This window comes from Microbacterium sp. NPDC077644 (assembly GCF_040702785.1).
GTDB lineage: Bacteria > Actinomycetota > Actinomycetes > Actinomycetales > Microbacteriaceae > Microbacterium.
This window is the reverse complement of the sequence record NZ_JBFBME010000003.1, coordinates 111581-224194: the sequence shown is the minus strand read 5'-3', so window position 1 is coordinate 224194 and position 112614 is coordinate 111581. Positions and strand designations below refer to the sequence as shown.

At 68.1% G+C, this 112614-nt stretch carries 114 protein-coding genes, 3 tRNA genes and 1 pseudogene (1 of these 118 running past the window's edge); 70 read left to right on the top strand and 48 right to left on the bottom strand.

All coding sequences use genetic code 11. The annotated features are described in order from the left end of the window. Positions 1–84: 84 nt before the first annotated feature. The 5 genes from AB0269_RS13140 to AB0269_RS13120 all read right to left on the bottom strand — a co-directional run bounded on the left by AB0269_RS13140 (position 85) and on the right by AB0269_RS13120 (position 3938). A complete protein-coding gene (locus tag AB0269_RS13140; protein ID WP_042538246.1) occupies positions 85–450 on the bottom strand; it encodes a rhodanese-like domain-containing protein in 366 nt (121 codons plus the stop codon). A 32-nt stretch (positions 451–482) separates the two neighbouring features. Further along, on the bottom strand, positions 483–1793 hold the full coding sequence (locus tag AB0269_RS13135; protein WP_366211709.1) for a TSUP family transporter: 1311 nt from the start codon (positions 1791–1793) through the stop codon (positions 483–485). Between the two features lie 17 nt (positions 1794–1810). Further along, positions 1811–3220 (bottom strand): MBL fold metallo-hydrolase, encoded by a 1410-nt coding sequence (locus AB0269_RS13130; protein WP_042538252.1) that lies wholly within the window; start codon positions 3218–3220, stop codon positions 1811–1813. 160 nt (positions 3221–3380) lie between these two features. Further along, positions 3381–3746: a thioredoxin family protein gene (locus AB0269_RS13125; protein WP_042538256.1), complete on the bottom strand. Its 366-nt coding sequence runs from the start codon at positions 3744–3746 to the stop codon at positions 3381–3383. Positions 3747–3752: 6 nt separating this feature from the next. Further along, the gene (locus tag AB0269_RS13120; RefSeq protein WP_074731942.1) at positions 3753–3938 is read right to left on the bottom strand and encodes a hypothetical protein; all 186 of its coding nucleotides are present in this window, start codon (positions 3936–3938) and stop codon (positions 3753–3755) included. Positions 3939–4040: 102 nt separating this feature from the next. Here AB0269_RS13120 and AB0269_RS13115 point away from each other — a divergent pair, with 102 nt between their 5' ends. The 4 genes from AB0269_RS13115 (at position 4041) to AB0269_RS13100 (ending at position 7316) form a co-directional block, all read left to right on the top strand. Further along, positions 4041–4334, top strand: coding sequence for a metal-sensitive transcriptional regulator (locus AB0269_RS13115; RefSeq protein ID WP_042538258.1), 294 nt, complete (start codon positions 4041–4043; stop codon positions 4332–4334). A gap of 161 nt (positions 4335–4495) precedes the next feature. Then, a complete protein-coding gene (gene lgt, locus AB0269_RS13110; protein WP_366211708.1) occupies positions 4496–5392 on the top strand; it encodes a prolipoprotein diacylglyceryl transferase in 897 nt (298 codons plus the stop codon). 269 nt (positions 5393–5661) lie between these two features. Beyond that, positions 5662–6342, top strand: coding sequence for a response regulator transcription factor (locus AB0269_RS13105; protein ID WP_366211707.1), 681 nt, complete (start codon positions 5662–5664; stop codon positions 6340–6342). After that, positions 6339–7316, top strand: coding sequence for a HAMP domain-containing sensor histidine kinase (locus AB0269_RS13100; protein ID WP_366211706.1), 978 nt, complete (start codon positions 6339–6341; stop codon positions 7314–7316). Before AB0269_RS13105 ends, AB0269_RS13100 begins: the two co-directional genes overlap by 4 nt. On the opposite strand, the gene AB0269_RS13095 is transcribed toward AB0269_RS13100, so the two are convergent. From AB0269_RS13095 to AB0269_RS13080, 4 genes are all read right to left on the bottom strand, one after another. Continuing rightward, complete coding sequence (locus AB0269_RS13095; protein ID WP_366211705.1) at positions 7307–8146, bottom strand: FAD:protein FMN transferase; 840 nt, start codon at positions 8144–8146, stop codon at positions 7307–7309. The genes AB0269_RS13100 and AB0269_RS13095 overlap by 10 nt on opposite strands. Beyond that, positions 8146–8622, bottom strand: coding sequence for an FMN-binding protein (locus AB0269_RS13090; RefSeq protein WP_337459059.1), 477 nt, complete (start codon positions 8620–8622; stop codon positions 8146–8148). The genes AB0269_RS13095 and AB0269_RS13090 overlap by 1 nt, the downstream gene beginning before the upstream one ends. Positions 8623–8636: 14 nt before the next feature. Next, positions 8637–10058, bottom strand: coding sequence for a ferric reductase-like transmembrane domain-containing protein (locus AB0269_RS13085; RefSeq protein ID WP_337459058.1), 1422 nt, complete (start codon positions 10056–10058; stop codon positions 8637–8639). Positions 10059–10131: 73 nt separating this feature from the next. Beyond that, positions 10132–10848: a VIT family protein gene (locus AB0269_RS13080; RefSeq protein ID WP_157523996.1), complete on the bottom strand. Its 717-nt coding sequence runs from the start codon at positions 10846–10848 to the stop codon at positions 10132–10134. 365 nt (positions 10849–11213) lie between these two features. Between AB0269_RS13080 and AB0269_RS13075 the strand changes: the two genes are divergently transcribed. From AB0269_RS13075 to AB0269_RS13065, 3 genes are read left to right on the top strand one after another with little or no spacing between them, the layout of a single operon-like run. After that, complete coding sequence (locus tag AB0269_RS13075) at positions 11214–11585, top strand: metalloregulator ArsR/SmtB family transcription factor (RefSeq protein ID WP_366211704.1); 372 nt, start codon at positions 11214–11216, stop codon at positions 11583–11585. Further along, positions 11585–12838, top strand: a complete 1254-nt coding sequence (locus tag AB0269_RS13070) for an MFS transporter (RefSeq protein WP_366211703.1) — start codon at positions 11585–11587, stop codon at positions 12836–12838. The genes AB0269_RS13075 and AB0269_RS13070 overlap by 1 nt, the downstream gene beginning before the upstream one ends. Positions 12839–12846: 8 nt before the next feature. Next, positions 12847–13257 (top strand): (2Fe-2S) ferredoxin domain-containing protein, encoded by a 411-nt coding sequence (locus AB0269_RS13065; protein ID WP_366211702.1) that lies wholly within the window; start codon positions 12847–12849, stop codon positions 13255–13257. Positions 13258–13598: 341 nt separating this feature from the next. On the opposite strand, the gene AB0269_RS13060 is transcribed toward AB0269_RS13065, so the two are convergent. From AB0269_RS13060 to AB0269_RS13050, 3 genes are all read right to left on the bottom strand, one after another. Then, positions 13599–13919, bottom strand: a complete 321-nt coding sequence (locus tag AB0269_RS13060) for a metal-sensitive transcriptional regulator (RefSeq protein WP_366211701.1) — start codon at positions 13917–13919, stop codon at positions 13599–13601. Between the two features lie 18 nt (positions 13920–13937). Beyond that, the gene (locus AB0269_RS13055) at positions 13938–15989 is read right to left on the bottom strand and encodes a heavy metal translocating P-type ATPase (RefSeq protein ID WP_366211859.1); all 2052 of its coding nucleotides are present in this window, start codon (positions 15987–15989) and stop codon (positions 13938–13940) included. Positions 15990–16217: 228 nt separating this feature from the next. Beyond that, positions 16218–16472 (bottom strand): YHS domain-containing protein, encoded by a 255-nt coding sequence (locus tag AB0269_RS13050; RefSeq protein WP_366211700.1) that lies wholly within the window; start codon positions 16470–16472, stop codon positions 16218–16220. A 195-nt stretch (positions 16473–16667) separates the two neighbouring features. On the opposite strand from AB0269_RS13050, the gene AB0269_RS13045 reads away from it, so the two are divergent. The 7 genes from AB0269_RS13045 to AB0269_RS13015 all read left to right on the top strand — a co-directional run bounded on the left by AB0269_RS13045 (position 16668) and on the right by AB0269_RS13015 (position 21594). Beyond that, the gene (locus tag AB0269_RS13045) at positions 16668–17114 is read left to right on the top strand and encodes a DUF6153 family protein (RefSeq protein WP_366211699.1); all 447 of its coding nucleotides are present in this window, start codon (positions 16668–16670) and stop codon (positions 17112–17114) included. A gap of 90 nt (positions 17115–17204) precedes the next feature. Next, positions 17205–17813 carry a DUF305 domain-containing protein gene (locus AB0269_RS13040; protein ID WP_366211698.1) on the top strand — a complete coding sequence of 203 codons (609 nt, stop codon included), beginning with the start codon at positions 17205–17207 and terminating at the stop codon, positions 17811–17813. 157 nt (positions 17814–17970) lie between these two features. Continuing rightward, on the top strand, positions 17971–18792 hold the full coding sequence (locus AB0269_RS13035) for a F510_1955 family glycosylhydrolase (RefSeq protein ID WP_366211697.1): 822 nt from the start codon (positions 17971–17973) through the stop codon (positions 18790–18792). Further along, positions 18789–18911: a hypothetical protein gene (locus AB0269_RS13030; protein WP_366211696.1), complete on the top strand. Its 123-nt coding sequence runs from the start codon at positions 18789–18791 to the stop codon at positions 18909–18911. Before AB0269_RS13035 ends, AB0269_RS13030 begins: the two co-directional genes overlap by 4 nt. 110 nt (positions 18912–19021) lie before the next feature. Continuing rightward, positions 19022–19177, top strand: coding sequence for a hypothetical protein (locus AB0269_RS13025; protein ID WP_366211695.1), 156 nt, complete (start codon positions 19022–19024; stop codon positions 19175–19177). Between the two features lie 405 nt (positions 19178–19582). Continuing rightward, positions 19583–20089: a DUF305 domain-containing protein gene (locus AB0269_RS13020; RefSeq protein WP_366211694.1), complete on the top strand. Its 507-nt coding sequence runs from the start codon at positions 19583–19585 to the stop codon at positions 20087–20089. Positions 20090–20463: 374 nt separating this feature from the next. Next, on the top strand, positions 20464–21594 hold the full coding sequence (locus AB0269_RS13015; protein ID WP_366211693.1) for a tyrosine-type recombinase/integrase: 1131 nt from the start codon (positions 20464–20466) through the stop codon (positions 21592–21594). Between the two features lie 220 nt (positions 21595–21814). On the opposite strand, the gene AB0269_RS13010 is transcribed toward AB0269_RS13015, so the two are convergent. From AB0269_RS13010 to AB0269_RS13000, 3 genes are all read right to left on the bottom strand, one after another. After that, positions 21815–21886, bottom strand: a tRNA-Arg gene (locus AB0269_RS13010). Between the two features lie 59 nt (positions 21887–21945). Beyond that, positions 21946–22173, bottom strand: coding sequence for a hypothetical protein (locus AB0269_RS13005; protein ID WP_366211692.1), 228 nt, complete (start codon positions 22171–22173; stop codon positions 21946–21948). Between the two features lie 25 nt (positions 22174–22198). Beyond that, a complete protein-coding gene (locus AB0269_RS13000) occupies positions 22199–23374 on the bottom strand; it encodes a zinc-dependent alcohol dehydrogenase (RefSeq protein WP_366211691.1) in 1176 nt (391 codons plus the stop codon). Between the two features lie 118 nt (positions 23375–23492). On the opposite strand from AB0269_RS13000, the gene AB0269_RS12995 reads away from it, so the two are divergent. Next, positions 23493–24896 (top strand): APC family permease, encoded by a 1404-nt coding sequence (locus AB0269_RS12995; protein WP_366211690.1) that lies wholly within the window; start codon positions 23493–23495, stop codon positions 24894–24896. On the opposite strand, the gene AB0269_RS12990 is transcribed toward AB0269_RS12995, so the two are convergent. Both AB0269_RS12990 and AB0269_RS12985 read right to left on the bottom strand, forming a co-directional pair. Further along, complete coding sequence (locus AB0269_RS12990) at positions 24847–25824, bottom strand: cation transporter (RefSeq protein ID WP_366211689.1); 978 nt, start codon at positions 25822–25824, stop codon at positions 24847–24849. The two genes, AB0269_RS12995 and AB0269_RS12990, sit on opposite strands and share 50 nt — an antisense overlap. Further along, entirely contained in the window at positions 25821–26330 is a 510-nt protein-coding gene (locus AB0269_RS12985) for a hypothetical protein (RefSeq protein ID WP_366211688.1), read from the bottom strand. Before AB0269_RS12985 ends, AB0269_RS12990 begins: the two co-directional genes overlap by 4 nt. 132 nt (positions 26331–26462) lie before the next feature. On the opposite strand from AB0269_RS12985, the gene AB0269_RS12980 reads away from it, so the two are divergent. Both AB0269_RS12980 and AB0269_RS12975 read left to right on the top strand, forming a co-directional pair. Next, entirely contained in the window at positions 26463–27407 is a 945-nt protein-coding gene (locus AB0269_RS12980; protein ID WP_366211687.1) for an AraC family transcriptional regulator, read from the top strand. Between the two features lie 144 nt (positions 27408–27551). Continuing rightward, a complete protein-coding gene (locus tag AB0269_RS12975) occupies positions 27552–27869 on the top strand; it encodes a hypothetical protein (protein ID WP_366211686.1) in 318 nt (105 codons plus the stop codon). Here the strand turns inward: AB0269_RS12975 and AB0269_RS12970 are convergent. Next, on the bottom strand, positions 27859–28137 hold the full coding sequence (locus AB0269_RS12970) for a hypothetical protein (RefSeq protein WP_366211685.1): 279 nt from the start codon (positions 28135–28137) through the stop codon (positions 27859–27861). The two genes, AB0269_RS12975 and AB0269_RS12970, sit on opposite strands and share 11 nt — an antisense overlap. Next, positions 28134–28340, bottom strand: a complete 207-nt coding sequence (locus tag AB0269_RS12965) for a hypothetical protein (RefSeq protein WP_366211684.1) — start codon at positions 28338–28340, stop codon at positions 28134–28136. The genes AB0269_RS12970 and AB0269_RS12965 overlap by 4 nt, the downstream gene beginning before the upstream one ends. A 126-nt stretch (positions 28341–28466) precedes the next feature. Between AB0269_RS12965 and AB0269_RS12960 the strand changes: the two genes are divergently transcribed. Continuing rightward, positions 28467–28847, top strand: coding sequence for a hypothetical protein (locus AB0269_RS12960; protein WP_366211683.1), 381 nt, complete (start codon positions 28467–28469; stop codon positions 28845–28847). A gap of 40 nt (positions 28848–28887) precedes the next feature. Here AB0269_RS12960 and AB0269_RS12955 read toward each other — a convergent pair whose 3' ends face one another. The 3 genes from AB0269_RS12955 to AB0269_RS12945 form a co-directional block, all read right to left on the bottom strand. Further along, a complete protein-coding gene (locus tag AB0269_RS12955; RefSeq protein WP_366211682.1) occupies positions 28888–31062 on the bottom strand; it encodes an MMPL family transporter in 2175 nt (724 codons plus the stop codon). A gap of 122 nt (positions 31063–31184) precedes the next feature. Continuing rightward, positions 31185–31526: an Lsr2 family protein gene (locus AB0269_RS12950; protein WP_366211681.1), complete on the bottom strand. Its 342-nt coding sequence runs from the start codon at positions 31524–31526 to the stop codon at positions 31185–31187. 73 nt (positions 31527–31599) lie between these two features. Then, entirely contained in the window at positions 31600–32454 is an 855-nt protein-coding gene (locus AB0269_RS12945) for a LuxR C-terminal-related transcriptional regulator (protein WP_366211858.1), read from the bottom strand. Between the two features lie 122 nt (positions 32455–32576). Here AB0269_RS12945 and AB0269_RS12940 point away from each other — a divergent pair, with 122 nt between their 5' ends. Together AB0269_RS12940 and AB0269_RS12935 are read left to right on the top strand one after the other, a co-directional pair. Continuing rightward, the gene (locus AB0269_RS12940; RefSeq protein ID WP_366211680.1) at positions 32577–32924 is read left to right on the top strand and encodes a DUF485 domain-containing protein; all 348 of its coding nucleotides are present in this window, start codon (positions 32577–32579) and stop codon (positions 32922–32924) included. After that, positions 32921–34555 (top strand): cation acetate symporter, encoded by a 1635-nt coding sequence (locus AB0269_RS12935; RefSeq protein WP_366211679.1) that lies wholly within the window; start codon positions 32921–32923, stop codon positions 34553–34555. Before AB0269_RS12940 ends, AB0269_RS12935 begins: the two co-directional genes overlap by 4 nt. A gap of 80 nt (positions 34556–34635) precedes the next feature. Here AB0269_RS12935 and AB0269_RS12930 read toward each other — a convergent pair whose 3' ends face one another. Beyond that, a complete protein-coding gene (locus AB0269_RS12930) occupies positions 34636–35148 on the bottom strand; it encodes a methylated-DNA--[protein]-cysteine S-methyltransferase (protein WP_366211678.1) in 513 nt (170 codons plus the stop codon). A 211-nt stretch (positions 35149–35359) separates the two neighbouring features. Between AB0269_RS12930 and AB0269_RS12925 the strand changes: the two genes are divergently transcribed. Both AB0269_RS12925 and AB0269_RS12920 read left to right on the top strand, forming a co-directional pair. Continuing rightward, complete coding sequence (locus AB0269_RS12925; RefSeq protein WP_366211857.1) at positions 35360–39022, top strand: AAA family ATPase; 3663 nt, start codon at positions 35360–35362, stop codon at positions 39020–39022. Continuing rightward, entirely contained in the window at positions 39015–39224 is a 210-nt protein-coding gene (locus AB0269_RS12920; protein WP_366211677.1) for a hypothetical protein, read from the top strand. Before AB0269_RS12925 ends, AB0269_RS12920 begins: the two co-directional genes overlap by 8 nt. A 63-nt stretch (positions 39225–39287) precedes the next feature. On the opposite strand, the gene mscL is transcribed toward AB0269_RS12920, so the two are convergent. Genes mscL through AB0269_RS12905 form a run of 3 tightly spaced genes read right to left on the bottom strand, consistent with a single transcriptional unit; the run spans position 39288 to position 40639 of the window. Next, positions 39288–39728, bottom strand: a complete 441-nt coding sequence (mscL, locus tag AB0269_RS12915; protein WP_366211676.1) for a large conductance mechanosensitive channel protein MscL — start codon at positions 39726–39728, stop codon at positions 39288–39290. A gap of 24 nt (positions 39729–39752) precedes the next feature. Then, positions 39753–40025: an FmdB family zinc ribbon protein gene (locus tag AB0269_RS12910; RefSeq protein WP_366211675.1), complete on the bottom strand. Its 273-nt coding sequence runs from the start codon at positions 40023–40025 to the stop codon at positions 39753–39755. A gap of 17 nt (positions 40026–40042) precedes the next feature. Then, entirely contained in the window at positions 40043–40639 is a 597-nt protein-coding gene (locus AB0269_RS12905) for a 5-formyltetrahydrofolate cyclo-ligase (protein ID WP_366211674.1), read from the bottom strand. A gap of 51 nt (positions 40640–40690) precedes the next feature. On the opposite strand from AB0269_RS12905, the gene galU reads away from it, so the two are divergent. From galU to AB0269_RS12880, 5 genes are all read left to right on the top strand, one after another. Beyond that, positions 40691–41578, top strand: a complete 888-nt coding sequence (gene galU, locus AB0269_RS12900) for a UTP--glucose-1-phosphate uridylyltransferase GalU (RefSeq protein ID WP_366211673.1) — start codon at positions 40691–40693, stop codon at positions 41576–41578. Positions 41579–41600: 22 nt separating this feature from the next. Next, positions 41601–42230 carry a GNAT family protein gene (locus tag AB0269_RS12895; RefSeq protein WP_366211672.1) on the top strand — a complete coding sequence of 210 codons (630 nt, stop codon included), beginning with the start codon at positions 41601–41603 and terminating at the stop codon, positions 42228–42230. A gap of 73 nt (positions 42231–42303) precedes the next feature. Continuing rightward, on the top strand, positions 42304–43167 hold the full coding sequence (locus AB0269_RS12890; protein WP_366211671.1) for a hypothetical protein: 864 nt from the start codon (positions 42304–42306) through the stop codon (positions 43165–43167). Positions 43168–43221: 54 nt separating this feature from the next. Further along, a tRNA-Ala gene (locus tag AB0269_RS12885) sits at positions 43222–43297 on the top strand. Between the two features lie 133 nt (positions 43298–43430). Beyond that, positions 43431–44513, top strand: coding sequence for a PQQ-dependent sugar dehydrogenase (locus AB0269_RS12880; RefSeq protein WP_366211670.1), 1083 nt, complete (start codon positions 43431–43433; stop codon positions 44511–44513). 6 nt (positions 44514–44519) lie between these two features. Here AB0269_RS12880 and AB0269_RS12875 read toward each other — a convergent pair whose 3' ends face one another. Both AB0269_RS12875 and AB0269_RS12870 read right to left on the bottom strand, forming a co-directional pair. After that, entirely contained in the window at positions 44520–45425 is a 906-nt protein-coding gene (locus tag AB0269_RS12875) for a metallophosphoesterase (protein ID WP_366211669.1), read from the bottom strand. 42 nt (positions 45426–45467) lie between these two features. Next, complete coding sequence (locus AB0269_RS12870) at positions 45468–46388, bottom strand: AEC family transporter (protein WP_366211668.1); 921 nt, start codon at positions 46386–46388, stop codon at positions 45468–45470. A gap of 143 nt (positions 46389–46531) precedes the next feature. Between AB0269_RS12870 and AB0269_RS12865 the strand changes: the two genes are divergently transcribed. Continuing rightward, on the top strand, positions 46532–46666 hold the full coding sequence (locus AB0269_RS12865) for a hypothetical protein (protein WP_366211667.1): 135 nt from the start codon (positions 46532–46534) through the stop codon (positions 46664–46666). A 75-nt stretch (positions 46667–46741) separates the two neighbouring features. Here the strand turns inward: AB0269_RS12865 and AB0269_RS12860 are convergent, their stop codons facing one another. Continuing rightward, positions 46742–47512: an IclR family transcriptional regulator gene (locus AB0269_RS12860; protein ID WP_366211666.1), complete on the bottom strand. Its 771-nt coding sequence runs from the start codon at positions 47510–47512 to the stop codon at positions 46742–46744. Between the two features lie 58 nt (positions 47513–47570). On the opposite strand from AB0269_RS12860, the gene hutH reads away from it, so the two are divergent. From hutH to AB0269_RS12840, 4 genes are read left to right on the top strand one after another with little or no spacing between them, the layout of a single operon-like run. Next, on the top strand, positions 47571–49118 hold the full coding sequence (hutH, locus tag AB0269_RS12855; protein WP_366211665.1) for a histidine ammonia-lyase: 1548 nt from the start codon (positions 47571–47573) through the stop codon (positions 49116–49118). Beyond that, positions 49115–50758, top strand: coding sequence for a urocanate hydratase (gene hutU / locus AB0269_RS12850; RefSeq protein ID WP_366211664.1), 1644 nt, complete (start codon positions 49115–49117; stop codon positions 50756–50758). The genes hutH and hutU overlap by 4 nt, the downstream gene beginning before the upstream one ends. A gap of 10 nt (positions 50759–50768) precedes the next feature. Next, entirely contained in the window at positions 50769–51959 is a 1191-nt protein-coding gene (hutI, locus tag AB0269_RS12845) for an imidazolonepropionase (protein WP_366211663.1), read from the top strand. Beyond that, on the top strand, positions 51956–52861 hold the full coding sequence (locus tag AB0269_RS12840) for an arginase family protein (protein WP_366211662.1): 906 nt from the start codon (positions 51956–51958) through the stop codon (positions 52859–52861). Before hutI ends, AB0269_RS12840 begins: the two co-directional genes overlap by 4 nt. Positions 52862–52865: 4 nt before the next feature. Here AB0269_RS12840 and AB0269_RS12835 read toward each other — a convergent pair whose 3' ends face one another. Beyond that, positions 52866–54143: a DUF445 domain-containing protein gene (locus AB0269_RS12835; protein ID WP_366211661.1), complete on the bottom strand. Its 1278-nt coding sequence runs from the start codon at positions 54141–54143 to the stop codon at positions 52866–52868. Between the two features lie 56 nt (positions 54144–54199). Here AB0269_RS12835 and AB0269_RS12830 point away from each other — a divergent pair, with 56 nt between their 5' ends. Then, positions 54200–54472, top strand: a complete 273-nt coding sequence (locus AB0269_RS12830) for a metal-sensitive transcriptional regulator (protein ID WP_366211660.1) — start codon at positions 54200–54202, stop codon at positions 54470–54472. A 51-nt stretch (positions 54473–54523) separates the two neighbouring features. Here the strand turns inward: AB0269_RS12830 and AB0269_RS12825 are convergent, their stop codons facing one another. Genes AB0269_RS12825 through AB0269_RS12810 form a run of 4 tightly spaced genes read right to left on the bottom strand, consistent with a single transcriptional unit; the run spans position 54524 to position 58582 of the window. Beyond that, entirely contained in the window at positions 54524–55684 is a 1161-nt protein-coding gene (locus AB0269_RS12825; RefSeq protein WP_366211659.1) for an acyl-CoA dehydrogenase family protein, read from the bottom strand. Then, positions 55681–56436, bottom strand: coding sequence for an alpha/beta hydrolase (locus AB0269_RS12820; RefSeq protein ID WP_366211658.1), 756 nt, complete (start codon positions 56434–56436; stop codon positions 55681–55683). Before AB0269_RS12820 ends, AB0269_RS12825 begins: the two co-directional genes overlap by 4 nt. A gap of 23 nt (positions 56437–56459) precedes the next feature. Next, complete coding sequence (locus tag AB0269_RS12815; RefSeq protein ID WP_366211657.1) at positions 56460–57371, bottom strand: sugar kinase; 912 nt, start codon at positions 57369–57371, stop codon at positions 56460–56462. Next, positions 57368–58582 (bottom strand): MFS transporter, encoded by a 1215-nt coding sequence (locus AB0269_RS12810; protein ID WP_366211656.1) that lies wholly within the window; start codon positions 58580–58582, stop codon positions 57368–57370. The genes AB0269_RS12815 and AB0269_RS12810 overlap by 4 nt, the downstream gene beginning before the upstream one ends. 368 nt (positions 58583–58950) lie before the next feature. On the opposite strand from AB0269_RS12810, the gene nrdH reads away from it, so the two are divergent. From nrdH to AB0269_RS12775, 7 genes are read left to right on the top strand one after another with little or no spacing between them, the layout of a single operon-like run. After that, a complete protein-coding gene (gene nrdH / locus AB0269_RS12805) occupies positions 58951–59184 on the top strand; it encodes a glutaredoxin-like protein NrdH (RefSeq protein WP_120228032.1) in 234 nt (77 codons plus the stop codon). 11 nt (positions 59185–59195) lie between these two features. Continuing rightward, positions 59196–59645, top strand: coding sequence for a class Ib ribonucleoside-diphosphate reductase assembly flavoprotein NrdI (gene nrdI, locus AB0269_RS12800; RefSeq protein ID WP_366211655.1), 450 nt, complete (start codon positions 59196–59198; stop codon positions 59643–59645). Beyond that, the gene (nrdE, locus tag AB0269_RS12795; RefSeq protein ID WP_366211654.1) at positions 59642–61786 is read left to right on the top strand and encodes a class 1b ribonucleoside-diphosphate reductase subunit alpha; all 2145 of its coding nucleotides are present in this window, start codon (positions 59642–59644) and stop codon (positions 61784–61786) included. The genes nrdI and nrdE overlap by 4 nt, the downstream gene beginning before the upstream one ends. Before the next feature lie 43 nt (positions 61787–61829). After that, positions 61830–62807 (top strand): class 1b ribonucleoside-diphosphate reductase subunit beta, encoded by a 978-nt coding sequence (gene nrdF, locus AB0269_RS12790; protein ID WP_366211653.1) that lies wholly within the window; start codon positions 61830–61832, stop codon positions 62805–62807. A 17-nt stretch (positions 62808–62824) separates the two neighbouring features. Next, positions 62825–63121, top strand: coding sequence for a hypothetical protein (locus AB0269_RS12785; RefSeq protein WP_366211652.1), 297 nt, complete (start codon positions 62825–62827; stop codon positions 63119–63121). 57 nt (positions 63122–63178) lie between these two features. Continuing rightward, positions 63179–63391: a hypothetical protein gene (locus AB0269_RS12780; protein WP_175985483.1), complete on the top strand. Its 213-nt coding sequence runs from the start codon at positions 63179–63181 to the stop codon at positions 63389–63391. Continuing rightward, positions 63391–64320, top strand: coding sequence for an aldo/keto reductase (locus AB0269_RS12775; protein ID WP_366211651.1), 930 nt, complete (start codon positions 63391–63393; stop codon positions 64318–64320). The genes AB0269_RS12780 and AB0269_RS12775 overlap by 1 nt, the downstream gene beginning before the upstream one ends. A 24-nt stretch (positions 64321–64344) precedes the next feature. On the opposite strand, the gene AB0269_RS12770 is transcribed toward AB0269_RS12775, so the two are convergent. Further along, on the bottom strand, positions 64345–64953 hold the full coding sequence (locus tag AB0269_RS12770; protein WP_366211650.1) for a GNAT family protein: 609 nt from the start codon (positions 64951–64953) through the stop codon (positions 64345–64347). 36 nt (positions 64954–64989) lie between these two features. On the opposite strand from AB0269_RS12770, the gene AB0269_RS12765 reads away from it, so the two are divergent. Then, positions 64990–65358 (top strand): PLDc N-terminal domain-containing protein, encoded by a 369-nt coding sequence (locus AB0269_RS12765; protein WP_366211649.1) that lies wholly within the window; start codon positions 64990–64992, stop codon positions 65356–65358. Next, positions 65301–66350 carry a DUF1731 domain-containing protein gene (locus tag AB0269_RS12760; RefSeq protein ID WP_366211648.1) on the top strand — a complete coding sequence of 350 codons (1050 nt, stop codon included), beginning with the start codon at positions 65301–65303 and terminating at the stop codon, positions 66348–66350. Before AB0269_RS12765 ends, AB0269_RS12760 begins: the two co-directional genes overlap by 58 nt. Here the strand turns inward: AB0269_RS12760 and AB0269_RS12755 are convergent. From AB0269_RS12755 to hrpA, 4 genes are all read right to left on the bottom strand, one after another. Further along, a complete protein-coding gene (locus AB0269_RS12755) occupies positions 66331–67269 on the bottom strand; it encodes an NYN domain-containing protein (protein ID WP_366211647.1) in 939 nt (312 codons plus the stop codon). The genes AB0269_RS12760 and AB0269_RS12755 overlap by 20 nt on opposite strands. Further along, positions 67262–68257, bottom strand: coding sequence for a Gfo/Idh/MocA family oxidoreductase (locus AB0269_RS12750; RefSeq protein ID WP_366211646.1), 996 nt, complete (start codon positions 68255–68257; stop codon positions 67262–67264). The genes AB0269_RS12755 and AB0269_RS12750 overlap by 8 nt, the downstream gene beginning before the upstream one ends. A 39-nt stretch (positions 68258–68296) precedes the next feature. Next, positions 68297–69241, bottom strand: coding sequence for an NADP-dependent oxidoreductase (locus tag AB0269_RS12745; RefSeq protein WP_366211645.1), 945 nt, complete (start codon positions 69239–69241; stop codon positions 68297–68299). Between the two features lie 179 nt (positions 69242–69420). Then, positions 69421–73404: an ATP-dependent RNA helicase HrpA gene (hrpA, locus tag AB0269_RS12740; protein WP_366211644.1), complete on the bottom strand. Its 3984-nt coding sequence runs from the start codon at positions 73402–73404 to the stop codon at positions 69421–69423. Positions 73405–73426: 22 nt separating this feature from the next. Here hrpA and AB0269_RS12735 point away from each other — a divergent pair, with 22 nt between their 5' ends. From AB0269_RS12735 to AB0269_RS12725, 3 genes are all read left to right on the top strand, one after another. Further along, on the top strand, positions 73427–74263 hold the full coding sequence (locus AB0269_RS12735) for an aldo/keto reductase (protein WP_366211643.1): 837 nt from the start codon (positions 73427–73429) through the stop codon (positions 74261–74263). 76 nt (positions 74264–74339) lie between these two features. After that, positions 74340–74906, top strand: coding sequence for an FMN reductase (msuE, locus tag AB0269_RS12730; RefSeq protein WP_366211642.1), 567 nt, complete (start codon positions 74340–74342; stop codon positions 74904–74906). 85 nt (positions 74907–74991) lie between these two features. Further along, positions 74992–76791: a DUF255 domain-containing protein gene (locus AB0269_RS12725; RefSeq protein WP_366211641.1), complete on the top strand. Its 1800-nt coding sequence runs from the start codon at positions 74992–74994 to the stop codon at positions 76789–76791. 21 nt (positions 76792–76812) lie between these two features. Here AB0269_RS12725 and AB0269_RS12720 read toward each other — a convergent pair whose 3' ends face one another. Then, on the bottom strand, positions 76813–78351 hold the full coding sequence (locus tag AB0269_RS12720; protein ID WP_366211640.1) for a phospholipid carrier-dependent glycosyltransferase: 1539 nt from the start codon (positions 78349–78351) through the stop codon (positions 76813–76815). A 36-nt stretch (positions 78352–78387) separates the two neighbouring features. On the opposite strand from AB0269_RS12720, the gene rsmI reads away from it, so the two are divergent. The 4 genes and pseudogenes from rsmI to AB0269_RS12700 all read left to right on the top strand — a co-directional run bounded on the left by rsmI (position 78388) and on the right by AB0269_RS12700 (position 82296). Then, positions 78388–79209 (top strand): 16S rRNA (cytidine(1402)-2'-O)-methyltransferase, encoded by an 822-nt coding sequence (rsmI, locus tag AB0269_RS12715; protein ID WP_366211639.1) that lies wholly within the window; start codon positions 78388–78390, stop codon positions 79207–79209. Next, positions 79206–79601 (top strand): annotated as a pseudogene (locus AB0269_RS12710) (class I SAM-dependent methyltransferase); the annotation flags it as partial. The gene rsmI and the pseudogene AB0269_RS12710, both read left to right, overlap by 4 nt. A gap of 218 nt (positions 79602–79819) precedes the next feature. Then, on the top strand, positions 79820–81412 hold the full coding sequence (gene metG, locus AB0269_RS12705; RefSeq protein ID WP_366211638.1) for a methionine--tRNA ligase: 1593 nt from the start codon (positions 79820–79822) through the stop codon (positions 81410–81412). Beyond that, the gene (locus AB0269_RS12700) at positions 81409–82296 is read left to right on the top strand and encodes a TatD family hydrolase (protein WP_366211637.1); all 888 of its coding nucleotides are present in this window, start codon (positions 81409–81411) and stop codon (positions 82294–82296) included. Before metG ends, AB0269_RS12700 begins: the two co-directional genes overlap by 4 nt. On the opposite strand, the gene AB0269_RS12695 is transcribed toward AB0269_RS12700, so the two are convergent. Further along, positions 82275–83543, bottom strand: coding sequence for an MFS transporter (locus AB0269_RS12695; protein ID WP_366211636.1), 1269 nt, complete (start codon positions 83541–83543; stop codon positions 82275–82277). The genes AB0269_RS12700 and AB0269_RS12695 overlap by 22 nt on opposite strands. Before the next feature lie 36 nt (positions 83544–83579). Here AB0269_RS12695 and rsmA point away from each other — a divergent pair, with 36 nt between their 5' ends. The 11 genes from rsmA to AB0269_RS12640 all read left to right on the top strand — a co-directional run bounded on the left by rsmA (position 83580) and on the right by AB0269_RS12640 (position 96442). Next, entirely contained in the window at positions 83580–84428 is an 849-nt protein-coding gene (rsmA, locus tag AB0269_RS12690; protein WP_366211635.1) for a 16S rRNA (adenine(1518)-N(6)/adenine(1519)-N(6))-dimethyltransferase RsmA, read from the top strand. A 23-nt stretch (positions 84429–84451) separates the two neighbouring features. Continuing rightward, complete coding sequence (locus AB0269_RS12685) at positions 84452–85519, top strand: aldo/keto reductase (RefSeq protein ID WP_366211634.1); 1068 nt, start codon at positions 84452–84454, stop codon at positions 85517–85519. A 7-nt stretch (positions 85520–85526) separates the two neighbouring features. Then, positions 85527–86459: a 4-(cytidine 5'-diphospho)-2-C-methyl-D-erythritol kinase gene (locus AB0269_RS12680; RefSeq protein WP_366211633.1), complete on the top strand. Its 933-nt coding sequence runs from the start codon at positions 85527–85529 to the stop codon at positions 86457–86459. A 135-nt stretch (positions 86460–86594) separates the two neighbouring features. Then, entirely contained in the window at positions 86595–87608 is a 1014-nt protein-coding gene (locus tag AB0269_RS12675) for a LacI family DNA-binding transcriptional regulator (protein WP_366211632.1), read from the top strand. Positions 87609–87763: 155 nt separating this feature from the next. Then, a complete protein-coding gene (mmsA, locus tag AB0269_RS12670) occupies positions 87764–89284 on the top strand; it encodes a multiple monosaccharide ABC transporter ATP-binding protein (protein WP_366211856.1) in 1521 nt (506 codons plus the stop codon). Further along, positions 89281–90597: a multiple monosaccharide ABC transporter permease gene (mmsB, locus tag AB0269_RS12665; RefSeq protein ID WP_366211631.1), complete on the top strand. Its 1317-nt coding sequence runs from the start codon at positions 89281–89283 to the stop codon at positions 90595–90597. Before mmsA ends, mmsB begins: the two co-directional genes overlap by 4 nt. Before the next feature lie 29 nt (positions 90598–90626). After that, positions 90627–91751 carry a sugar-binding protein gene (locus AB0269_RS12660; RefSeq protein ID WP_366211630.1) on the top strand — a complete coding sequence of 375 codons (1125 nt, stop codon included), beginning with the start codon at positions 90627–90629 and terminating at the stop codon, positions 91749–91751. 81 nt (positions 91752–91832) lie between these two features. Further along, complete coding sequence (locus AB0269_RS12655) at positions 91833–93665, top strand: ABC-F family ATP-binding cassette domain-containing protein (protein WP_366211629.1); 1833 nt, start codon at positions 91833–91835, stop codon at positions 93663–93665. An 84-nt stretch (positions 93666–93749) separates the two neighbouring features. Next, on the top strand, positions 93750–94643 hold the full coding sequence (locus AB0269_RS12650) for a MetQ/NlpA family ABC transporter substrate-binding protein (protein WP_366211628.1): 894 nt from the start codon (positions 93750–93752) through the stop codon (positions 94641–94643). Between the two features lie 81 nt (positions 94644–94724). Next, a complete protein-coding gene (locus AB0269_RS12645; protein ID WP_366211627.1) occupies positions 94725–95783 on the top strand; it encodes a methionine ABC transporter ATP-binding protein in 1059 nt (352 codons plus the stop codon). After that, positions 95783–96442 (top strand): ABC transporter permease subunit, encoded by a 660-nt coding sequence (locus tag AB0269_RS12640; RefSeq protein ID WP_366211626.1) that lies wholly within the window; start codon positions 95783–95785, stop codon positions 96440–96442. Before AB0269_RS12645 ends, AB0269_RS12640 begins: the two co-directional genes overlap by 1 nt. A gap of 31 nt (positions 96443–96473) precedes the next feature. Here the strand turns inward: AB0269_RS12640 and AB0269_RS12635 are convergent, their stop codons facing one another. The 4 genes from AB0269_RS12635 to AB0269_RS12620 form a co-directional block, all read right to left on the bottom strand. Then, a complete protein-coding gene (locus AB0269_RS12635; RefSeq protein ID WP_366211625.1) occupies positions 96474–97385 on the bottom strand; it encodes a pseudouridine synthase in 912 nt (303 codons plus the stop codon). 19 nt (positions 97386–97404) lie between these two features. Continuing rightward, a complete protein-coding gene (locus AB0269_RS12630) occupies positions 97405–97899 on the bottom strand; it encodes a MarR family transcriptional regulator (protein WP_366211624.1) in 495 nt (164 codons plus the stop codon). A gap of 131 nt (positions 97900–98030) precedes the next feature. Further along, complete coding sequence (locus AB0269_RS12625; protein WP_366211623.1) at positions 98031–99278, bottom strand: DUF222 domain-containing protein; 1248 nt, start codon at positions 99276–99278, stop codon at positions 98031–98033. Positions 99279–99354: 76 nt separating this feature from the next. Continuing rightward, the gene (locus AB0269_RS12620) at positions 99355–100026 is read right to left on the bottom strand and encodes a class I SAM-dependent methyltransferase (RefSeq protein ID WP_366211622.1); all 672 of its coding nucleotides are present in this window, start codon (positions 100024–100026) and stop codon (positions 99355–99357) included. A gap of 96 nt (positions 100027–100122) precedes the next feature. Between AB0269_RS12620 and AB0269_RS12615 the strand changes: the two genes are divergently transcribed. The 7 genes from AB0269_RS12615 to AB0269_RS12585 all read left to right on the top strand — a co-directional run bounded on the left by AB0269_RS12615 (position 100123) and on the right by AB0269_RS12585 (position 106661). Further along, positions 100123–100194 (top strand) — tRNA-Gln (locus AB0269_RS12615). A 1-nt stretch (position 100195) separates the two neighbouring features. Then, a complete protein-coding gene (gene glmU / locus AB0269_RS12610) occupies positions 100196–101644 on the top strand; it encodes a bifunctional UDP-N-acetylglucosamine diphosphorylase/glucosamine-1-phosphate N-acetyltransferase GlmU (protein WP_366211621.1) in 1449 nt (482 codons plus the stop codon). A gap of 8 nt (positions 101645–101652) precedes the next feature. Next, positions 101653–102687, top strand: coding sequence for a ribose-phosphate diphosphokinase (locus tag AB0269_RS12605; RefSeq protein WP_366211620.1), 1035 nt, complete (start codon positions 101653–101655; stop codon positions 102685–102687). A 58-nt stretch (positions 102688–102745) separates the two neighbouring features. After that, the gene (locus AB0269_RS12600; RefSeq protein WP_366211619.1) at positions 102746–103204 is read left to right on the top strand and encodes a hypothetical protein; all 459 of its coding nucleotides are present in this window, start codon (positions 102746–102748) and stop codon (positions 103202–103204) included. Between the two features lie 2 nt (positions 103205–103206). Next, entirely contained in the window at positions 103207–104064 is an 858-nt protein-coding gene (locus tag AB0269_RS12595) for an FAD:protein FMN transferase (RefSeq protein WP_366211618.1), read from the top strand. Positions 104065–104124: 60 nt separating this feature from the next. Next, complete coding sequence (locus tag AB0269_RS12590) at positions 104125–105636, top strand: flavodoxin reductase (protein ID WP_366211855.1); 1512 nt, start codon at positions 104125–104127, stop codon at positions 105634–105636. A 200-nt stretch (positions 105637–105836) separates the two neighbouring features. Beyond that, positions 105837–106661 carry a type IV toxin-antitoxin system AbiEi family antitoxin domain-containing protein gene (locus tag AB0269_RS12585; protein WP_366211617.1) on the top strand — a complete coding sequence of 275 codons (825 nt, stop codon included), beginning with the start codon at positions 105837–105839 and terminating at the stop codon, positions 106659–106661. A gap of 106 nt (positions 106662–106767) precedes the next feature. Here the strand turns inward: AB0269_RS12585 and AB0269_RS12580 are convergent, their stop codons facing one another. Further along, on the bottom strand, positions 106768–108198 hold the full coding sequence (locus AB0269_RS12580) for an ATP-binding protein (RefSeq protein WP_366211616.1): 1431 nt from the start codon (positions 108196–108198) through the stop codon (positions 106768–106770). 44 nt (positions 108199–108242) lie between these two features. Further along, the gene (locus AB0269_RS12575) at positions 108243–108971 is read right to left on the bottom strand and encodes a response regulator transcription factor (protein WP_175985522.1); all 729 of its coding nucleotides are present in this window, start codon (positions 108969–108971) and stop codon (positions 108243–108245) included. 162 nt (positions 108972–109133) lie between these two features. Here AB0269_RS12575 and AB0269_RS12570 point away from each other — a divergent pair, with 162 nt between their 5' ends. Then, complete coding sequence (locus AB0269_RS12570) at positions 109134–110600, top strand: ABC transporter permease (protein WP_366211615.1); 1467 nt, start codon at positions 109134–109136, stop codon at positions 110598–110600. Positions 110601–110637: 37 nt separating this feature from the next. Then, a complete protein-coding gene (locus tag AB0269_RS12565) occupies positions 110638–111363 on the top strand; it encodes an ABC transporter ATP-binding protein (RefSeq protein ID WP_366211614.1) in 726 nt (241 codons plus the stop codon). A gap of 19 nt (positions 111364–111382) precedes the next feature. Here the strand turns inward: AB0269_RS12565 and AB0269_RS12560 are convergent, their stop codons facing one another. Beyond that, positions 111383–112147, bottom strand: a complete 765-nt coding sequence (locus AB0269_RS12560) for an FCD domain-containing protein (RefSeq protein WP_366211613.1) — start codon at positions 112145–112147, stop codon at positions 111383–111385. 135 nt (positions 112148–112282) lie between these two features. On the opposite strand from AB0269_RS12560, the gene AB0269_RS12555 reads away from it, so the two are divergent. Next, positions 112283–112614, top strand: partial view of a sugar ABC transporter substrate-binding protein gene (locus AB0269_RS12555; RefSeq protein WP_366211612.1) — the 5' portion only. Its footprint extends 979 nt past the window's final position; the window shows 332 of its 1311 coding nt (coding positions 1–332); its start codon is at positions 112283–112285; its stop codon lies beyond the right edge, outside the window.

The following is a 112614-nucleotide window of genomic DNA, read 5'->3' as shown; positions in this document are numbered from 1 at the left end:
CTGTGCATCGCGAGGCAGTGCTCGAGCGATGCGGTGGCGTGCTGTGCACGCAGGTACGTGCTCGTGGGGGCGAGCACGTACGTCTCAGGGCTGCACGACGGGGAGGCCTGTCGTGGCGGCGGCGTCTTCCAGGGAGCCGAGGTTGAGGAGGTCGGTGAAGCCGGCCTGCTTCATCAGGTCGATGGCGACTCCTGCCCGGTTACCTGAACGGCAGTAGACGAGGTAGGTGGCTTCGGGGTCAAGGTCCGGCAGCGCAGCTTGGAGGTCGCCGCCCGTGACGTCGAGCAGGAGGGCGCCGTCGAGGTGGCCGGTGGCGCGCTCGGCGGGGGTGCGCACGTCGATGATGACCGCGTCGGGGCCGAGGTCAGCCTGTGGGGTGGGTGTGCTGGCGCAGGAGGTGAGCGTGAGTGCGGTGATGACGGCGAGGGTGGTGAGGGTTAGGCGGCCCATGTGCGTCCTTTCGTTGTGAGGGAGCGAGAGTGTCAGCGGTCGCAGGCGCCGTTGGCGCAGTGGCGGGTGGGCTGCCTACTGAAGCGTTGGTGCAGGGCACATCCCGCGCACCACCCGAGGGTGGCTTCTAGGAGCAGGACTGTGAAGCAGACTCCGCAGAGCCCGAGAGTCACGGGTAGCGGGACCATTCCAGCGCTCATCGTCACGCACGAGATAGCAGCGAGACCGAGGGCGAGCCACCAGGCGAAGACCTTCTGCGGCGCGCCCACCCAGTGCCGACGGCGGCGGCGTGTCAGAGCACGGCCGAGGGCGAGAGTGAGGGACAGCCGGTCGCTGATGAGTACGCGCGTCGTCATGTCGAGGAGGAAGAACATGCCGAACATCTGCAGCGGCCTGATGCTGTCGGAGGCGAGCGTGATGGTAAGGGCGGTGATGCCTATGGCGAGGAGGATGCCGGCGGCGATGCGGACGGCGTGCTCGTCGAGGACGGGCACCTCGTATCCGTCGACGTGTTCCCCGGTGCGGGGCGCGGTGTCGGTCGCGTGAGGCATGGGCTTCTTTCTGGTGGTGGTCAGGCGGAGAGCGTCTGAATGATGAGGGTGGCGAGCATGGTCAGCCCCACGGCCAGCACCAGAACCCCGGAACCCGGTCCGGATGCCGGCAGCCGGGAGGCGATGCGACAGTGCCAGACCGATGAAGGATCCAGCGACGGCGAGCGCGGTGAAGGTGAGGACGATGGGCCAGTGGATGGCCACGGTCGTGATCTGGGTGAGGAAGCCGGCGGACGAGTTCACGGCGACGACTAGCAGCGATGTCCCCACTGCAGCGGCGATGGGCTGGCCGAGGAAGGTGAGGGCGGGGACGATGAGGAACCCGCCGCCTGCTCCCAGTGCCCCTGTGAGGACTCCCACGCCGAGTCCCGTAGCTGTCGTTCGGATTCCACGGACGACCGGCCGCGTCGGAGGGCGCGCCGCGCGTTCTCGTCGCGGCCGCATCATGGCGATCGCTGTGACGATCATGATCGCCGCGAACAGAACGGTGAGCACGGTTTCTGGTAGCAGCTGACCAACCATCCCGCCACCGATTCCCCCGATCAAGCCGGTCGCCGCGAAGACGCCGGCGACTTTCCAGCGCACCTCGCGTCGGCGCACACGGAAGGCGGCGGAGACGGCGCTGGTGATAGCGACGACGAAGAGAGAGGAGACGATCGTCTCCCTCGTTCCGATGCCCAGGACGAGGGAGAAGATGGGGAAAGTGAGGATGGAGCCCCCGCCGCCGAGGAGCCCGAGTGCGACACCGACAAGGGCCGCGAGAGTCATCGCGAGGATGATGGAGGTGTCCACTCGAGCTCCTCGGCCGCTCAGGCGGCCGTCGGCCGAGACGGCGTCGCGGCGAGCCAGGCGTTGTAGCTGCCTTCGATCTCGATGACGTCGAGGCCGGCCCGGCGCAGGGCGCTGGCGGCGACGCTGTTGCGGACGCCGCTCTGGCAGTAGGTGAGGATCTTGCCGGCGGGCAGTTCGTCGGTGTGCCAGAGGGCCCGACCACCGGAGAGCTGCGCGGCGCCGGGGATGTGCCCGGCGTTGTACTCGGTACGGTTTCGCACGTCGAGGAGGAGCGCCGCGTCGACCTGGTCCAGGTCGGTGGGGGCGATCGTCTTGGGCTGCACCGTGGGGAGGCCATCGAGTGTGGTGATGAACCCGTCGACCTGATCGATGCCGACCCGCAGCAGATGATCCCGGAACCGGGCCGCGGCGTCCCCCGAGTCGATGATGAGGACGAGCGGCCGCGTCTCGGTGTCGGGGTCGTAGACCCAGGCGCCGTAGCTGGCTGCTTTCGCGACTCCGGGCACGTTCAGCGCGCCCTGAACAGTGCCCTCGTGCACGAGGGAGTGGTGGCGGGTGTCGACCATGATGACCCGGTCGGCGTCGATGTCGGCGTCAAGATCGAAGACGCTGCGCTCGAGGAGCGGAGGAAGTTCGCCCAGCACGGCCGGTCCGACGCGGTTCTGCCGCTTCATTCGTGCGAAGTAGGCGTGTGCGTCGGGCTGATCGTTCAACAGCGTGTCGATGAATCCCTGCTCATCGCCGGCCTCGAGGTAGGGAGCCCACCAGGCGAAACGCCGCTCGTATCCGACTGTCGAGCTTGGGACGGCGCCGAGCGCCTTGCCGCAGGCGGACCCCGACCCGTGCGCGGGGAGCACCTGCACGTAGTCGGGCAGGGTGAGGAAGTGGTCGCGGAGGCTCGCGAATAGATCCCGTGCGCCGTCGAAGCGGGTGTCGATGCCGCCTGCGGCCTCGTCCAGCAGGTCCGGGCGTCCGACGTCCCCGACGAACACGAAGTCACCGGTGAGGACATAGCCCGGCTCGGAGGTCGTGGCGCCGTCGATGACGAGGAAGGACAGGTGCTCGGGGGTGTGCCCGGGAGTGTGGACCGCCTCGACCGTGATGTTGCCGACCGTGATGCGGTGACCGTGCATTATCCGGGTGGCGTCTTGGAACCCGACACCGTACTGCCAGTCCGGGCCGCCCTCGCCGGAGACATACATCGTCGCCCCGGTACGGGCTGCGAGCTCGCGGGTGCCGGAGAGGTAGTCGGCGTGGATGTGGGTCTCGGTGACCGCGGTGATGGTCATGCTGTTCTTCGCGGCGAGGTCGAGGTAGACCTGGATGTCGCGGCGCGGGTCGACGACGATCGCTTCACCGGTGCGCTGGCAGCCGATGATGTAGCTGGCGTGGGCGAGGTCGTCGTCGTAGAGGCGTTCGAGGAGCATAAGGGTCTCCGTCGCTTTCTTCTGGGTCAGTGCGTGCAAGTGCAGCGCTGGGATACGGGGACGCCCGCGAGGGCTTGTTCGATGTGCTGGCCGCAGCCGTCCCAGGTGGGCTTGCCGCAGGAGGAGCAGGTGATTCGTGCGCACATGGTGCCAGGTCCTTTCAGGGGGTAGCGGTGTTGGCGAGCTGGCGGCGGACGTCGTCCATGTCCAGTTCGCGGGCCTTCTCGATGAGCAGCTCGAGCTGCGGTTCGGCAAGAGCTCCCGGCTGCCGGTAGACCAGGACGCCGTCGCGGACGACCATCAGGGTCGGAATCGAGGTGATGCGGTGGGCGGAGGCCAGAGCGGTCTCGGCCTCGGTGTCGACCTTCCCGAAGAGGATGTCGGGGTGCCTGTCGGATGCTGCATCGAATACCGGGGCGAAGGCCCGGCAGGGTCCACACCACTCAGCCCAGAAGTCGATCAGCGCGATGCCCTCGGCGTGGGTGAGCTGTTCGAAGTTCCCGGTGGTCAGTTCAACAGTTGCCATCGCCGATCACCGTCCGAACAGGCGGGCGAAGAAGCCACCCCGCTGAGACTGGGCGGCCTGGACTTCGGCACGGGTATGGCTGCCATTGCACCAGTCGGATGCGGGCACGGATTTCCGCACGGATGCGACGTGCTGACCGCACCCGGTCCAGGTCGTCTTTCCACAGGTGTGGCACTTCGTTGCTCTGCACATACGCTGATCTCCTTGCTCGGCGATACCCCGGGGAGTATCAGTTCATGTGAATACGATACCCCAGGGGGTATAGTGGTTGTCAACTCGACGGAAGGACCACCCATGACCGACACCCTCGTCACCGGCGACCCGCTCGTCCACGACCCCGAAGCCAAGCGCAAAGTCGTCAACCGCCTCAAGCGAGCTCAGGGCCAGCTGGCGGCGGTCATTACGGCCGTCGAGGACGACGCGCACTGCCGCGACGTCGTGCAGCAGCTCTCCGCCGTCTCGAAGGCCCTCGACCGGGCCGGATTCCTCGTGATCTCGACCGCGCTGCGGGAATGCCTCACCGATCCGGACGCCGACGACGTCACCTCCCCCGCCGAGTTGGAGAAGCTCTTCCTCTCCCTGGCCTGAACCGGTCAGGCCCGCTCCTCGGGGCCCTCGCCTGGTGACCTGGGAGGAGTTCGACGATTCCCGTGTCGAACACCGTTAGTCTTCCCAGGGCGCTGTTCGCATGGGACCGGCGCTGAACAATGATGTGTTGAAGCATTCACAGTGATGCCAGATGAGGAGCGGTGCTTCGTGCTTTTGACGAGTCTTCCCAGCCCCCCCCACCGTCGTGGGCACAGTTCACCCTCGGGCCGCTCACAATCCACACCTACGCGCTGTGCATCATCGCCGGGATCATCGCCGCCGTGATCATCACCCAACGACGCCTGTCGGCACGAGGCGCGGAGGACGGCGTGGTTGTCGACATCGTCATCTGGGCTGTCCCGATCGGCATCATCGGAGCCCGGTTCTATCACGTGTTCACCCACGTCGGGGACTACTTCTATCCGGGCGCGAGCCTCGGGAACATCTTCGCCATCTGGGACGGCGGCAACGCCCTCTACGGGTCCCTCCTGGGCGGCGCTGTCGGTGCGTACATCGGCTGCCGACGAACCGGTATCCGGCTGTGGTCCTTCGCCGACGCTCTCGCGCCCGCGATGCTCATCGCGCAGTCCATGGGTCGGATCGGCAACTACTTCAACCACGAACTCTTCGGGCTGCCCACCACGCTGCCGTGGGGGCTCGAGATCCTGCCGACGGACACCATGTTCCCGGACGGCCTCCCGGCCGGAACGCTGTTCCACCCGCTGTTCCTGTACGAGATCATCTGGAACCTGATCGGCGTGGCGATCATCCTCCTCCTCGAGCGCAGATACCGGTTCCGGTGGGGACGAACCTTCGCCCTCTATATGATCTGGTACGGCCTCGGACGCAGCTGGCTCGAGGCCATCAGGATCGACCCCACCAGCGACGCCCTGTTCGGCATCCCCGCGAACGTCTGGGCATCCGTCGTCGTCGTCGCCCTCGGCATCGCGCTATTCGTCGTCCAGGGGCGACGACACCCCGAACCCGAACCCTCCGTGTACCAAGAAGGACGCGCGCCAGCGGTGGAACATCAGCCCAGCAGCGCAGACGAGAGCTGAACGCCACCCACACCTCCAGCTGTCAGCTAGTTCTGTCTAAGCGATCACGGACACAACGCCTCTTGACGTGGTGCGCCGAAAATCCCTGCCGAGAGGGGTTTCCGAAGATCGTTTGTGGCGCCTCATAAGGAGCCACCGGGCCAGTGACGCCAAAACGATCGTTTCTGGTGTGACGGACGACGGCATGCGGAAGATCATCCGGGTTACCCGACCCGGTTTGCGCCGGGCGTACGCTGATGGTCTCGATCGCGGAAGACAGGACGACGACCATGGGCGACTCGGCACAGGGGCCACGCGGTTCGCTGCTCTATGTGGAGGATGACACGGAGATCGCTGCGCTGACGGTCGAAGTGCTGGAAGAGGTGTACGACGTCGAGCATGCCTCGGACGGCGAGACCGCGCTCCGGTTCGCGCTGAGCAGGCGGTACGACGCGATGGTCGTCGATCGACGTCTGCCCGGCATGGACGGTGTGGATTTCATCCGTGCCGTGCGTACCGCGCACATCACGACGCCGGTCCTGATGCTGACCGCGCTCGGCACCGTGGACGATCGTGTCACCGGTCTCGACGGCGGAGCGAACGACTACCTGGTGAAGCCGTTCGATTACGACGAGCTGCTGGCGCGCCTTCGGGCGCTGCGACGCGCGTTCAGGGCTGATGGGGTACGTCGACGCCTCGGCGAGTGGGTGTTCACGCCGGACGCCCAGGCCGCGTACGATCCATCTGGAATCCGAGTGGCGCTGACGGCGACGGAGAGCGCGCTCCTGGAGCTGTTGAGCACCAGCCCCGAGCACGTGTTCAGTCGGGAGGAGATCCTCCGCGCCGTGTTCCATGAAGGAGATACGACGAGTTCGGTGGACACGTACGTGCACTATGTGCGGCGCAAGACGTCCCCCGACATGATCGAGACCGTCCGCGCACGCGGCTACCGCGCGGGAACACCGTCATGAGCAACGCCGATACGAGACGCGTGCGTCGTGCCGCGCTATTCATCGGACTCTGGGTCGGGATCTCGTCTGGTGTGATCGTCGCGATCGGCATCGGGGTGCTGATCGCGGTGGTGCTCTCAACGTCGCGCCGCGAAGGCGAGGAGCACGGCGGCGGCTGGTTCGGCGGTGGTGACGGTGTCAGAGACGACTTCATCGTCGACATCGACGTGATCGTACCGACCGTGATCATCCTCGGGTTGATCGGCGTGGTGCTGCTCGGGGTGGTCGCCGCGGTCGCCGCGCGACGGTCGGTCCGCCCGCTCGGGGAGGCGCTGCGTCGGCAGCGGAACTTCGTGGCCGACGCGAGTCACGAACTGCGCACCCCGCTGACGACACTGACAAGCCGTATCCAGGTGTTGCAGCGCCGTCATGATCGCGGCGAGGAGCTCGGAGCGGGTCTCACCGACCTGCGGCACGATGCGGACATGATGGCAGACGTGCTCAACGACCTGCTCATCGCCGCGGAGGGGGAATCGCTTGCCGACGGGAACGCGGACGTCGCGACAGCGGCAGCCGCAGCCGTCGCAGCGATGACCGCGAGCGCACAGGACTCCGACGTCTCGCTCACGATCACGGTCGATCAGGAGGTGAAGGCGCAGCTGCCGGAAGTCACGCTCGTCCGCATCCTGGTCGCGCTGCTCGACAACGCCGTGCAGCACTCCCCGGCGCGAGGTACCGTCTCGATCCGCATCGGGCGGGACGCCCGGAACGTGACGGTGCGCGTGATCGACGAGGGATCGGGGATCGAAGGCATCTCGCCCGAGCAGGTCTTCGAGCGGTTCGCGCGTCCGCGCGAGAGTGGACGCCCCCGTAGCTTCGGTCTCGGGCTCTCACTCGTGCGAGATGTCGCTCGCCGTGCCGGGGGCTCCATCGAGGTCGAACGATCGACGGCATCCGGAACGACCTTCCTGCTCACACTCCCGGCTCATCCCTGAACGAGTGCGTATCCTCCGATCGGCGGCGAACCGGCCGTCGTCGTCTGCACGTCCACCATCGTCGCGCCCAGCCAGCGCGTGACGTGGTGCTCATCATCGACGATGATGCCGGTGCGCGACCCCGCAGCCGCGATCCACGAGCGGTTCGCCGGGCCGGCCACCACGGCAGCGGTCGCCCAGACGTCCGCCTGTGTGAGACCGTCGGTCACGATCGTGGCCGACGCGGTGCCTGTCGCGGGCCGGCCGGTGCGGGGATCGAGGATGTGAAGCCCGCGTTCCGCCGTCCCTGAGGTCGCCACCGCACCGTTCGACACGTCGACCACCGCGATCAACTGACCGCGGTCGTGCGGGTCGGCGATTCCCACCGGCCATCGCCAGTCGGCTCCCTCGGCAGTGAACAGCTGCAGGTCTCCTCCGGCGTTGATCCCGACCGCGGTCGCCGCAGCCAGCAGCGGCTCGAGGTGTCGACGGGCAGCCGCTTCCACAGCCCAGCCCTTGACGTATCCCGTCGGGTCGAACCACCCCCGCCACCGAGCAGAGAACAGGCCGCCAGTCTCCTGTTCGGCGCGTTCGCAGGCATCCGCGACCAGCGCGACCCTGCAGTCAGCGTCGGCGACGGAGAGCTCGCCGCGGTGGATGCGGCTGATGTCGGAGTCCGTGCGGTACGTCGAGAAGACCCGGTCGATGTCCCGCAGTTCGTCGAAGCACGCACGCACTGCCCGGTCGGCGCCCACATCGGGTCCCGTTGTCGGAGCGATCAGATGGATGCTCATCGGGATGCCCATGATCTCCTCGACCCAGACCCGCGTCCCCTCATTCGCGGTACGCATCAGCTCTGCGCCTCGTCGATCGCGCTCTGCAGCGACGAGAGATAGCCATCGCTCGTGTAGGTGGCGCCGGACACCATCTGGATTTTGGAGCTCTGCGCCTGGATCGTCTCCGAGACCAGCCTCGGAATAGCGGTCCCGTTGATCTGCCGGTCTCGACCGTTGCTGTTCGGGTAGTCGACCGCCTGCGCATCCGTGATCTCCCCGCCGGAGACGGTGATCTGCACCTGCACCGGCCCGAAGCGGGTCTGCGACGATGCGCCGGTGTAGGTTCCGTCGGCAAGGCCGGTGCCAGACGTGGTTCCCGAGCTCGACGTGGTTCCCGAGCCGCTCGCGCCGGTGTCGGCGGTCGTCGACGAACTGCCCGCTGTCGCCGCACTGGCGTCGGTCGGGGTGACCGCCTCCAGAGACGTTCGGTAGCTGAACAGCAGCACGAGGCCGCTGACGGTCGCGAGCAGCGTGTAGAGGATCTTCTTCATGGCCGTCTCCCTGCTCAGATCGTGAACGATTCGGAATGGATGCGATGGGCGGGGAACCCGGCGTCAACCAGGTCGCGCCGGAGGTCTTTCATCCAGGCCTCAGCGCCACAGATGAAGACGTCGTGGTCCTTCGGCTCCGGCACGAGATGGTGGAGGAGATCTGCGCCCGACCACGCCTCGTGAGTGGCAGGGATCCAGCTCGACGCGCCCGACGAACGCGGGCCGACGAACGGCAGGTACCTCAGGCCCCGGGTGCTGATGAGGTGAGCGATGGCCTCCTGTCGAAGAGCGTCCTCTGCGGCGGACTCCCGGGTGATGAGCATCGCGTCTCCTGGTCCGTAGCCTTCCGTCTCGAGCAGCGAGACGAGCGGTGCGACCCCGGCGCCGGCGCCGATCATGAGCAGCTTCGTCCCGGTCCGCCGCTCGCCGGTCATCTCCCCGTATGGTCCTTCCACGATGACCCGGGTGCCGGAGCGCAGCGCGGTAAGCCGGCGTGTGCCGTCCCCCACCACACGGGCGGTCAACGTCAGCTCGCTTCCCGGCGCAGCGGAGAGCGAGAACGGGTGTCCGCGGGTCCAGCCGGGCCCGTCGAGGAATCGCCAGACGAAGAACTGACCGGCCCGGGCACCGAGCGTCGGAAGGTCGCGACCCGTGACTCGGATGGTGACGCCCCGAGCACCGTCCGCCTCGACCCCTGCCACACGCAGCGCACGACGTGTGGACCGCAGCAGCGGCATCCCGATGCGGAACACCAGCACCGATCCCGCGGCGAGGGCCCAGATCGACCACCAGTAGGCGGTCGCGATCGGCGAGGACAGGAAGTCGGCGCCCGTCCACAGCTGGTGCGGCAGCGCGAGCCCGACGCCCAGGTAGGCGTAGAGGTGCAGGAGATGCCAGGACTCGTACCGCAGGCGACGACGAGCACGCCGGATGGAGGTGACGACCACGAGCAGGATCAGCAGCGTGCCGGCCGTGGCTAGGAGCATGCCCGGGTAGTCCCAGATGAAGCTCCACAGCTGGACGAGCGGGTTGATGCCGGCCGCCATCGCGTAGCCCACCGCGAGCAGCGCGATGTGCGCGCCCATCAACCAGAACGACCAGAATCCGACGAAGCGATGCAGCCGCGTGATCCCGTCGCGACCGAATCCGCGCTCGAACAGCGGGACGCGTGCCATCAGCAGCACTTGATAGAGCAACAGGTTCGCCGCGACCAGCCCGGTGAGGCGTCCGAGCGACGTGATGGTCTCGGCGTTGACCCCCAGGACTGCGGTCACTCCACCACTGGCGACCCACAGAGCCACGACGAACAGGCTGGTCGCCCAGATCACCGTGATCGCCGCTGCACGCCAGAGCTGCGCGCGGCCATGGGCTGCCCGCCGTGGCTCAGGGGAAGCGGCGGGGACGGAAGCACGCGGTCTCGTCGTCAGAGTGGTCATAGGGGAATCGTGCTGCGCCGACTCTGAGACAGGTCTAAGGAACGGCTCCCGATAGGCAACTCATAGCTGTCTCTCAGGCAACGCCACTCGTCCCGAGCAGCGTGCCGATCGCGAACGTGACCACCAGCGCGATCGCCCCACCGAGCACCACCCTGATCGTGGGCCTCAGCGCGGGGTTCCCGCCGATCCTCGCGCTGACGAATCCGGTCAGCGCGAGCGCCAGCAGCACCACCGCGAAAGCGACCGGCACCCGGATCTCGGGAGGCGGGAGCAGTATCGCCAAGAGCGGAAGCAGCGCTCCGAGTGCGAAGGCAAGTGCGGAGGCCCCCGCCGCCGCCCACGGACTGACCACCTGGTTCTCCGTGATGCCTAGTTCCGCTTCGAGGTGCGCGGTCAGCGGGTCGTGCGCGGTGAGCTCCTCCGCAACGAGGCGTGCGGTCGCCGGGCTAAGTCCTTTCGCCTGATAGATGCTCGCCAGCTCCTCGAGCTCGGTAGCCGGATCATCGGCCAGCTCGCCTCGTTCCTTCTCGATCAGAGCCCGTTGGCTGTCTCGCTGGCTGCTCACCGACACGTACTCCCCGAGCGCCATCGAGATCGCACCGCCGACGAGACCGGCGACACCCGCGGCGAGCAGCGTCGCGGAATCGGTCGTCGCCCCCGCGACACCGACGACGAGCGACGCGACCGACACGATGCCGTCGTTCGCGCCGAGCACTCCGGCTCTGAGCCAGTTGAGCCGCCCAGCGAGATCGCCGCGGTGGGGTTCACCCGGATGCGTCGCCAACATCATCGCCCCGTTCCTTCTCCCGGCGCGGCTATGGAAGGCACATCCCGACGTAGGTCGAGCTCTGCGTGCGCGGAATGCCACTTCGTGAGAGGTCGAGTCATCGGACAAGAGTACGCCCGCCACAAACGCGCGCTCCGCAGCTCGACCGCTAGCAAGTCCGGTCGCGGCACCAACCGAAGGCCCATGCCAGAACGGGGTTCCGGCTCCCGTTAGCGGCGACCGCCCCGGCAACCAAGTGATACCGCGCCGGAAACGATCGTTTTCGGCAGCCGCGGCGACGTCGATAGCCCGGAGAAGCGAGCTTCTCCATCCGTGCGTGGAACGAGATGTCCCTAGCTCGCTTCAATTGGATATGCAATAATCTGCGTATGAATGCAGATACTAAGTGTTCACTGTCGGTGGAGAGCAGTTATGTCGAGCTGGCTGCCGAGGTGTTCTCGATGCTCGCGGATGCGACGCGGGTGCGGATCATTCTCGCGTTGCGGGATGAGGAGCTTTCGGTGAACCACCTCGCCGATATCGTCGACAAGTCCCCGGCTGCTGTCTCGCAGCATCTCGCGAAGCTCCGCCTGGCGCGGATTGTGCTGGCGCGGCAGGAGGGCACGAAGGTGTTCTACCGACTCGCGAACGAGCACGCTCGGCAGCTGGTTGCGGACGCGATCTTCCAAGCACAGCACTCGCTGAGCAACGACCCTCCGCACCACCGTGGCGAGCACCCGTCACCGGAGGATCTGCGCTGATGCTGCGCGTTCTGCGCAACACCACCTATGCGAAGCTGTTCTCCGCGCAGGTGATCGCCCTGTTGGGCACCGGACTTCTCACGGTTGCCCTGGGGCTGCTCGCGTTCGATATCGCGGGGGATGCCGCGGGGTCCGTGCTCGGCACGGCACTGACGATAAAAATGGTCGCCTATGTCGGCGTCGCGCCCCTGATCGCGGCAGTGGTTGACCGGTTGCCGAAGAAGGCGGTGCTCGTGACCGCCGACGTGGTGCGGCTGGTGATCGCGCTGATGTTGCCGTTTGTCACGGAAGCGTGGCAGATCTACGTGCTGGTCTTCGTGCTGCAGTCCGCGTCGGCGACTTTCACCCCGGCGTTTCAGTCCCTGATTCCCGCGGTTCTACCTGAACCGAACGACTACACGCGTGCTCTATCGCTGTCGCGCCTCGCGTATGACCTCGAGGCGCTGGTGAGCCCGACGATCGCTGCGGCGCTGCTGACATTGGTCAGTTACAACAATCTGTTCGTCGGCACTGCCATCGGATTCGCGTGCTCGGCGACCCTCGTGCTGCTTTCCCGGCTACCGGCCCGATCCGATGACGAGCCCGGGACATCGTTCTGGCAACGGCTCCCGATGGGAGCGAAAGTGTTCGCCCGCACGCCAACGCTCCGCTTTCTGATGTTGACCAACATTGTCGTCGCGGCCGGCACCGCGATCGTGCTCGTGAACTCGGTGGTGTACGCCCGCGGAGTCTTTCATCTTGACGACGCCGCCCTCGCGCTTGCGTTGGCCTGTTACGGCATCGGCTCGCTCGTGGTCGCGGTGAACATCCCCTGGGCGGTCGCTCGGATCGGTGTGATCCGCACGATGATCATCGGAACGATCCTCATCGTCGTCGGCCTCCTCGCGGCAGTTATCGTCACCGCCATCTCTGCGAAGACCGGGTCGGGATGGATCGCACTGCTGGGCACGTGGGTGCTGCTTGGCATGGGAACATCCCTGGTGAACACACCCTCATCGCGGCTTCTCGCCGATGCCTCGACGCCCGCGAACCGGAACCTCGTCTACACTGCTCAGTTCGCGCTCTCCCACGCCTGCTTCCTCATCACCTATCCGATCGCCGGCTGGCTCGGCGCTGCCAGCCTTTCCGGCGCGGCAGTCGCCCTGGCTCTGATCGCCATCGTGGCCGCCGCCTCCGCGCTCGTTTTCTCCAGGACGACGAACCTGCAACGCTCCGAACGTCGTGCCGACGTGCTCGGCCTAAATAGCTCATAGGTGTTCAGATGGCAAAGAAGAAGCGCCGAACGCAGGCGACGCCCAAGGATCAGATGATCGTTGTGGTGTGCCGGGGCGGCGACTGCGGCAGCCGGCGTAAGCACCCCGGCACCGACCACGCTGCACAGCTGCGCGAGATCAGAAATGCCGCCGGTACGAAGGTAGCGGTCACCGTCAGCAGGTGTCTCGATGCTTGCGAGCATTCCAACGTCGTCGTCATCATCCCCGATGCGGACGGCAGAAGCGCCGGCGCGTCACCGGTATGGGTCGGTGAAGCAAACGACGCCGAGGTCACCGCCGAGATTCTCCAGACGATGGCCGGCCCCGCCGATCTCACCGGTCTTCCCGCGCTCGTCGACATCCATACCTTCCACCCGACTCGTCAGAATCGTCGGGAACTGGACGAAGAGGTCGACTGAGACGCAGGCGCGCCACGACCAAGAGCGCAGACGAGTACGACGTGCCGCGGGTAGCGTGGCGGTATGTCGATTGAAACGTATATCGCGGTTCTGCACGACGATGAGGCGGCGACTGAAGGTGGCGAATCTGTCCTCTGCCCGCTCCAGCCTGACGGGGAACCTAAGCCCATCATCGATCACGACGGCGTGCTCTATGACCTATTCAAAGCTCAGGGCAGGGACGGTGTCTTCGAGTACAGGCGCGCGCGAGATTAGGCCATTGCAGGCTTAGCCACACCAATTAGAACAGCCGAACGAATCGTGTTGTCGTGCGGTCTGCGCATCGCCAGATCTGAAACGGCTCAGCGCACGAGGCGGGCGATCGCCTGAGACGCTTCACGCACTTTCTCTTCGGCGATGTCCCCGCCGGCCCGCGCTGCATCTGCCGCGCAGTGGCGCAGGTGCTCTTCGAGAAGTCCGACAGCAACGCTCTGCAAGGCGCTGGTCAGCGCGGAGATCTGAGTGAGGATGTCGATGCAGTACTTCTCGTCCTCGACCATGCGGTGGATACCGCGCGATTGTCCTTCGATGCGCTTGAGACGGGCAAGATAGCGGGCTTTGTCAGTGATGTACCCGTGCTCACCGTGGTCGCCGGAGGTTGCGGGGTCGGCGGTATCAGTCATCTGGATCTCCGGGGGGCGTCATCGATTCAGGATGGCGCGGGTCGTGGTGTCGGGCCGCAGATCGAGTCGGCGCAACAGCTGTGCGTTGAGGGCGACGACGATCGTGGACAACGACATGAGGATCGCTCCGACCGACATCGGAAGCACGAAGCCGATGGGGGCGAGGATTCCGGCGGCGAGGGGCACGGAGATGAGGTTGTAGCCGGCGGCCCACCACAGGTTCTGCTTCATCTTCCGGTACGAGGCTCGGGACAGTTCGATCACGGAGAGCACTGAACGGGGGTCGTCGCTGGCGAGGATGACGCCGGCGGAGGCGATCGCGACATCTGTGCCGGCACCGATCGCGAGACCGACGTCGGCCTGCGCGAGGGCGGGGGCGTCGTTGACGCCGTCACCGACCATCGCGACCTTCCGCCCCTCGTTCTGGAGCTCCTGAACCTTCGCCGCCTTATCCTCGGGCCGGACCCCTGCGAAGACACGGTCGATACTGAGGTCCTGGGCGACGGTGTGCGCCACGGCTTCGGCGTCGCCGGTGATCATCACGACCTGAACCCCGAGCGAGTGGAGGGCGTCGACGGCCTCGCGAGATTCCGTACGCACTTCGTCGGCAAGCTTCAGGGCTCCGACGACACGGCCGTCTTGGGTGACGTGGAGGATGATCGCGCCATTTGCGCGCCATCGATCGGCGACCGGGAGCTCGTCCGCGCTCTCCTCGGCGAGCAGGTGCGGTCCACCGACGCGTACGGTTGTTCCCTCGACCGTCGCGGTGACGCCCACTGCGGGTGACGACGTGAAGTCCGCACTGCGCGGGACGGTGAGCTGCTTGTCGGCAGCCGCGCGGACGATGGCCTTCGCAAGGGGGTGCTCGCTGTCGGCTTCGGCGGCCGCGGCCAGGGCGAGAATCCGGTCGGGGTCCGTGCCGTCGATGGCGGTGACCTCGGAGACGACGGGTTCGCCCTTGGTGAGGGTGCCGGTCTTGTCGAACAGGACCGTGTCGACTGTGCGCATGCTCTCCAGGGCGAGCCGGTCCTTGACGAGCACGCCTCCGCGCGCTGCGCGTTCGGTGGCGATGGAGACGACCAGCGGGATCGCCAGGCCCAATGCGTGCGGGCAGGCGATGACCAGCACCGTGATCGTGCGGATGACGGCCGCATCGGGGAACCCGATGAGCGTCCACACGATCGCGGTGATCGCCGCAGCACCGAGAGCGAACCAGAACAACCACGCGGCGGCCTTGTCGGCGAGGCGCTGCGCGCGGGACGAGGAACTCTGCGCCTCCGTCACGAGACGCTGGATGCCGGCCAGGGTCGTATCATCCCCGGTCGCGGTGATCTCCACCCGAAGCCCCGAATCGGTGGCTACGGTTCCGGCCGTGACCTGGTCGCCGACGCTGCGCTCCACGGTGCGGGATTCGCCGGTGACCATCGACTCGTCCATCGATGCGCGTCCATCGACGATGCGTCCGTCCGCGGGGACACTCCCACCGGGTCGCACCACCACGACGTCGCCGACGATGAGTTCGGCAGGTGAGACCGTCACGACCCGGTCGTCCTCGACACGTTCCGCCTCATCTGGCAGGAGAGCGGCGAGCGAGTCGAGGGCAGACGTGGTCTGCGCGAGGGAGCGCATCTCGATCCAGTGCCCCAACAGCATGATGACGATGAGCAGGGCGAGCTCCCACCAGAAGTCGAGCTCATGGTGCAGGATGCCCAGGGTGGCGCCCCAGGAGGCGACGAACGCGACCGTGATGGCCAGACCGATCAGGAGCATCATCCCCGGCCGGCGAGACCGAAGCTCGCTGATCGCGCCGATGAGGAACGGCTTGCCACCCCAGGCGTACATGACTGTGCCGAGCACGGGCGACACCCAGACAAGGCCCGGAACGTCGGGGAGGGTGTAGCCGACGATCATCGCGAACATCCCGGAGAGCGCGACGGTGGGGACGGCAAGAACGAGCATGATCCAGAACAGCCGGCGGAACTGTCCCACGTGATCGCCGTGTCCTGCGTGGCCGCCGTGTCCTGCGTGGCCATCGTGCCCCGACTGCGCGCTATGGCCTTCGTGCGACATCGGCTCGGGATGCTCATGCGGCCCGACCTGATGGCCCGTCGGTGAACCGTGCGCTGCGGCGGTCGCCACGGTAGGGCTCGACGGGGTGTGGGCGTGTGCCGTGTGATCGCCAGCGGCGTGTGCGTGCTCGGTGCCCTCGTGGTGCGGGGTGCTCATGGTCCTATCCTCCTCGGGTTGACGAATCGTGCGGGCTCAATCCATGCCGCGGATCCGCGCGAGTGATGCCATTCAGGCGGTGGCAGTGACGTACTTGGTCGGGTCTGCGTCGAAGGCGGGTCCGCATCCGGCGCAGCAGAAGTAGTACCGCTCACCGTTGTAGTCGCGGAACAGGCCTGCGGCTTCCGCATCGGCTTTAACGACCGTGCTGCCCACCATGACGGGGCATTCGGCGCACTGATCGGCCGACCGGGCGAGGAGATCCTTGCGTCCTTCGACGGCGACGGCGTTGTGGCTGCAGCAGGATCCCGTGGTGGAGTCGGGCATGCGCGGTTCCTCTTTCTCTCGATCGGTGTGCGGATGGTGTCTCCCCGCCCACAACACTATACCCCTGGGGGGTATTCCGTTACGACGGTCAATGCTTTGCGGACGATGTCCGCTATCCGTGCAGGTCGGCCGCTAACCCCGATGATGCACATAGTCCGCGGTGTTAGCATCCTGAGCAGGATGGAGGGTCCCCGCATGCATCTCGCGTTCCGCAGCGCACGCCCGCAGTTGTCGTTGCGCGCGTTGTTGACACTCGGCGCGGCCACGCTCATGGTCATCGTCGGGCTGTTGGCGATGCATACCTTCACCGCGGAACCTGCCGGGCACGGTGCGTCCGGACTCTCCCATTCAGCATCTGTGGCAGGCGGCGATCACGTCACTGCGACGGGCGGCGCTGACAGCGCGGGCATCTCGTGCGATGGCTCCTGTCATGCGATGACCGGGCACGGGCAGGGCGACCACGACATGCTGACGGCCTGTGTGCTCGCGCTGCTTTCCGGCCTTCTTCTGCTTCTTCCTCCGGTGCTGAGCCGCGGTCACAGCGTGAACCTTCAACGGGTCATGAGCCGGATGAGATGGGACGCGTCCGGTGTTCTTCCCCGTGCTCCCTCGCTCACGTTCCTTTCGATAAGTCGCACCTGAGTAATCGCCGCCGACCCTGAACGGTCGGCTTCGTGGCGCCGTCAGGCGTCGATATTCGCGACCTCACAACGACTTATCAAAGGAACAATCATGAACAAAAAGCTCCCCCTCGCTGTCAGCACCGGCGTCCTGACCCTCGCGCTGGCGCTCAGCGGGTGCGCTGACAACAGCACTGCGCCATCCAGCCAGACCACCTCTTCACCCCAGTCGTCGTCGGCTTCGACGGCGACTGAGGCCGATGAGATGTTCGTGACGATGATGATCCCGCATCACCAGCAGGCCATCGACATGGCCGATATCCTGCTCGCCAAGGACGGGGCCGACTCACGCGTGGTCGAACTCGCCGAGCAGATCAAGGCCGCGCAGGGCCCGGAGATCGACACGATGCTCGGATGGCTCGAAGACTGGGGCGTCGACTACGACCCGGGCTCGATGGGCGGCATGGACCATGGGGCCATGGGCGGTGACGACAGCATGATGTCCGAAGAGGACATGACCCTGTTGGAGGATGCCGACGCCGCCGAGGCCGGTCGCCTGTTCCTCGAGCAGATGATCGTGCATCACGAAGGCGCTGTCGACATGGCGCAGACCGCCCTTGACGACGGGCAGAACCCTGACGTCCTCGACCTCGCGCAGCAGGTTATCGACGCTCAGACTGCGGAGATCGCCACGATGCAGGAACTCCTGGGACAGCTCTAGGACGCCCCGGGCGGGCCGACGATCGATCGGCCCGCCCTTCTTGCCACCTGTCGCACCGCGACATCGATTTGCATATCGTCGCGCTCCTGCTGCGCGACGTCGAAGCCAGGCCGTCCCACGGCCGCCACCGGAAACCATCATGAAACGCTCGTTCCTCTTGACCACCGCCACTTCGACCGTCCTGGCGGTCATCATCACCGGATGCACCGCCGCACCGCTCGGAGACCCCGACTCGGCACCCCGCATCGATCACATCCACGGGATCGCCGCCGACCCGCGTGGCGACGACCTGTTCGTCGCCACGCACAACGGCATCTTCACTCTCGCCCCCGACGGGACGATCTCCGGACCGATCGGCGGACACGATTTCGACGCCATGGGGTTCACCGTCTCTGACGATTCGCTGTTCGCGTCGGGACATCCCGGGGACAACACCCCGGCTGAACTCGGAGCCCCGAACCTCGGCATCATCCGCAGCGACGACTACGGGAACTCCTGGTCCCCGATCGCCCTCAACGGGACCACCGACTTCCACGTCCTCACCGCAGGGCCGGACGGCGTGCTCTACGGCATCCCCTCCAGCCAGGTAGACCTGCTCACGAGCACCGACGAGGGAAACACCTGGACAGAGCGTGTACCTCTCGGCGCCGCTGACCTCGCCGTCACCGAGTCCGGCGTCTACGCCGCAGCGGAAGAAGGCGTCCTCGTCAGCACCGATGGCGGCGAATCATTCACGCCCGTCGACGCGGCTCCCGTTCTCTACGCTCTGGAAGCGCGCACGGACGGCGCACTGCTCGGCGCCGGTACCGACGGCGTCCTGTGGTCACAAGACGACAGCGGCGCCTGGCAGCAACTGGAATCATTGCAGGGCGCGGTCCAAGCGCTCACCGTCGTCGACGACCGCATCATCCTCGTCGACGACCGCGGCATCGTCGAAGTATCCACCGGCGGCACGAACGTCCTCAGCCCCGCCCAGTGACCATGGATAAGCGCAAGAACCCGCTGCAGAATCTCACGTTCTTCATCGCGGTCGCCACGATGGCCGTCGTCCTCCTCGCCGCCGCCAGTTTCCTCGCGATCGGAGCGATATTCCGATGAACCGCGCCAGCTCCCAACCGCCTACTGATCCGGTCCGAACACACCGACGTCTCGTTCGTCTCGGATACGCGCTCCTGGCCACCGGCCCGCTCCTTGCGCTCGCGCATCTGGTGACCGACGCTCGATCGACCGACAGCCCCTGGTGGACCTACACGATCGCCAGCTACGACATCACAGTGATCATCGTCATCATAGCCACGGCACTGATCCTGCGGACGCCTCCGCACACGACCACGGGGATCAGCGAGACACAACCTGGACCGTGAGGGCTGAGGCATTACCATGCCCTCCCGTGGTATTCAACGGGTTCCCGGGGCCATCTCGGCGATCGTATCTTTTGAGCTCCCAGATGACGAGAGGACGATCATGACTGTCGCGGCGGAAATGCTTCGCACCCATTCGAAGGACGGGGGCCAGGTTGACCAGAAAGCGCTCGTGGACTGCATCAAGGTCTGCACCCCATGCGCCGATGGATATCCGAGTGAGGAGATGCTCGCAGAGCTCACGAAGTGCAACTGCACAAACCTGGACTGCGCCGACCTCTGCGAGACCACCGCACGTATCCAGAGGCAGAGGTGATTCACATGTCGCAGAACACGCACGAAGGAAGCGACCGACACGCGGATCAAAAGAAGCGCGGCCCGCTGAAGATGTATCTGCGATTTGCGGCGATGATCCTCACTGGCATGGTGGTGATGTACTGGACGATGTTCGCCGGAGTGTGGGAATGGGGACACATCCGCTTCAGCGAGAGCCGCGTGTTCATGGCGCTCACCATGGGAGGCGCTATGGGGCTTGTCATGCTCGCCTGGATGCTGAACATGTACAAGAACACCAAAGCGAACGTCGCCGTCGTGATCATCAGCATGCTCCTACTCGGAGGCGGCGTCGCCCTCGACCGCAGCCAGGTCACCGTCGACGACACCGCGTACATGCGAGCCATGATTCCCCACCACTCTCTTGCGATCACCAGATCTGAACGAGCGCAGATTCAAGACATCCGAGTGTGCCAGCTCGCCGTCGAGATCAGCGAAGCTCAACGCCGAGAGATCCTCGAGATGGATTGGCTCATCGACGACATCGAACGCAACGGACCTGCCACGACGGCTGGAGACGCGCGGAACCGGCCCGTCCCCGACTTCGACAGGGCCGCCGACCGCGACTGCCCCGCCGAATGAGGAGACCATTGAGCCGGGCGAAACGCGGTTCCACTCTGGTAGCGGGTATGCGCTGACAAGCCCGGACCTCACGGCGGCCCGCCCCGACACCCAGCCGCCTCAGCGATCGGGCGCGGCGCAGTGCGCGGCGTCGAACGGCTGCTAAGCGGAGCGCGTCAGCGCGGAGTCTGCAAGGAGTGAGCGGCGAGAACGGAGCCGTGCCCGATCGCTACACTCTCGGCGTCGGAGGGAGGCGCCCCGGTCCTCCTCAACGCCACTTGGCGACGTCTTCCTGCATCTATCCACATTCGTTGTCGGTGTCGTTGACGGTGCTGAGCGGGTGTCCGAGACTAGGCAGATACTGACCAGCAGGCCGGCATCGAGCGGAGGTCGAGATGGGCACCATCACGTCATATGAAACGGTGAACGGTCGTCGGTACCGCGTGCGCTATCGCAAGCCGGATCGCTCCGAGGCGCAGAAGCGCGGCTTCACGACGATGCGCGACGCGGAGTTATACCTGTCGCTGGTCACGGTGTCGAAGTCGAAGGGCGAGTACGTCGATCCGTCCACGTCCCGCGTTCCGGTCGTCTTGTTCGCGGACAGTTGGTTGCGCTCCAAGCGGCCGCCGATGTCGAAGCCGTCGTACTACACGACGCTCGAGCGGGCGTGGAAGAACCATGTGGCTCCGGTCTGGGCCGAGCGGGAGATCTGGTCGATCCGACGCTCGGAGGTCCAGGATTGGGTGTCCGACCTCGCGACGCAGCGATCTCGCACCGTCGTGCTGCGCGCGCTCGGCGTCCTCGCCGGCATCCTCGATGTCGCGATCGACGATCGCCGGCTTGCGAGCAACCCGGCCCGCCATATCCGCAGCCTTCCTCGGAAGGGTCCGGGCAAGCGCCGTGTGTACCTCACGCATGACCAGGTGGCGACGCTGGCGGCGTGCTCGGCGCATCCGACGCTCGTGTTGACGTTGGCGTACACCGGTCTGCGTTGGGGCGAGGCGACGGGGTTGCGGGTGCGCAGCGTCAACCGGTTGCGCCGGCGTTTCGTCATCGAGGAGAACGCGGTGATGATCGCGTACGAGATCCATGTCGGCACGCCCAAGACGCACGAGAAGCGCTCGGTGCCGTACCCCGAGCGTCTGGCCGCGATGATCGAGCAGGCGTGCGCCGGCAAGGGGCCCGAGGGTCTCCTGTTCGGCGACGGGGTCAACCACATGCGCAACTCGGGTGCGCAGGGCTGGTTCGCGAACGCGGTTCGCCGGGCGCAGGCGATCGATCCGTCGATCCCGCGGGTCACCCCGCACGATCTCCGGCACACCGCCGCCTCGCTGGCGATCAGTTCGGGTGCGAACGTGAAGGCCGTGCAGCGGATGCTCGGACACGCGTCGGCGGCGATGACGCTGGACACCTACGCCGATCTCTTCGATGACGATCTGGATGCCGTCGCATCTCGGCTGAATGCCGCCATGTCGCTGATCGCGCTGCCGACGGGGCCGCAGAAACGCTACGCCCGACCGACGTGAGCGCCGGGAGCAGATTGCTCAGTTCTGCGACAGCGCACGCGACGGCCGAGATGCTCGATTTCGACGCCTGAAGACGCTCGATGAAGCCCCTTGTAGAGCCTCGTCCGCGACCCCTTTTCGGCCTCATAGGAGATTCAAATGCGGCCAAAATGCGGCCAAAAATGCCATTTCTGTGGTCTGACCTCAGAAGAAATCCCTGGTCAGAGCGAGAAAGAGGCGGTGCCCCTGGAGGGACTCGAACCCCCAACCGTTTGCTTAGGACGCAACTGCTCTTCCATTGAGCTACAGAGGCTGGCCAGAACAGTCTAGCCAGCCCCCGCCTCCGCAGAGAATCCTCCGGCGCCACAGGGGCTACTCCGAGGATTCGGCCTCGTCCGGTTCGACCTGCGGGCGACCGATGATGCCGATGCCCACCGCCTCGTGACTGGGCTCCGGCTCGTCGCGAGTCGGGGCTGTGGGCTCCTCGTCGGGATCCTTCTCGGTGCTCGGCTCCGTCATCTCGTCCGAAGTCGGCATCTCTTCTTCGTCGGGGAGCTGTGGCTCTTCGGGTGTCTGGTCAGACGTCTGGGAGTCGCTCATGGTGTTGTCCTCTCTTCGGTTCGGCTCAGGGATTTAGGACGACCTTGATGCAGCCGTCCTCCTTGCGCTGGAAGGTCGAATACAGATCCGGAGCGTCCTCGAGCGGTGCGTGGTGCGTCGCCAGATCCATCACGCCCAGTGGATCTGCGGGATCCTCGACCAGCGGCAGCAGATCGTCGATCCACCGCTTCACGTTGCACTGGCCCATCCGCAGGCTCAGCTGCTTGTCGAACATCGTCTTCATGGGCAGGATGTCCGCATCGCCCGCGTACACACCGCTGAGCGAGACCGTGCCGCCACGGCGCACGACGTCGATGGCGGCGTAGACCGCCGTCAGCCGATCGACACCCGCCTTCTCGAGAGCGACCCGGGCCACGGCATCCGGGAGGAGCCCGACCGCCTGCTGCGCGAACTTCACGCCGGGAGCGCCGTGCGCCTCGAGTCCGACGGCGTCCACGACGGAATCCGCGCCGCGGCCGTCCGTCAGATCGCGCAGCTCATCGACGACATCGTCGGTCAGGTCATAGGTGAGGATGCCGTGACGTTCGGCCATCGCGCGCCGTTCCGGAACCGGATCCACGGCGAGCACCCGGAACCCGAGGTGCGTCCCCACACGGGAGACGAACTGACCGACGGGGCCGAGGCCCAGCACGGCGAGGGTGCCGCCCTCGGGCACCTGCGCGTACTGCACGCCCTGCCACGCCGTCGGCAGGATGTCGCTCAGATACAGATACCGGTCATCGGGCAGATCGGCGCCGATCCGCACGTGGTTGTAGTCGGCGAAAGGCACACGCAGGTACTCCGCCTGGCCTCCGGGCACCTGGCCGTAAAGCTTCGTGTATCCGAACAGCGCCGCACCGCTGCCGTACTCCCGCACCTGAGTGGTCTCGCACTGCGACTGCAGACCTCGGCGGCACATGAAGCAGTGACCGCACGAGATGTTGAACGGGATGACCACCCGATCGCCGACCGCGAGCTCGACGACCTCGCTGCCGATCTCGACGACTTCACCCATCGGCTCGTGGCCGAGGACATCGCCGCGGTCGAGGAACGGACCGAGGAGCTCGTACAGGTGCAGATCCGAGCCGCAGATCGCCGAGGACGTGATCCGGATGATCGCATCGGTCGGTGATTCGATCCTCGGGTCATCCACTTCGCTGATCTGAACGTCGCGCTTTCCTTGCCAGGTGACTGCTCGCATGACTACACCCTCCGCCACCGTGCGGGATGACCGAACGGGGTTGACAGCGGCGGCTCGAGCCGTCCCGCGAGTTGTCAAGCCCGCTTGCGAGGCCGATGGGCCCCGCTACTTTCGCAGGATGACCGACGATGCGCATGCGAACAGCACTCCGGACGCCTCAGTCGCGGCGCGGCCGCACGACGAGTCACGACTGCGCCGGGCCATCACCGGCCCGCTGCTGTTCACGTTCATTCTCGGTGATGTTCTCGGAGCGGGGATCTATGCACTCATGGGCGTTCTCTCCGGCGAGGTGGGCGGCATGCTGTGGGCGCCGCTGCTTCTGGCGCTGCTGCTCGCGCTGCTGACCGCCGGATCATATGCCGAGCTCGTCACGAAATACCCGCGGGCGGGAGGAGCGGCCGTCTTCGCGGAACGAGCCTTCCACAGCCGCATCGTGTCGTTCCTCGTCGGATTCAGCATGATGGCTGCCGGGGTGGTCAGCGCAGCCGGCCTCGCGATCGCCTTCGCGGGGGAGTATCTGCACACGTTCGTCGATCTGCCGGTCATCCCGGTGGCGATGGTGTTCCTCGCCGTCGTCGCGGCGCTCAACGCCCGAGGCATCCGGGAATCGATGGGCGCGAACCTCGTGATGACTGCGATCGAGGTGAGTGGACTGGTGATCGTGATCGTCGTCGTGAGTCTCTTCGTCGCAGGCGGCGGGGGAGACCTCGGACGCGTGACCCAGGCGCCGGAGGGCACGGCGGTGGGATTCGCGGTTCTCAGCGGCGCGATCGTCGCCTATTACTCCTTCGTCGGCTTCGAGACGTCGGCGAACGTCATCGAAGAGGTCAAGAGCCCGTCGAAGACCTACCCGAAGGCGCTGTTCACCGCGCTGATCACCGCCGGGGTCGTCTACGTGCTCGTCGGGCTGGCCAGCTCGGCCGCATTGCCGCCCGAGGACCTCGCCGGTTCCAGCGGGCCGCTGCTCGCCGTCGTGGAGGCGACGGGTGCCGGCATTCCGTCGTGGCTGTTCAGCCTGATCGCCCTCATCGCCGTGGCGAACGGCGCTCTCCTCACGATGATCATGGCCAGCAGGCTCGCCTACGGGATGGCGGAGCAGGGCTTGCTGCCCGGTGCGCTTTCTCGCGTGCTTCCTCGGCGGAAGACTCCGTGGGTCGCCATCCTCACGACCTCGTTCGTCGCGATGCTCCTCACGCTCATCGGCGATCTGGCGACCCTCGCAGAGACCGTCGTGCTGCTCCTGCTGTTCGTCTTCCTGAGCGCGAACGTGTCCGTGCTCGTGCTGCGCAGAGACCGCGCCGAGCACGACCACTTCCGCGTCTGGACGTTCGTCCCCGTGCTCGGAGTCGCCTCGTGCATCCTGCTGCTCAGCCAGCAACGGCCGCAGGTGTGGCTGTTCGGCGCGATCCTCCTCGCGGTCGGCGGAGTTCTCTACCTGCTCGCACAGTGGGGGCGCCGCCGGGAGAGTCCGGTCAGCGACCGTCGTCCGCCTCGTCAGGAAGGCGATCCGATGGCACGATGACGACATCCTGCACCTTCCAGTCCACTGCCGCGATGCGCTCGGATGCCTGATCGATCCGTCGCAGGGCCACCCGGCGACGGCGGGGGACGACGAAGGCCTCGACGTGGAAAACCTGTCCCTGATCCCGCATCCGCACGGCGGCATCCGCAACCCACGGCAGGGACCGGAGCAGGGCGACGATCCGGGCGGCGAGCGGATGCGGTCCATCATCGTCGTACGTCGTCGCGCGCTGGTCCATGAGGTCGACGACGGCCGACCTGGTGTTGCGGAAGCCGTCGTGGATGATGCCGAGCGAGATGAACAGCGCGGCGACTCCGTCGAGCCACCACACGCCGACTCCGATGCCGAGCACGCCGACGATCGACGCCGCGTTCGTCTGCCAGTCGGCCTTCGCCATGTCGGCGTCGGTGTAGAGCAGCTTATTGTGCAGCACCGGCGCGAGCCGCGCCTTCGCCGGCCCGTAGATGAAGACCGGACCGACCACGACGAGCACCATGACCGCGACCATCAGCCATCCGAGCCAGATGGTGTGTCCGAGCATCCGCACCGTCCCGATCGTCGGATGCTCGGCGGCGATGAGTCCGGAGACGGCTTCCACGGCGAGGTTCAGCCCGACGGTGAAGAGTGCGACGCCGGCGACGAGATGACCGACCCCCATCGCCCGATGCATGCCGTAGGGATGCTTCTTGTCGGGGCGTCGGCGCACGAAGATGAGGGCGACGAGGAAGGCGACCTGGGGGGTGAGGGAGAGCATGTCCTCGATCCACGCCGTTCGCATCGCTTGCGAATTGCCGACGACGAACGCGACGAGCGCGATCGTGCAGCTGGTGTAGGCGATCGTGAACCATTCCCAGAACACCGCCTTCTTCAGCGCGACCTGCTGCTCCTCGGGAAGATCCGCACGACCGAACTGGTGGGCGGGTCTCATGAGCCCACCTCCCCATCGAGAAAGACTTCGAGCCGGGATAGGAAGGCGTTCTCGCCGAGTGGGACGAGGAACACGAGCGAGCGACCGTCCGCCCCCTCGATGTTCTTGTAGCCCCGTGTGATTCCCGCCCGGTCTGTCCACGGCGTCCCGTCGGTGAAGCCGCCGATCGCGAGATCGATGTCACCGGATTCGAGGTCCGATATCAGCGTCTCCTCCGCGGATACCGTCCAATCGATTCGTGCGTCGATCGAGTCGGCGAAGTCCTCGGTGACATCGACGAGCGGCCCGTGCGGCTGTTCGCCGTCAACCGCGACGAGCCCGGGATCGGGCGACACTCCGACACGGATCGTTCCGCCGCTGACGGCGTCGAGCGTGCCGTTCGGATCCGTCGGCACGGTGATACCGCAGCCCGCGGTGAGCACGGCCGCGAAAGCGATGGTCGCGGTGGCTGCTGCGCTTCTGAGCGCGGAACGCGCATGGATGTGTCGCGCCCGACGAACGGTCATAGGAGCAGTGTCGTCCCGCAGGGCGGCCACGACAAGGAGCTTGACCTGCGCACGGTGTTCCAGCTATGTCCGCTGAGGCATGCAAGCTCGGCTATCGTCCGAGGAGGCCTGTCTGCAAGGAGAAGAACCAGGATGCTGTCCACACTGCGCTTCACCTCGACGGACGCCACGCGGGTCGAAGAGACCTGGCAGACGTTCGTCCCCTCGGCGAACCTGCAGAAGGTGGATCCGGATCGCTTCGCGTTCCACTGGTCGTCCGCGGGCCTCGCAGACCTCACGGTGGTGGAGTACGAACTGCGCGCGGACGTGCATTCGGTGGTCGAGCCTGAGGATCAGCTCCTCGTGTGCCGGGTCGACGCACCGGCCGCCGAGGTGGGATCGGGACGTGACAGCCTCGATGCGGGTCTTCCCTGGCTGACCGACGGCCGGCCCGTGTGGGCCCGATGGAACCACACCGCCAAGGTCCGCGCGCTCATCTTCGATCGAAACGCGGCTCAGACGATCGCTCGCCGGATGAGCGGGAACGAGGACTACCGCCTCCGGCTGAAGGACCTCCGACCGGTCGGAAGACGTGCCGCGGCGCAGTGGGAACGCTCGTTCTCCTACCTCGTTTCGTCGTTGGGGAATGCGCGTGCGGATGACCGGCTGATCGTCGCCGGACTGCGCCGACAAGCGCTGTGGGCCACGCTCACCGCCTTCGACACGGGATTCGGAGACGCGCTCGAGGCCAGGTCGCAGCGGCGCGCCGCCACAACGACCGTGCGTCGGGCCGTCGACTTCATCGACGCGAACGCTCACCGCGACATCACCGTCGATGACGTCGCTTCGGCTGTCCACATGTCCACGCGTGGTTTGCAGTACGCGTTCCGGCGCGCGTTGGACACCACCCCGGCCGAACAGATGCGACGCGCTCGTCTGGACGGCGCCCACCGCGAACTCTCACGCGGACGGGCGGCGACGGTCGGCGATGTCGCGCGGGCATGGGGATTCGCTCATCCTTCACGGTTCGCGGCGGCCTATCGCGCCGTCTACGGCGTCTCGCCGTCTGAGACTCTGCGGAGAGGTCGAGGGGACTGAAAGCGCACTCTCTCTGCGCGAAACGTCGCCGGGTCGTGTCTCGTCCGAGAATGCTGGGACCGGTCGCTAGGTTCGGAACGAGCGCACGGCTTCGGGCCGGCAGACCTGCAGCGCCGGTGAACCGCCACGTGAGGGTGAGAAGTCATGGGAAGCCTCTACTACGGCGATTCCGCTGAACCGATCAACATCGATGATCGCGCGCTCGCGCACCTGAAGATCGTCATCGCGACGAAGCTGCGACGCAACGAGAGCTTCACGCTCTCGTGGCACCACGCAGACGCGGAGAACGGCGGGCGCAGCACGATCTGGCTGCACCCGTCCATCCCGCTGCGCTTCGTCTTCGCCGAATCGGAGGCGCCCGAGATCAGCCGTCAATGGGTGGAGAGCCTCGCGAGCTCGGCGAGCTCCAGTGGTGGGATCACGCTCGTCGATGAGGACGTCGAGGACACGATCAACTGTTAGCGTCTCCGGGACCCACTCCCGGAGTGTCGTTCAGCTCCGAGACGTCGGGGATGTCCGATTCGTCGTCCGGGTCGATGCGCACCGCCTCGGCTGCGCCGGAATCGGCCCCTGCGCGTCCGGCCGGAACCTGTTCGGTGTGCGCTGCGGCGCTGTTCTCGTCAGGCTGTTCCTGTTCGTCGCTCTGTTCAGGCTGTTCCTGTCCGTCGTCGCCGGCGGGTGCCTTCTCCACGTCCGCCGGGCGCATACCCTGGTCGCCGATGCCGCTCACAGTGCACCTTCTTCGGGCTGTGCTCCAGCGGCCAGACGGTCGGCTTCGGCGCTGTCGACGCGGTCGCCGGCGACATCGGGATCGATCGTGCGCTCGCCCTCGTCGTCCACGATGGCCGGCCCGCCATCAGGCTCCGAGATGCCGTCATCGGCGACGCGGTCGTCGTCGGGGAGCGGAAGCTGCGGGATCGGAGGATTGGTCATGATTGCTCCTTTCGATGTGATCGGATGCTACGCCGGCGCCACCCGGATGCGGACCCGGTTGACCGAGCGCGAATAGAGGGCTAAAGGTGCGACTGTCGCCCGTCTCGCGCCTCCTAGACTGAGCAGGTGGATGCCCTTGACACCGTCGCCGTCGTCGGCGAAGTCGTGTCCTGGGTCGGACTCGGTTTCGGCATCCCCCTGCTCGTGATCGGCGGGATGATCGCGCTGACGGAAGGACGATGGGAACACGTCGACATCGCCGTCGTCGAGCACGCGGATCACGCGATGCTGCGATGGTTCGCCGGTGGCGACTTCCATGAGCGCCCGCTCACTGCTCGCGAACACGTCGTTGACGGCTGGCACCAAGGATACGTCCGTGTGCGCGACCCCGAGCATGCGCGCCTCGATAAGCCGGTGAGCCGCAAGCTGTTCATCACGCTCGGGATGGTCTTCACGGTGCTCGGTGCGGTCGGGTTCGTCCTGTCGATGATCCCCGTGTTCGTCTGAGCGCAATCGGCCGCTGAGGCAGCCAGCCGAGGGCGCTGCCTCAGCGTTCGCCGCGGCTGAGGCCGGACGGCCACCAGATCGCTCGGCCGATGTCGTACGTCAGCGCAGGCACGAGCAGCGAGCGGACCACGAACGTGTCCAGCAGCACGCCGAACGCGACGATGAACGCCAGCTGCACGAGGAACAGGATCGGGATCACCGAGAGCGCCGCGAACGTCGCCGCGAGCACGAGCCCTGCCGAGGTGATCACACCTCCCGTGACGGTCAGCCCCCGCAGCACGCCCTCGCGCGTTCCGTGTCTGAGCGACTCCTCGCGCACGCGCGTCATCAGGAAGATGTTGTAGTCGATCCCGAGCGCGACGAGGAACACGAAGCCGAACAGCGGGACGGCGGGGTCGGCTCCCGGGAAGGCGAAGACGCCGTTGAACACGAGCGCGGACACGCCCATCGCCGTACCGAAGGAAAGCACCGTCGTCAGCACCAGGAGCACGGGCGCGAGCACGGAGCGCAGCAGCAGCATGAGGATGACGAGGATCACTCCCAGGATCAGCGGGATGATCAGGTTGCGGTCGTGGATCGACGCATCGTTCGTGTCGACCTGGGTCGCTGTGACTCCGCCGACGAGAGCGTCGGCGCCATCGAAGTCCTGACGCAGATCGCGTACCGTCTGGGCGGCAGCATCCGAGTCCGCCGCATCGGTCAGCGTGCCCTGCAGCAGCACATCCCCGTCAACGACCGTCGGCTCGGGCGCCGGCGTGCCCGGCGGGCCGAAGGCCGAGATGCCCTCGGCTGTGACATTCGCCGTCCCGCTGGGCGATTCCGACGATGTGACCGTCACGCCGTCGATCCCGGGGCTCGCGAGGAGCACGTCAGCAGCATCCTGCAGCGATTCCTCGGCGACCACCACGTACACGGGACTGCCCGAACCGCCGGGGAAGTGCTCGCCGAGCGCCACCTGGCCGTCTCGGGCCTGCGAAGCGCCCAGCACGAGGTCGGACTGCGGCACCCCCGACGCGTTCAACTGCGTGACCCCGGCAGCCCCGGCGAGGAGCACGAGCGACGTGACGATCCAGATCAGGCGCGGGCGGCGCCGGATCACCCGGGCGAGTCGCGCCCAGGCCCCGGTGCCCGAGGCCCCGTGACCGGTACCGACCCGATCAGGCTCGAATGCCGGACGCCGCGGCCAGAACGCGGCCCGACCGAACACGAACAGCAGGGCAGGGAGAAGCGTGAGCGCGGACAGCATCGCGAAGACGATCCCGATGGATGCGACAGGGCCGAGCGTGCTGTTCGATTTCAGATCGCTGAGCAGCAGGCACAGCAACCCTGCGATGACCGTTCCGCCGGACGCCGCGATCGGTTCGAGGGAAGCCCGCCACGCGGCGGCGATCGCCGCGCCCTTGTCCTCGGTGTGTCGCAGCTCTTCCCGGAACCGCGCGACGAGCAGGAGCGAATAGTCCGTGGCGGCGCCGATCACGAGGATGAAAAGGATTCCCTGCGTCTGACCGCTCAGCAGCAGGATCTCCCACTTGGCCAGCCACCACACCACCAGCAGGGCGACGCACAGGGCGAACAGGCTCGTGGACAGCACGACCACCGGGAGCAGCAGCGACCGGTAGACCAGGACGAGGATGAGGAGGACGGCGGCGAGTGCGACGCCCAGGAGCAGCCCGTCGATCCCGGCGAAGCCGGCGACGAGGTCGGCGGAGAAACCGGCGGGACCCGTGACATACGTGCTCACGCCGTCGGGTGCGGCATCCTGAAGCCGGCTCTCGAGCTCCGAGACGGTGTCACCCAGGTCGGCGTCGGCGGAGACGGGGATGAAGGCCTGCACGGCCATGCCGTCATCCGAGCGGATGCCGGGTGAGACCTCATCGGCGATGCCCTCGATGTCGGGCGCCTCCGCGATCGCGTCGTCGATCGCGGCGAGCTGGGCCTCGTCGAGGGCAACGTCGCCGACGAACACGACCACGGCGGGAACGGCGTCGGAGTCGGTGAACTCTCCGAGACGTTGCTGCACCTGTGTCGCGTCGGCCGAGGACGGCAGGTAGCTCGTCTGATCGTTCGACGAGACCTCATCCACCTTGCCGAACAGCGGGCCGCCCATACCGGCGGCGACCAACCAGCCGACGATCAGGACGGCGGGAAGGAGCACGCGCGCCCAGGAGCGTCGCCGCACACGCGTGCGGCCGGTGGATGCGGTGTCGTGTGACATGGCTCGCCCTCATTTCGTTAGCCTGGCTAGAGATAAGCCTATCCCTGATCCGGTGGGCGCAGCAGACACGACAAGAGGTCGCCCCGGCTGTGAGCCAGAGGCGACCTCTGAGGACGTGCCGGTCAGTGGGCGGCGCGGTACGCGTCGATGACGGCGGCCGGAATGCGTCCGCGCTCGGAGACCTTGTGGCCGTTGTCGTTCGCCCACTCGCGGATCGCCGCTGTCTCGGGGGATCCGGCCGCCCGCTTCCGCGTCGACCCGGTACGAGTGGAGGATGCCGATGCGCGACGTGCGCCCGCTATGTACGGTTCGAGCGCCTCGCGGAAAGCGTCGGCGTTCTCTGTCGTCAGGTCGATCTCATAGGCGGTGTTGTTGAGCGAGAAATGCACGGTCTCGCCTTCTCCGATTCCGAGAACGGTTCCGTCGATATCGTCTACGAGCTGGTGCACAATGCGTCGGGCCATTCCGCCAGCATACGCACCGGGAATGGCGCAGACAATGTCGGTTGCGGTATTGCGGAATACGGAACGATCGGAATCAGGGGAGAATTCCGGCACGCCGTGCTCTCGCAACCGCGGCGTGGCGCGTCGAGGCATCCAACTTCGACATCGCCGTTCCGAGATACGCCTTGACGGTGCCCTCGCGAAGCCCGAGCCGGGCCGCGATCTCGGCATTCGTCGACCCGAGAGCGGCGCACGCGAGCACGTCCTTCTCCCGGGGGGAGAGGTGCACGGTCGGGATCGGCGCGGTGATCGGCGCCGCAGCCGTGCCGTCGATCACCGCGAGGGCGAGGAGACGGTTCTCCAGACGCGCCAGCCGTTCGCGAAGCTGTGCGTCATCGACATCGGCGGAGATGCTGCGCAGCTCGGCGAAGCTGTCACGGAGCTCCTCCCGATCCGCGGGCGTGAACGTCGACGCAGCGGCAGGCAGCGCCCGCAGACGTCGGTCGACCTCGTCGCGGATGCGCAACTCGGCCGCCATCTGGTCTGCGATGGTCATCGCCGGTGCTGTCGTGACGCCCCCGACCGGGGTGTCCCGCCATGAACCCGCGTACAGCACGCCCCGGGCGCGGCCGTCGACCACGATCGGGATCGCCAGCAGTGTGCGCAGACCTTCGCCGAGGATGTAGCCGTCATAGTCGTGGGTGAACTGCTGGGATGCCCCGTAGTCACTGGTCATCCGCGGGCGCAACTCGAGCATCGCGCGCCCGCCGAGCCCGAGCTGGGGGCGCACGCGGAGTCCTTCGATGCTGTGAGTGCGAGTGCCCACGATGCTGCTCACGGTGACCCCGCCGTCTTCGAACAGCCCGCCGAAGGCCACGGGGAACCGGGTGCGCTGAGCCAGCTCGCGCACGGCCTGTGCGACGAGATCAGCGTCCGGATCAAGCGCGATCGTGGGGCTCCTCGGGGTACCGACTTTCGGGGGTGACGGCCTCGTCGCCCCCGTCGTAGCGTCGACCCTACCATTCGCGGGGCCACTGCCGCGCGACGATCCGCATGAGGCAAGGAGGCCGCATGACCGACCGCATCCCGGAGGAATCGGCGGGGGGAATCGACTACATCGCCGTCGAAGAATCCCCTCGCTTCCAAACGCTGAAGAGAACGCAGCGCTCGTTCATCTTTCCACTCGCCGCGCTGTTCCTGATCTGGTATTTCGTGTACGTCCTGCTCGGCGCTTATGCGACGGAATTCATGGGCCAGCGGGTATGGGGAGATATCACCGTCGGGCTGCTGCTCGGATTGGGTCAATTCGTGACGACTTTCGCCATCACGATGGCGTACGTCGCCTTCGCGAATCGAAAGCTCGACCCCAAAGCGCAGGAGATCCGTGAAGAACTCGAGAATGCGCAGGCCCGAGCATGAATGTCGTCCATCTCGCAGCCGCTCCCGCCGGTGAGAACAATCCGGTCCTGAACATCTCGATCTTCGCCGCGTTCGTCGCGGTGACCCTCTTCATCGTCATCCGCGCCAGCCGCAACAACAAGACCGCGGCGGACTACTACGCGGCGGGGCGCTCGTTCACCGGCCCGCAGAACGGGTTCGCGATCGCCGGAGACTATCTGTCTGCGGCATCGTTCCTCGGCATCTGCGGCGCCATCGCCGTCAACGGCTACGACGGCTTCCTGTACTCGATCGGATTCCTCGTCGCCTGGCTGGTGGCCCTGCTGCTGGTCGCCGAGCTGATGAGGAACACCGGCAAGTTCACGATGGCCGATGTGCTCTCCTTCCGCCTCAAGCAGCGCCCGGTCCGGATGGCGGCGGCCATCACGACTCTCGCTGTGTGCTTCTTCTACCTGCTTGCGCAGATGGCCGGTGCCGGCGGTCTCGTCTCGTTGCTCATGGGCATCGAGGGCCGCATAGGCCAGTCCGTGGTCATCGCGGTCGTCGGGGTCCTCATGATCCTCTACGTGCTGATCGGCGGGATGAAGGGCACGACCTGGGTTCAGATCGTGAAGGCCTTCCTGCTCATCGGCGGCGCGATCGTCATGACGATCTGGGTGCTGGCGATCAACGGCTTCAACCTCAACACCCTCCTGGAATCGGCGGTCGAGGCCTCTCCGCAGGGCGACGCGATCCTCGCGCCGGGACTGCAGTACGGCGCGAACCCGCTCGACTTCGTCTCGCTGGGCCTGGCCCTCGTGCTCGGTACCGCCGGACTGCCGCACGTGCTGATGCGCTTCTACACGGTGCCGACGGCCAAGGAGGCCCGGCGCTCGGTGGTGTGGGCCATCTGGCTCATCGGCGGGTTCTACCTGCTCACCCTGGTGCTCGGCTACGGAGCAGGCGCTCTCGTCGGGCCCGAGGTGATCCAGGCGGCCCCCGGCGGCGTGAACTCCGCGGCACCGCTGCTCGCGCAGTACCTCGGCGGTCCGCTGCTGCTCGGCTTCATCTCGGCTGTTGCGTTCGCGACGATCCTCGCGGTCGTCGCCGGTCTCACGATCACGGCTGCGGCGTCGTTCGCGCACGACATCTACGCGAACGTGATCCAGAAGGGCCGGAAGAAGGCCGACGGCACGCCCGTCGACGCCGACCCGAACGCCGAGGTGAAGGTGGCCCGTCGCACCGTCATCGTCATCGGGATCCTCGCGATCGTCGGCGGCATCGGGGCGCAGGGGCAGAACATCGCCTTCCTCGTCGCACTGGCCTTCGCGGTCGCGGCATCCGCCAACCTGCCGACGATCCTGTACTCGCTGTTCTGGCGGCGCTTCAACACCCGAGGAGCAGTGTGGAGCATGTACGGCGGTCTCGGGTCGGCGATCCTCCTCATCGTGCTCTCGCCGGTGTTCTCGGGATCCGAGACCTCGATGATCCCGACGATCGACATCGCCGTCTGGCCGCTGAACAACCCGGGCATCGTCTCGATCCCGCTGGGGTTCATCCTCGGCTGGCTCGGCACGGTCACCAGCCGCGCGACCGAATCGAGGGAGCTGGCAGCAGAGATGGAGGTGCGCTCGCTCACCGGCTTCGGCGCCGAGAAGGCGGTCGAGCACTGATCCATCGCTCGCACTGAACGTCGCTCAGCGCGACGATGGCGGGAACCCCCGGCGGCCCACACGCCGGGGGTTCCCGTCGCCTATCCGCGCTCCAGATCGATCAGGTAGCGCTTGCGCTCGGGGTGAGCGCCGTACTGACCGGCTGATCCGTCCGAACGCACCACCCGGTGCACCGGCACGATGATCGAGAACGGCGTGATCCGGCATGCCGTGCCGACGGCTCGCGCGGCGCCGGGGCTGCCTGCGAGCACGGCGACCTCGCCGTAGCTCATGGTCTGCCCCCACGGGATCGTGAGGATCGTCTGCAGCGCCGTCCGATGGAAACCGTCTGCGAGACGCCAGTCGAATCGGAGGTGCTCGTCGAAGGCGACCGGAGCGCCGGCGAAGTAGTCGTCGAGCAGATGGGCGAGCTCGTCACCGGCTCCCGGATCGGGGACGGGCACCGCACGGAGCCGGTTGGAGATGCCCTCGAGGAGCCACGGCACCGAAGGGTCGGCCGATTCGGAGAGGTCGAAGCCGACGACCCCCTCGTCGGAGAAGACGACCAGCGCATCGCCGAACGGAGTGGGGGCGAAGTCGTAGCGGAAAGTCATGAGCCCATTCTGAAGCGTTCGCCGGTTCCGCGAAGGCGGTGATCCGCGAGCGGGGGAGAACCACTGAAACATGCTCCGATGTGGAGGAAAAGTGGGCCAATCCGGTGAAACCCGCCCAGGATACAGGGGGCGCAGGGCGCTGGAGCCTAGTCTGTCGTATGTGTGGCGACGTGAAGACAAGGCCGCGGATGCCGCAGCAGCGGAAGCCGCGATGACGATCGGCGACCAGCAGGGCGACCCCTCCGCCGTGGTGATCGCACACGTCGCCGACGCTGAACGCACCAGGCTCCGCGCCGAGGCCGCCGACCTCGGCGGACGCTCGCCCCTGATCACCTTCCGGGACACCCCGGAGGGCGGCATCGACATCTCGAAGGCCCACCCCGGGAGCCTGCCGCAGTTCATCACCGGCAAGTCGACCCTGCTGTCCAACCTGTTCCGCGACGAGGTCGGGCTGCGCACGGCCCGGATGGCCGCCGAGCGCATCACGGCGAAGAACACCGAGCTGCGCATGGTCCGCGGGATCGATGCCGTGCACCTGGCCGTCGGCATCGCGAGCTGGCGGATCGGCGGTGCGGACTTCGCCGCTCCCGTGTTGCTGCGACCGCTGGCGATCCGGCGACACCACACCGACTACGAGCTCAAGCTGCAGGGCGCGTTCTTCGTGAACCCCGAACTGGTGCGCGTCGCGCGCGAGCACTTCGGCATCACCATCGACGCCGAGGCCCTGGCATCCCTCGCGTACGACGGCGGCATCTTCAAGCCGCAGCCCGTGATCGATCGCCTGCGCGCGGCGACCCAGTCGATCGACACCTTCACGGTGCTGCCGCGCCTCGTGGTGTCGACCTTCGCCGACATCGGCGCATCCATGGCCCGCGACGGGAACAGCCTCGACCACCGCGTGCTCAACGCGCTCGCCGGTCACGTCGCGGACCGCGAGCTGATCACCGAGTCGCGCCCGCAGCCGCACGTCACGGGCCCGGATGAGCGCGCGCCCGCCTCGGACACGCTGCTCCTGGATGCCGATGCCGAGCAGGAATCCGTGCTCGCGCGGATCGCAGCCGGCCATTCGCTGGTCGTGTCGACCCTGCCGGGGACCGGCGGCACGCAGACCGTCATCAACGCGCTGGGCGAGCTCGTCCGCGCCGGTCGACGCGTGCTCGTCGTCTCCGCTCGGCGCTCCACACTCGAGGGTGTCAGGCACCGGCTCAGCGGGATCGGCCTCGACAGCCTGGCGGTCTCGCCCGGGAGCATCCGCCGTGACCTCGTGCGCGCCATCGGACGCAACGAGAAGGCGGCGGCGCCGAAGGTCAGCGAGGTCGACGACGCGCTCGTGCGCCTGCGCTCGGTGCTGCTCGACTACCGCAAGGCGCTCGGCGCGCCGATCGAGGGCCTGGATGCGACGGTCCTGGACGCCACGCGTCACCTCACCCGACTCGCGTCGCTGCCGACCCCGCCGTCGACGACCGCGCGGCTGAGCTTCGACACGCTGCGCCGGCTCGCCGGCGATCGCAGCCGCGCCGCATCCGCGCTCATCCAGGCGGCGCGCCTGGGAGAGTTCCGGTTCGGCCCGGGGGATTCGCCCTGGTACGGCGTCAACTTCCGCAGCACGCAGGACGCCCGCTCCGCGCACGAACTCGCCGGACGCCTGCATGCCACGAGCGTCCCCGAACTGCTCGAGCGCGGCTACGCGCTGATCTCGCAGACGCGCATGCGCCCGTTCTCCACGATCGACGAGCTGGGTGAGTACCTCGGTCTGCTCGAGGGCATCCGCGACTCGCTCGATCGGTTCAGCCCGACGGTGTTCGAACGGCCACTGGGCGAACTCATCCAGGCCCACGGCTCGCGCCGGGACGCACCGGCGATGTCCGGTGCCAACCGGCGGCGTCTTCGCCGACTCGCCAAGGAGTACGTCCGGCCCGGAGTCCACATCCCCGAGATGCACGAGGCGCTGCTGAGGATCCAGCAGCAGCGGACGCAGTGGCAGCGCTTCGTCGATGCCGGCGTCGCGCCCGAGGTTCCGCTGGGCCTCGCGGAGGTCGCCGCGTCCTGGCACCGCGTCACCGACGAGCTGTCCGAACTGGATGCCGCACTCGGACGCCGAGAGCCGCTGGCGACGCTGCCGGTCGAACGACTCGTCCGCACTCTCGCCGGGCTCGCAGCCACCTCGGACGTGTTCGACAACATCGTCGAGCGCGCCACGATCCGTGACGAGCTCGCAACGCTCGGCCTCGAGCCGCTGCTCGCCGACCTGTCGGTGCGCCACGTCGCCGACGACCGCGTCGCCGACGAGCTCGAGTTCGCGTGGTGGCAGTCGCTCCTCGAGCGCGCGCTGCAGGACAACAGGGCGCTGCTCGGCGCGAACACCGCCGTCGTCGATCGCCTCGAGCGCGACTTCCGGCTGGTCGACGAGGCGCATGCGGCGATGGCCGGGCCTCTGCTGGCCTGGCAGCTGGCGAACCAGTGGCGCATCGCGATCGTCGACGAGCCGGACGAATCGCAGAACCTCCGCCGGGCGCTCACCCAGGGCAGCCCGACGACGGCCGAGATCGTGTCGGCGGCTCCGACGCTCATGAACGTGCTGGCACCCGCGTGGATCTCGTCGCCGTATCTCGTGCCCGAGATCCCGGACTCGGTCGAGTTCGACACCGTGCTGCTCGTGGATGCCGCGGCGATCAACCTCGCCGAGGCCGCCCCGGCGATCCGCCGCGCCCGTCAGGTCGTCGCGTTCGGCGACCCTGTCACGCAGCGTCCGACGCCGTTCGAGATGGCCGTGGACACCGGTGACGAGTGGGAGCCCGAGGTTCCCTTCGACGAGACGTCCGCATTCGAGCGTCTGGCCGAACTGCTGCCGGTGATGACGCTGACGCGCAGTTACCGCGCCGGCGGCGAGGATCTCGCCGAGCTCATCAACGACGCCTTCTACGGAGGGGAGATCGTCTCGCTGCCGTGGGCCGGCTCCTACCTCGGTCGCGGAAGCCTCACGGTCGACTACGTCGAAGGCGGCGTCGGCGCTCCCGATCCGGTCTCGGGGGCCGTCGAGAGCCCCGATGCCGAGGTCGCGCGCGTGGTGACGCTCGTCGTCGAGCACGCCGTGCACCGGCCGAACGAATCACTCATGGTCATCACCGCCAGCGCCCGCCATGCGGAGCGCGTGCGCGCAGCGGTCACGACCGCGTTCGCCGGCCGGTCGGACGTCGCTGATTTCGTCGGCCGCGACACCGCCGAGCCCTTCGCCGTCCTGACCCTCGAGGAGTCGGTGGCGGAGAGCCGCGACCGCGTGATCTTCTCGCTCGGCTACGGCCTCACCAAGCACGGACGTGTGCTCAGCGACTTCGGCGACCTGTCCACCGCGGACGGCGAGCGCCTGCTGACGGTGGGGATGACGCGTGCTCGCCGCTCGATGGTGATCGTGTCGTCGATCCGGCCGTCCTCGTTCGACGACGGGCGCCTTGAGTACGGCGCCGCCACGCTCATGTCGATCCTCGGCGGCCTCGCGGCGCGTGCCCGCGACTCGCGCCTGGAAGACCTCGCCGACCCGCTGACGCTGGCGCTGGCCAGGGAGCTGCGACGCTTGGGCGCATCCGTCGACGTCGACTACCGCGGCCTGCTGCCGCTGGTGGCGCAGCACGGCGGCAAGGCCGTCGTGATCGAATCCGACCCCGAGACGCTGGGCGACTCCCTGCGCGAGAGCCTGCGCCTGCGCCCGCACGTCCTGCGACGCCTGGGATGGCACTACGTCAGGGTGCACGCCTTCGACCTGTACAGTGACCCGGTCACCGCGGCATCCCGGATCGCGGCCGTCCTCGATATCGCCGCCGACGCGGTCAGGGCGGAGACCGATACCCAGCCGATCGACCTCCCCGGCGATGCCTGATCGGGATGCCGCCACGGCTGCCGCAGAACCGGAGCGACAGCGGATCATCCGCGTCCCCGGCAGCCGCCGAGCACGGCTGACGCCGGCTCCCGGGACGGATCCGGCTCCCGACGTGCCGCCGAAGTCGGCGCGCCCGGAGCAGCGAGGGGCGAAGGGCGCGAACGACGAGCAGCTCCTGCGCGACGTTCCACCGCACTACTGACCTGCAGACAGAAAGGGCCCCCGCGCGATGCGGGAGCCCTTTCTGTGTCTCAGAGTCGTGAGCTCAGACGCGCGGCGTGGTGCCGGGCGTGCCTGCCGCGCCCGCGGCGCCGTGACGCAGGGCGTCGCGGATCTCGATGAGCAGCTCCTGCTCGGTGGGCAGGGTCTCCTCCTCGACAGCCGGGTTCTTGGCGGCCTGGCGCTCCTTGTACTTGTTCATCGGCAGAACGAACACGAAGTACACGACCAGAGCGACCGCGAAGAAGCTGATGACCGCCGTGATCAGAGTGCCGAGCGGGAAGGTGACTTCCTGCCCGTAGATGCCGGTCAGGGTGGGGCCGAAATTTCCCGAGTCGTCCGGCTGGTAGAATAGCGCGACCAGCGGCGTGATGATGGCGTCCACCACGGCGGTGACGATCGCCGTGAACGCACCGCCGATGACCACGGCGACGGCCAGGTCGATGACGTTGCCCTTGGTGATGAATTCTTTGAATCCCTGAATCATGGGAACCCCCGTGATGTTCAGACCTCAGCTCGAGGCCGGCGCCGCCGCGGGCGCCGGTTTGGCGCTCGTCGACGATTCCGACTTCGATGATGCCGATGAACCGGCCGTTGCGCCAGCGCCACTCCGAGAATCGGTGCGATAGAACCCGGAGCCGTTGAAGGTCACACCGATGGATCCGTACTGCTTTCGCAGGGCGCCGCCGCACTCGGGGCACAGGGTCAGGGCGTCCTCGGTGAAGGACTGGACGGCGTCGAAGGCGTGGCCGCACGACGTGCAGGCGTAGGCGTAGGTGGGCATGTTCTGTCTCGGGATGGTCAGGGTCGCGCAGGCGACAGATGGAGGGTGCGAGTGGGCGTCACGACGCCGGTGACCGGCTGATCGTGCAGCTCCCGGGGGAGGGAGTCGAGGATCTCGGAGTCGTAGGTCACCGCGTAGACGGGCGGGCAGTTCTCCATGGATCCGATGGTCTTGTCGAAGTAGCCGCGCCCCCACCCGAGGCGGGTTCCTTCCGCGTCCACGGCGGCGGCCGGGATGATCATGATGTCGACGTCGTTGACCGCGATCGGACCGAGCACTTCACCGGTGGGCTCCGGCAGGCCGAACAGGCCTTCGGCCACCTCGTCGGAGTCATCGGCGACCGCCCAGTCGAGCAGGCCGTCCGCACGGGTGATCGGCAGCAGGACGCGGATGCCGCGCCGCACCGCTCCGGCGATGAACGCCCGGGTGTCGGGCTCGGTGGTCGTCGAGAGGAAGCACGAGATCGACTGCGCGTCGTGTGCGGTCACGAGTGCGTCCAGCTGCTCGGTGATGCCGGATGCCGCGGCCTCGCGCTGCTGATCGGACAGCAGCTGCCGGCGCTCGCGCAGTTCGGCGCGCAGCGCGCGCTTTGCTTGTTCGACGTCAGGCGACATGCTGCGATTCTACGTGTCGGATCTGACCGGGTCCCCCAGTAAGCTGGCCAGATGGGAAAGCAGTCAATCAAGGCGGTCATTCCGGCGGCGGGTCTGGGCACGCGCTTCCTGCCCGCCACCAAGGCGATGCCGAAGGAGATGCTGCCGGTCGTCGACAAGCCGGCCATCCAGTACGTGGTCGAAGAGGCGGCATCCGCCGGGATCGACGACATCCTCGTCATCATCGGCCGCAACAAGAACGCCATCTCCAACCATTTCGACTCGGTTCCCGAGCTCGAGGTCAAGCTCACCGAGAAGGGCGACATGCAGCGCCTCGAGCGCGTCATGAAGTCCAGCGACCTCGCTGACATCCACTACCTTCGCCAGGGCGAGCCCAAGGGGCTCGGCCACGCCGTGCTCCGCGCCAAGACGCATGTGGGCGACAGCTCCTTCGTCGTGCTGCTCGGCGACGACCTCATCGACGACCGCGACCCGCTCATCACGACGATGATGGCCGAGCACGAGCGCACCGGGGCAGCTGTCGTCGCCCTCATGGAGGTCGATCCCGAGCACATCCACATGTACGGCGCCGCTGCGGTCGAGTCGACCGGCGACGATGACATCGTGCGCGTCACCGGCCTCGTCGAGAAGCCGGCGAAGGAGGACGCGCCCTCGAACCTCGCCGTCATCGGACGCTACGTGCTTCCCGCCTCGGTGTTCCCGATCCTCGAGCGGACGGAGCCGGGCAAGGGCGGCGAGATCCAGCTGACCGACGCCCTGCAGGAGCTCGCGGCCGACAGCGAGGGCCCCGGCGTCGTCGGTGTCGTCTTCCGCGGCCGCCGCTACGACACCGGCGACCGGGTCGACTACATCAAGGCCATCGTGCAGCTCGCATCCGACCGTGAGGACCTCGGCCCCGACCTGCGGCCGTGGCTCAAGGAGTTCGCCGAGCGCCTCTAGGCCCGTCCGGCTGCGAGGAGCGATGGAATTCCTGCAGGGTCACCGTCACGGTCCGGTCGAGCTGAGGCTCATCCGGAGCCGCGACGCGCGCACGCTTCAGCACGAACTGCTGGAGAACCGTGCATGGCTGCAGCGCTGGGAGGCGACGGTGCCGAACGGCTCCGCCTCGTTCGACATGCGCTTGAGCATCAGACGGCTCCTGCAGCAGTACCGCGACGGCGGGGGCTACCCGTTCGTGATGCTGCATGACGGCGAGATCGCCGGGCAGTTGAACGTCTGGGGCGTCGCCCGTGGGTCGTTGAACTCGGCCACGATCGGCTACTGGGTGAGCGAGCGGTTCGCGGGGCGCGGGATCACCCCGACCGCGGTCGCGCTCGCCACCGACGCCTGCTTCACCGAGTACGGGCTGCACCGCATGGAGATCTGCATCCGTCCTGAGAACGCGGCGAGCCTGCGCGTCGTGCAGAAGCTCGGCTTCCGCTATGAGGGCTTCCGCCGCCGGTTCATCCACATCGATGGCGACTGGCGCGATCACTACGCGTTCGCGCTGACCCGCGAGGACGTGCCGGAGGGGGTTCTCGCACGCTGGCTCGACGGGCGGGCCCCGCAGGAGGCCGCGAGCATCCCGCCGTCCGACCGCCTGCCGATCTGATTCCGCCGTATCCGAGCGCGACACGCGCCGCGACACGCGGGCGAGCGGCGCGCGGTCGCATACCGTTGAGGCTATGAACGGGCCGGTGCTGAGTGGGGGCGTCATCGTCCTCGTCGCCGTGCTGCTCTGGATGCTGTATCTGCTGCCCTCCTGGCGCGGAAAGTATCAGTACAACGCCGCCGAGCGGAACGCGGTTCGCCTCAACCAGGCGCTGCGCGTGCTGGCCGAGACGAGCGAGACGCCCGAAGAGGTGCACCTCGAACTCAACGCCCGCACCGCGCTCGCCCAGCAGAAGCTCGCCAAGCGCCTGCAGTCCGAGAAGGAGGCCGCCGAGCTCGTGAAGCTGCGTGCCGAACTGGCCGCGACGCGCGCCGATCCGGTCGTCCGCCAGGCAAGGGCTCGTCGCCGGGTGCGCGTCGTCGCCGCATCCGTCCTCGCCATCGGGCTGGCCGTCGCCGGTCTCGGGGTCTGGCAGGTCGTCACCGGTGGTTCGCAGGTGCTGATCTGGGTCGGCGGGGCGGCAGCGGTTGCCGGCGCTCTGGCGCTGCAGAAGATGGCATCCGTCGCCCGCCGTGCACTCGCGCGTCCCGCAGCGGAAGTCGTCGCCGCACCCGCTTCGCGTGTCTCACCGCCGTTGCACGACCAGGGGCGCGCATCGTGGACTCCTCGTCCGCTCCCGGCGCCGATGGCGCAGGTGACCGGTTCTCTTGCGCAGACGGCACGAGCCGAGATCGAAGCGAAGCAGGATCTCGTCCGCGCCGAGCGGATGGCCGAGCTCCGCCGACGTGCGGCGCAGATGGCCCCGGCTGAGCCGGTCGCTCTTCCTGCCCCGGCAGCGGCCGAAGAGGCCTCGCCGTACGCTCGGATGGGTTTCGTGGACGACGCGGAGATCGAGCAGCACGTCCGTCGGATGCTGCAGCGCCGGGCAGCCGGTTGAACACGGCCTCGGCGCGTCACCCCGTTCGGGCGTGATAATCTAACTGAGGTTCACGGGCCTATGGCGCAGTTGGTAGCGCGCCTCGTTCGCATCGAGGAGGTCAGGGGTTCGAATCCCCTTAGGTCCACCATTTCCGAAGCCCCGGCGCAGGCCGGGGCTTCACTCATTCCCCCCGAGAATCGCATTGCGCGCCGAGAATGGCGTTGCCACACGCATTCTCGTGCGGCCGCGCAATTCTCGCGGCGAGGCCGTAGGCTCCGAGCATGGACGGGCGAGCGGTGGTGCGATCGGCGCTGATGTGCGTGGCCACGGTCGTCCTGCTCGCCTCCTGCGCGACCCCGGACGCCGCGAACGATGATGCCGCGAGCCCGGATGCCGCGGACACGGCGTCGTCCTCGGGCGACCCCGTCGTGCTCGCCCAGGATCTCGACGCTCCCTGGTCGGTGGCCTTCCTTGACGGCACCCCGCTCGTCAGCGAACGCGACAGCGCGCGGATCCTCGAGCTCGACTCCAGCGGACAGGCGCGCGAGGTCGCCGTGATCGACGGCGTGCGTCACGGCGGCGAGGGCGGTCTGCTCGGCATCGCCGTGCATGAGGAGCATCTGTACGTCTACGTCACCGCGGCGGACGAGAATCGCATCGAACGTTTCACTCTCGGCGGCGGCCCGGGCGAGCTGCACCTCGGCGAGCCGGAGACCGTGCTCGAGGGCATCCCCGCGGCCGGCAACCACAACGGCGGACGGATCGCTTTCGGCCCGGACGGCATGCTGTACGCCACGACCGGCGACGCCGGAGACCGCCCGAGCGCTCAGGACCTCGAGATCCTTGGCGGCAAGATCCTGCGGATGACGCCCGAAGGCACCGTCCCCGCTGACAACCCGTTCCCCGGGTCCTACGTCTACAGTTACGGCCACCGAAACCCGCAGGGCATCGCCTGGGACGCCGACGGCACCATGTACGCCTCGGAGTTCGGGCAGAACACCTGGGACGAGCTCAACGTCATCGAGGCCGGCGGTGACTACGGCTGGCCAGAGGTGGAGGGCATCTCCGACGACGAGCGCTTCATCGATCCTGTGCAGCAGTGGGCGCCGTCCGAGGCGAGCCCCAGCGGCATCGCGGTCGCAGGCGGGAGCATCCTCATCGCGAACCTCCGCGGCGAGCGTGTGCGCGAGGTGCCGCTCGACGATCTCTCGGCATCCGTCGAGCACTGGCCGGGGAAGTACGGGCGCCTGCGCGACGTCGTCGTGACGCCGGACGGCGAGCTCTGGGTGCTGACGAACAACACCGACGGGCGCGGGAGCCCTGGGCAGGACGATGACCGCATCCTCCGGTTCGCCGTCGAGTGATTCGGCTCAGGGCGCCAGCGACTGCGCAGGATCGGCGGGGCGTCCGGCGTCTTCGATGATGTCGGCGACGGCATCCGCATCGAAGTGGAACACCATCTCATCGGGAGTCAGCCGCTCGACGAACGGCACCACGCGCACCCGGTCGCCGTCCACCGTGACGACCGATCCGCCGAAGCCGTTGATCGCCGCCTCCTCGGCCGGGTCTCCGAACGCGCACGAGATGTTGGTCACGCCTGGGGCCACCGTCACCGGAACGCCGGAGACGACCTCGGTGACAGGGAGATGGTAGTGACCTGACAGGATGACGCGCACGTCCGTGTCTCGGACGATCTCGATGAGGTCGCGGCCGTCCGCGTCGTCGAGTGCGAGCGCCTGCAGCAGGTCGGTCTGCGCTGCGACGGGCGGATGGTGCACGACGACGATCGTGCCGTGCTCGGCGGGTTCGGCGAGCGTCTCACGCAGGAACTGCTTCTGCTCGGGCTCGAGGTCGCCGTACCCGAAACCGGGGATCGAGCTGTCGAGCACGACCAGACGCCAGCCGTCGTGCGCCGCCACCGAGACCACGGGGCGATCAGATGCATCGCCCGAGGGCACCTGCTCATCGGCATCCGGCTGCCCGCCGCCCAGCACGGCGCGGAACCCTTCACGTCCGTCATGGTTTCCCATCGCGAACACCAGACGGGCTCCGCGCGCCTGCGCCCACGGCTCGAGCTGCGCGCGCACACGCCGGTACGACTCCTCCGAGCCGTCTTCGCTGACATCGCCCGAGACCACGACGAGGTCGAACAGCAGGTGGCCGACGTGGGCGAGTGCACGGCGCAGATGCTCCGCCGTGTCGACGACGCCGTAGTGCCGGCCGCCGTCGCGCGAGAAGTGCGTGTCGCTGAGATGAAGGATTCGCAGGCCGCTCATGCCCTCACTCTGCCAGATGGCGGCGACATGCCGACGGCGGATTCAACCGAGCAGCAGGGTCGCTGCGAGCAGCACGGGGATGCATCCGATCGTGGTGATGAAGACCGTGTCCCTCGAGATCGATTCGCCGATGTCGTAGCGCTGCGAGTAGTTGAACACGTTCTGAGCGGTGGGCAGCGCCGCCAGCACGACGACGATCAGAACCTCGTGCGCGGACAGTCCGAAGACGAACTGCGCGACGACCCAGGCGAGAACCGGCATCAGGAGCAGTTTCAGCCCGCTCGCGAGCAGCACATCCTTGCGATACCCCGACGAGTCGAGCACCCGCTGGCCGAACAGCGAGATGCCGTAGCTGATCAGCAGAACCGGCACGCACGCGTTCGCGATCAGTGTCGCCGGTTCCATGACGATCGGCGGCAGCTCGATGTCGAGCACCGAGACGAGCGTGCCGAGCGCCGAGCCGACGATGATCGGGTTCGTCGCCGTGCGGACGAACGTGCGCCACACCGAGGTCCGTCCGCTGGTGACGGTGTCGAGGATCGTCAGCGAGATCGGCGTGAAAACGAGCAGCTGCATGAGGATGACCGGCGCCGGGTACGCGGCGCTGCCCAGCAGATACAGCGACAGCGGGATGCCGATGTTGTTGGAGTTCACCTGTCCGGCGGACAGCGCTCCGATCACGGTCTCGCCGACCGAACGCTTCCAGACGAGCTTCGCCATGAGCGCGTAGATGCCGATGATCAGCGCTGCGGCGATCGCCGAGACCGGGAGGAGCGAGGAGAAGAGCACGCGCGCATCCGCCTGCGCGAGAACAGTGAACAGCAGGAAGGGCGACAGGACGAAGAAGGTCAGACGACCCAGGACGTGGCGTGCGCTCGGACCGAGCAGATCGATGCGGCCGAGGATGTACCCGACGGCGATCGCGAGTCCGACGACGGCGAATCCGGTCAGAGTCTCGAGCACTTTCCGAGCCTAGCGCTCGACCGCTTCTGCATTCGCCGCGAGACCCTGTTTTTCCTTCTCACCGGGCAATTTGACTTCCCCTAGGAACCGGCTATGGTCAGTGGCACACCCGCCAGCCGATACGAGAGGGGAAGCGAGTCCCAATGGCAGGAAAGACGCCCACACTGAAGAAGGGCAAGAAGACAGCGCAGCTGACGCTCAAGGAGAAACGAGCAGCCAAGCGCGCCAAGCAGGCGCCGGAAACCTTCATCAAGCCCCGCAAGGGCGCGGCCGGCTGACCCGACGAAGGCCTGGCCCCTGGGGGAGTCGCGGACTGGTGAGCTGCGGCTCCCCTCACCATTTCCGGCGGCCGGTCATCGCAGACGGCGCTGGAGTTCTGCAGCCGTCTCGATGACGCTGCTCGCCGCATCCGCCTCGGCCGGACCCGACCCGCTCGACCAGGTGACGGCGACCGCCGCCACCGGCCATCCGGAGGTGTCGAGCACCGCGGCGCCGACGGACCGCGTTCCGCTCGTGACCTCGCCGTCCTCTGACGCGTATCCGGCGGCGCGGATGCTACGCAGCAGCTCGCGCAGCTCACCGACTCGACCGGGCCCGAGTCCCGTCCGCGTCGAGAACGCCGACGCGTTCGGATACAGCGCTCGGACCTGCTCGCGCGGGAGGGCTGCGAGCATCGCGCGCCCCGTCGCCGTCAGGTGCGCAGGGAGGCGTACGCCGACGTCCGTCACGAGAGCAGGGCGCCGCGGTGCGCGCTCCTCGACGATGTAGACGACGTCCGAGCCGCTCAGCACCCCGAGGTGCGTGCTCTCGCCGAGCCGGTCGGCCAGCGCCGCCACGAGCGGACGGCCCAGGCGCGCGAGCGGCTGCTGCCGGGCGAAGCCTCCGGCGAGCTCGGACGCCGCCGTTCCCAGAGCCCAGCGGCGTTCCTCGCGCAGGTGCAGCACGAATCCGTGGTCGGCGAGGGTGTTGAGCAGGTGGTGCACGGTCGAGCGCGGAAGAGCGAGCTCGCGGGCGATCGCGGATGCCGCGACCGGGGCCGGTCGTGTTGCGAGGTGTCGCAGGATCCGCAGCGTCTGGTCCGCAGCGGGGACCTGCGGAGAGCGGGACGCATTGTCTGGGATCACAGACACAGGATGCCATGGCCTCCTGTTCCCCGCCAGCGCAGGGGTGTGGAATCGACTCATGCCCCACCACATCCGCATCGGCGCCGACGTCCTCACCCCGGCGCAGGTCGTCGCGGTCGCCCGAGACGGCGCCCCGGTCGAGCTCGACAGCAGCGCCCTGGACCGCATCGCCGAGACGCGCGGCATCATCGACGCGCTGGCCGCCGATCCCCGCCCGCACTACGGCGTCTCGACCGGATTCGGCGCCCTCGCCACCACGTTCATCGCTCCGGAGCGCCGTCGGCAGCTGCAGGCCAGCCTCATCCGCTCGCACGCCGCAGGGACGGGCGCCGAGGTGGAGACCGAGGTCGTCCGCGCCCTGCAGCTGCTGCGTCTGCAGACCCTGGCATCCGGACGCACCGGCGTGCGCCCGGTGGTCGCGGAGACGTACGCCGCCATGCTCAACGCCGGGATCACGCCGATCGTCCGCGAGTACGGGTCGCTGGGATGCTCCGGCGACCTCGCACCGCTCGCTCACATCGCGCTCGCCGCCATGGGAGAGGGCGAGGTCCGCGTGGGCGACGACCCTTCGACAGGCTCAGGGACCGTCCCGGCATCCGACGCGCTCACCGCCGCCGGCATCGAGCCGCTCGTCCTCGAGGAGAAGGAGGGGCTCGCGCTCATCAACGGCACCGATGGGATGCTCGGGATGCTGCTGCTCGCGCTGCACGACCTCGAGATGCTCGTCACCACGGCCGATCTCGCCGCCGCCATGTCGGTCGAGAGTCAGCTCGGCACGGATGCGGTGTTCGCGGCCGACCTCATGGCACTGCGTCCGCAGGACGGGCAGGCGGTCTCCGCGGCCAACCTGCGGGCTTTCCTCACCGATTCCCCGATGGTCGCCAGCCACCGGGGACCCGAGGACGGCCGTGTGCAGGACGCATACTCGCTGCGCTGTTCGCCGCAGGTGCACGGCGCCGCACGCGACACGATGTCGCATGCGGCGATGATCGCCTCGCGCGAGCTCGCCAGCGTCATCGACAACCCCGTCGTCACGGTCGACGGCCGGATCGAGTCCAACGGCAACTTCCACGGGGCGCCGGTCGCGGCCGTCCTCGACTTCCTCTCGATCTCGGTCGCCGATGTCGCCTCGGTGTCGGAGCGGCGCACCGACCGTGCGCTCGACCCCGCACGCAGCCACGGTCTGCCGCCGTTCCTCGCCCACGAGGTCGGCGTGGACTCGGGGCTCATGATCGCGCAGTACGCCGCTGCGGGCATCGTCTCCGAGCTCAAACGGCTCGCGGTGCCGGCATCCGTCGACTCCATCCCGTCGTCCGCCATGCAGGAGGATCACGTGTCGATGGGCTGGGCGGCCGCGCGCAAGCTGCGCCGCGCGATCGACGGGCTCGCCCGGGTGCTCGCGATCGAGATCATCACCGGCGCACGGGCGCTCGACCTGCGCGCCCCGCTGAAGGCAGGTCCTGCCACGGGCGCCGTGCGCGACCTCGTCCGAACCGTGGCCGCGGGCCCCGGGCCCGACCGGTTCCTCTCGCCCGAGATGGAAGCCGTCACCGAACTCGTCCGAACGGGCGCCGTCGCCCGTACCGCACAGGAGGCAACCGCATGACCCGCACGATCCACGCCGCACGCGGCGCCGAGCGCACCGCGAAGAGCTGGGGCGCGGAGGCCGCTAAGCGCATGCTCATGAACAACCTCGATCCCGAGGTCGCCGAGCATCCCGAGGACCTCGTCGTCTACGGCGGCACCGGCCGCGCCGCGCGCAGCTGGGAGGCGTACGACGCGATCGTCCGCACCCTCGACGAGCTCGAACCCGATGAGACGCTGCTCGTGCAGTCCGGCAAGCCGGTCGGCGTCTTCCGCACGCACGAGTGGGCGCCGCGGGTGCTCATCGCGAACTCCAACCTCGTCGGCGACTGGGCCACGTGGCCGGAGTTCCGCCGCCTCGAGTCGCTCGGCCTGACGATGTACGGGCAGATGACGGCAGGGTCGTGGATCTACATCGGCACGCAGGGCATCCTGCAGGGCACGTACGAGACGTTCGCCGCCGTGGCGCGGAGCCTCGGCCGCGACTCGCTCGCCGGAACGCTCACGCTCACCGGCGGCGCCGGAGGCATGGGAGGTGCCCAGCCCCTGGCGGTGACCATGAACGGGGGAGCCGTGCTCATCGTCGACGTCGACGAGACGCGGCTCGCCCGCCGCGTCGAGCACGGCTACCTCGACGAGTACACGGCCGATCTCGATGCAGCGGTCGCCCGCGCCATCGCCGCGAAGGATGCCGGCGCGGCCCTGTCGGTGGGGGTCGTCGGCAACGCCGCGGATGTCTTCCCCGAGCTGCTGCGCCGTGGCATCCCGATCGACATCGTCACCGATCAGACCAGCGCGCACGACCCGCTGGCGTACCTGCCGCAGGGCGTCTCGGTCGCCGACTGGAAGGCGGAGTCCGAGCGCGACCCGGAGGAGTTCACGCGCCGTTCGCGTGCATCGATGGCCGCGCACGTCGCCGCGATGGTCGGTTTCCAGGATGCCGGTGCCGCTGTCTTCGACTACGGCAACTCGATCCGCCGCGAAGCCGAGCTCGGCGGCTTCGAGCGGGCGTTCGCGTTCCCCGGGTTCGTGCCGGCGTACATCCGCCCGCTGTTCGCCGAGGGCAAGGGGCCGTTCCGGTGGGTGGCGCTCTCCGGAGACCCCGCCGACATCGCCGCCACGGACCGCGCCGTGAAGGAGCTGTTCCCCGAGGACGCGGCCCTGCACCGCTGGCTCGACCAGGCCGGGGAGAAGGTGCACTTCGAGGGTCTGCCCGCCCGCATCTGCTGGCTCGGCTACAAGGAGCGCCACCTCGCCGGGCTCAAGTTCAACGAGATGGTCGCCTCCGGTGAGCTCAAGGCGCCGATCGTGATCGGCCGCGATCACCTGGATGCCGGATCCGTCGCGTCCCCGTACCGCGAGACCGAGGCGATGGCCGACGGCTCCGACGCGATCGCCGACTGGCCGCTGCTGAACGCGCTGCTGAACACGGCTTCGGGAGCGTCCTGGGTGTCGCTGCACCACGGCGGCGGAGTCGGGATCGGGCGCAGCATCCACGCCGGCCAGGTCACGGTCGCCGATGGCACGGCGCTCGCGGCCGAGAAGCTCGAGCGCGTGCTCACGAACGACCCGGGCACCGGCGTCATGCGCCACGTGGATGCCGGATACGAACGCGCCCGCGAGGTCGCGCGCGAGCGCGGCCTGAACGTGCCGATGCTGTGAAGATGAGACCATGCGCACCCTGATCACGAACATCGGCGAGCTGAGCACCTGCACGATGCAGATCGACGGCGGTGCCGGGATCATCCGTGACGCCGCTGTCGTCGTCGAGGACGAACGGATCGCATGGGTGGGCGCTGCCGCAGACGCGCCGGTCGCCGACGAGATCGTCGACGCCGCGGGACGCGCGATGATCCCGGGCTTCGTTGACAGCCACAGTCACATCGTGTTCGGCGGCGACCGTGCCGCGGAGTTCGAGGCGCGGATGGCCGGGGCGAAGTATGCCGCCGGCGGCATCCGCTCGACCGTCGCCGCGACCAGAGCTGCGTCCGACGACGAGCTGCGCGCGCGACTGCGCGGATTCATCGCCGAGATGCATGCGCAGGGCACGACGACCGTGGAGATCAAGAGCGGGTACGGCCTGGATGTCGAGACCGAGGAGCGCATGGTGCGTCTGGCCGCCGAGGCGACCGACGAGGTCACATTCCTCGGGGCGCATGTCGTGCCCGCCGAGTACGCCGACGACCCGGACGGCTACGTCGATCTCGTCACCGGCCCGATGCTGGACGCCTGCGCCCCGCATGCCCGTTGGATCGACGTGTTCTGCGAGACGGGCGCCTTCACCGTCCAGCAGGCCCGACGCGTACTCGAGGCCGGCATCGCCCGTGGCCTTGCACCGCGCGTGCACGCGAGCCAGCTCGGCCCCGGTGACGGCGTGCAGCTGGCGATCGATCTGGATTCGGCATCCGTCGATCACGGCACCTATCTCACCGATGGCGACGTGTCCGCGCTCGCGGCATCCGACACCGTGCTCACCCTGCTGCCCGGCGTCGAATTCTCCACACGACAGCCGTACCCCGACGCCCGGCGACTGATCGATGCCGGCGTGACGGTCGCGCTCGCGTGCGACACCAATCCCGGTTCGAGCTTCACCTCGTCCATGCCGTTCTGCATCGCCGTCGCCGTGCGCGACATGGGAATGACGCCCGCCGAGGCGCTGTGGGCGGCCACCGCCGGGGGAGCGGCTGCACTGCGTCGCGACGACATCGGCGTGATCGCTCCCGGCGCCCGCGCCGACCTCGTGCTGCTGGACGCGCCGAGCCACGTGCACCTGTCGTACCGGCCCGGTGTGCCGCTCGTGCGCAGCGTCTGGAAGGACGGCGCGCTCGTCGTAGGCTCCGCCGAGCGAGGAGGCGCAGCATGACGCTGCCGGTCGATGACAGGTGGCCGCGGGCGGGGGGATGGCCGCCGTTCGATGCCCCGGAGTGGGCGGACGCCGTGCTCCTGGGGGTTCCGACGTGGCGGACATCGCTCTCGACGACCGGCGCGCATGCGACTCCCGCCGCGATCAGAGCGGCACTCCCGCGGTACAGCGCCGTCCTGATGGGGCCGCCGACGCTCGATCTGAACGACGCTCTGCGCATCGCGGATGCCGGTGACATCGCCGAGCCCGACGACGAGGACGGCATCGCCCGGACGGTCGCGCGCGTGGCCGAGATCGCGGGTGGGAGCGACCTCGTCATCGCCCTCGGGGGCGACAACTCGCTCACCTATCCGGTGGCTCGCGGTGCGGCCGCGACCGGCCTCATCACGATCGACGCCCATTTCGATCTGCGTGATGGGGTGTCCAACGGCTCACCAGTGCGCAGGCTCGTGGAGGACGCGCCCGCGTCGGAACGCATCGACCCGCGCCGGATCGTCCAGATCGGCATCGCCGACTTCGCGAACTCCGCGGACTACGCGCAGCGGGCCGCCGACTGGGGCATCCGGGTCATCACGATCGACGAGGTGCGTCGCCGCGGCATCCAGGACGTCTGTGCCGAAGCGCTCGAGATCGCGGGCGGCGGCGACGCACCTCGCATCCACCTCGACGTCGACGTCGACGCGGCCGACCGATCCGTGGCTCCCGGCTGCCCGGCGAGCGTGCCGGGGGGATTCGCGGCCTGGGAGATGCGGGCGCTCGTGCGCGGTCTCGTCACCGATCCGAGCATCGTGAGCGCCGATCTCGCCGAGGTGGACGCCACCGCCGACACCGACGACGCGCGCACCGTGCGACTCGCGGCGCTCTGCGTGCTCGAGATGCTGGCGGGCCTCGCCGCGCGCTGACGGCTCAGACGCCGGGGATCAGCGCGTGCGCGATCGAGAAGATCGCCAGTCCCGCCAGGGCGCCCACGACGGTGCCGTTCAGGCGGATGTACTGCAGGTCGCGGCCCACCATCAGCTCGATCTTCTCGGTGGTCTCGGCCGGGTCCCAGCGCTCGACGGTGTCGGTGATGATCGAGGCGATGTCGTGCCGGTATCGGTCGACGAGGAAGACGGCGGCCTCCGACACCCAGGAGTCGACGCGGCGCTGCAGTGCGGCATCCGTCACCAGGCGCTCACCGACCTCCTCGATCGCCTGCACCGCCCGCACCCGCAGGCTGCTCTGGGGGTCGCCGAGCGAGCGGATCAAGCCATTCTTGGCGGTGTTCCAGGCCTCTGCGGCCAGAGCCCCGACGCGGGGGCTGTCGAACAGCGACGCCTTGGCGTTCTCGAGCTTGCGGCGCGTGACGGGATCGTTCTGCAGGTTGTCGGCGAGGCGGGCGAGGTAGCCGTCGATCGCGAGCCGGGCGGGATGCCGCGGATCGGTGCGGACGGCGTCGACGAACTTCACGGCCTCGTGATAGACCGTGTCATCGACGAACCGGTGCGCGAGTTTCGGCACCCAACCCGGCAGACGGCGCGAGACGAGTCCGTGGAAGGCGTCCTCGTTGGCGATGAGCCACGTGCTGATGCTGTCGGCGGCGAGATCGATCGCGCCGCGGTGGGCATCGGATTCGACGATCTTCTCGAGCCAGGCGCCAGCCGGCGGACCCCATTCGGGCTGAACGAGGTGTTCCCGGGCGAGGTCGGTGATGAGATCGCGGACGTCGTCGTCGCTGAGCGCGTTGAGTACGCCGGTGGCGATCGCCGACCCCTCGGCGGCCACGCGTTCGGCGTGCGCCGGCTGCTGCAGCCACTCGCCGGCGCGGCGGGCGATCGGCGTCGAGGCGAGCTTCGTGCGCACGACGTCGGCGGCCAGGAAGTTCGTCTCGACGAATTCGCCGAGGGTCCGACCGATCTCGTCCTTGCGGTTCGGGATGATCGCGGTGTGCGGGATCGGCAGTCCGAGCGGGCGGCGGAACAGGGCTGTGACGGCGAACCAGTCCGCGAGCGCGCCGACCATGCCGCCCTCGGCCGCGGCGCGGACGTACCCCAGCCACGGATGCCGCTCCTGCAGCCAGAACGCGATCACAAACACGATCGCCATGAAGATCAGCGCGCCCAGCGCGATGCCCTTCATCAGGCGCAGGGCGCGCAGGCGCTCCTGATCGGCGGGAGAGAGTAGAGCCATCGGAGTGCGCGGCATGCTGTCATCCTCGCACGCACTCGGTCCCTGAGCCTGTCGAAGGGTAGCCTCGTCTCGTGATCGAAGACATCAAGAAGCGCGCGCTGCACCGCACCAGCATCCTGGAGGGTCAGCTGCGCGGCGTCGCCCGCATGATCGAGGGCGAGGAGTACTGCATGGACATCATCACGCAGTCCCGCGCCATCCAGCGCTCGCTCGAGTCGCTCAACCGCCTGCTGCTGGAGAACCACCTGCGCACGCATGTCACGCACATGTTCGAGCAGGGCGGCGACGAGCGCGATCAGGCCGTGGACGAGCTGCTCAAGGCGTTCGACTTCGACCGCAAGTAGTCACTCGACCGCTGAGCCCTTCGACAGGCTCAGGGACCACCTGTCGAAGCGTCAGGGACCGTCGACCGGCCCGAGCAGCTCGCTCGCCGCAGTGGAGTGCGCAGATTCCGGATCGGACGGGTGGAACACGCCGGCCAGCACGTCGCGGTACAGCCGCGAGAGTTCGTTCGACGAGAAGTACGATCCGCCGCCCGCCGTGAGGATCGCCTGATCCACGACGTGCTTGGCCATCACGACCGCGCGGTGCTTCGTCCCCGACAGCAGCGTGAACCAGCGCGCACCGTTATCGACCTGATCGTCGACATCTCGAGCGAGCGCGGCGATCTGCGGCGGCAGGGCGTCGTACGCCAGGCTCATGTCGGCGATGCGCCAGCGGATGTCCGGGTCCTGACTGTACGCGAGGCCGGTCTTCTTCGACGTGCGCTCGTGCACGGTCTGCACCGCCAGGTCGATCGCACGTCGGGCGATGCCGGTGTAGACCGAGGCGAGCAGCAGCTCGAACACGCTGAAGATGCCGAAGACGATCGGGTCGGGTGAGGGGCCGGGGTCGATGCGCCGCACGACGTGCTCCGGTGCGGCGACGGCGCCCTTCAGCCGGGTCGTGCGGCTCTGCGTCGCGCGCATGCCGAGCGTGTCCCAGTCGTCGCTCGTCGTGACGGCATCCGTGCGGTCGACGAACGCGAACACGAGCTTGGGCGCGTCCGGCGAGGTGGTGTCGAGTCCGTGCAGTCCGAGCTTCGTCCACACCGGCGCGAGGGACGTGAAGATCTTCGTCCCCGTGAACGCGTACGAGCCGTCCTCCGCCGGCACCGCCGAGGTGTCGCTGCCGAACAGCACGAGGTCGTTGCCGCCCTCGCTGATCCCGAACGCGAAGACCTCGCCGGCGGCGGCGCCGTCCTGCACGAACTCGAGCCCCGGCACGCCCCGGTCGGTGAACACCTTCGCGACGCCGGTCCAGACCAGATGCATGTTGATGCACAGGGCCGTGGCAGGGGATGCCGTCGCCAGCCGCTGCTGCAGGATCGCCGCCTGCTCGAGCCCGAGGCCGGCGCCCCCGCGCTCGGTCGGGACGAGGATGCTCAGGTAGCCGGCATCCCGGAGCTCGTCGAGATCCTGCTGGGGGAAGGTGTTCTCCCTGTCGTGGATCGGAGCGCGCTCGCGGATACGCTCGAGCAGGTCGTCGGGAAGGTGGACGGCCGGGTCGAAACTCATGACAGTGCCTCCAGCAGGTGGCGGACGGTGTCGTCCGGCTTGTCTCGGTGCGGCGAGTGTCCCGCGCCGGCGACGACGGACATCGAGATTTTCGCGTTCGCCGCGAGCACCTCGGTGGCGACTTCTCCCGTGAACAGGCTGTAGACCTCGGGGTCGGCGCCGATGATGTGCGTCGGAACGGTCAGGCGGGCGGCATCGGCCCGCACATCCCACGGCTGGTTCTGCGCGCTGGTCTGCTCGACGGCCCAGCGGCTGCCGCGGGCGACCGCATCGATCTTCAGCTCGTGATCCTGCGGTTGCCAGTGCGGATGCTCCGTCTGCACGATCTCGATGCGGTTGTCCGCGAACGCGCGCTCCTGGCTGCGGCGGACGATCGTCGCATCGCGGCCGTCCACGAGGATGGCCGGGTCGATGAGGACGAGGCGCTTCGTCCACTCCGGGGCGGATGCCGAGGCCGCCGTGCTGGATGCTCCGCCCAGGGAGTGCCCGATGACGGCATCCCATGCTCCGCCGCGGGCGGGTCGGGTCGCGGACAGATCGCGTGCGTAGGCGGCGACCGTGTACTCCAGAGCACGCGGAGCGTCTCCGTGCCCGCGGAGGTCGACGGCGACGGCGTGCCAGCCGGCGTCCGCAAGGGCTGTTCCCAACCGCCACATGAGGGCGCCGGACGAGCCGAGCCCGTGCACGAGGAGGGCGGTCTTCGACGATGCCGGGTCTCCCCATGACAGCTGGGGCAGGGTCACAACGCTCACAGGATCAGCCTACGAGTGCGACATCAGTCGATGGGCGGCATGTCCGCGGCGATGCGCAGCACTCGCGCTGCGGCGTTGTGGCCCGCCTGCAGGCGCTCTGCCATAGGGCGGTCCTCGAGCGTGGCGGCGAGGAATCCGGCGGCGAAGGCGTCGCCCGCGCCCACCGGTTCGACGACGTCGACCGTCGGCGCCGGGACGAACACGGGTTCGGCGTCGCCGTCGAACGCGGTAGCTCCGACATCGCCGTCCTTGACGACGAGGAGCGAGCACCCGGGCAGGAACTGCCGGATCTCGGATGCCGTCGCCGTGCCCCAGATGCGCTCGGCCTCGTCGCGCCCGACGAAGGTGATGTCGGCGGCGTCGGCCAGTCGCGCGAGCGTGTCGGCGGCATCCTGCCTCGACCACAGGGCGCGCCGGTCGTTCACATCGAACGAGACGCGCGCGCCCGCGGTCCGCGCGTCATCGAAGAGCTGATCGACCATGGCCCGTGTCGACGGCGAGAGCGCGGGCGTGATGCCGGTGGTGTGCACGATCCGTGCGCCGGCGAGGCGTTCGGGTGCGAGGAAGCCGGGTGACATGCGGGATGCCGCCGAGGCGCGGCGGTAGTAGAGCACCGACGATCCTTCGGCACCCGGGTCCTTGAACATGACCCCGGTGGGGGCGACGTCGTCGGTCTCGGTCCACAACTGGATGCCCCGGCGGGCAAGTTCGGTGGAGATGCGGATGCCGAGCGGGTCGTCGCCGAGGCGTGACGCCCACGCGACGGTGCGTCCGGCGGCGGCGATGCCGGCGGCGACGTTGGACTCTGCGCCGGCGAGGCTGATGGTCGCCTGATGCGCGCCCGCGAGCGGAGCATCCGTCGGGGTCACGAGGGCCATGGTCTCGCCGATGCAGATGATGTCGGGGGTGGCGGAGGCGTCGGTGGAAGCAATCATGTGGGTGAGATCGTCGTCACAGGTTCGGTGTCGGGGAACGGGCTGGGATCGCGATGGCGCAGGTCCGGCAGGAACCGGACGAACGCGGCGGACACGATGACACCGACGATAGCGAACAGCGCCGCGGCGAGATAGGCTCCCTGCGCTCCGCCGGTGCCGTCGACGAGGAACCCGGCGATCGCCGAGCCGGCGGCGGCACCGATCAGCTGCCCGGTACCCGCCCAGCCGAACGCCTCGGCCGTCTCGCTGAACTTCACGCTCGCCGTCGTTATCGCGAACAGTACGGCCAGGGCCGGAGCGATGCCGAGCCCGGCGATGAAGAGGGCGCCGCCGAGCCAGAAGATGTTCAGCATCACCATGGTCAGGGCGAGACCGACCGTCACGAGGATGAGGCGACGGGCCATCGCCCACGGGCCGATGGGAATGTGACCGAACGAGAGGCCGCCGACGAGGCTGCCCACCGAGAAGACCGCCAGCACGAGCCCGGCCTCCAGGCTGCCGTGGTCGAAGGTCGCCACGACGCCGACCTCGACGGCCGAGCACGCGCCGATGAGGAGGAATCCGATCACCGTCGCCAGCATCACCGGGGGCTTGAGCAGCACCTTGCCGAGGCTTCGCCGGCTGCGCGGGATACGGACCCTTCCGAGTTCGGGAGCGGCGATGAACCAGCCGCAGCCGAGGACGAGGATGATCGCGACGAGGAGGAGGCCCTCGGTGGTGCCGACCTGGGTCGAGACGAGGGTGATGACGACCGGGGCGAGGATCCAGATGATCTCCTGCAGAGAGGCATCCAGAGAGAACAGAGGGGTCAGCTGCGAGGAGTTGACGAGCTTGGGATAGATCGTGCGCACGGCGGACTGGATCGGCGGGGTGGACAGGCCCGCGAGCATGCCGAGCGCCATATACCCGGGCACGTTCAGGGGCAGCAGGGCGAGACCGAGGACGGCGAGGGTGCACACGATGGCCGTCAGCGAGATGACGCGGCGCATGCCCCACACGCCCATCCAGCGGCTGGTCACGGGACCCGCGACGGCCTGGCCGATCGAGGTGGCCGCGAGGACGAGCCCTGCGGCGCCGTACGAACCGGTCTGCTGCTCGACATGCAGGAGCACGGCGAGCGAGGTCATCCCGCTGGGGAAGCGCGCCGTCAGTTGAGACGCGATCATGCGCCCGACGCCTGGGGTGCGAAGAAGGTCCCGATATCCCGCCACGGGACAACGCTAGTGGGCGTCGAACGCCCCGTGCACGCACGTCGGCATCGCGACACGCCGCGACACGCCGCGCGACGCTTTCCACAGGAAATCGAGTGTCAGAGGCTCGCCGTAGAGTCCGGTCTGTGGATGGATTTCTGAACGGCTCCTGAGAACAGCGAGATCACGCGCATCTCGAGGCTCGGAATCGACCTCGGGACTGTGGATGAAACGGTGGACAACCTGTGTTGTAACCAGTGGAGAACGGTGGAAAACTACACGGATGTAACTACTATCCCTTGTGGTCACTCCTAATGTCCGTCCCCATATGTAGTATTGAGATCCCGACGGGGGGTCTGTCGGAAAACTTTGATCTGAGGGGAAAGAACATGTCGATCACGGTCTACACCAAGCCTTCGTGCGTGCAGTGCAACGCGACCTACCGCGCGCTCGATGCGAAGGGCATCGAGTACGAGATCCACGACCTCTCCGAGGACGCCGCAGCGCTCGAGCAGGTCAAGGCGCTCGGCTACATGCAGGCACCCGTCGTCGTCACCGACGAGGGTCACTGGTCGGGCTTCCGCCCCGACAAGATCGACGAGCTCGCGGCCCGTCTGGCGTAAGGGCGCCGATCATGACTGCGGTGGCCACCCGGGCGCCGCTCCTGGTCTACTTCTCCAGCACCTCGGGCAACACGGCCAGGTTCATCGAGAAGCTCGGCCTGCCGGCTCGCCGCATCCCGCTGTACCGCGCGGATGAGCCGCTGGTCATCGACGAACCCTTCGTCCTCGTCACCCCCACATACGGCGGTGGTCAGGGCAGGGGCGAGGAGAAGGGCGCTGTGCCCAAGCAGGTGATCCGGTTCCTCAATGACGAGAACAACCGGAATCTCCTGCGCGGAGTGATCTCCGCAGGCAACACCAACTTCGGCGACGCGTTCTGCCTCGCCGGTGACATCATCAGCCGCAAGTGTCATGTGCCGCACTTGTACCGGCTCGAAGTATTCGGCACGCAGGACGACGTTGATCGCGTGAGCGACGGATTGGATCGATGGTGGACATTGCAGTTGACGAGCAGGCAGTGACCGAGCAGGTGGCGTTCAAGGTCAACCCCGCATACGAAGGGCTCGACTATCACGCGCTCAACGCGATGCTCAACCTCTACGACGCGAACGGGCAGATCCAGTTCGACGCCGACAAGCGCGCGGCGCGGGAGTACTTCCTGCAGCACGTCAACCAGAACACCGTGTTCTTCCACTCCCTCAAGGAGCGCCTGGACTACCTCGTCGAGAAGGAGTATTACGAGGGCGAGCTCATCGCGAAGTACTCGCTGGAGTTCATCCAGAAGCTCAACGACCTGGCCTACTCGAAGAAGTTCCGCTTCGAGACCTTCCTCGGCGCCTTCAAGTACTACACGAGCTACACGCTGAAGACCTTCGACGGCAAGCGCTACCTCGAGCGCTTCGAGGATCGCGTCGTCATGACCGCGCTCGGCCTCGCCGACGGCGACGAGCAGATCGCGATCGACCTCGTCGAGGAGATCATCTCCGGTCGCTTTCAGCCGGCCACCCCGACCTTCCTCAACGCGGGCAAGGCGCAGCGCGGCGAGCTCGTCAGCTGCTTCCTGCTGCGCATCGAGGACAACATGGAGTCGATCTCGCGCGGGATCAACTCGTCGCTGCAGCTGAGCAAGCGCGGCGGCGGCGTGGCGCTGCTGCTGTCGAACATCCGCGAGTCCGGTGCGCCGATCAAGCAGATCGAGAACCAGTCCAGCGGCATCATCCCGGTCATGAAGCTTCTCGAAGACAGCTTCAGCTACGCCAACCAGCTCGGTGCCCGTCAGGGCGCGGGTGCGGTGTACCTCAACGCGCACCACCCCGACATCATGCGCTTCCTCGACACCAAGCGCGAGAACGCCGACGAGAAGATCCGCATCAAGACGCTGTCGCTCGGCGTCGTCGTGCCCGACATCACGTTCGAGCTCGCCAAGAACGGCGAAGACATGTACCTCTTCTCGCCGTACGACGTCGAGAAGGTCTACGGTGTGCCGTTCGGTGACATCTCGGTCACCGAGAAGTACCGCGAGATGGTCGACGACCCGCGGATCAAGAAGACCAAGATCAACGCGCGCGAATTCTTCCAGACCATCGCCGAGATCCAGTTCGAGTCGGGCTACCCGTACATCATGTTCGAGGACACGGTGAACAAGGCCAACCCGATCAAGGGTCGGATCAACATGTCGAACCTCTGCAGCGAGATCCTGCAGGTGAACACGCCGACCACGTACAACGACGATCTGTCGTACGACCAGATCGGCAAGGACATCTCCTGCAACCTCGGCTCGATGAACATCGCGCTCGCGATGGACGGGGGAGACCTCGGCGCGACCGTCGAGACCGCGATCCGCGGCCTCACCGCGGTCAGCAACCAGAGCCACATCTCGTCGGTGCGCTCGATCGAGGACGGCAACGACCGTTCGCACGCGATCGGCCTCGGGCAGATGAACCTGCACGGCTACCTCGCCCGCGAGCACGTGCACTACGGCTCCGAAGAGGGGCTCGACTTCACGAACATCTACTTCTACACGGTGCTGTACCACGCGCTGCGCGCCTCGAACAAGCTCTCGATCGAGCGCGGCGTCGCCTTCGACGGCTTCGAGGACTCGACGTACGCGTCGGGCGAGTTCTTCGACAAGTACATCGACCAGGCATGGGTTCCCACGACGGAGAAGGTCAAGGAGCTCTTCGCCGGTCACAGCATCCCCACGCAGGCCGACTGGGTCGAGCTCAAGGACAGCATCCAGAAGCACGGCATCTACAACCAGAACCTGCAGGCCGTTCCGCCGACCGGCTCGATCTCGTACATCAACAACTCGACGTCGTCGATCCACCCGATCGCGTCGAAGATCGAGATCCGCAAGGAGGGCAAGCTCGGTCGCGTCTACTACCCGGCGCCGTTCATGACGAACGAGAACCTGGAGTACTACCAGGACGCCTACGAGATCGGCTACGAGAAGGTCATCGACACGTACGCCGCGGCCACGCAGCACGTCGACCAGGGCCTGTCGCTGACGCTGTTCTTCAAGGACACGGCCACCACGCGTGACATCAACAAGGCGCAGATCTACGCATGGCGCAAGGGCATCAAGACGATCTACTACATCCGCCTGCGTCAGCTCGCCCTCGAGGGCACCGACATGAGCGAGTGCGTCAGCTGCATGCTCTGAGGCATGTGAATACAGTTCTGGTCACGGAGAGAGAAAAGAAGAGATGACCCCCGAATCGCTCAAGCTGGTCGAGCACGTGCAGGCGATCAACTGGAACCGCATCATCGACGACAAGGACCTCGAGGTCTGGAACCGTCTGGTGAACAACTTCTGGCTGCCCGAGAAGGTGCCGCTGTCGAACGACGTGCAGTCGTGGAACACGCTCACCCCCGAGGAGCAGCTGCTCACGATGCGCGTGTTCACCGGCTTGACGCTGCTCGACACGATCCAGGGCACGGTCGGGGCCGTCTCGCTGATCCCCGACGCGATCACGCCGCACGAGGAGGCGGTGTACACGAACATCGCGTTCATGGAGTCGGTGCACGCCAAGAGCTACTCGTCGATCTTCTCGACCCTCGCGTCGACGAAGGAGATCGACGAGGCATTCCGGTGGTCCACGGAGAATCCGAACCTTCAGAAGAAGGCGCAGATCATCATGGACTACTACCAGGGCGACGACCCGCTCAAGCGCAAGGTCGCATCCACGCTGCTGGAGTCGTTCCTCTTCTACTCGGGCTTCTACCTGCCGATCTACTGGTCGTCGAAGGCGAAGTTGACGAACACCGCCGACCTCATCCGCCTCATCATCCGCGACGAGGCCGTGCACGGCTACTACATCGGCTACAAGTTCCAGAAGGGTCTCGAGAAGGAGACCCAGGAGCGCCGCGACGAGCTGAAGGACTACACCTTCAACCTGCTCTTCGAGCTCTACGAGAACGAGGTCCAGTACACGCAGGACCTCTACGACGGCGTCGGTCTCACCGAGGACGTCAAGAAGTTCCTGCACTACAACGCCAACAAGGCGCTGATGAACCTCGGCTACGAGGCGATGTTCCCGTCGACCGTGACGAACGTGAACCCGGCGATCCTGTCGGCCCTGTCGCCGAACGCCGATGAGAACCACGACTTCTTCTCGGGCTCGGGCTCCTCGTACGTCATCGGCAAGGCCGAGGCCACCGAGGACGAGGACTGGGACTTCTGAAGCGGAGTCTGCACGCTATGGGAACCCTCGAATACAACAGCTCCCGCCCGCCGATCAAGGTCGACGACGACACTCTCGCCCACCTGAAGATCGTCATCGGGACGAAGCTCCGTCGCCACGAGAGCTTCATGATGACCTGGCTGCCCGAGGGCAGCGGCGACGGAGGGCGTCTCACGATCTGGATGAATCCGAGCATCCCGTTGATCCTCTCCTTCGACGGCTCGACGATGCCGATGATCGATTCGAAGCGCGTCGAAAGGATGATGGAGAGTCTCAGCGCCCGCGGGGAGCTCGTGCTCGACCAGCTCTCGTGAACAGGACGGCCGGTCCGCCGACTATCCTGGAGTGAGCATTCACAACAGGAGGCAGCCGTGATTCTCAGCTTCATCATCTTCTTGGTCATGTTCGTCGGCGGGATCTGGGTGATGGGCATCTCGCACGGCGTGCCGATGGACTTCCAGGCGCTCACGTTCTGCGCCGGCCTCGCCCTGGTCTGCCTGTCGATGGCGTGGATGATGCGCGAGGGCAAGAGCGGCGCCACCCGCCGCTCGAACAACTGGGACGGCGGCCCGGCCGCCAACTGATGAAGTCCGTTCCCTTCGGATCCACGACGGCACCCGCGGTCATCGCGGGGATGATGCGCATCTCCGACAAGGACGACGCGCAGATCAGCGAGCTGTACCGCACCGCGCGTGACGCCGGGATCGACTTCTTCGACCACGCCGACATCTACGGCGGTGCCATGCACGCCTGCGAGCAGAGGTTCGGCGATGCGCTGAAACTGAGTCCGTCCGAGCGGTCCGAGATCACACTGCAGACCAAGTGCGGCATCGTTCCGGCCGAGGGGATGTTCGACTTCTCCTACGAGCACATCGTCGCGCAGGTCGACGGGTCTCTGCGGGCGCTCGGCACCGACTACCTCGACGTGCTGCTGCTGCACCGGCCGGACGCGCTCGTCGAACCCGATGAGGTCGCCCGAGCATTCGACGAGCTCGAATCGTCGGGCAAGGTGCGCGCCTTCGGCGTCTCGAACCACACCCCGCGTCAGATCGACCTGCTGCGGACGGCCGTGCGGCAGCCGCTCATCGCCAACCAGGTGCAGCTGTCGATCACGCACGCTCCGATCATCACGCAGCCGATCGCGATGAACATGCTCGGCGAAGAGCAGAGCATCGTCCGCGACGGCGGCGGCATCGTCGAGTACTGCCGCATCAACGGCATCACCCTGCAGGCGTGGTCGCCGTTCCAGGCGGGCTTCTTCAGCGGGGTCTTCCTCGGCAACCCCGACCACCCCGAGCTCAACGCGGTCATCGATCGCCTGGCCGCCCGGTACGACGTGACGCCGACAGGCATCGCGACGGCGTGGATCACGCGCCACCCGGCGAACATGCAGGTCGTGCTCGGCACGACCACCCCGCAGCGCGTCGCGGATGCCGCGGCCGGCTCCGACATCGTCCTCACCCGCGCGGAGTGGTACGAGCTGTTCCGGGCAGCCGGTCACCTGTTGCCCTGAGCACGCGTCCCCGCACGCGCAGCGTCACCTCGAGCGGCGCTTCGCGAGCCGCGCTTCGAGGTTCGCCCTGACCGCGGGCCACTCCGGCTCGATGACGGAGTACTCGACGCTGTCGCGCAGGGCGCCGTTCCGGTACCGCGAGATCGCCCGCATCACGCCGTCCTGCTTCGCGCCCAGCCGTTCGATCGCCGCGCGGGACTGGAAGTTCACCCACTGCGTCGTCAACCCCACCCGGTACACGCCGAGCGTCTCGAATGCGTGCCGCATGAGCAGCAGCTTCGACTCGGCGTTCGTCCCGGTGCCGTGGGCCGACGGGCGATTCCACGTGTAGCCGATGTGCAGCCGGGGCACGGATGCGTCGAGGTCGTAGTACGACGTCATCCCGATCACGCGCCCCGCGGCGTCGAACGCCGTGAACGGCACCATCTCGCCGGTGTCCCTCAGGGCGAGGCGCCGTTCGATCTCGTCGGCGACGCCGTCCGGGGCGGGCACGGAGGTGTACCAGGCCGTCTGCCACAGGTCGCCCTCGCTGACGGCATCCATCAGACCGTCGGCATGCGAGCGGTCCAGCGGACGCAGCTCGACGAGAGCACCGGTGAGGACGACGGGCGAGGGGGAAGTCAGAAACGGCACCTGCTCATTCAACCAGCCGTCGTCTACGCTGAGGGCATGCCGTTCGTCTCCATCCTCATCATCGCCGTGATGATCGTCGCACTGATCGACATCATCACCCGTGACGAGTCGCAGGTGAAGCACCTGCCGAAGCTGGTCTGGATCCTCCTCGTCGTGCTGCTGCCGATGATCGGCAGCATCCTGTGGTTCCTGATCGGTCGCGAGTACGGCGGCGGCGGTGTCTCGCTGCCCCGGATGCCGCGGCGCGAAGCCCGCACGCAGGCACCGACCGCATCGCGGTACGCCCCGCCGGCCGATGCCCGCACGACCGAGCAGCAGATCGCCGATCTCGACCGCGAGATCGAGGAATGGCGCCTGCGCGAGGAGATCGCCAAGCGGCGGCACGACGAGGGCGACGCATCCTGAGCGCGCCGAAGCGCGCCGTCCTGGGCGGCGGATCGGGCTTCCTCGGCAGGGCGCTCGCGAGCGCCCTCGAAGCCGACGGGTACGAGGTCAGTGTGATCGGCCGGTCGGGTCCTGATGCGACCTGGGACGACCCGGCATCCGTTCTGCGCGTCGTCGACGGCGCCGACCTCGTCATCGGGCTCGCGGGGCGGATCGTCGACTGCCGTTACGACGACGCCAATCGCGACGAGATCCTGCGCTCGCGCATCGACACGACCAGGATGCTCGGCGAGGCGATCGCCCGCTCGGAGCGTCCGCCGACCGTGTGGCTGAACTCGAGCAGCGCGACCGTGTACCGCTACGCGCTCGACCGGGCGCAGACCGAGGCCGACACCGACTACGACACGGGGTTCTCTCCCGACGTCGCTCTGGCCTGGGAGGAGGAGCTGTTCCGTCTCGAGCTCCCGAACACGCGCCGCGTCGCGATGCGCATCACGATCGTCCTGGGCGACGGGCCGGCGACGAAGATGCTTTTCCGCCTCGCCCGGCTCGGCCTCGGGGGACCGCAGATCGACGGCTGGTGGTTCCCCCACAACCGCTACCGCGGCATCGGGCCGCATCCGACCCAGCCGCGCAGACCGATGTGGGTGCGCTCGAAGGGGCATCAGAAGTTCAGCTGGATCCACATCGACGACCTCGTCGGCGCGATCCGATTCCTCCGGGATACCCCGACGATCGCGGGGCCCGTCAACCTGTCGGCACCGACCCAGAGCGACAACCGGTCACTGATGGCGACGTTGCGCCGCATCGTGCGGATGCCGCTGGGCATGCCGGCGTGGCGGTTCATGCTGGAGCCCGCCATGTGGGTGCTGCGCACCGAACCCGAGCTCGTTCTCAAGAGCAGGTGGGTCGCGCCGAAGGTGCTGCTCGACGCCGGCTACCGCTTCGCGCACCCCGAACTCGAACCGGCGCTGCGCGACGTCCACCGCAGGATCAGCGCTCGCGGAGCCTGACCAGCCGCTCGTGACCGGTCTCCTCGAATTCCGCGATCTGCTCGCGGGACTTCAGGAAGTCCGAGAACGACCGGTACCCGAGCCCCTTCTCGCTGAACGACGGATCCATGCGGCGCATGTGCGTCTTCACGGCCGAGCTGTGCAGCCACTCATCGGCATCGGCCTTGTCGTGACCCAGGCGCAGGGCGCGCTGCAGCAGCGCGGTCGCCTCGTCCTGGTCGCTGAGCTGCGTCGCCTCGGCATCCTGCTCGGCGGGCTTCTTCTTGGCCCTGCTCCGGCTCGTGGCTCTGGTCTTCGCCGGCGTCTCGTCCTCGGTTTCAGCAGGGGTCGGTGCGGCTTTCTTCTGCGCCGGTCGGGAGACCCCTGGCAGCGAGTCGTACGACTCGAACTCGTCGCAGGCCGCTGCGAGCGACTTCGCCGTGGACCCTGCAACGCCCACGCCGATCACGTAGCGGCCGAGCCGCTTGCAGCGCTGGGCGAGCGGCACGTAGTCGCTGTCTCCGGCGACGAGCACGACGTGCGTGAGGTCGGAGAGGCGGAACATATCCTCCACGGCATCCACCGCCAGCCGGATGTCTGCACCGTTCTTCGCGTAGGCGGCGGCGGGGAAGAGCTGCACCAGGTCGACGGCGCGCGCGACGAGCTGCGAGCGGTACTCGGCGTTCACCGGCGATGACCAGTCCGCGTACGCGCGGGTCAGCACGAGAGTGCCGAAGGATGCCGCGTAGTCGATGATGGCGCCGACCTGGATCATCGCCTCCTTCAGACGCGCTTCGACCTCGGGGTCGTTCGGGTTCTCGGCGATGCGCTGGCGATCCTTGCTGTACGCGTTCCGGCCGTGCACCCGGTCGAACCACGAGATGACGATGTTGTCGAAGTCGAGGTAGACCGCGACGCGCGGGTCCTGGGGGTCAGCCATCGGTGCGCTCCTCGCTCGGGTACCGGACGCCGATCTGCGCCCGGATCTCATCCAGCGTTCCCATGATGGCCACGCTCTCGGCGATGGGCAAGACATCGCCCTCCAGGATGCCGTCCCGCACGAGCCGCTCGGCCGCGAGGGCCTGGAACTGCATGCCGCGCCCGTCCACCTCGGACGCGTAGCTCTCGCGCACCTCGCCGTCCGGCGCGATGACGCGGAAGGTCGTCGGGGCATACCAGACCCGGTCGATCTCGATCCGCGCCTCGGTGCCGACGATCGACGCCGAGGTGGCGCCTGCGGCACGCGACGACGACAGAGTCGTGGAGAGCGCGCCTCCGGCGTGCGTCATGATCGTGGCGACCTCGGTGTCGGCTCCGGTCTCGCCGAGCCGTCCGGATGCCGTGATGGCCTCCGGTGCTCCCAGGACGTCCCAGACGAACGAGACGGGGTAGATGCCGAGGTCGAGCAGAGCACCTCCGCCCAGTTCGAGGGCGTTCAGCCGGTGCGCCGGGTCTGCAGGGAGCAGCTGGGTGTGATCCGCTGTCACCGCGCGGATCTCGCCCAGGGTGCCGTCGGCGATGATCTCGCGGATGCGGACCATGTGCGGCAGATAGCGCGTCCACATCGCCTCCATGACGAGGAGCCCTCGCTCGGCGGCGATCCGCTGCAGGTCCGCGGCCTCCGCCCGGTTGAGGGTGAACGGCTTCTCCACGAGCACGTGCTTGCCGTTCTCGAGTGCCAGGCGTGCGGTGGCGTGATGCATCGGATGCGGTGTCGACACGTACACGATGTCGACGCCCGGGTCGGTCACGAGCGCCTCGTACGACGCGTGCGCAGCCTCGATGCCGAACTCCGCGGCGAACGCGTCGGCCGATGCCTGCGAGCGCGAGCCCACCGCGACGAGGTCGAGTCCTGCTGTGCGCAGATCAGAGGCGAAGGCGTGGGCGATGCCGCCCGTGGCGAGGATTCCCCAGCGCAGTCCAGTCATCCTCTCAGCGTAGTGGCGCGGCTCCTGCCGATGATCGCCTCACGGGATGAGGGTGATCTTGCCGTTCGCCTCGTGAGCCTCGATCAGGCGATGCGCCTCGGCTGCTTCCGCGAGAGGCAGCTCGGCGCCCAGCTCGACCTGGAAGTCCCCGCTCGCGATCAGGTCGATCGCGACGGCGATGCCCTCGGCCCGCCAGGCGAGCTCCTGCTCGGTGAGGGGCACCGGCGAGCCGCCGCTGAAGGCGCGGATGCCGAGTTCCGCAGCATCCGGACCGCGAACGATCGTCGCGATGCGATCGTGGTCGGCCACGAGCTCTTTGGAGACCTCGATGGCCTCGTCGGTGCCCGCGCAGTCGAGCGCGACGGTGACGTCGCCGTCCACGGCTGCGCGCACGCGGTCTGCGAGGCCCTCGCCGTACGCGACCGGGATGGCGCCCAGGTCGCGCACCTGCTCGTGGCGCGCCGGGCTCGCCGTGGCGACGACCGTTGCACCCCAGGCGACGGCGAACTGGACGGCCGCCTGCCCGACCGCACCGGATCCGGCGTGCACGAGAAGCACATCGCCCGCGCCGACCTCGAGCGAGCGCAGGCACTGATAGGCGGTGCCGACCGGGATGCCGAGACCGGCGGCCTCAGCGGCGGTCACGGCATCCGGAAGAGCGTAGAGGTGGTCGGCGGAGATGGCGATGTGCGTGGCGTACGTGCCGGATGCATCGCGGACGGCGACGCGGTCGCCCACGGAGAAGCCAGTGACGCCTTCGCCGACGGACTCGATGGTGCCGGCGCCGTCGAACCCGACCCGGCGGGGTTCGGTGATCGGCGGCATCGGGCGCTTGCCGCTGCGACGCTTGGCGTCGAGCGGATTGACACCGGCCGCTTCGATGCGGACGACGACCTCGCCGGGACCGGCGACAGGATCGGGGATGTCCACGAGCCGGAGGACGTCAGGGGAGCCGAGTTCTGTGTAGACGATCGCGCGAGCCATGCCGTCAGGCTACCGGCCTTCCGGAACCTTTCCCCCGCGACCTCTGATTGTGCACGACTTCGGATGCCGCTGGCGGCACACCGCGTGGATGCGCCGTGCCGCGGCGTGTCGGGCCTCAGGTCCGAAGTAGTGCACGGGCGGGGGTGGGGTGGGGTGGGGCGGAGAGGTCAGGAGGGTGGTTAGGGGCGCAGGGCCTTCGCGATGCGCTGGGGCGACACCGGCTGCGCGGTGCCGAGACGCTGCGCGAACACGCTGATGCGGTACTCCTCGAGCAGCCAGCGCGCCTCGGTCAGCGCCGCGGGTGCATCGGCGGGCAGCGGGGTCGTGCCGCCGGCATCCGCGAACGCCTGCGCGACGCGCTCGAACTCGGTCATGCGGGCGCGATCCCTGCCCGGCTCGTTCGCGAGCGTCTTCAGCCGGTCGAGCATCCCGTCGAGGTAGCGGGGGAAGTGCGCGAGCCGGTCGACGCCGGCCGCCGAGACGAACCCGGGATGCAGGAGGGCGCTCAGCTGCGAGCGGATGTCGTTCAGCGGGCCGAGCAGCGCGAGCGAGTTCTGCGCCTTGATGCCGCGCTCCACGTCCCGCGACTTCGTGAGGATGCGGGCGATGAGAGAGACCGTCTGGAACAGATCGTCGACGAGGGCGGCGCTGACCGCATCCCTCGCCTGATCGAACGCGGCCTTCGTGCGGATCGCGGCGGTCGATCCCTGAGCCTGTCGAAGGGTCGCCTGCACGACCGCGCGGCGGGAGTCTTCGACGAGGGCGGCGACGTTCGGGTACGGGGACGCCGCCAGGGCGAGCTTCTCCTGCGATGTCAGGTGATCCTGCACATACGAGGCCGGCGACGGCACGTTCAGCAGGATCAGCCGCAGCACGCCGTCGCGGGTGAGGCGCTCGGCGGCATCCGCTGTGGCCTCGACGCGCACGGCGACGGTCTTGCCCTCGTCGACGATCGCCGGATACCCGCGCACCACGCCGCCGGCGACGCGCGTGTCGAGCACCTCGGGGAGGTCGTCAAAGGTCCAGGCCGTGAGACCCTGCCTCTCGATCGACGACGGACGCGTCGCCGTGGCGACATCACGGACGTCGGGCTTCTGGGGCTTCGCGATCGTCCGTGCGACGCTCGCCCTGGCCCGGTCCGACAGGGATCGCTGCAGGTCGCCCAGATCCCGGGCGGAACCGGCGACCCTGCCGCGCTCGTCGACCGCGCGGAAGTTCATGCGCAGGTGCCCCGGTACGCGTTCGTCGTCGAAGTCCGAGGCCGCGACGGGCTGATTGGCGAGCGGCTGGATCAGGCGCGCGAGTGCCTCCTTCAGCGAACGCTCCGGCAGCCCGTCGTGGCCCTCCGGACCCTGTTCTGCGAGATCGGCGCCGAACTTCTCCGCCCAGTCGGCGGCCGGGACGACATGACGGCGGATGGTCTTGGGCAGAGCGCGCAGCAGCGCGGTGACGAGCTCGGCCCGCAGGCCCGGCACCTGCCAGTCGAACCCGCGATCCTCGATCTGGGCGAGCAGCGCGAGCGGGACGACGACGCTGACGCCGTCATCCGCAGCGCCCGGTTCGAACCGGTAGGCGAGGCCGAGCACCTGGTCGCCCTGCCGCCAGCGCGTGGGGAACTCGTCCTTGTCGGCCCGGTCGTCGTCCTCGATGAGGTCGCTCTCGCGCATGACGAGCAGCTTCGGGGTCGTCTGCAGCGCCTCGCGCCACCACGCCTCGAAGGAGCGCACGTCGAACACGTCTGCCGGGACGCGCTCGTCGTAGAAGCGAAAGACCGCCTCATCGCCCACGAGGATGTCGCGGCGCCGCTCGCGCTCCTCGAGCTTCTCGAGGCGGCGCCGCAGTTCGAGGTTGCTGCGCCAGAAAGCACTGACGCGCTTGTCGATGCGTCCCGGGTCCCATTCGCCCTCGACCAGGGCATGCCGCAGGAACAGCTCGCGGGATGCCGCGCGATCGACCCGCGCGAACTGGATGCGGCGACGGGGGATGATCTCGACCCCGAACAGGGTGACCTTCTCGTAGGCGATCGCGGCCCCGGCATCCTTCGACCAGTGGGGCTCGGACACCTGGCGCTTGGCGAGATCGCCCGCGAGCGCCTCCGCCCACGCGGGGTCGATCGCGGCGACCGTGCGGGCGAACGTGCGGGAGGTCTCGACGATCTCGGCGGCCATGACGGCCTTCGGGCTCTGCTTGCGCAGTCCCGACCCGGGGAAGACCGAGAAGCGGATGCCGCGGGCGCCGCGGTATTCAGGCGTCCGGCGCTTCTCCTTCTTGCTCTTGTCCTTGGTCGTGCCCTTGACGTTCCGCTCGTCGAGGATTCCGATCTGCGACAGCAGGCCCGCGAGCAGCGCGCGGTGGATGGCGTCGCCGTTGGCGTGGCCCTGGGGTGCGGTTTCGACTCGCTCCGCTCGCTCAACCCGTTTCGTCTCGCTCCGCTCGCTCAACGGCCCGCGGTGGGGGCTCTTCACGAGACTCCGCAGCTGGCGGTGCACGTCGAACCATTCCCGCACGCGCACGTAATTCAGATGCTCTGAGCGGCACATGCGGCGGAACGCGCTGGATCCGAGCTCCCGCTGCTGCTCGCGCAGGTGGTTCCAGAGGTTGAGGATCGCGAGGAAATCGCTCGTGGGGTCGGTGAAGCGGGCGTGCATGCGGTCGGCGGCATCCCGGACCGCCTGCGGCGCATCCTGCGACGGGCGTTCGCGGACGTCCTGGATCGACATGCCCGCGACGATGGCCAGCACATCCTCCGACACACCCCCGCGCTGCGCCTCGAGCAGCATCCGTGCGAACCGCGGATCGATCGGCATGCGCGAGATGTCGCGGCCGATCTTCGTGAGGCGGGCGGTCCCTGAGCCCGTCGGGTCGACCGCGCCCAGCTCGGTGAGCAGGTCGAAGGCGGCCTTGACGCCGCGCGAGTCGGGAGGCGTGAGGAACGGGAACGCGGTGATGTCGCCGAATCCGAGCGACAGCATCTGCAGCACGACGGACGCGAGCGAGGTGCGCAGGATCTCGGGTTCGGTGAACTCCGGCCGCTTCTCGAAGTCCTCCTCGGAGTACAGGCGGATCGCGATGCCGTCACTGGTGCGGCCCGCGCGGCCGGAGCGCTGGTTCGCGGATGCCTGCGAGATCGCCTCGATCGGCAGCCGCTGCACCTTGGAGCGGTTGCTGTACCGCGAGATGCGCGCGGTCCCGGTGTCGATGACGTACTTGATGCCGGGGACCGTGAGGCTCGTCTCGGCCACGTTGGTCGCGAGGATGACGCGGCGTCGGACGCCCGCGACACGGCTCGGCTCGAACACGCGGTGCTGCTCGGCGGCCGAAAGTCTGCCGTACAGGGGGAGCACCTCGACGGGTGCCTTCGTCGACGTGTAGGCGGAGCGGACGGCATCCGCGGCATCCCGGATCTCGGCCTCGCCGGGCAGGAAGACGAGCACGTCGCCCGGTGCCTCGCGGTCGAGTTCGCGCAGGGCGGCGACGATCGCGGAGACCTCGTCCTCCTCGGCATCCTCATCGGGGCCCCGGTACCGGATCTCGACCGGATAGGTGCGGCCGGAGACCTCGATCACGGGTGCCGGCACCTGATCGGCCCCTGAGCCCGTCGAAGGGCGCGCGAAGTGCTTCGCGAAGCTCTCGGGGTCGATCGTGGCCGAGGTGATGATGACCTTGAGGTCGGGGCGCTCGGGAAGGATCCGGGTGAGGTATCCGAGCAGGAAGTCCACGTTGAGGGACCGCTCGTGCGCCTCATCGATGATGATCGTGTCGTAGCGGCGCAGAAGCCGGTCGCGATGGATCTCGTTCAGCAGGATGCCGTCGGTCATCAGCGCGATCTTCGTGTCGGCCGAGACCTGGTCGGTGAAGCGGACCTTGTAGCCGACGAGCCCCCCGAGCTCCACCTGCAGCTCTTCGGCGACGCGCTCGGCGATCGTTCGTGCGGCAAGGCGCCGCGGCTGCGTGTGCGCGATGCTCTCGCGGCCGAGTTCGAGGCAGATCTTCGGCAGCTGCGTCGTCTTGCCCGACCCGGTGGCGCCGGCGACGACGACGACCTGGTTGTCGCGGATGGCGGCGGCGATCTCCTCCCGGGCGGCGCTGACGGGCAGCTCCGGGGGATAGGAGATGACGGGAGATGACATAGCCCTCCATCGTATGACGACCGTGCCTGTCATCACAGGTCGTAGGCTGGACGGCATGACGATTCCCCTCATCACTCTGAACGACGGTCACACGATCCCGCAGCTCGGCTACGGGGTGTTCAAGGTCGACCCGGTCGACACGGAGCGCACGGTCTCCGAGGCACTCGAGGTCGGCTATCGCCACATCGACACCGCCGCGATCTACGGCAACGAGGAAGGTGTGGGTGCCGCGATCGCGAAGAGCGGCATCGCCCGGGACGAGCTGTTCATCACGACGAAGCTGTGGAACGACCGCCACGACGGCGACGAGCCGAACGCCGCGATCGCCGAGAGCCTCGAGAAGCTCGGCCTCGAGCACGTCGACCTCTACCTCGTGCACTGGCCGACCCCGGCCAAGGACAACTACGTCCACGCGTTCGCGAAGCTCATCGAGCTGCGCGAACAGGGTCTGACCCGCAGCATCGGCGTCTCGAACTTCCTCGTGGAACACCTCGAGCGCGTCGTGAAGGAGACCGGCGTCACCCCCGCCGTCGACCAGATCGAGCTGCACCCGGCGTACCAGCAGCGCGAGGTCACCGCGTGGGCCGCCGACCACGGCGTGCGCATCGAGGCGTGGGGCCCGCTCGGCCAGGGCAAGTACGACCTGTTCGGCACGCCCGCCGTCGCAGACGCCGCGGCATCCCACGGCAAGACCCCGGCGCAGATCGTGCTCGGCTGGCACCTGCAGAAGGGAAACATCGTCTTCCCGAAGTCGGTGCGGATCGAGCGTCTGCGCGAGAACCTCGACGTGTTCGACGTCACCCTGACGGACAGCGAGATCGCGGCGATCGACGCCCTCGACCCGCTGGACGGCTCGGGCCGCGTGGGAACCCACCCGAACGAGTTCAACTGAGACGACCTGTTTCGAACGATGACGCCCTGTGTCGCTCCGCGTGCCACAGGGCGTCATCGTCGCTAACGTCGCCTCTATGACAGCTCCCTACCGCATCGTCGCCGTCTCCGGCTCTCTCCACGAGCCCAGCAAGACGACCGCGCTGCTGCGTGCGATCGCGGACGCCGTCGCCGAGCGCGCGGATGCCGAGATCCAGCTGATCGAACTCACCGAGATCGGGCCCTCGCTGGCCGGAGCCCTGCAGCGCGAGCAGCTGCCCGCGCACATCGAGGAGCAGCTCGTCGCCATCGAGCAGGCCGACCTGCTGATCGTCGGAAGCCCGGTGTACCGCGCCTCGTTCACCGGACTGTTCAAGCACCTGTTCGACTTCATCGGCCAGTACGAGCTCGTCGGCAAGCCGGTACTCCTCGCCGCGACGGGAGGCGGAGAGCGGCACGCGCTGATGATCGAGCACCAGTTGCGGCCGCTGTTCGCGTTCTTCCAGGCGCTGACGCTGCCGCTTGGCGTCTACGCCAGCAACACGGATTTCGACGGCTATCGGGTCGCCTCGGACGTGCTCGAGGCGCGCATCGCGCTCGCGGCTGACCGTGCCCTGCCGCTGGTCGGCTACGCGGCGACGCGCACGGTGGATGCCCTCGTCTGACCGCGAGACTGCAAGGCCGCGCCGAGACTGCGCCGCTTCGCGGCTGTCTCGGCGCGGCCTTGCGGTCTGGGCGTAGCGTGAGGGCATGAACCGCCTGGCCGGAACCCTCAGCCCGTACCTGCGCGCGCACGCCGACAACCCCGTCGATTGGTGGCCGTGGTCAGGTGATGCCTTCGCCGAGGCGCAGCGCCGGGACGTCCCGCTGCTGATCTCGATCGGCTACTCCACGTGCCACTGGTGCCACGTCATGGCGCGGGAGTCGTTCTCCTCGCCCGAGATCGCCGAACTCATCGACGCCGACTTCGTGGCGATCAAGGTCGACCGTGAAGAGCATCCCGACGTCGACGGCGCCTACATGGCGGCGGCCGCGGCGTTCACGCAGAACCTCGGCTGGCCGCTGACGATCTTCGCGACGCCGCAGGGCCGCACGTTCTACGCCGGCACCTACTGGCCGCCCGAGGCGCGCGGCGGGATGCCGGGATTCCGCGATGTGCTCGCGGCGGTGAAGGAGGCGTGGACGGTGCGCCGTGATCAGGCCGTCGAATCGGCGGATGCCGTCGCCGAGGCGCTGGCGCAGGCCGCCGCGGTCGCACCGTCCGATGCGCCGTCGACGCCGAACCTCGTCGCGGCCGCCGAGGCGATCGCCGCACGCGAGGACAGATCGTTCGGCGGCTTCGGTGGCGCCCCGAAGTTCCCCGTCGCGACGACCCTGGGGTTTCTGCAGCATCCGCTCGTGCGCCGTGAGGCGCCGGACGCCGCGGGTGCCGCGGATCGTGCGCTCGCCGCGATGGCGGCATCCGATCTGCGAGATGAAGACGGCGGCTTCTTCCGGTACGCGACGCAGCGGGACTGGACCGTGCCGCACTACGAGCGGATGCTGACCGACAACGCCCAGCTCCTCGATGTCGCACTGCACGCCGGCGACGAGCAGACCGCACGAGGCATCGCGCAGTTCTTGCTGCAGACGCTGCGGCAGAGCGGCGGCGGGTTCGGCGCCGCTCAGGATTCGGAGTCGATGATCGGGGGCGAACGCACCGAGGGCGGCTACTACCTGCGACCCGTGGCCGAGCGGGCGGAGCTCGATCCGCCCGCGGTCGACGGCAAGGTCATCACCGGATGGAACGGCCTCGCGATCGCCGCGCTCGCACGGGCCAGTGCGGCGCTCGGGGAGTCGTCGTGGGCGACGGCGGCCGCGGAGGCTGCGCAGTTCGTGCTGCGCGTGAACCGCTCGCCCGCAGGTCGCCTCGTGCGATCGTCGCTCGATGGCGTCGCCGCAGACGCGGTCGCGACGCTGGCCGATCTCGCGCTGCTCGCGGACGGACTGTTCGCGCTCGCCGTCGCCACCGGCGATGCCGCGTGGGCGGTCCGCGGGCGCGAGATCCTCGACGACGTCCTGGCGCACGGAGCGCAGGCCGATCCGGTGCTGGCGTCGCACGGTGTGGCATCCGCCCCCGACAGCACCGACGGCGACCTGCCGTCCGGTGTCGCGGCGCTCGCCGGGGCCGCGCTCACCGCGTGGCGGCTGGGCGCGGGGGAGCGGTACCGGGATGCGGCAGAGGAGCAGGTGAGGGTGCATGCGGCATCCGGTCTGCAGCATCCGTTCGGTCATGGCTCTCTGCTGGGCGTCGCCGCCGACCTCGCCGAACCTCCCCGCCAGATCGTGGTGGTGACCTCGGCGCCGGGTGGTTTGCTGGCGCAGGCCGCGGGCCGGGCGGATGCCGACGTCATCGCCGTCGTCACGCCGGCGCAGGCCCAGGCGTTCGAGGATGCCGGTTTCGACCTGTTCGCGGGTCGCTCGGCGACGACGGGGGTCGCGTACGACTGCCGCGCGTTCGTGTGCCGCCTGCCGGTGTCGGATGCCGCCGCGCTCGCGCTCGAGCGCTGAACGGAGCAGCGCCGCGCGCGATCAGATCCAGGTCGGCATCCAGTTGTGGATGAGCCAGAAGTCGTACGGCACGTTCATTCCGGTCCACACGGGGTAGAAGAACGCGGAGACGAGGACGACCACGATGAGGAACACCACCGCGGTGCGCTCACCGGCCTGACGGCGGTAGAGCGGGTCCTCGCGGCGGCCGCCGATGTCGCGCAGCGCCAGCGTCAGCGAGAGGACCAGGAACGGCACCATCACGACCGTGTAGAACTGGAAGATCGTCCGTTCCGGGTAGAGCAGCCACGGCACGTACGTCACCGCGAGGCCCACGAGGGGGAGACCGTAGGTCCAGGGCATCGGTCGGCGCTCGACGAGCCCGCGCACGAACCGGTACAGCAGATAGAGCGCCGCGGCGACACCCGCGTACCAGATCAGCGGGTTGGGAACGGTCGAGATCACCGAGATGCAGTGATCCGTCCCGCACGTCTGATCGTCTCCCGTCCACACCGCGGTCGGCCGCAGCAGCAGGGGCCACTGCCACGCCGGGCTCGCGTACGGGTGCCCCGAGCTCAGCCCGACGTGGAACGCGTAGATCGCCTCGTGATAGTTCCACAGCGCGACGAGCGGATTCGCGTCGGACTGCCGGTCGTATCCGCCTGCGGTGACGAGCCATCCCGTCCACGACACGACGTAGGTGAGCGCCGCAGCAGGGACGAGCAGCAGGAACGACACGACCCCTTGACGGGCGGCGGCATCCATCGGCCAGTACGCGACGCCGGCGCGCCGGCGCGCGAGGGCATCGGTGACCACGAGGTAGATCCCGAAGCCGGCCAGCGCGTACAGGCCGGACCACTTCACCGCGGCGGCACCGCCGAGGGCGACGCCCGCTGCGAGCACCCACGGACGCCGCCAGACCACGCGCCCCCACAGGCCGGCGCCCGCGGCCTCGATGAGCGGGATCGTGCGCCGTCGGTCGAGCAGGACGAACAGGAATCCGAGCAGGATGAAGAAGGTCAGGATGCCGTCGAGCAGCCCGATCCGGCTCATGACGATGCTGAGCCCGTCGATCGCGAGAAGGATGCCCGCGACCGTCGCGGCGACGATTGAACGGGTGAGCTGCTTGGCCACGAGGTACACCAGCAGCACCGTGGCCGTGCCGACGAGCGCGACCATCAGCCGCCACGCGGCGCTGTTGCCCGCTCCGAACGCCGCCATGCCCAGCGCGATGATCCACTTGCCGAGCGGCGGATGCACGACGAAGCTCCCGGTCTCGCTCAACGAGCTCGTGTCGCCGGTGAGGAACGCCTCGTTCGCGCCGTCGCCCCAGGTTCCTTCATAGCCGAGCAGCCACAGCGACCACGCGTCCTTCACGTAGTACGTCTCGTCGAAGGCAAGCGTGTGCGGGTGCGCGAGGTTCGCGAGCCGCAGCACGGCTGCGATCGCGGTGACCACGAGCGGCGCGAGCCACCGCACGACACGGCTCCAGTCCGGGTCGAGCAGCAAGCGGTCGCGGAGCCTGTCCCACACCGTCAGGCGCTCCGCGGGCGGAGGGAGGAGGGGCGCGGGCTCGGACACGGCACAAGCCTAGAGCCGACTCCCTAAGCTGAAGAGGTGATCATCCTCGCGGCGACTCCGATCGGCAATCTCGGCGACGCTTCGCGGCGGCTCATCGAAGCCCTCGAGAACGCGCAGGTCGTAGCCGCGGAGGACACGCGCACCACCGCGCATCTGCTGAGGGCCCTGCAGATCGAGAACCGGCCGCGACTGGTCGCCCTCCACGACCACAACGAGAAGCAGAAGGCCGCCGAGCTGGTCGCGCTCGCCGAGGACGAGGATGTCGTCGTCGTCAGCGACGCCGGGATGCCGGCCGTCAGCGATCCCGGGTACGGACTGGTCGCCGCGGCGGTCGACGCCGGCGTGACCGTGACGGCGATCCCCGGACCGAGCGCGGTCATCATGGCGCTGGCGATCTCAGGGCTCCCGACCGACCGCTTCACGTTCGAGGGCTTCCTGCCGCGCAAGCCGGGGGAGCGGCGGCGCGAACTGCGGGCTCTCGCCGCAGAGCCACGGACGATGATCTTCTTCGAGTCGCCGTCGCGCCTGGCATCCGCGCTCGCCGACATGGGCGATGCCTTCGGCGACGACCGCCGGATCGCCGTGTGCCGGGAACTCACCAAGATGTACGAAGAGGTGCGACGCGGCACGGCGTCCGATCTGGCCGCGTGGGCGGAAGGCGGCGTCAAGGGCGAGATCGTCGTCGTCGTCGAGGGCGCGGCTCCCGTCGTCGCATCCGCGGAGGATGCCGGCGCTCAGGTTCAGGCGCTCGTCGAGGCCGGCATGCGCCTGAAGGATGCCTGCGCCGAAGTCGCCGCCTCCACCGGTCTCAGCTCCCGCGATCTGTACCAACAGGCGCTGGCGTCCCGCTCGCGATGACGGACGACTCGATCGCCGCGGCCTACGACGCGCGCGCCGCGGAGTACATCGAGATCGCCGGGAGCGTCGATCAGATGGATGCCGCAGACCGCAGTCTCATCGCGGCATGGCGCGATGCGACGGAGGGGCCGTTGCTGGATGCCGGTTGCGGGCCGGGCCTGTGGACGGACTTCCTCCACGACGGTCATCGTGAGGTCCAGGGCGTCGACATCTCCGAGGAGTTCCTGGCGAGCGCGCGCTGCACATACCCGCATCTGAGGTTCGAGGCCGCCAGCTTCCGCACGCTTCCCGTCGCAGACGCCTCGCTCGGCGGCATCCTCGCCTGGTACTCCCTGATCCACACGCCGCCCGCAGAGATCCCGGCGGTGCTGAGCGAGTTCGCGCGCGTTCTGACGCCCGGCGGCTCGTTGCTCATCGGCTTCTTCGACGGACCGCGAAACGCCCAGCACGTTCTTCGGAGGATTGCGGCAGGTTCGGACCATTCCTGCGAATCGATCCGAAGTTCGTGCGATTCTCCGAATCGGATGCGCGACGATGATCACCGAGTGCGAGCCAGGGCGTCCTCGACACACGAGCACCCGCCCGCGGCATCCCGCCTAGAATTGACCGCATGCCCGCTGGCGAATCGTTCTACATCACCACGCCCATCTACTACCCCTCCGATGTGCCGCACATCGGTCACGGGTACACGTCGGTGGCGGTCGACACGCTCGCCCGCTGGCACCGGCAGTCGGGTGATGACACCTGGATGCTGACCGGCACCGACGAGCACGGCCAGAAGATGCTCCGTGCCGCCGCGGCCAACGGCGTCACCCCGCAGCAGTGGGTCGACAAGCTCGTCTCCGAGAGCTGGTTCCCGCTGCTGGAGACGCTCGACGTCGCCAACGACGACTTCATCCGCACCACACAGGAGCGGCATGAGCGCAACGTTCAGGTGTTCTTCCAGCGGCTCTACGACGCGGGCTACATCTACGCCGGCGAGTACGAGGCGCTGTACTGCGTGGGCTGTGAGGAGTTCAAGCCCGAGTCGGAGATCGTCGATGGCACCGGTCCCTTCGAGGGGCTCAAGGTCTGTGCGATCCACTCCAAGCCGCTCGAGCTCCTGCAGGAGAAGAACTACTTCTTCAAGCTCAGCGAGTTCCAGGACCGGCTGCTCGAGCTGTACAAGAACGAGCCCGACTTCGTGCGCCCGCACTCGGCACGCAACGAGGTCGTCTCGTTCGTCAGCCAGGGTCTGAAGGACCTCTCCATCTCGCGCTCGACCTTCGACTGGGGCATCCCGCTGCCCTGGGACGAGTCGCACGTCATCTACGTATGGGTCGACGCGCTCCTCAATTACGCCACGGCGGTCGGATACGGCGCAGAGCCCGGTTCGGAGGGCGCGGAGACCTTCGCCCGCCGCTGGCCCGCGTACCACGTGGTCGGCAAGGACATCCTGCGCTTCCACGCCGTGATCTGGCCCGCGCTGCTGATGGCCGCCGGCGTCGATGTGCCCAAGGGCGTCTTCGCGCACGGCTGGCTGCTCGTCGGCGGCGAGAAGATGTCGAAGTCGAAGCTCACCGGCATCGCGCCAACCGAGATCACCGACGTCTTCGGCTCGGACGCGTACCGCTTCTACTTCCTCTCCGCCATCGCCTTCGGGCAGGACGGCTCGTTCTCGTGGGAGGACCTGTCGGCCCGATACCAGGCCGAGCTCGCGAACGGCTTCGGCAACCTCGCCTCGCGCACGATCGCGATGATCGAGAAGTACTTCGGCGGAACGGTCCCCGAGCCGGCCGAGTACGCCGAGCAGGATCTGGCGATCCAGAAGACGGTGGCGGACGCCGCGAAGGCGGCGGATGCCGCGATCGAGCAGTTCCGCATCGACGAGGCGATCCGCTCGATCTGGACGATCGTCGACGAGCTCAACGGCTACATCACCGACAACGAGCCGTGGGCCCTCGCCCGCGACGACGCCCAGCGCGGGCGCCTCGGCACCGTGCTGTACACGTGCGCCGAGGGTCTGCGGGCGCTCGCCGTGCTCCTGTCCCCGGTGATGCCGCAGTCGACCGGGAAGCTGTGGTCGGCGCTCGGTGCCGCTGAGACGCTCGGTGCCCTGCAGGAGCAGCCTCTCCGTGAGGCCGGAGCCTGGGGCAAGCTCGCCCCTGGAACGACCGTGCAGACCCTGGCACCGCTGTTCCCCCGCGTGGAGCAGCCGGCTTGACCGACAACCCGAGTCAGTACGTCCGGGAGCGGGCGGCAGGCGGCCGCAAGGACCTCCGGTACCCGCCCGCACCCGAACCGCTGACGGTGCCGGTGTACGACAACCACGCGCACCTCGAGATCACCGACGGCGACGACCCGCTCACGCTCACCGAGCAGCTCGATCGGGCGGAGGCGGTCGGCATCGCCGGTGTCGTCCAGGCCTCGGGCGACATCGAGTCGTCGCGCTGGGCGGTGGATGCCGCATCCGCCGACCCCCGCGTCCTCGCAGCCGTCGCGATCCATCCGAACGACGCCCCGGTGTACGCCGAGGCCGGTCGGCTCGCTGAGGCGATCGCCGTGATCGACGAGCTCGCCGCGCACCCGCGCGTGCGGGCGATCGGCGAGACGGGCCTGGACTTCTTCCGAACCGGGCCCGAGGGGCGGGACGCGCAGTTCGAATCCTTCGAGGCGCACATCGCGCTCGCCAGGAAGCACGGCATCGCGATGCAGATCCACGATCGAGACGCGCATGACGAGGTCCTCGAGACGCTCGCCCGCGTCGGTGCCCCGGAGCGCACGGTCTTCCACTGCTTCTCGGGTGACGACGCCATGGCGCGTGTCTGCGCGGATGCCGGCTATCACCTGTCCTTCGCGGGCAATGTGACCTTCAAGAACGCGCAGAACCTGCGGGACGCGCTGGCCGTCACGCCGCTGGACCGCATCCTCGTCGAGACGGATGCCCCGTTCCTGACCCCGACCCCGCTGCGCGGCCGCCCGAACGCGCCGTACCTCGTGCCCATCACGCTGCGCTTCATGGCTGCCGAGCTCGATCTGCCGGTCGACGATCTCGCCGCGCAGATCGCCGAGAACACCCTGCGGGTCTACGGCTCCTTCGCCGACTGAGCATCCACCTCGTCGATCGCAGGCTTCGCGTTCACGATGTGCGAGATCGGCTTCCAGACCAGCAGCAGGGTGATCGCGGCCCCGCCGAAGGCGAACCACCACGGTGCGGTCAGTCCCCACAGCTGCGCGATGATGCCGCCGAGCGCCTGCCCGATCACCATCCCGCCGAAGACGCCGACCATGTTGACCGATGCGACCCGCCCCTGCAGTGCGTGCGGCACGAGCCGTTGGCGCACGGTCGTCGATATGGTGCCCCACACGAACGCGTAGGTTCCGAAGACGAACATGATCACCAGCGCCACCCATCCGACTGTCGTGAGCGCGAAGGCGAGGTGCATCAGCACTTCGAGCGACAGCGCCACGCGCATGAGCGTCGCGAACGACACGTGCCGCTCCATCCAGCCGAAGGTGACGGTCGCCAGGATGCCGCCGAGCGCCGATGCCGTGGTGAGCATGCCGTACCCGACCGGACCCATGTGCAGGTGCTCGGTGGCGTAGAGGACGAGGATGCCCCAGGGCGCCGCCCAGGTGATGTTGAACGTGAGGATGATGAGAACCAGCATCCGCACGGGCGGGTTGCGCCACATCCACTTCACGCCCTCGGCGATGTCGGTGTGCACCGGCGTGCGCGCCTCGGTCTCGCGCGGCGGGATCGGCGTGACTGCCATCCGCGAGATGAGGACGACGGCGAAGCCGATGCAGATCACCTCGACGAGGAACGGCCAGGCGGCCCCTGCGGCGAACAGGAACGCGCCGATCGGAGGACCGGCGAACTGGTTCGCCACGAGATACCCGGCCTGCAGCCTGGCGTTGCCCACGCCGAGGTCGGCGGGCTTCACGAGCATCGGCAGCAGGGTGCTGGAGGTCGTGTCGACGAACACCTCGGCCGTGCGGTAGAGGAATGCGGTCGCGAGCACGACCCAGATGTTCGCCGTGCCGGTGACGATGAAGACGCACAGGGCGCCGAGCACGAGCATCCGCGCCGCGTTGGCGAACATGACGAGGCGACGCCGGTCGAACCGGTCGGCGATGGCCCCGGCGTGCAGCCCGAAGACGAGCCAGGGCAGGAACTGCAGCACGGCGCCGAGCGCGACGAGGATCGGCGATGAGGTGAGCGAGGCGATCAGCAGCGGAGCGGCGGCCAGCGCGATGCCGTCGCCGATGTTGCTGGTCCACGACGACGCCAGCAGCCAGCGGAAGTCGCGACCGAGTCTGCGGGGCGCGATGAGCTCGCCGAGTGTGGGCACCCGTACACAGTAGTGCGCATGGGGGACAATGGCAGGATGACCGTGACACTGCTCGGCGCGACCGAGATCCGCCGCCTCGCCGCCGAGCTCGACGTCACCCCGACCAAGAAACTCGGGCAGAACTTCGTCGTCGACGCCAACACCGTGCGCAAGATCGTGCATGTCGGCGGCGTGCAGGCGGGGGAGCGCGTGGTGGAGGTCGGTCCCGGCCTCGGATCGTTGACGCTCGCGATCCTCGAGACCGGAGCATCCGTCACCGCCGTCGAGATCGACCACCGGCTCGCGGCCCGTCTGCCGCAGACCGCCGCCGAGCACGGCGTCCCGGACGACGCCCTCACCGTGGTCGACGCCGACGCGCTGCGCGTCACCGAACTCCCGGGCGACCCCGCCGTCCTCGTGGCGAACCTGCCGTACAACGTCTCGGTGCCGGTTCTGCTGCACTTCATGGAGTCCTTCGACAGCATCCGCCGTGGCGTCGTCATGGTCCAGGCCGAGGTGGGGGAGCGTCTTGCCGCCCCTCCCGGCAGCAAGGTGTACGGCGCGCCGAGCGTGAAGGCGGCCTGGTACGGGCCGTGGCGGCTGGCGGGCCACGTGTCGCGGCAGGTCTTCTGGCCCGTGCCGAACGTCGACAGCGTGCTGGTCGCCTTCGAGCGCGATGACGTGCCGCGAGGCGATGAGGCGCTGCGCCGGGCGACGTTCCAGATCGTGGATGCCGCTTTCCAGCAGCGTCGCAAGATGCTCAGGCAGGCTCTCGCGACGGTTCTCGGCGGATCGGCCGCAGAAGCGTCGGCGGTTCTCGAGCGGGCCGGGGTCGCACCGACCGCGCGCGGCGAGCAGTTGACGATCTCGGACTTCGTGCGGATCGCCCTCGCGCTTCAGGGCTGACGCTTCGGGACTAACCTGGTTGCGTGACCGATTCGCCGCGCTACCGCTCCGACGTGCCAGACATCCATCGTCCCTATGCGGCGGACGCCGCGCGCTATGACCAGTTCGAGTACCGCCAGGTGGGCTCGTCGGGGCTCTTCCTGCCGCCGATCTCGCTCGGCCTGTGGTGGAATTTCGGCGACAACATCCCCCTCGACAACCAGCGCGCGCTTCTTCGTCACGCGTTCGATCGCGGCATCACCCACTTCGACCTGGCGAACAACTACGGACCCCCGCACGGTTCGGCCGAGAAGAACTTCGGCCGGATCTACAGCGAAGACCTCCGCCCCTACCGCGACGAGCTGATCATCTCGTCGAAGGCCGGGTGGGACATGTGGCCGGGGCCGTACGGCGACCTCGGAAGCCGCAAGTACATCCTGGCCAGCGCCGAGCGCTCGCTCGCGAGCATGAACCTCGACTACGTCGACATCTTCTACTCGCACCGCGTCGACCCGGTCACCCCGATCGAGGAGACGGTCGGCGCGCTGGACACCCTGGTCCGGCAGGGCAAGGCGCTCTACGTGGGCATCTCCTCGTACAGCGCGGAGCGCACGGCGCATGCCCTCGCGGTCGCGCGCGACCTCGGCACGCCGCTCGTGATCCACCAGCCCTCGTACTCGATCCTCAACCGGTGGATCGAGCCGGAGCTCACCGACACGCTGCGTTCCGAGGGGGTCGGCGCCATCGCCTTCACCCCGCTCGCGCAGGGCCTGCTCACCGACAAGTACCTCGGCGACGGCACCGCGCAGCGCGCGCAGAAGCGCGGATCCCTGCCCGACGGCAGGCTCTCCGACGAGGCGCTCGGGGTGCTCCGCTCGCTGAACGAGATCGCGCAGGAGCGCGACCAGACCCTCGCGCAGATGGCTCTGCAGTGGACGCTGCGCGACCCCGTGGTCGCCTCGGCGCTGATCGGAGCCTCGCGGCCCGCGCAGCTCGACGAGAACATCGCGGCGGTCGGCGGCCCGGCGTTCAGCGCCGAGCAGCTCGACCGTATCGACGCCCTCGCCGGCACCGTCGACGTCAACCTCTGGGCGCCCTCCTCGTCGCTGTGAGCAGATCGTGACACTCGCCGAATTCCCCGCGTCCGTGCACGTGCGCGCGCCGGGCAAGATCAACGTCTACCTTGGAGTCGGCGGGCGCCACGACGACGGCTATCACGCCCTCGCCACCGTGTTCCAGGCGGTCTCGCTCTACGAGGACGTCATCGCCACCACCGCCGACGACTTCACCCTCAGTGTGACGGGCGCAGCCGGACCGGGTGACGTTCCCCTCGACGACCGCAATCTCGCGATGCGCGCGGCCAAGATGCTCGCCGCGGCGACCGGTCACGACGGGGGAGTGCACCTGGAGCTGCGCAAAGGCGTTCCCGTGGCGGGGGGTATGGGCGGAGGCTCGGCGGATGCCGCCGCCGCGCTCGTCGCCTGCGATGCGCTGTGGGGCACGGGGCTCTCGTCGCAGCGCCTGCACGAGTTCGCCGCGCGCCTGGGCGCCGACGTGCCGTTCGCGCTGCACGGCGGCACGGCCGTCGGCACGGGGCGGGGCGATCAGCTCAACCCCGCACTCGCGCGCGGACGCTTGGACTGGGTGCTGGTGACGAGCGAGCACGGACTCTCGACGCCCGAGATCTACGCCAGGCTCGACGCGCACCGGGCCGAGAGCGGTGCCCTCGCCGACGATCCGCCGCTGTCGCTCGACGTGCCGATCCCGGTGCTGCAGGCGCTGCGCGCCGGCGACCCGCATTCGCTCGCGGCATCCATGTTCAACGATCTCGAGGTACCCGCCCTGCTCGAGCGCCCCGCCCTGGATGACGTCATCAATGAGGGTCTGCACGCGGGTGCGCTCAGCGGCATCGTCTCGGGATCCGGGCCGACGATCGCGTTCCTGTGCGAGACGCCCGAGAGCGCGCAGTACGTCCAGGCCGAGCTGCAGGATGCCGGGCGGACGGCCCTGCACGTGCACGGACCCGTGCCCGGCGCCCGCATCATCTCGTGACGGCCCCGGGAGGTCTGCGCACCTCCTGATCGTGCCGATCGGACAACCGGGGGCACACGGCTTGCGCGCTCGTTGTGCACTCGGGACATAATGGGACGACGAATGTGACCGTGCACACGCAAGGGAGGCGATGCCATGGCGGCCTCCGGCGAGCGTGCACGCGTCCCCAGCATCCGCGATGTCGCGCGGCTGGCCGGAGTCTCGCACCAGACCGTTTCCCGGGTGCTCAACGATCATCCGAGCATCCGCCCGGAGACGCGCAAACGCGTCGAGGACGCGATCGCCGTCCTCGACTACAAGCCGAATCTCGCCGCCCGCGCTCTCGTCACCAGCAGGACCCATACGATCGGCGTGCTGTCGGCGACGATCGGGGAGTTCGGTCCGACGTCGTCGATCGCGAGCATCGAGGATGCCGCCCGATCCGAGGGCTACTCGGTGACGACGGTCAATCTTCCCGAGACGACGCCCGAGGCGATCGGCGATGCGATCCGCCAGCTCGGCCGGGAGCAGGTCAGCGGCATCGTCGCGCTCGCGCCGCAGGTGCGGGTGTTCAACGTCCTGCGCGGTATGGCCGTCGGGGTGCCGCTGGTCAGTCTGCAGACGGCATCCGGGTCGGACGGATACACGCTCTCGGCCGACCAGGTGGCCGGTGCGCGCGCGGTCACGGAGCACCTGATCGAGCTCGGCCACACCGACATCCTGCATCTGGCGGGCCCGCAGGACTGGATCGAGGCGGAATCGCGCATGCGCGGATACCTCGACGCGCTGCGGGAGGCGGACCTTCCGACGTTCCCGCCGATCCGCGGCGACTGGACGGCCGACTTCGGCCATTTCGCGGGGCAGGAGCTCGCCAGACGGCGGGACTTCACGGCGGTGTTCGCCGCGAACGACCTCATGGCCATCGGTCTGATGCACGGGTTCCGGGATGCCGGGATCGACGTGCCGCGCGAGGTGAGCGTGGTGGGTTTCGATGACATTCCCGTCGCGGCGCATGTCTGGCCGCCGCTGACGACCGTGCACCAGGACTTCCCGACGCTGGGCCGCCGCGCGGTGGAGATCCTGCTCGCCGAGATCCGCGGCGAGCAGACGCCGAAGTTCGGGCCCGCCGTGCCTCAGCTGCGGCTGCGCTCGTCGAGCGCGTCGCGATAACGACACAAAATCCGGGCTCCACTTGACACCGGGGTCGGGTGAGCGCAAACTTGTGTCTCATGTGAACGGTCACATCGAAGGTGACCGTCGAGTATCGAGGAAGATTCGTGAGCAGCACAGCGACGTTGCCGACCGTGTCAGGGCCGATCCTGGAGATGCGCAGCATCACCAAGGAGTTTCCCGGCGTGAAGGCGCTCTCCGATGTGTCGATCGCCGTGCGCGCTGGAGAGATCCACGCGATCTGCGGTGAGAACGGCGCCGGCAAGTCCACCCTGATGAAGGTGCTCTCGGGCGTCTACCCCTACGGCTCGTACGACGGGGACATCCTGCTCTACGGCGAGGAGCAGCGGTTCAAGGACATCGCCGCCAGCGAGCAAGCCGGCATCGCGATCATCCACCAGGAGCTCGCTCTGATCCCGGAGCTGTCGATCACCGAGAACATCTTCCTCGGCAACGAGATCCGCCACGGCGGCGTGATCGACTGGCGGGCATCCAAGACCCGTGCCACCGAACTGCTCGCCCGTGTCGGCCTCTCCGAGGACCCCGACATCGCGATCAAGCACCTCGGCGTCGGCAAGCAGCAGCTCGTCGAGATCGCCAAGGCCCTGAACAAGGACGTCAAGCTCCTCATCCTCGACGAGCCGACCGCGGCGCTGAACGAGAACGACTCGCAGCACCTGCTCGATCTGATCCTGGGGCTGAAGGCCAAGGGCATCGCGTCGATCATGATCAGCCACAAGCTCAACGAGATCGAGCAGATCGCCGACGAGATCACGATCATCCGCGACGGCCGCACGGTCGAGACCCTCGACATCACCAAGGGCGAGATCAACGAGGACCGCATCATCCACGGCATGGTCGGCCGCTCGCTCGAGAGCCGGTACCCCGATCGCACACCCGACATCGGCGAGGTGTTCTTCGAGGTCAAGGACTGGTGGGTGCAGCATCCGACCGTCAGCGAGCGCATGGTCGTCAAGGGCTCGTCGCTCAACGTGCGCCGCGGCGAGGTGGTCGGCATCGCCGGCCTCATGGGCGCCGGGCGCACCGAGTTCGCCCGCAGCATCTTCGGCCGCTCCTACGGCACGTTCCTCGGCGGTCAGGTCTTCAAGGACGGCGAAGAGATCGAGATCCGCGACGTCGCCAGCGCGATCCGCCATGGCCTGGCGTACGTGAGCGAGGACCGCAAGAGCCTGGGGCTGAACCTCCTCGACACGATCAAGCGATCCATCGTCTCGGCCAAACTGTCCAAGCTCGCCCGCCGCGGCGTCGTCGACAAGCGCGAGGAGTTCACGGTCGCCGAGCGCTACCGCAAGGCGCTGCGCATCAAGACGCCGACGGTGAACCAGGGCGTGTCGACCCTCTCCGGCGGGAACCAGCAGAAGGTCGTCCTCGCGAAGTGGATGTTCACCGACCCTGATCTGCTGATCCTCGACGAGCCCACCCGAGGCATCGACGTCGGGGCCAAGTACGAGATCTACACGATCATCAACGAGCTCGCCGCCTCCGGCAAGGGCGTCATCGTGATCTCCAGCGAGCTGCCCGAGCTGATGGGCATCTCCGACCGCATCTACACGATCTTCGAGGGACGCGTCACCGACTGCATCCCCGCAGACCAGGCCACCCCGGAGGCGCTCATGCGCAGCATGACCTCCACGAATCAGAAGGCGACCGCATGACCAGCACGACCCCGGCCGAGAGGCGCGGATTCCACTTCGCAGACATCAGGAAGATGTTCGGCGGCGGAGGCACGTCGTCGCTGCGCCAGTTCGGCATCCTCGGCAGCCTGATCGTCATCATCGTGCTGTTCGAGATCCTGACCCTCGTGCGCAACGGCCCGAACGGTGCGACGCTGACGCCGGGCAACCTCATCAACGTCATCAACCAGTACTCGTTCATCCTGATCCTCGCGATCGGCATGGTGATGGTCATCATCATGGGGCACATCGACCTGTCGGTCGGATCGGTGGCGGCCTTCGTCGGCATCATCGTCGCGAAGTCCATGGCCGATTGGGATCTTCCCTGGCCGCTGGCGATCCTGTTCGGCCTGCTGGTGGGGGCTCTGGTGGGAGCCTGGCAAGGATTCTGGGTCGCGTACGTCGGAGTTCCGGCGTTCATCGTGACGCTGGCCGGAATGCTGTTCTTCCGCGGCGCGCAGCAGTTCATCGGCGATGCGCAGACGATTCCGGTGCCCAAGGGCTTCCAGATCATCGGCACCGGCTACCTGCCCGAGCTCGCTGTCCCACTGGACTTCAACGTGCTCACCATGGTGCTCGCGCTCCTCGGCGTCGGCTGGGTGATCTTCTGGGAGATCCGCACCCGTCGCATCCAGCGCAAGATGGGCTCGGACACGGCCCCGCTGTGGGTGAGCACCACGAAGGTCGTGCTCATCTCCATCGTGATCCTCGCCGCCGGCTGGATGTTCGCCACCGGCCGCCCCGGCACGAGCTTCCCGGTTCCCGGCCTCATTCTGCTGGCGCTCGTGATCATCTACTCGTTCGTCACCAACAGCACGGTCTTCGGCCGCCACATCTACGCGGTCGGCGGCAACCGTCAGGCGGCGCGCCTGTCGGGCGTCAAGGACCGCTGGATCGACTTCTTCGTCATGATGAACATGTCGATGCTCGCGGCCCTCGCCGGCATGATCTTCGTCGCCCGGTCGCAGGCCTCCGGCCCGAACGACGGCACCGGCTGGGAGCTGGATGCCATCGCCTCGGTCTTCATCGGCGGCGCGGCCGTCGCCGGCGGCATCGGCACGGTGATCGGCTCGATCATCGGTGGTCTGGTGATGGCGTTCCTCAACAACGGCCTGGCCCTGCTCGGCCAGGGCGCCGATGTCGTCTCGATGATCAAGGGCCTCGTGCTGCTGGTCGCCGTCGGCATCGACGTGTGGAACAAGCAGCAGGGCCGCCCGTCGCTGATCGGCTTCATCACGCGCAGACGCAGCAAGGCGGATGCTCCGAACCTCACCGATTTCCCGAAGTCCAAGTAATCCCACCAACCACCAGAGAAAGAGATCGCATGAAGAAGATCGCACTCGCAGCGACAGCGCTCGTCGCCGCATCCGCACTCGCCCTCACCGGCTGCTCCGGGCAGCGCGGCGGCGGCGACACCGGCACCGACACCGGCTCGGAGGAGACCACCGGTTTCGACGCCGGATCGACCATCGGCATCGCGCTTCCGGACAAGACCAGTGAGAACTGGGTGCTCGCCGGCAAGCTGTTCGAGGACGGCCTGGCCGACGCCGGCTTCAAGGCCGACGTGCAGTACGCCCCGGCATCCAACACGGTCGCCGAGCAGCAGAACCAGATCCAGGCCATGGTCACCAACGGCGCCAAGGTCATCGTCATCGGCGCGAAGGACGGCAAGCAGCTGGCCACGCAGGTGCAGGCGGCCAAGGATGCCGGCGCCTACGTGATCGCGTACGACCGACTCATCGAGAACACCGAGGCCGTCGACTACTACGTCGCGTTCGACAACTTCAAGGTCGGTCAGCTGCAGGGCCAGGCTCTGCTCGACGGCCTCGCCGAGCGCGCCGGCCACGACGCTCCGTACAACATCGAGCTGTTCTCGGGTTCGCCCGATGACGCGAACTCCGCCGTGTTCTTCAACGGTGCGATGGACGTGCTGCAGCCGAAGATCGACGACGGCACGCTGAAGGTCGTCTCGGGTCAGACCGCGATCGCGCAGACCGCGACCGAGGGCTGGCTGGCCGAGAACGCCCAGAACCGCATGGACACCCTGCTCACCGGCTCGTACAGCGGCGACACGGTGATCGACGGCGTCCTCTCGCCGAACGACACGCTCGCCCGCGCCATCATCACCTCGGTGCAGCAGGCCGGAAAGCCCGTCCCGGTCGTGACCGGTCAGGACTCCGAGGTCGAGTCGGTCAAGTCGATCATGGAGGGCATCCAGTACTCCACGATCAACAAGGACACCACGCTCCTCGTCGAGCAGACCATCAAGATGATCGGTCAGCTCCAGAAGGGCGAAGAGGTCGACGTCAACGACACCGAGCAGTACGACAACGGCGCGAAGGTCGTTCCGTCGTACCTGCTCGAGCCGCTCATCGTCACGAAGGAGAACGCGGCCGAGGCCTACGCCAACGTGCCGAGCCTCCTCGAGATCGTCGAGTCCTACAAGTAAGCAGCCACTGGGCACGCGAGCCGTCCGGTCCTTCGGGGCCGGGCGGCTCGTCCCGTATACGGCGACTACCCTGGAGAGGACATGGCACATCTTCTCGGGGCCGAAGGCCTGCATCTGGAATACCCGACCAAGGTCGTCTTCGACTCCATCACCCTGGGGATCGAAGAGGGCGACCGGATCGGCATCGTCGGCCGCAACGGTGACGGCAAGAGCTCGCTGCTCGCGATGCTCGCCGGGCGCAAGCAGCCGGATGCCGGGCGCGTGACCGTCCGCGCCGGAACGACGGTCGGCGTGCTCGACCAGGCGGACACGCTCGACGATGCGCTCACGATCGCGCAGTCCGTCGTCGGCGACGTCCCCGAGTACGAGTGGGCGGGCGACCCCCGGGTGCGCGACGTGATCCAGGGCCTGCTCGCGGATCTGTCGTGGGATGCTCCGGTCGCCGGCCTCAGCGGGGGTCAGCGCCGACGGGTGGCCCTGGCAGCGCTCCTCGTGAAGGAGTGGGACATCATCGCGCTCGATGAGCCGACGAACCACCTCGACGTCGAGGCGATCACGTGGCTCGCCGGGCACCTCAAGAAGCGCTGGGCTGCGAACTCCGGCGCCTTCCTCGTGGTCACCCACGACCGCTGGTTCCTCGACGAGGTCTGCACCGAGACATGGGAGGTGCACGACCGGATCGTCGAGCCGTTCGAGGGCGGATACGCCGCGTACATCCTGCAGCGCGTCGAGCGCGACCGGATGGCTGCCGCCACCGAGGCGAAGCGGCAGAACCTCGCCCGCAAGGAGCTCGCGTGGTTGCGCCGCGGCGCACCCGCGCGCACGAGCAAACCGAAGTTCCGGATCGACGCGGCCAACGAGCTCATCGCCGACGTGCCCGAGATCCGCGACAAGGTCTCGTTGCAGTCGCTCGCGGTCTCGCGGCTCGGCAAGGACGTCGTCGATCTGCTGGATGCCGGCGTGCGCTACGGCGACCCTTCGACCCCTGAGCCTGTCGAAGGGTCAGGGGTCGAGGTGCTTCGGGACGTCGAGTGGCGGATCGCGCCGGGGGAGCGCACCGGCATCCTGGGCGTGAACGGTGCGGGCAAATCCACTCTGCTGGGCCTCGTCGCCGGCACCATCGAGCCCACCAGCGGCCGGGTGAAGCGCGGAACGACCGTCCAGGTGCGCACGCTGACGCAGCGCATCGACGAGCTCGAGCAGCACTGGAACGACCCGGTGCGCACCGTGATCAATGGCCTCCGCACCGAGTACACGTTCGGTGCCGGCTCGAAGGCGCAGTCGCTGACGCCCGGTCAGCTCCTCGAGCGCCTCGGGTTCTCGTCCGCGCAACTGTCGACGCAGGTCAAGGACCTCTCCGGTGGTCAGCAGCGTCGCCTGCAGCTTCTGCTCGTGCTGCTCGATCAGCCGAACGTGCTGATCCTCGACGAGCCGACCAACGACATGGACACCGACATGCTCGCCGCGATCGAGGATCTCCTCGACTCCTGGCCGGGCACGCTCCTCGTCGTCAGCCATGACCGGTACTTCCTCGAGCGCGTCACCGACCAGCAGTACGCGGTGATGGGCGGGCATCTCCGGCACCTCCCCGGCGGCGTGGACGAATACCTGCGGCTGCGGGCGGCATCCGAATCGGGTGACGCGGCGACCCTTCGACAGGCTCAGGGGGCGGGAAGCCCGGCATCCACGCTCTCCGGGGCCGAACTGCGCGCCGCGCAGAAGGAGGTGTCCGCTCTCGAGCGGAAGATCCAGAAGCTCACCGAGCAGATCGACAAGGCCAAGCACGCTCTCGTCGATCACGACCAGTCCGACTACGAGGGCCTCGGCGCGAAGATGAAGGACATCGCGGCGCTGGAGGCCGAGGTCGAGGAGAACGAACTGCGCTGGCTGGAGCTCAGCGAGCGGCTCGATTGATCCGTGACGCTCTGTGACGGGGGATTCGGCCCCGGCCGGATCGCCTGCTTACTGTGGATGCATCCCACCAGGAAGGTTCTGTCCATGTCTCGTCGTGTCGTCTCCGCTGTCGCCGCTCTCGCCGCGCTCCCTCTTGTGATCGGCCTCGCCGGCTGCGCCACCGGCGCCGGAAACGCCGGAGGTGACGACGACGTCGTCACGATCGGTGTCGTCGGCAAGTCCGACGAGCAGTGGCCCGCCTTCGTGGATGCCGCAGCCGAAGAGGGCATCACCGTCGAGCTCGTGGACTTCGGCTCCTACGAGCAGCCGAACCCCGCGCTGACCGAGGGTGAGATCGACCTCAACCAGTTCCAGCACATCGTGTACCTCGCGCAGTACAACGAGGCATCGGGCGAGGACCTCACCCCGATCGGCTCCACCGCGATCTACCCGCTCGGCCTCTACTCGACGAAGTACGACGACGTCGACAGCATCCCGGAGGGCGAGACCGTCGCCGTTCCGGACGACGCGTCCAACCAGGCCCGAGCGCTGCTCGTGCTGCAGTCGGCCGGCCTCATCGAACTCAAGAGCGGCGGTACCATCTTCTCCGACCTCGCCGACGTCGACGAGTCCGCGTCGAAGGTGAAGGTCAAGGCCCTCGAGGCGGCGCTCATCCCGACGTCGCTGCCCGACGTCGCCGCAGCCATCATCAACAACGACTTCGTCACCCAGGCGGGGCTCTCGTTCGAGGACGCGATCGCGCAGGACGACCCGTCCGACCCGAACGCCCTGCCGTACGTGAACATCTTCGCCGCGCGCGCCGAGGACGCCGACAACGAGACCTACCAGAAGCTCGTCGAGATCTTCCAGACGAACGAAGCCGTCCAGGAGGGGCTGCAGGAGTCCTCGGGAAACACGGCCGTCGCTCTGCAGACGCCCGTCGCCGACCTCGTCGAGTCGCTCGCGACCGTTCAGAAGGACGTCGCGGCCAACGGCTGATCAGCACAGCGTGAAAGAATCGGGCGGCGCCTTCGTGCCGCCCGATTCTCACGTCCAGCTCAGAGAACCACCGGAGAACCCATGCCGATCGTGACACTCGAAAACGTCTCGAAGACGTATCCGCCGTCGAGCCGTGACGCCCAGCCCACCGCCGCGGTCGACGATGTGACGCTGCACGTGGAGAAGGGCGACGTCTTCGGCATCATCGGGTACTCGGGCGCAGGCAAGTCCACGCTCGTCCGGCTCATCAATGCGCTGGAGCCCGCCACCGGCGGAAGGATCACCGTCGACGGAACCGACATCACGGCACTGAGCGAACGCAACCTGCGCGGCGTGCGCGGCGGCATCGGCATGATCTTCCAGCAGTTCAACCTGTTCGCCGCGAAATCGGTTCGAGCGAACATCGCCTATCCGCTGAAGCTCGCCGGCTGGTCGAAGCCCGACATCGACGCGCGCGTCACGGAGCTGCTGGCCTTCGTCGGCCTCAGCGACAAGGCGAAGGCATTCCCCGAGCAGCTGTCCGGTGGCCAGAAGCAGCGCGTCGGCATCGCCCGCGCTCTCGCCACGAGACCGGCGATCCTGCTCGCGGATGAGGCGACCAGCGCTCTGGATCCGCAGACCACGCACGAGGTGCTCGCACTGCTCAAGCGGGTGAACGAGGAGCAGGGCGTCACGATCGTGATCATCACGCATGAGATGGACGTGATCCAGACCATCGCGACCAAGGTCGCCGTCATGGACTCCGGACGCGTGATCGAGCAGGGCGACGTGTTCGAGGTGTTCTCGGACCCGCAGCATCCGGCATCGCAGCGCTTCGTCGGGACGGTGATCAAGGGCATCCCCTCACCGGCCGAGCGCGCCGTGCTCCAGGAGCGGCACCGCGGCCGCATCGTCACGTTCTCGTTCCGCGACGGCGACTCTTCGCAGGCGCAGGTCTTCCTCGACCTCGCCGCCGCCGGGCTCGAGTTCGAGCTCATCTACGGGGGCATCAACGACATCCGCGGGCGCGCCTTCGGGCACCTGACCCTCGCCGTGCGAGGCGCGGATGCCGCGATCGACGCAGCCCTCGAGAAGATCGGCGCCCACGTCACGGTGACGGAGCTCCAGGGGGACGCCGGATTCGAAGGGGAGGTGCGCTGATGGATCGCCTCATTGAACTCCAGGGCGACTTCTGGGCCGCCGCCGTCGAGACGCTGTACATGACGTCGTTCGCGCTCGTGCTCGGCGGCGTCCTCGGCCTCGTGATCGGTGTCGCGACCTACGCCACGCGCTCGGGCGGAGTGATGCCGAACCGGGTGATCTACGGGATCGTCAACCTCATCATCAACTTCTTCCGGCCGATCCCGTTCGTGATCTTCCTCGCTGTGCTGCAGCCGTTCACGCGGCTCGTCGTCGGCACGGGGATCGGTGTCACGGCCGGCGCGTTCGCGATCGGCGTCGCGGCCTCGTTCGCGATCGGACGCATCGTCGAGCAGCACCTGGTCTCGGTTCCACCCGGCGTGGTCGAGGCGGCCCGCTCGATGGGCGCGGGGCCGTGGCGGATCCTCCTCACCGTGGTGATCCCGGAGGCCCTGGGCCCGCTCATCCTCGGCTACACGTTCATCGTCGTCGCCGTGATCGACATGACGGCGATGGCCGGCGCCATCGGCGGTGGCGGCCTGGGCGCCTTCGCCCTGATCTACGGGTTCCGCCAGTTCGAACCTGTGGTCATGTGGGCTGCGATCGTGCTGATCGTCGTGTTCGTGCACCTGGTGCAGATGCTCGGCACGTGGCTGGCGCGACGGGTCATGCGTCGCTGACGCTCCTCGCGCCGCCCTCTGCGGGATGCCCTCAGCGCGGGGCGTACTGCAGCGTGCGCCGCGTCACGAACTCGCGCGGCCGGCCCGACAGCGGGTCGACGAACCGCAGCTCGCGCGCGAGCAGCTGCAGCGGCCGGTCGTGGTCGTCCGGCCGCTCGTCGGTGAGCACGGGGTAGAGGTTGTCGTGCAGGATGCCGATGCCGACGCTCGCCAGATGCACCCGCAGTTGATGCATCTTGCCGGTGTGCGGGCGCAGCAGGGTGTGGATCACGTCGTCAGACTGGTCGATGAGCTCGATCAGGGTCTCGGAGTTCGGTTCGCGATCGGGATCGACGACGACGCACACCTGCCCGCGGAACTTCTCGATGTGCAGTCGCACCGTCTGCGGGAAGGATCCTGCCCAGCCTGCCGGCCGGGCGGACACGGCTTCATAGACCTTCTCGATCGCCCGGTCCTGGAACAGCATCTGGTACGCGCCGCGGGTCTGCGGCCTGGTCGAGAACATCAGGAGGCCTGCGGTGGCGCGGTCCAGGCGATGGATCGGGGTGAGATCGGGGTTGTTGAACCGGCGGCGCAGCCGCACCAGAGCCGAGTTCTGCACGTATTTGCCCGCAGGAGTGGTCGGCAGGAAGTGCGGCTTGTCGACGACGAGGAGGTCGTTGTCGTGGTGCACGATCTCGAGGTCGAACGGGATCTCGACCTCGACCGGCGGTTCGCGGTAGTACCAGACGAACTCCTCGGCACCGAGTGGAGTGTCGCGGGTGAGGGCCGATCCGTCGAAGGCGACGATCTCGCCGCGGTCGAATCGCCGCAGGAGCCGCTCGGGGTCGAGGTGGAAGAAGCGCTCGACCATGTAGGCACTCACGGTCGGCCAGGGGCCGCTCATCGGCACGTGCAGGCGGGTCGCGCCGACTCCGTCGCGCACCGGCAGCGGCGATCGCATCGCCATCAGGATGCCGCCATCACAGGTCGAAGGTCAGACTGAGCTTGCGCAGCAGCGCGGCCATCCGCTCGCGGTCCGCGCGAGAGAGGGACTTCAGCAGATCGGCTTCGACGTCGACGAGGCGGGTGATGGCGGCGTCCACGCGGATGCGCCCGTCGTCGGTGAGCGTCACGAGCACGCTGCGCCCGTCGCCGGGGTCGGCTTCGCGCCGGACGAAGCGCCGCCCGACCAGTCGGTCGATGCGGTTGGTCATCGTGCCGCTGGAGACCAGCGTCTGCTGCAGCAGCTGCTTGGGGGAGAGCTGGAAGGGTGCGCCGGCACGACGGAGCGCGGAGAGCACGTCCCACTCCCATGCCTCGATGTCGCTGCGGCGGAACACCTCGCGCCTGGCCCGGTCGAGATGACGCGATAGCCGATCCATGCGGGAGAGCACCTCGAGGGGCGAGAAGTCCAGGTCGGGACGCTGGGTGTTCCATGCGCCGACGATCCGGTCGACCTCGTCTGCCTCGCTCATCTGTTCATTATCCGATGCAGGGCGTCGACCCTTCGATCCCCACGCCCACTCCAGACATCGCTGCGCGCTGTCCGGAGCCTCCGGGCGCGTGGGCCGGGCTCAAGGGTCGACGGGCTCAGGGGTCGACGGGTTCAGACGAACATCACGCGGGGCGCGGGGTCGTCGATGTACTCGCGGCCGAGCGGGCTGCGCCAGACGAGCGTGCCCTCGTCCTGCTGCGTGACCGTCCATCGATGTCGCGCGTCCACATCGGGATGCTTGAGCGGATGATGACTGTTGCAGAAGCAGGCGAGGTTGCACAGTGCGGTCGCTCCGCCGAATGCTCGGTCGCAGTTGTGGTCGATCTGACATCGCGATGTCTTGGCGCGGCATCCGGGGAACCGGCAGTGCTGGTCCCGTGCTCGCAGGTATTTCTTCATCCGGCTCGACGGGACGTAGGTGTCGACGTTCGTGACCATTCCGCTCGGGTTGAGGAACAGGCGACTGAAACTCGGTGCCCGGCCGGCGAGGTCGCGGGCGATATCGGGGTGAACAGGGCCGATGCCGTCGATCTCTGCCATGAGCTCGTCGCGACCGAGGAGCGTGGAGGCGGCGATCGTCACCTGCACCGTGGGGCGGAAGGCATTCATATCGGTGCCGAGCCCGGTCGAGGGGGCCGCAGTGAGCAGAAGATCGCAGAACAGGTCGGCGCGACGCTGATCCGTCGTCCGGTCATCGTCGATCTCGCGTGCCATGGCGCTGAGGCGGTCGTGAATACCGTGCGCGAGGATCTCGGGGACGACGGCGATCAGCTGAGCCATGCCGTCCGCGGTCGGTTGAATCCGCACCTCACGCTCGTCACGAGCTTCGCGGTGCGATTCGAGCTGCGTGACCGGCTGCAGCTTCGCCGTCACCGCCCGGGCGTGAGCCTTGGTCCGCGGCGCGGTCGTGCGGCAGGCGTAGGGGAGCACGTCGTGCTCGTAGGCGGCTCGATCCGTCGCTCCGCCGTCGGCCGCATCGCCTCGATCGTCGCGCGGCCCGGCCTCGACGATAACCTCGGCGTGGCGCCTGCTGATCCGGCCCTCCTTCAACGCGCGAAGCGTCGCGGGGAATCCGTTCACGAGCGCTGCGGCGTGCGCGAACTGCACGCTCATCGTTCCGGGGGAGACCTGCCCCGCGGCGGCGAACTCGGCCACCATCGACCGCTCGGCCATCGAACTGTGCACGATCTTCGGACCGGACTCGTAGGCGAGCAGGTCAGCGCGCTCGGCGAGCACCTCGGCGCGGCGCGCCTCCAGCGCGGCGATCTGTCCACCGAGATCGACCCATTCATCCAGCAGGGCTGCGCGGCGCTCGTCGGTGACGAGTCGTTCCGTTCGATGCTCCGCGATGAATGCCATATCTCATTATCGAACAAAACCACGATGAATGCAAGACGCAAGCGCAAGGGAATAGAAGAAAGCTTCGAATAGTCTTCTATCCGCTCTTGACCCACACGGCCGTGTACCGCCAGAACAGCCCGCGACGCATCCTGACCCCTGGCAGGATCTCGGAGGCCACCGACGCGATCTGCTCGAAGGTCTCCGACGGCTCCCGAGTGGGCGCCGTCATGTTCTCGGGCGCGGTGTGCGCGCGGCGGGGGTGACGGATCGCCCCGATGACGGGGTTGAGCAGCATGGACGCCGCGGACCACGGCCGTTCGCCCGGCGACTCGCGGGCGAGGCCGACGATGACCAGCCGTCCGCCCGGTCTGAGCAGGTCCCGCGCCGCTTCCAGGGTCTGACCGAGTGGCAGATGATGCAGCACTGCCACGAATGTCACGAGGTCGAAACTCTGCTCGTCGAACACAGCGGGATCGAACGGCGCCTCGAGCACTGCGACGTTCCGCGACTCGGCGACCATCGCTCGAGCGCGCCGAGCCGTCGGGCTGTCGGGCTCCACTCCGACGACCCCGGGCAGAATCCCCGCCAGGCGCTTCGCCAAGGCTCCGGTTCCGCATCCGACGTCGAGCGCTCGTTCGCCTCCCCGTCGACGCACGATCCGCGCCTGCCGGAGCACCCACGTGGAGTAGGCGGTGTTGTGCGACCAGGGGTGGGATGCGTTGAACCTGCTCAACGCGCTGAGCGCCCGCCTCGTCACCCGATTCATCCGCAGAAGTCTAGGAGTCGGGGCTGTAGACCGGGAACCTGCAAGAGCCTGCACTCCGGCCGTGGCAGACTTGTCAGGCAGCCCATGCGGCTGCGGTCCGCCGTGGTGTAATGGCAGCACGACAGCCTTTGGAGCTGTTAGGTCTAGGTTCGAGTCCTGGCGGCGGAGCATGACGGAGAACAACCTCGCCATCATCGTGCTCGCTGCAGGCCAGGGCACCCGGATGAAGTCCGCGCTGCCCAAGGTGCTGCATCCGATCGCCGGACGCCCGCTCGTCGGCCACGTGCTGACGACGGCTTCCCGCCTCGGAGCCGACCACATCGAAGTGGTCGTTCGTCACGAGCGCGATCGCGTCGTCGAGGTGCTCTCCAAGCAGTACCCCGAGGCGGTCATCGTCGATCAGGACGAGATCCCCGGCACCGGCCGTGCCGTCCAGGTCGCCGTCGACGCGCTCCCGACGGATTTCGGCGGGGACGTCCTCGTCCTCTCAGGAGATGTGCCGCTGCTCGAGGCCGACACGCTGTCGGCTCTCGTCGACGCGCATCGTTCGGCGGCGGCATCCGCCACTGTGCTCAGCGCCCTCCTCGACGACCCGACCGGGTACGGCCGCGTCATCCGCGACGACAGCGGCACGGTGGCTCGCATCGTCGAGCAGAAGGACGCGACGGCCGATGAAGCGGCGGTCACCGAGATCAACTCCGGCGTGTACGTGTTCCGCGCGGCATCCCTGCGCACGCACCTGACGAAGATCGACCAGAACAACGCACAGGGCGAGCTATACCTCACCGACGTGATCGGACTGCTCCGCGAAGCGCAGGAGACCGTCGCGGCCGAGGTCGCGTCGGATACGGCCGCGACATTCGGCGTCAACGACCGCGTCCAGCTCGCGGAGGCCGGCAGGGTCCTCAACGACCGCATCGTCCGACGCTGGCAGCGCGCGGGCGTCACGGTCGTCGACCCGGCGACGACCTGGATCGACGACGACGCCAAGCTCGCGCCCGACGTCACGCTCATGCCGAACACGTACATCGCAGGTGCCACCGTCGTCGAGTCCGGCGCCGTCATCGGACCTGACACCTCGCTGCTGGACTGCGAGGTCGGCGAAGGCGCCGTCATCCGACGCTCCGACGCGACCCTCGCCGTGATCGGCGCGGGCGCCACCGTCGGACCGTTCGCCTACATCCGCCCCGGCACCGTGCTCGGCGCGAACGGCAAGATCGGCACCTTCGTCGAGACGAAGAACTCGCAGATCGGCGACGGGAGCAAGGTCCCGCACCTCTCCTACATCGGCGACACGACGATCGGGGAGCGCGTGAACCTCGGCGCCGGCGCGATCACGGCGAACTACGACGACATCGTCAAGCACCGCACCGAGATCGGCGACGAGGTGCACACCGGCTCGCACAACGTGTTCGTCGCTCCCGTTAGGATTGGAGACGGTGCGAAGACCGGAGCAGGAGCGGTCGTCCGCAAGGACGTTCCCGCTGGAGCCCTGGCCCTGAGCGTCGCCCCTCAGCGCAACATCGAGGGGTGGGTCGAGAAGAATCGTGCCGGCACCGGCGCCGCCGAGGCGGCATCCCGAGCCGGCAAGGCCGCAAACAGCGAAGCTGCAGAGTAAGGCAGGTCATGGCGCGCAAGAAGAAGACCGTTGAACTGGATCGGGACAACGGCGTCGCGCCGGGACTCGTCGCCAAGACGAAGAAGCGGCTCGTCGTCGCCGGCGGACGCTCGCATCCCGAACTGACGGCGGCGGTCGCCGCGGCGCTGGGCACCGAGATCGCCCCGACCGAGCACCGCACCTTCGCCTCGGGCGAGATCTACTCGCGCTTCGAGGTCTCGATCCGCGGATGCGATCTCTTCCTGGTGCAGACCTTCGGCGAGCCGGTCAACGAGTGGCTCATGGAGACGCTCATCATGATCGACGCGGCCAAACGGGCCTCCGCCAAGCGCATCACCGTCGTCGCCCCCTACTACCCGTACTCCCGGCAGGACAAGAAGGGCCGCGGCCGCGAGCCCATCAGCGCCCGGCTGGTCGCCGACATGCTGAAGACCGCCGGTGCCGACCGCGTCATGAGCGTCGACCTGCACGCCGCCCAGATCCAGGGCTTCTTCGACGGTCCCGTCGACCACCTGTTCGCCAAGCCGGTGCTGCTCGAGCACTTCAAGGAGAATCTCACGGCAGAAGACCGCGAGACCCTCACGATCGTCTCGCCCGACATGGGTCGCGTCCGCGTGGCTGACACCTGGTCGGACAGCCTGAACGCGCCGCTCGCGATCATCCACAAGCGTCGCGACCCGAAGGTCGCCAACCAGGTCTCCGTCCACGAGATCGTCGGAACGGTCGAAGGGCGCACCTGCCTGCTCGTCGACGACATGATCGACACCGGCGGCACGATCGTGAAGGCCGCCCAGGCGCTGAAGGCCAACGGCGCCCGCCGCGTGATCGTCGCCGCCACCCACGCGATCTTCAGCGACCCGGCCAGCGAACGCCTCCAGGACTCCTCGATCGACGAGGTCGTCGTCACCGACACCATCCCGCTGACCGAGTCCCGCCGGTGGGACACGCTCACGATCCTGCCGATCGCGCCGCTGCTGGCGCGCGCCATCCACGAGGTATTCGAGGACGGCTCCGTGACGAGCATGTTCGGCGGCGACGCCTAAGGCGTCTCGACAGCGCAGACACAGCCCGCCCATAGCGGCCAGCCCTACGCTCGATCCCATGATCAGCCAGGCCGTCTCACCCACCGTTCGCAAGAGCGCCGCTGTCGTCGGCATCGCTGGAATGCTCGTGCTCGCCGGATGCTCCGGCGCGGCCGACGCCGAGGACGCGTCCACCGACTCCACGGGGAACTCCGGAAGCGGCGGCGGGGCGTCATCCGGCGACTACGCCGACGGCACCTACACCGCCGAGGGCTCGTATCAGACGCCCGAGACGGTCGAGCAGATCTCCGTGACGCTCACGCTCGCCGACGGCGTCGTGACGGACGTCGAGGTCACCGGCGACCCCCAGGCTCGCGAGACCGAGCAGTACCAGGGGCAGTTCATCGCGGGCATCGCCGATGAGGTGGTCGGTGTCGCGATCGACGAGCTGAACGTCAGCCGTGTCGCAGGGTCCTCGCTCACCAGCGGCGGGTTCAACGCGGCCCTCGAGGACATCAAGGACCAGGCCGCGAGCTGACGATGGCGACCTGGCGATTCGATGCCATCGGCACGAGCTGGGAGATCGAGACGGTCGAGGCCCTGACCGCGGCGCAGCGATCCCGGGTCGATGCGATCATCGCCGGATTCGACGCCACATGGTCGCGGTTCCGACCCGACTCGCTCGTCACCCGCCTGTCGGTCGCCGGAGGCCAGGCGGATACCCCGTCGGATGCCGTCGCCATGCTCGACGCGTACCGCGAGCTGTCGGATGCGACAGCCGGCGCGGTCAACCCCCTCGTCGGCCGGAGTCTGAGCGCTCTCGGCTACGACGCTGCGCACTCGCTCTCCGCACGCGATCCCGAGCCCGCGCCCGCCGAGTGGCAGAGCGTCCTCGACTGGGACGCCGCGCAGCTGTCTCTGGCATCCGCCGCGATCATCGATGTCGGCGCGCTCGGCAAGGGCCGTCTCGTCGATCTCGTGGCGGCCGAGCTCGGCGACGTCGACGGCGACCTCGTCGTCGACGCATCCGGCGATCTCAGCGTCCGGGGCGAAGCGCGCATCGGACTGGAGCATCCGTTCGACCCGGCCAAGGCCATCGGGATCGCGACGATCCGCGATCAGGCACTGTGCGCATCGGCGACGAACCGGCGGGCCTGGGGAGACGGGCTGCACCACGTTCTCGACGCCCGCACCGGGATGCCGGTGCGGACCTGGGCGGCGACGTGGGCCATCGCCGACGACGCCATGCACGCGGATGCCGTCGCCACCGCGCTGTTCTTCGACGGCGGTCCGCAGCTCGCCGAGCGCTGGGGCGTCGAGTGGGTGCGGATGAGCACCGCTGGTGCGGCCGAACACTCGCAGAACGCCCCCGTCGAGCTGTTCATGCGGAAGAGTTGAACCGTGACCTCATTCACGTCCCTCCGCCAGCGGGTGCTGGCCGTCCTCGGCGCCGTCTCGATGTACCGGCTGGCGCTGTCATCTCTCGCGATCCTGGCCGCCATCGCGTTCGTCCTCGCGTTCTTCGGCCTCGTGGGTCCGTCGCCGCTCGAGCTCGTGCTCTCGTTCGTCGTGCTGGCGATCGTGATCTCGCTCGTGGATGCCGCCGCGCAGCGCCTGCTGCATCTGCCGTGGCGCGTCGAGTCATCGCTGGTCACCGCGCTCATCCTCCTGTTCGTCATGCGCCCCGGTGCCGATCCGACCGCACTCGTCGGGCTCGCGCTCGCCGGCGCCATCGCGAGCGTGTCGAAGTACCTCATCGCCTGGCGCGGCCGGCACATCTTCAACCCGGCGGCGTTCGGCGCCGCTGTCGTCTCGATCGCCGGTGCTTTCGGCGCCTTCGCATGGCTCGGCACCTCGGCAACGTGGTGGGTGGGAACTCCGGCCATGGCGATCCCTGTCGCGCTGTTCGGTCTCGCCGTCCTCTGGCGCACCGAGAAGGTGCGGGTCGTGCTCGTGTTCCTCCTCCTCGCCGTGGGCGCAGCGGTCGTGCGACAGGCCGTGCAGGCGCAGCAGTTCGACATCGCGTTCGACCTGCCGACGGCGCTGTCGTTCGCCGCACTGCAGTCGCCGTTCCTGTTCCTCGGCGTGTTCATGGTCTCAGAACCGCTCACGAGCCCGCCGCGACGCTGGCAGCAGTTCTGGGTCGCCGGGGTCGTCGGCGTGCTCGCCGGCTGGCCGATCCCCGTCGGGGACCTGTTCACGCTCGGCCAGGAGCGGGCGCTGCTGATCGGCAACCTGCTCGCTCTCACCTTCGCACTGCGCGGATCGGTGCGGCTCACTCTCGAGAAGCGCGAGTTCATCACCCCGACCGCGCAGGAGCTCACCTTCCGCGCCCAGGGCAGGCTGCGGTTCCAGCCGGGGCAGTACCTCGAGCTCGACGTCCCGCATCACCGCCCCGATGCGCGCGGCACGCGTCGCGAGTTCAGCATCGTGTCCGCCCCGGCTGATCTGCCGACGCTCCGGATCGCGTACAAGAACGGCGATCAGAAGCATCCGTCGTCGTACAAGCGCGCGCTCGCCGCGGCCGAATCGGGCACGGTGCTCGCCGTCACCGGAACCTGGGGCGACTTCCTGCTCCCGAAGGGCGAGGCACCCGTCCTCATGGTCGCGGCCGGCATCGGCGTCACACCGTTCGTCTCGCAGCTGCGCGAGCTGCAGGCCGCGGGGCAGAACCGCGACATCGTGCTCGTGTACGTGGCATCCGAGGCCTCCGAGCTCGCGTTCCGCTCCGAGCTCGAGGCCACCGGAGTGCCGGTCGTCGTCTTCACGCGCGACCGGCCGGGCGACCTGCCGGACCACTGGGTGTGGGCTCAGGGCGTACGCCTGGATGCCGCGGGCCTCGAGCGGGTCGTGCCCGACATCACCGCTCGGCACACGTTCATCTCCGGCCCGCCGCGTCTGATCGCCGATCTAGCGCCGGCTCTGCAGAAGGCGCGCTCGGTCACGACGGACGCGTTCGCCGGGTACTGATCCCTCCGTCACGGCCTATACAGATGCAGGGCGGATGAACGGGTGCAGGGCGACCCGCCGACAGATGCCCCTGTATCCGTTCATCGGTCCTGCACGTGTATGGGGCGACTCGCTCTGCACACTCGGCCCGGGTTGCGGGTTCATCCCCAGAAGCGTCATCTCGAACCTGGCGGTGGTCGTTCGTCCGTCAAGATCGTCGGATGCTCCAGCCAGCTCTGCTCATCAGTCATGAAGGCGGTATCGCCCGCGGCGTGCGCCTGCAGGAATTCGGGCTTTCGCGACGGATGCTATCGGAGGCGGTGAAGGACGGCACGATCCTGCGCGTGCGCCCCGGCGTCTTCGCGAACGTGTCGACCGACCCGCGCCTGGTCGCCGCTGCGGAGCACGGCGGAGCCCTGACCTGCGGCGGAGCGCTGCGGTTGCACGGGATCTGGACGCTCCAGGACGATCAGGTGCCGCACGTGTGGCTCGGTGGCACCGGGCGCGTCCACCACCCCCGAGAATGCACGTGCGTCGGTCACTTCTTCGGCGGAACCATGCGACTCGGACTGGCGCCGTTGGAGATCGTTCTCGTGCATGTCTTCCACTGCCATGGCGATGAGGCGTTCTTCGCGGCTCTCGAGTCCGCTCTCCGCACGGGGCGCATCAGAGCGGCGGCGAAGGATCGCATCCGGCGCCGGCTCCCAACCGGGGTGCATTGGCTCGTCGATCTCGCTCGGAAGGATGCCGACAGCGGCTTGGAATCGCTGCTCCGGCTCCGGCTGCACATCCTCGGCATCCGACTCGATTGTCAGGTCGACATCCCGACTGTCGGCAGGGTCGACTTCGTGATCGGCGATCGGCTCATCCTCGAAGTCGACGGCAAGGAGAACCACGACGGCGAGGTCCATCGGCACAAGGACCTCGTTCGCGATGCCGCAGCATCCGCTCTCGGCTACGAAACGCTCCGGTTCGACTACGCTCAGGTCGTCCACGATTGGCAGAGCGTGGAGGCGGCCGTCGTCGCGGCGCTCGTCCGGGCGTGATCCCGGTACGGATGCAGGTTCGTTGAACGGATGCAGGGCCAATCACCGGACGATTCTCCTGCATCCGCTCGATGACCCTGCATGTGTGCGGATGTCGGACGAGAAGTCACCCCGTCGGGCGGGGCGTCAGCGGGAAGCGGACCGTGAACGTCGTGCTCCCCGGCGCCGACTCGACGTCGATCGTGCCGTGGTGGCCCTCGACGATCGCCTTCGCGATCGCCAGGCCCAGGCCCGTGCCGCCGGTCTGACGCGCGCGCGAGCTGTCGCCGCGTGCGAAGCGTGCGAAGAGCTGCTCACGTACCGCCGGGTCGATGCCGGGGCCGTCGTCGTGCACACGGATGACCGCGTCCTCGCCGTCTCGGGCGACGCTCAGAGTGATCGCGGTTCCCGCCGGGGTGTGCGTCCTCGCGTTGGCGAGCAGGTTCGCCACCACCTGGTGCAGGCGGCCCGCGTCGCCGAGCATGACGACCGGCTCGGTGGGCACATCGATGTTCCAGATGTGCTCGGGACCGGTGGGGCGGGCGTCCGACAGGCCCTCGAGCGCGAGCTGCGTCAGGTCGACGGTCCCGTGGACGAGCTCCTGCCCCTCGTCGAGGCGGGCCAGGAGCAGCAGATCCTCGACCAGGCGCGTCATCCGCAGGGACTGGGCCTGGATGCGCTCGAGCGCGGTCTCCGTGCCGGATGCGTCGGCTCCCTGGCTGAGCGCCCGGAGCGAGAGCTCCGAGTAGCCGCGGATGGACGCCAGGGGGGTGCGCAGCTCGTGGCTGGCGTCGGCGACGAACTTGCGCATCAGCGCCTCGTTCCGCTGACGGGCGGCGAGCGAGTCGTTGACGTGGTCGAGCAGCTTGTTCAGCGAGGCGCCCACGATGCCGGTCTCCGTGCGCGGATCGGCCTCGGCGACCGGAACGCGCTCGGTGATCTCGACCTCGCCGCGGTCGAGAGGCTGATTCGCGACGCGCGTCGCGGTGCGTGCCACGGCGCGCAGCGGCCGGAGACTGTAGCGGATCGTGACCGCCGTCGTGAGGGCGAGCAGGATGAGACCGCCCATCGTCGCGAGCGTGATCACGGTGAGCAGCTGCCCGAGAGTGCTCTGGATCTCGGTGCGGGGAAGGCCCGTGACGATCCCCACCCCATTGCGCGAGGTGACGGTGACGAGGAACGACCCGACCCCCTCCAGGTTCACGGAAGCATCCGGAGAGGTCTGCACGGCTTCGTTGATCGCCAGCAGCTGGGAGCGGCTGAGCTCGGTGGTTTCGTCGGACGTCACGACCACCCCGGTCGCCCCGTCGGCCGATGCGACGGCGAGAAGCAGGCCCGATCCCTGAAAATGCTGGCCGGAGAGCACGCGCTCCGCCGTGATCGGCTGCCCGTCGACGGCCGCGGCCTGCGTCCGCTGGGCGACCAGGAAGCTCGTCTGCGACGCCGTCGCCTTCACCTGATCGAGCAGGCGCCCCTCCAGCGCCGTCCCGAGCGTCGCGCTCGTGATGACGGCGACGATGATGAGGATGATCGACACGAACCCGATGACAGCGGTCATGAGCCGCGCCTGCAGGGTCAGCGGTCGATGCAGCCTCGGTGCGATCACTGCGGAGCCTTGATCATGTATCCGACGCCACGGACGGTGTGCAGCAGCGGGGTGCGGCCCGCGTCGATCTTCTTGCGGAGGTACGAGATGTACAGCTCGACGACCGAGGACTTGCCGCCGAAGTCGTAGCTCCACACGCGGTCCAGGATCTGCGCCTTCGACAGCACGCGGCGCTCGTTGCGCATGAGGTAGCGCAGCAGCTCGAACTCGGTCGCGGTCAGTTCGATCTCGGTGCCGTCGCGCTCGACCTCGTGGCTGTCCTCGTTGAGGGTGAGATCGCCCACGCGCAGAATCGACTGACCGTCGTCGGACGTGGCCGAACCTGTCCGGCGGATGATCGCACGCAGGCGCGCGATGACCTCCTCGAGGCTGAACGGCTTGGTGACGTAGTCATCGCCGCCGGCCGTGAGACCCGCGATGCGGTCGCCGACGGCATCCTTCGCGGTCAGGAACAGCACGGGAACGAGATTGCCGGACTCGCGCAGACGGCGCAGGACGCTCATGCCGTCGAGGTCGGGCATCATGATGTCGAGCACGAGAGCGTCCGGCTCGAACTCCCGCGCCACCTGCAGCGCCTCGAGTCCCGAGGATGCTGTGCGCACCTCCCAGCCCTCCATCCGCAGTGCCATCGCGAGCAGGTCGGTGAGCATCTGCTCATCGTCCACGGCGAGGATGCGCAGCGGGGATCCGTCAGGGCGGTGCAGTTCGGGCAGATCGGTGCTCATGGCTCCATTGTGCGCATCGGTTCGGAGCGAATCCATAGAGCGCGCTATGCGATTCCTGTGAACCGCTGATCATACGATTCTCATCACCCGTTGATCGGGTGCCCATCGACCGTGTTCCTACTGTCGATCTCGTTCCGCGACGCACGCGGCAGAAGGAGAGACATGTACGCAACGTATCTGCGGCGCGAATTGGCGGGCCGCAAGAGACAGACCATCATCGTGGCGGTCGGGCTGGCGGTGGCCATCGCGCTCGTCATCATGGTCAACGCCCTGGCAGCCGGCGTGCGCGAAGCGCAGGCGCAGGCGCTCGAGTCCGTATACGGCGTCGGCACCGACCTGACGGTCACGGGTGCCGCGGCCGAACCCGGCGAGGGCGGCGGGCAGCGGTTCGAGTTCGGTTCCGAGGCAGGCGAGGATGCCGACGACACCACGACGCTGAGCCAGTCGATGCTCACGACGGACTTCCGCCGCGGAACGCTGGATGCCTCGGTGCTCGAGACCGTGCTCGGCACGGACGGCGTCGCCGCGGCATCCGGGGCGCTGAGCCTCACGAACTCGACGTTCTCGGGCGAGCTGCCCAGCGGCGGGTTCGGGCAGCCGGGCGAGGGTACGCCCGGGGACGGCGAGGCGCCGCCGACCGGCGGTGCGGACGGCGAGGGCGGCAGCGCCTTCGGCATCGATTCCTTCACGGTGCTCGGCATCGACCCCGGTGCGGACGCCATCGGCCCGCTCGCCTCGGTCGTGGTCAGCGACGGCCGCGCATTCGACGCCGCCGACAGCGGCGAGCTCGTCGCCCTCGTGGACTCGTCGTACGCCGCCACATCCGAGATCGCCGTGGGCGACACGATCGACGTCGCAGGCTCCGACGTCGAGGTCGTCGGCATCGTCGCATCCACGTCCGACTCCGCCGACACCGCGGCGAACGTGTATCTGCCGCTGGACACCGCGCAGGAGCTCGCCGGCGTCGAGGACGTCGTCTCGACCATCTACGTGCAGGCCGATTCGGCGTCGGCGATCGACTCGGTGCAGACCGCCCTGTCCGACGAGCTCCCCGACGCCACGGTGAGCTCGCAGTCGGATCTCGCCTCCACGGTCTCCGGGTCGCTCTCCAGCGCGAACGAGATGATCACGAACCTCGGCGCCTGGCTGTCGATCATCGTGCTGGCCGTCGCCGTCATGATCTCGGTGCTGTTCACGATCTCGGGCGTCACGCGGCGCACGCGGGAGTTCGGAACGCTGAAGGCCATCGGATGGTCCAACGGCCGCGTCGTGCGCCAGGTGGCCGGGGAATCGATGGTCCAGGGCCTGATCGGCGGGGCCGCCGGACTCGTGCTGGGTCTGGTCGGGATCCTGCTGATCAATGTCATCCAGCCGACGATCTCGGCCGCGACCGAGACGCCTTCGGGGATGGGCGGGCCCGGCGGCGGCACGGGCGGACCGACCGGCGGAGGCGGGGGGATGTTCCAGACCGCGCAGGCGACCGACATCGTCCTGAGCGCGCCGCTCACGCCCTGGGTGCTCGTCGCCGCGGTCGGGCTCGCGGTGCTGGGCGGACTCGTCGCCGGCATGTTCGGAGGCTGGCGCGCTGCGAGGTTGAGCCCCGCCGAGGCCCTGCGCTCGGTCGCGTGACCGGCGCCGATCAGTGAACCACGACAAGGAGCAAGAGATGACCATGACAGACACCGTGCCCGCAGAGCGGACTCCCGACGCGCCGGCGACGCTGTATCGCCTGGAGGGCGTCACGCGCACCTACACGCAGAAGCAGCGCGTCGTGAAAGCGCTGACCGGCGTCGACCTCGAGATCGGCTTCGGCGAGTTCGTCACGATCCAGGGGCCGACGGGAGGGGGGAAGTCGACGCTGCTGCAGCTGCTGGGAGCGCTCGACAAGCCCACCTCCGGGTCGATCAGCCTCGGTGCCGCCGAGCTGTCGTCCGCTTCGCCGACAGCGCTCGGCCGGATCAGGGCCGAGGAGATCGGCTTCGTGTTCCAGGGCTTCAACCTCATCCCGACGCTGACGGCCGCCGAGAACGTCAACATGGCGCTCGAGCCGCTGGGGCTGAGCGGTGCGGAGCGGAAGACGCGCGTCGACGAGGCCCTGGCGCACGTTGGCCTGGCGGATCGCGGTGACCATCTGCCCACCGAGCTCTCCGGCGGGCAGCAGCAGCGCGTCGCCATCGCACGAGCGATCGTCAAGCGTCCGCGAGTGCTGTTGGCCGACGAGCCGACCGGCAACCTGGACGAGAGCATGCGCGACGAGATCCTGACCCTGCTCGAAGGACTGTGCGCCGAGGGGCTGACCCTGATCGTCGTCACGCACGACTCCGCGGTCGCGAAGCGGGCCAGCAGGCGGCTGCGGCTCGCCAAGGGGACGGTGACCGACATCACCCGGTGAGGGCCGCGCGGTGCCCCGGTCAGCGCTCGTCGCCGGCCGGGGCGCCGATCTGCTCCCAGATCGTGCTCATCTCCAGGAGCGCGCGCTCGGTGATCGAGACCATCGACTGCGACGCCTTCTCGGCGTTCCCGGTCTGGATGGCGGTCGCGAGGTCGACGTGCCATTGCAGGGCCTGCAGCGCGGGGTACTTCGGCATGAGGTCGTACTGCACGCGACTGAGCAGGACTTCCTCGACGAGATGATGCAGCTGCTCGAACATCTCGTTGCCGCTGAGCCGCAGGATCGACTGGTGGAACTGCAGATCCAGGCGCAGGAACTCGCCCTGGTCGCCCTGCTTCCCTGCGGCCCACAGCCGCCCGGCGAGACCCACCAGCTCGCCGGCCTCGTTCAGCGGCACCCGGACGGCCGCCAGGCGAGCGGCTGCCGGCTCGATCGCGCCGCGCAACTCGGTGAGCGAGCGCAGCTGAGCGACTCTGCTGGGACCGGCCAGCCGCCACCGGATCACCTGCAGGTCGTACGCGTTCCAGTTCGTCGCGGGCATGACCCGCACACCGACTCGCCGCTTGGCGGCCACGAGTCCCAGCGCTTCGAGGGCGCGCAGCGCCTCGCGCACGACCGGTCTCGATACGTGGAAGCGGCTCTCGATCGACTCGGTCGTGAACGTCGCGCCGACGGCGATCGCGCCGGCTGCGATCTCACGGCCGAGCGTGTCGAGCACGAGGTTGCGCAGGTCGCGTGCCGGCGTGGGATCGCGGTCATCGTCGACCGGCGCAGGTGCATCCATGGGTTGATCATATCTTTTCAACATCGAGGGTTGAAAGGTATGACTTGTGCTCGCTATCTTGGCCACTGAGCAGATGTAACGCAGCATCTGCGCCAGGAGACCTCGCGATGACGCGACGCTCAGGATGGAGTCACAGTGAAGTACGGATCCAAGACCGCCCGCTTCCTCGCGGCGGCAACCGCAGCTGTAATCGCCGGTGCGCTGGTCAGCTGCAGCGCAGGGTCGGAGATCGACCCGGATGAGGGCATCGAGGGCACGACGATCCGCGTCACCCTCGCGAACCATGTCTGGACCGAGACGATCAAAGAGATGATCCCGGAGTTCGAGGAGGAGACCGGAGCCAAGGTCGAGATCTCGCAGCTCGCCGAGGACCAGCTCTCCGACCAGTACAACGTCAAGCTCAACGCGGGAACCGATGAGATCGACGTCCTGATGTACCGCCCGTTGCAGGAGAACAAGCTCTTCGC

Excerpts from the sequence above, each read along its gene's own strand:
- AB0269_RS13105 (WP_366211707.1), top strand. The coding sequence starts at position 5,662 with ATGGGCGACTCGGCACAGGGGCCACGCGGTTCGCTGCTCTATGTGGAG.
- mmsB (WP_366211631.1), top strand. The coding sequence starts at position 89,281 with ATGACCAGCACGACCCCGGCCGAGAGGCGCGGATTCCACTTCGCAGAC.
- hrpA (WP_366211644.1), bottom strand. The coding sequence starts at position 73,404 with ATGACAGGCACGGTCGTCATACGATGGAGGGCTATGTCATCTCCCGTC.
- AB0269_RS13060 (WP_366211701.1), bottom strand. The coding sequence starts at position 13,919 with ATGACTGATACCGCCGACCCCGCAACCTCCGGCGACCACGGTGAGCAC.
- AB0269_RS13085 (WP_337459058.1), bottom strand. The coding sequence starts at position 10,058 with ATGACCACTCTGACGACGAGACCGCGTGCTTCCGTCCCCGCCGCTTCC.
- AB0269_RS13005 (WP_366211692.1), bottom strand. The coding sequence starts at position 22,173 with ATGAGCGACTCCCAGACGTCTGACCAGACACCCGAAGAGCCACAGCTC.
- mscL (WP_366211676.1), bottom strand. The coding sequence starts at position 39,728 with ATGATTCAGGGATTCAAAGAATTCATCACCAAGGGCAACGTCATCGAC.
- hutH (WP_366211665.1), top strand. The coding sequence starts at position 47,571 with ATGCCCCACCACATCCGCATCGGCGCCGACGTCCTCACCCCGGCGCAG.
- AB0269_RS12865 (WP_366211667.1), top strand. The coding sequence starts at position 46,532 with ATGGCAGGAAAGACGCCCACACTGAAGAAGGGCAAGAAGACAGCGCAG.
- AB0269_RS12605 (WP_366211620.1), top strand. The coding sequence starts at position 101,653 with ATGGCGCGCAAGAAGAAGACCGTTGAACTGGATCGGGACAACGGCGTC.
- AB0269_RS12965 (WP_366211684.1), bottom strand. The coding sequence starts at position 28,340 with ATGACCAATCCTCCGATCCCGCAGCTTCCGCTCCCCGACGACGACCGC.
- AB0269_RS13000 (WP_366211691.1), bottom strand. The coding sequence starts at position 23,374 with ATGCGAGCAGTCACCTGGCAAGGAAAGCGCGACGTTCAGATCAGCGAA.
- AB0269_RS13140 (WP_042538246.1), bottom strand. The coding sequence starts at position 450 with ATGGGCCGCCTAACCCTCACCACCCTCGCCGTCATCACCGCACTCACG.
- msuE (WP_366211642.1), top strand. The coding sequence starts at position 74,340 with ATGACAGCTCCCTACCGCATCGTCGCCGTCTCCGGCTCTCTCCACGAG.
- AB0269_RS12950 (WP_366211681.1), bottom strand. The coding sequence starts at position 31,526 with ATGGCCCGACGCATTGTGCACCAGCTCGTAGACGATATCGACGGAACC.
- AB0269_RS13020 (WP_366211694.1), top strand. The coding sequence starts at position 19,583 with ATGATCCTCACTGGCATGGTGGTGATGTACTGGACGATGTTCGCCGGA.
- AB0269_RS12565 (WP_366211614.1), top strand. The coding sequence starts at position 110,638 with ATGACCATGACAGACACCGTGCCCGCAGAGCGGACTCCCGACGCGCCG.
- AB0269_RS12750 (WP_366211646.1), bottom strand. The coding sequence starts at position 68,257 with ATGACTGGACTGCGCTGGGGAATCCTCGCCACGGGCGGCATCGCCCAC.
- nrdI (WP_366211655.1), top strand. The coding sequence starts at position 59,196 with ATGACTGCGGTGGCCACCCGGGCGCCGCTCCTGGTCTACTTCTCCAGC.
- AB0269_RS12815 (WP_366211657.1), bottom strand. The coding sequence starts at position 57,371 with ATGATTGCTTCCACCGACGCCTCCGCCACCCCCGACATCATCTGCATC.
- AB0269_RS12785 (WP_366211652.1), top strand. The coding sequence starts at position 62,825 with ATGGGAACCCTCGAATACAACAGCTCCCGCCCGCCGATCAAGGTCGAC.
- AB0269_RS13070 (WP_366211703.1), top strand. The coding sequence starts at position 11,585 with ATGCTGCGCGTTCTGCGCAACACCACCTATGCGAAGCTGTTCTCCGCG.
- hutU (WP_366211664.1), top strand. The coding sequence starts at position 49,115 with ATGACCCGCACGATCCACGCCGCACGCGGCGCCGAGCGCACCGCGAAG.
- AB0269_RS12935 (WP_366211679.1), top strand. The coding sequence starts at position 32,921 with ATGAATGTCGTCCATCTCGCAGCCGCTCCCGCCGGTGAGAACAATCCG.
- AB0269_RS12580 (WP_366211616.1), bottom strand. The coding sequence starts at position 108,198 with ATGACCGCTGTCATCGGGTTCGTGTCGATCATCCTCATCATCGTCGCC.
- AB0269_RS12910 (WP_366211675.1), bottom strand. The coding sequence starts at position 40,025 with ATGCCCACCTACGCCTACGCCTGCACGTCGTGCGGCCACGCCTTCGAC.
- AB0269_RS12600 (WP_366211619.1), top strand. The coding sequence starts at position 102,746 with ATGATCAGCCAGGCCGTCTCACCCACCGTTCGCAAGAGCGCCGCTGTC.
- AB0269_RS12765 (WP_366211649.1), top strand. The coding sequence starts at position 64,990 with ATGCCGTTCGTCTCCATCCTCATCATCGCCGTGATGATCGTCGCACTG.
- AB0269_RS12995 (WP_366211690.1), top strand. The coding sequence starts at position 23,493 with ATGACCGACGATGCGCATGCGAACAGCACTCCGGACGCCTCAGTCGCG.
- AB0269_RS12655 (WP_366211629.1), top strand. The coding sequence starts at position 91,833 with ATGGCACATCTTCTCGGGGCCGAAGGCCTGCATCTGGAATACCCGACC.
- rsmA (WP_366211635.1), top strand. The coding sequence starts at position 83,580 with ATGACCGTGACACTGCTCGGCGCGACCGAGATCCGCCGCCTCGCCGCC.
- AB0269_RS12890 (WP_366211671.1), top strand. The coding sequence starts at position 42,304 with ATGAACGGGCCGGTGCTGAGTGGGGGCGTCATCGTCCTCGTCGCCGTG.
- AB0269_RS12905 (WP_366211674.1), bottom strand. The coding sequence starts at position 40,639 with ATGTCGCCTGACGTCGAACAAGCAAAGCGCGCGCTGCGCGCCGAACTG.
- AB0269_RS13015 (WP_366211693.1), top strand. The coding sequence starts at position 20,464 with ATGGGCACCATCACGTCATATGAAACGGTGAACGGTCGTCGGTACCGC.
- nrdF (WP_366211653.1), top strand. The coding sequence starts at position 61,830 with ATGACCCCCGAATCGCTCAAGCTGGTCGAGCACGTGCAGGCGATCAAC.
- AB0269_RS13115 (WP_042538258.1), top strand. The coding sequence starts at position 4,041 with ATGACCGACACCCTCGTCACCGGCGACCCGCTCGTCCACGACCCCGAA.
- AB0269_RS12755 (WP_366211647.1), bottom strand. The coding sequence starts at position 67,269 with ATGGCTGACCCCCAGGACCCGCGCGTCGCGGTCTACCTCGACTTCGAC.
- AB0269_RS12985 (WP_366211688.1), bottom strand. The coding sequence starts at position 26,330 with ATGACCGTTCGTCGGGCGCGACACATCCATGCGCGTTCCGCGCTCAGA.
- AB0269_RS12745 (WP_366211645.1), bottom strand. The coding sequence starts at position 69,241 with ATGGCTCGCGCGATCGTCTACACAGAACTCGGCTCCCCTGACGTCCTC.
- AB0269_RS13065 (WP_366211702.1), top strand. The coding sequence starts at position 12,847 with ATGGCAAAGAAGAAGCGCCGAACGCAGGCGACGCCCAAGGATCAGATG.
- AB0269_RS12920 (WP_366211677.1), top strand. The coding sequence starts at position 39,015 with ATGCCTGATCGGGATGCCGCCACGGCTGCCGCAGAACCGGAGCGACAG.
- AB0269_RS13120 (WP_074731942.1), bottom strand. The coding sequence starts at position 3,938 with ATGTGCAGAGCAACGAAGTGCCACACCTGTGGAAAGACGACCTGGACC.
- AB0269_RS12640 (WP_366211626.1), top strand. The coding sequence starts at position 95,783 with ATGGATCGCCTCATTGAACTCCAGGGCGACTTCTGGGCCGCCGCCGTC.
- AB0269_RS12675 (WP_366211632.1), top strand. The coding sequence starts at position 86,595 with ATGGCGGCCTCCGGCGAGCGTGCACGCGTCCCCAGCATCCGCGATGTC.
- galU (WP_366211673.1), top strand. The coding sequence starts at position 40,691 with ATGGGAAAGCAGTCAATCAAGGCGGTCATTCCGGCGGCGGGTCTGGGC.
- AB0269_RS12875 (WP_366211669.1), bottom strand. The coding sequence starts at position 45,425 with ATGAGCGGCCTGCGAATCCTTCATCTCAGCGACACGCACTTCTCGCGC.
- AB0269_RS13045 (WP_366211699.1), top strand. The coding sequence starts at position 16,668 with ATGCATCTCGCGTTCCGCAGCGCACGCCCGCAGTTGTCGTTGCGCGCG.
- AB0269_RS12625 (WP_366211623.1), bottom strand. The coding sequence starts at position 99,278 with ATGGCATTCATCGCGGAGCATCGAACGGAACGACTCGTCACCGACGAG.
- AB0269_RS12585 (WP_366211617.1), top strand. The coding sequence starts at position 105,837 with ATGCTCCAGCCAGCTCTGCTCATCAGTCATGAAGGCGGTATCGCCCGC.
- AB0269_RS13040 (WP_366211698.1), top strand. The coding sequence starts at position 17,205 with ATGAACAAAAAGCTCCCCCTCGCTGTCAGCACCGGCGTCCTGACCCTC.
- AB0269_RS12880 (WP_366211670.1), top strand. The coding sequence starts at position 43,431 with ATGGACGGGCGAGCGGTGGTGCGATCGGCGCTGATGTGCGTGGCCACG.
- AB0269_RS12840 (WP_366211662.1), top strand. The coding sequence starts at position 51,956 with ATGACGCTGCCGGTCGATGACAGGTGGCCGCGGGCGGGGGGATGGCCG.
- AB0269_RS12825 (WP_366211659.1), bottom strand. The coding sequence starts at position 55,684 with ATGAGTTTCGACCCGGCCGTCCACCTTCCCGACGACCTGCTCGAGCGT.
- AB0269_RS12930 (WP_366211678.1), bottom strand. The coding sequence starts at position 35,148 with ATGACTTTCCGCTACGACTTCGCCCCCACTCCGTTCGGCGATGCGCTG.
- AB0269_RS12650 (WP_366211628.1), top strand. The coding sequence starts at position 93,750 with ATGTCTCGTCGTGTCGTCTCCGCTGTCGCCGCTCTCGCCGCGCTCCCT.
- AB0269_RS12760 (WP_366211648.1), top strand. The coding sequence starts at position 65,301 with ATGGCGCCTGCGCGAGGAGATCGCCAAGCGGCGGCACGACGAGGGCGA.
- AB0269_RS12980 (WP_366211687.1), top strand. The coding sequence starts at position 26,463 with ATGCTGTCCACACTGCGCTTCACCTCGACGGACGCCACGCGGGTCGAA.
- AB0269_RS12735 (WP_366211643.1), top strand. The coding sequence starts at position 73,427 with ATGACGATTCCCCTCATCACTCTGAACGACGGTCACACGATCCCGCAG.
- AB0269_RS12975 (WP_366211686.1), top strand. The coding sequence starts at position 27,552 with ATGGGAAGCCTCTACTACGGCGATTCCGCTGAACCGATCAACATCGAT.
- AB0269_RS12575 (WP_175985522.1), bottom strand. The coding sequence starts at position 108,971 with ATGAGCACCGATCTGCCCGAACTGCACCGCCCTGACGGATCCCCGCTG.
- hutI (WP_366211663.1), top strand. The coding sequence starts at position 50,769 with ATGCGCACCCTGATCACGAACATCGGCGAGCTGAGCACCTGCACGATG.
- AB0269_RS13130 (WP_042538252.1), bottom strand. The coding sequence starts at position 3,220 with ATGCTCCTCGAACGCCTCTACGACGACGACCTCGCCCACGCCAGCTAC.
- AB0269_RS12620 (WP_366211622.1), bottom strand. The coding sequence starts at position 100,026 with ATGAATCGGGTGACGAGGCGGGCGCTCAGCGCGTTGAGCAGGTTCAAC.
- AB0269_RS12590 (WP_366211855.1), top strand. The coding sequence starts at position 104,125 with ATGTACCGGCTGGCGCTGTCATCTCTCGCGATCCTGGCCGCCATCGCG.
- AB0269_RS13050 (WP_366211700.1), bottom strand. The coding sequence starts at position 16,472 with ATGCCCGACTCCACCACGGGATCCTGCTGCAGCCACAACGCCGTCGCC.
- AB0269_RS13100 (WP_366211706.1), top strand. The coding sequence starts at position 6,339 with ATGAGCAACGCCGATACGAGACGCGTGCGTCGTGCCGCGCTATTCATC.
- AB0269_RS13080 (WP_157523996.1), bottom strand. The coding sequence starts at position 10,848 with ATGATGTTGGCGACGCATCCGGGTGAACCCCACCGCGGCGATCTCGCT.
- AB0269_RS12955 (WP_366211682.1), bottom strand. The coding sequence starts at position 31,062 with ATGTCACACGACACCGCATCCACCGGCCGCACGCGTGTGCGGCGACGC.
- glmU (WP_366211621.1), top strand. The coding sequence starts at position 100,196 with ATGACGGAGAACAACCTCGCCATCATCGTGCTCGCTGCAGGCCAGGGC.
- AB0269_RS12595 (WP_366211618.1), top strand. The coding sequence starts at position 103,207 with ATGGCGACCTGGCGATTCGATGCCATCGGCACGAGCTGGGAGATCGAG.
- AB0269_RS12940 (WP_366211680.1), top strand. The coding sequence starts at position 32,577 with ATGACCGACCGCATCCCGGAGGAATCGGCGGGGGGAATCGACTACATC.
- AB0269_RS12645 (WP_366211627.1), top strand. The coding sequence starts at position 94,725 with ATGCCGATCGTGACACTCGAAAACGTCTCGAAGACGTATCCGCCGTCG.
- AB0269_RS13095 (WP_366211705.1), bottom strand. The coding sequence starts at position 8,146 with ATGCGTACCGCGAATGAGGGGACGCGGGTCTGGGTCGAGGAGATCATG.
- AB0269_RS12895 (WP_366211672.1), top strand. The coding sequence starts at position 41,601 with ATGGAATTCCTGCAGGGTCACCGTCACGGTCCGGTCGAGCTGAGGCTC.
- AB0269_RS12660 (WP_366211630.1), top strand. The coding sequence starts at position 90,627 with ATGAAGAAGATCGCACTCGCAGCGACAGCGCTCGTCGCCGCATCCGCA.
- AB0269_RS12925 (WP_366211857.1), top strand. The coding sequence starts at position 35,360 with ATGACGATCGGCGACCAGCAGGGCGACCCCTCCGCCGTGGTGATCGCA.
- AB0269_RS12725 (WP_366211641.1), top strand. The coding sequence starts at position 74,992 with ATGAACCGCCTGGCCGGAACCCTCAGCCCGTACCTGCGCGCGCACGCC.
- AB0269_RS12630 (WP_366211624.1), bottom strand. The coding sequence starts at position 97,899 with ATGAGCGAGGCAGACGAGGTCGACCGGATCGTCGGCGCATGGAACACC.
- AB0269_RS13055 (WP_366211859.1), bottom strand. The coding sequence starts at position 15,989 with ATGTCGCACGAAGGCCATAGCGCGCAGTCGGGGCACGATGGCCACGCA.
- mmsA (WP_366211856.1), top strand. The coding sequence starts at position 87,764 with ATGCGCAGCATCACCAAGGAGTTTCCCGGCGTGAAGGCGCTCTCCGAT.
- AB0269_RS12635 (WP_366211625.1), bottom strand. The coding sequence starts at position 97,385 with ATGCGATCGCCGCTGCCGGTGCGCGACGGAGTCGGCGCGACCCGCCTG.
- AB0269_RS12835 (WP_366211661.1), bottom strand. The coding sequence starts at position 54,143 with ATGCCGCGCACTCCGATGGCTCTACTCTCTCCCGCCGATCAGGAGCGC.
- AB0269_RS12560 (WP_366211613.1), bottom strand. The coding sequence starts at position 112,147 with ATGGATGCACCTGCGCCGGTCGACGATGACCGCGATCCCACGCCGGCA.
- nrdH (WP_120228032.1), top strand. The coding sequence starts at position 58,951 with ATGTCGATCACGGTCTACACCAAGCCTTCGTGCGTGCAGTGCAACGCG.
- AB0269_RS13075 (WP_366211704.1), top strand. The coding sequence starts at position 11,214 with ATGAATGCAGATACTAAGTGTTCACTGTCGGTGGAGAGCAGTTATGTC.
- AB0269_RS13125 (WP_042538256.1), bottom strand. The coding sequence starts at position 3,746 with ATGGCAACTGTTGAACTGACCACCGGGAACTTCGAACAGCTCACCCAC.
- AB0269_RS12990 (WP_366211689.1), bottom strand. The coding sequence starts at position 25,824 with ATGAGACCCGCCCACCAGTTCGGTCGTGCGGATCTTCCCGAGGAGCAG.
- AB0269_RS13090 (WP_337459059.1), bottom strand. The coding sequence starts at position 8,622 with ATGAAGAAGATCCTCTACACGCTGCTCGCGACCGTCAGCGGCCTCGTG.
- metG (WP_366211638.1), top strand. The coding sequence starts at position 79,820 with ATGCCCGCTGGCGAATCGTTCTACATCACCACGCCCATCTACTACCCC.
- AB0269_RS12775 (WP_366211651.1), top strand. The coding sequence starts at position 63,391 with ATGAAGTCCGTTCCCTTCGGATCCACGACGGCACCCGCGGTCATCGCG.
- AB0269_RS12570 (WP_366211615.1), top strand. The coding sequence starts at position 109,134 with ATGTACGCAACGTATCTGCGGCGCGAATTGGCGGGCCGCAAGAGACAG.